We start from the raw sequence: 111,712 nt of genomic DNA, 5'->3' as shown, positions 1-111,712 counted from the left end.
CCGCGGGGCGCTGGAGAACGGCGGCGGGACCGGACAGCTCGCCCTCGGCGACACCCGTGACACCAGCGACACCGTGGCGACGCCCACCCGGCTGCGGGTGGTCGCCTTCGGCCGCCGTCTGGAGCTGGAGGCCGCCGACCTCGACCGGATCCGGCAGAGCGCCCTCGGCGGCACCGCCCCGGTCAACCTGCTGCGCCCGCGCGCCCGCAAGCTGCTCCTGGACGCCCTGTGGGAGCGCTCCGGCGCGGCCGGCCGGCACACCGATCCCGAACTCGCCGCCGAACTGCGCTCCTCCTTCGACGAGGACGTCACGAGCGAGGACTCCTTCACCGCGTTCCTCGACGCCTGGTGGCCCGAGCTGACCCCGAAGGCCGTCCTCGCCGCGATGGCCGACGAGCGCCGGCTCGGCCGCTGGGCCCGCCGGATCCTCAACCCCGGCGAGGTCCGCAGAGTCGCCCGGTCCCTGAAGCGGGACGGCCACTCCGTGCACGACATCGCCCTGCTCGACGAGCTCCAGGCGGTCCTCGGCACCCCGGCCCGCCCTCGCAAGCGCCGCGAACTCGACCCGCTGGACCAGCTCACCGGCCTGGAGGAGCTGATGCCGGTGCGCGAGGAGACCCAGCGCGAGCGGGCCGAGCGGCTCGCCCAGGAACGCGTCGAGTACGCGCACGTCATCGTCGACGAGGCCCAGGACCTCACGCCGATGCAGTGGCGCATGGTCGGCCGCCGTGGCCGGCACGCCACCTGGACCGTCGTCGGCGACCCCGCCCAGTCCTCCTGGTCCGACCCCGACGAGGCCGCCGAGGCCCGCGACGAGGCGCTCGGCTCCCGGCCGCGCCGCCGCTTCCGGCTCACCGTGAACTACCGCAACCCGGCCGAGATCGCCGAACTCGCCGCGAAGGTGCTGGCCCTGGCCATGCCCGGCGCCGAGTCGCCGTCCGCGGTCCGCTCCACCGGCGTCGTCCCGCGCTTCACGGCGGTCGAGCAGTCGCTCGCCGCCACCGTCCGGGCCGAGGCCGCCCGGCTGCTGGAGCAGGTGGACGGCACGGTCGGCGTCGTCGTCGCGATGCAGCGCCGCGAGGAGGCCCGCCGCTGGCTCGCCGGGCTCGGCGACCGGGTGGTGGCCCTGGGCAGCCTGGAGGCCAAGGGCCTGGAGTACGACGCGACGGTCGTCGTCTCCCCGGCGGAGATCGCGGACGAGTCCCCGGCCGGGCTGCGGGTGCTGTACGTGGCCCTCACCCGGGCCACCCAGCAGCTCACGATCGTGTCGGGCGACCGGGACGAACCGGATGCGCACGGGGTCCCCGACCTGCTCAGGGACTGAGGCGGGGACTGAGGCGGGGACCGGGGCGCCGGGCATCCGGAGGATCGTTTCCGGAGAACTCCGCGGACGGGAATGGTCTTCGGGGATCCGTTTGTTAGATTGGGTGTGACACCGGCTCGATCCAAGCCCCCGGGCCCAACCTTCGTCGCTACGAGCGACCACTTGCCGCGAGGCGAGCATGGCGGGTCGGTGTCACCAGCGTGAGAAGAGGCCCACGTCCCCGTGACGTGGGCCTCTTCTGTGACCCGGGTCGCTTTTCATGTGAACACAACGATCGCAATTCGGTGCGGTTACCACGTACTCATCAGTAGGTGCGACGATCTGACGGCAAACCCGCCACCAGCAGTCCAGCAGTGCAGAGGAAGTCGGCCATGGCAACGGCGCCCAGCGTCTCCTACTCGATGACGGTCCGTCTGGAGGTGCCGGCCAGCGGAACCTCGGTCTCGCAGCTCACCACGGCCGTCGAGTCCCACGGCGGGTCCGTCACCGGCCTCGACGTCACCGCCTCCGGCCACGAGAAGCTCCGGATCGACGTCACCATCGCGGCCACCTCGACCGCCCACGCCGACGAGATCGTCCAGCAACTGCGCGAGATCGAGGGCGTCACCCTCGGCAAGGTCTCCGACCGTACGTTCCTCATGCACCTCGGCGGCAAGATCGAGATGCAGTCCAAGCACCCCATCCGCAACCGTGACGACCTCTCCATGATCTACACGCCCGGTGTGGCCCGGGTCTGCATGGCGATCGCCGAGAACCCCGAGGACGCGCGCCGCCTCACCATCAAGCGCAACTCCGTTGCGGTCGTGACGGACGGCTCCGCCGTGCTGGGCCTCGGCAACATCGGGCCCAAGGCCGCGCTGCCCGTCATGGAGGGCAAGGCGGCCCTCTTCAAGCGGTTCGCCGGCATCGACGCCTGGCCGCTCTGCCTGGACACCCAGGACACCGACGCGATTGTCGAGATCGTCAAGGCGATCGCCCCCGGCTTCGCCGGCATCAACCTGGAGGACATCTCCGCGCCCCGCTGCTTCGAGATCGAGGCCCGGCTGCGCGAGGCCCTCGACATCCCCGTCTTCCACGACGACCAGCACGGCACCGCGATCGTCGTCCTGGCCGCCCTCACCAACGCGCTGCGCGTGGCGGGCAAGGCGATCGAGAACATCCGGGTGGTCATGTCCGGCGCCGGCGCGGCCGGCACCGCCATCCTCAAGCTGCTGCTGGCGGCCGGGGTGAAGAGCGCCGTCGTCGCCGACATCCACGGCGTGGTGCACGCCGGCCGCGCCGACCTGGTGGACGCCCCGGCCGACTCCCCGCTGCGCTGGATCGCCGACAACACCAACCACGAGGGGCTCACCGGCACCCTCAGGCAGGCCGTGCGCGGCGCCGACGTCTTCATCGGAGTCTCCGCCCCGAACGTCCTCGACGGCGACGACGTGGCGGCCATGGCCGAGGACGCGATCGTGTTCGCGCTCGCGAACCCGGACCCCGAGGTCGACCCGGCGGTGGCCCGCCGCACGGCCGCCGTGGTGGCCACCGGACGCTCCGACTTCCCCAACCAGATCAACAACGTGCTGGTCTTCCCCGGCGTCTTCCGGGGGCTGCTGGACGCGCAGTCCCGCACCGTCAACACCGAGATGATGCTCGCGGCCGCGAAGGCCCTCGCGGACGTCGTCAGCGACGACGAGCTGAACGCGAACTACATCATCCCGAGCGTCTTCAACGACAAGGTCGCGGGCGCGGTGGCGGGCGCGGTGCGCGAGGCCGCCAGGGCCGCGGGCGGCTCGGCGTCCTGAAGCCCGGGGCCGTACCCTGGCGGGGACTGTGAGGATCGCCACGGTCCCCGCACCGGCGCGTCGCCGGACGCGCTGTCAGTGCCGCGCCCTATCGTGACGGCCAGCCTCAGCCGCGCTTCGTGTGACCCCCACGGGTGTTCTCACGACTCCTGCGGGTGCCGGATTGGCTTTCCCGCCGCAGGTAGGGGCAGGATGCGTCCCTGGGCGCGAGCACAACGACTTCGCTGTGCCCAACATGCGGCTCCGCCGCGTGGCACGCCGCAACGGCAAGAAGAACACGGGAGTAACAACATGAACCGCAGTGAGCTGGTGGCCGCGCTGGCCGACCGCGCCGAGGTGACCCGCAAGGACGCCGACGCCGTGCTGGCCGCGTTCGCCGAGGTCGTCGGCGACATCGTCTCCAAGGGCGACGAGAAGGTCACCATCCCCGGCTTCCTGACCTTCGAGCGCACCCACCGTGCCGCTCGCACCGCGCGCAACCCGCAGACCGGCGACCCGATCCAGATCCCGGCCGGCTACAGCGTGAAGGTCTCCGCGGGCTCGAAGCTCAAGGAAGCGGCCAAGGGCAAGTAAGCCGCACCCGTACGCCACGGACGCGTACGGGCCTCAGCAACGCCCATGGGGCGGCCACCCTGACCAGGGTGACCGCCCCATCGCTGTACACGCTTCTAACCGAGCAGCTTGCCCGGGAGTTCGACCTTGGCGCCGAGTTCCACCAGCTTCTCCATGAAGTTCTCGTAGCCGCGGTTGATCAGTTCGATGCCGTGGACTCGGGAGGTGCCCTGGGCCGCGAGGGCGGCGATCAGGTAGGAGAAGCCGCCGCGGAGGTCGGGGATGACCAGGTCGGCGCCCTGGAGGCGGGTGGGGCCGGAGACGACCGCGGAGTGCAGGAAGTTGCGCTGGCCGAAGCGGCAGTCGGAGCCGCCCAGGCACTCGCGGTAGAGCTGGATGTGGGCGCCCATCTGGTTCAGCGCCGAGGTGAAGCCGAGCCGGGACTCGTACACCGTCTCGTGGATGATCGACAGCCCCGTGGCCTGCGTCAGCGCGACCACCAGCGGCTGCTGCCAGTCGGTCTGGAAGCCCGGGTGGACGTCCGTCTCCAGCGCGATGGACTTGAGCTGGCCGCCGGGGTGCCAGAAGCGGATGCCCTCGTCGTCGATCTGGAAGGCGCCGCCCACCTTCCGGTAGGTGTTCAGGAACGTCATCATCGAGCGCTGCTGCGCCCCGCGGACGTAGATGTCACCCTCGGTCGCCAGCGCCGCGGACGCCCAGGACGCCGCCTCCAGCCGGTCCGACAGGGCCCGGTGGGTGTACCCGCCGAGCTTGTCCACACCGGTGATGCGGATGGTGCGGTCGGTGTCCATCGCGATGATCGCGCCCATCTTCTGCAGCACGCAGATGAGGTCCTCGATCTCCGGCTCGACGGCCGCGTTGGACAGCTCGGTGACACCTTCCGCGAGGACCGCCGTCAGCAGCACCTGCTCGGTCGCGCCCACGGACGGGTACGGCAGCCGGATCTTCGTGCCGCGCAGCCGCTGAGGGGCCTCCAGGTACTGCCCGTCCGCCCGCTTCTCGATCTTCGCGCCGAACTGCCGCAGCACGTCGAAGTGGAAGTCGATCGGTCGGCCGCCGATGTCGCAGCCGCCCAGGCCCGGGATGAACGCGTGGCCCAGCCGGTGCAGCAGCGGCCCGCAGAACAGGATCGGGATCCGGCTCGACCCCGCGTGGGCATCGATGTCGGCGACGTTGGCGCTCTCCACATAGGTCGGGTCGAGCACCAGCTCACCGGGCTCCTCACCCGGACGGACCGTCACCCCGTGCAGTTGCAGCAGCCCGCGTACGACCCGCACGTCGCGGATGTCCGGAACGTTGCGCAGCCGACTCGGCTCACTGCCCAGCAGCGCGGCGACCATGGCCTTCGGTACGAGGTTCTTCGCACCGCGGACACGGATCTCGCCCTCCAGCGGGGTTCCGCCGTGAACAAGCAGTACGTCGTCAGAGCCGTTGACGGTCATGTGTCTCGCGTTCCATCGAGTGGGGCAGGGCCAGAGGAGACAGAGTAATCGCCGCCGACCCCCCTGCCGGAAGCCCGAGGAGGGCCCAGGGAGGTCATAGCTGTGTCACAACACGAACGGTTCCGCGGCGGCCACACGGGGTCACCGCGCGGCGCCCTCCGCGGCCGTGCGCCGGGACCGCATCCGTGCGCCCGACCTGCCCTCACCCCCGTACCCGCATTGCCTCCCCACTCCCGGGGAAGATGGGGGATCATGTCTGGCATGACCGAGGTGTCCTCGCTCACAGGGCGGCTGCTCGTGGCAACGCCCGCCCTGGCGGACCCGAACTTCGACCGTGCGGTGGTGCTCCTTCTCGACCACGACGAGGAGGGCTCCCTCGGTGTCGTCCTCAACCGCCCCACGCCGGTGGGCGTGAGCGACATCCTGGAGGGCTGGGCCGGCCTCACCGGCGAGCCCGGGGTCGTCTTCCAGGGCGGCCCGGTGTCCCTCGACTCCGCGCTGGGCGTCGCCGTCATCCCGGGCGACTCCTCCGGGGACCGCGGCCCGCTCGGCTGGCGCCGGGTGCACGGCGCGATCGGCCTCGTCGACCTGGAGGCCCCGCCGGAACTCCTCGCCTCCGCGCTGGGGTCCCTGCGGATCTTCGCCGGATACGCCGGCTGGGGACCCGGCCAACTGGAGGACGAACTGGTGGAGGGTGCCTGGTACGTGGTGGAGTCCGAACCCGGTGACGTCTCCTCCCCGGCCCCCGAGAGACTCTGGCGCGAGGTCCTGCGCCGCCAGCGCAGCGACCTGGCGATGGTGGCCACGTACGCGGACGACCCGTCGCTCAACTGATCCGCCGGAGCTTTCAGTACCCTTGGGCGCATGAGCACTCTCGAGCCCGAGCGCGGCACCGGTACGGGGACCCTCGTAGAGCCGACGCCGCAGGTGTCGCACGGCGACGGCGACCACGAGCGCTTCGCGCACTACGTCCAGAAGGACAAGATCATGGCGAGCGCCCTCGACGGCACGCCCGTCGTGGCGCTGTGCGGCAAGGTGTGGGTGCCCGGCCGCGATCCCAAGAAGTATCCCGTCTGCCCGATGTGCAAGGAGATCTTCGAGTCGATGGGCGTCGGCGGCGGAGACGGCAAGGGCAAGGGCGGCGACAAGAAGTAGGGACCCCGCCCGGTCCTTCACCTGAAGCCCTGAGGCTCTGAGGCCCCCGAGACGCGTTTTCGCGTGTCTCGGGGGCCTTTGGCGTGTTTGCCGTTGCACGGGGTGCGTCCCGTGGTCACAGAGTGGTTGAGACCTCTTGTCGGCGTGATCCGGAAGTCCCTAGCCTCCGAGTGTTGTGCAGAGCAAAACAGTCATTGCACATGATGCAACGCTCGCGCTTCTCGTCCGGAGGGACACGTCATGAAGCTCCCCGTCCGGCCCGCCCTGCTCGCGGCCGCGGCCCTGGTCGTCGCCACCGCCTGCACCCCCCAGACCTCCGCGAACTCCGCCTCCGGCACCGACGACAGGACCGGCACCCTGCGCGTCTGGCTCTTCCAGGAGGTCGGCAACACCCCGAAGGCCGAGGTCGTCGACTCCGTCGTCGCCGCCTTCGAGAAGGCCCACGACGGCGTGCGGGTCGACGTCGAGTACATCCCCGTCGAGAGCCGCGCCCAGCGCGTCAAGGCCGCCCTCAACGACCCGAAGTCCGCTCCCGACGTGCTGGAGTACGGCAACACCGACACCGCCGGCTATGTCCACGACGGCGGACTCCTCGACGTCACGAAGGAGTTCGGCGCCTGGCCCGAGGCGAAGGACACCGACCCCACCGCCCGCCGCTCGGTCACCGTCGGCGGCAAGGTCTACGGCGCCCCCTTCTACGTCGGCGTCCGCGCCCTCTACTACCGCACCGACGTCTTCGAGGACCTCGGCCTCGCCGTCCCGAAGTCCCTGGCCGAACTGGCGGCCACCGCCCGCGCCGTCCGCGCCGCCCGGCCCGATCTGTACGGCCTGGTCGTCGGCGGCGCCTACACGTACGGCGCGATGCCCTTCGTCTGGGCGCACGGCGGGGAACTCGCCGACGCCGACGGCGACTCCTACACCTCGGGGATCGACAGCGCCGCCGCCCGCAAGGGCATCGAGGCGTACACCGCCCTCTTCTCGGACGACAACTGTCCGGCCGCCAAGTGCGCCGGCATGGGCGGCAACGACACCGTCACCGCGTTCGCGGCCGGCAAGGCGGGCATGGCGATCGGCGGCGACTTCAGCCACACCGCCGTGGAGGCCGGGGCCGTGAAGGGCAAGTACGCCGTCGTCCCGCTGCCCGGTGTCACGGCGGGATCGGTCGCCCCGGCCTTCGCGGGCGGCAACAACATCGGCGTCCTGAAGAGCACCTCGCACCGCACCCTGGCCGTCGGCCTGATGAAGGCGCTGGCGTCGAAGAGGACCCAGGGAGCGCTGTTCGACGCGATGGGCTTCCTGCCGACCTTCACGGACGTCCGCGACCGGGCCGCCGCGCGGGAGCCGTTCGTGGCGCCCTTCGTGCGGACCCTGGCCGCCGGCACCAAGTTCGTGCCCGCCTCGCCCGCCTGGTCCCAGATCGACTCCCAGCAGGTCCTGCCGACCATGTTCCAGGAGGTCGTCAGCGGCCGGAAGAGCGTCACGGCGGCCTCCGCGGACGCGGCGAAGAAGATGGACGACGCGTTCGGCTCCGCCGGGTGACGGCGCCGGCCGGCCTCAAGGGCGCCGAGCGGGCACCGGCGCGGATCCGGGCGGTGTCCGGCCGTCCGCGCCCGCGGACGGCCCGCCTGACGCCCTGGCTCTATCTCGCCCCCGCCCTCGTCGTCCTCGCCGCCCTGCTCGCCTACCCCGTCTACCAGCTCGGGCTCATCTCCCTCTTCGAGTACACCCAGGCACAGGTCAGCGGCGGCGAACCGACCGTCTTCCGGGGCTTCGGCAACTACGCCGACGTCTTCGGCGACGACCGGTTCTGGCAGGTGCTGCTGTCCACGGTCGTCTTCGCGGCCCTGTGCGTGCTCTGCACGCTCGCCGTCGGCTGCGCGCTCGCCGTGCTCCTCACGCGCGTGCGTGCCCTGCCCCGGCTCGCGCTGATGCTGGCCGCGCTGGGCGCCTGGGCCACCCCGGCGGTCACCGGCTCGACGGTCTGGCTGTTCCTCTTCGACCCCGACTTCGGCCCCGTGAACCGGATCCTCGGCCTCGGCGACCACTCCTGGACGTACGGCCGCTACAGCGCCTTCTTCCTCGTCCTGCTCGAAGTCGTCTGGTGCTCCTTCCCGTTCGTGATGATCACCGTCTACGCCGGGATCCGCGCCGTGCCAGCGGAGGTGCTGGAGGCGGCCGCGCTGGACGGCGCCTCACCGTGGCGGATCTGGCGGTCCGTGCTCGCCCCGCTGCTGCGGCCGATCCTGACCGTCGTCACCATCCAGTCCGTCATCTGGGACTTCAAGGTCTTCACCCAGATCTACGTCATGACGGGCGGCGGCGGGATCGCCGGCCAGAACCTCGTCCTGAACGTCTACGCCTACCAACAGGCGTTCGCGTCCTCGCAGTACGGCCTCGGTTCGGCCATCGGCGTCGTGATGCTGGTCCTGCTGCTCGCCGTCACGCTCGTGTATCTGCGGCTGCTGCGCCGCCAGGGGGAGGAGCTGTGAACGCCGTACGGAACCTGGTGGCCCGGCCCTGGCGGCTGGTGGCCGAGGCGGCCGCGCTGCTGACCGCGGCCGTCGTCGCCTTCCCGCTGTACTGGATGGTGCTCGGCGCCTTCCGGCCGGCCGGGGAGATCGAGTCCGGCGCGCCGCGGCCGTGGACCCTCGCCCCCTCCCTGGATTCCTTCCGGAGGGTGTTCGGACAACAGGAATTCGGCCGCTACGCGCTCAACAGCCTTCTCGTCGCGGGCGCCGTGGTGATCGCCTCGGGGCTCATCGCGTTTCTCGCCGCGACCGCCGTGACCCGATTCCGGTTCCGCTTCCGGACCACCCTGCTGATCATGTTCCTGGTGGCCCAGATGGTGCCCGTGGAGGCCCTGACGATCCCGCTGTTCTTCCTCATGCGGGACGCCGGTCAGCTCAACACCCTGGGGTCCCTGATCCTGCCCCACATCGCCTTCTCGCTGCCCTTCGCGATCTGGATGCTGAGGGGGTTCGTGAAAGCCGTCCCGGAAGCCCTGGAGGAGGCCGCGTACCTCGACGGGGCGAGCCGGACGCGCTTTCTCTGGCAGATTCTTTTCCCGCTCGTGCTGCCCGGTCTGGTGGCCACGAGCGTCTTTTCCTTCATCTCCGCCTGGAACGACTTCCTCTTCGCCAAGTCGTTCATCATCAGCGACACTTCGCAGTCCACCCTGCCCATGGCCCTGCTGGTGTTCTTCCGGCCGGACGACCCCGACTGGGGCGGCGTGATGGCGGGTTCCACGCTGATGACGATTCCGGTGCTGGTGTTCTTCGTACTCGTGCAGCGCCGTCTGGTCTCCGGACTCGGCGGCGCGGTCAAGGACTGAAAGGTCTGAAAGGTCTTGGGTCTGACATGACGGAACTGATTCCGGCGCCCCGCGCCGTCACCGCCGCACCCGGCGAGGTGCGGCTCACGGCGCGCTCCCGGCTGTACACCGGCCCCGGGGCGGAGGGCGCCGGGCGCTGGCTGCGCACCGCCCTGGGGCAGGCCACCGGCCTGCCGCTGCACGAGGGACGGGAACCCGACGGCACCGACGCCACCGATGGCACCGACGGCATCGCGCTCCAGGTGGACGGCCGGCTCGGCCCCGAGGAGTACCGCCTCGTCAGCGACGCGCGCGGGGTGCTCGTCGAGGGCGGGGACGCGGCCGGTGTCTTCTGGGGCGCCCAGACGCTCCGCCAGCTCCTCGGCCCCGACGCCCACCGCAGGGCACCGGTGCGCCGCGACCGGATCTGGGCCGTGCCGCACCTCACGATCGAGGACGCGCCCCGCTTCCGCTGGCGCGGACTCATGCTCGACGTGGCCCGGCACTTCATGCCGAAGGACGGCGTCCTGCGCTACCTGGATCTGATGGCCGCGCACAAACTGAACGTCTTCCACTTCCATCTGACGGACGACCAGGGCTGGCGCATCGAGATCCGGCGCCATCCCCGTCTCACCGAGGTCGGCGCCTGGCGGGCCCGCACGAAATTCGGCCATCGCGCCTCACCCCTGTGGGACGAGAAGCCGCACGGTGGCCACTACACGCAGGACGACATCCGCGAGATCGTCGCCTACGCCGCCGAGCGGCATATCACCGTCGTCCCCGAAATCGACGTACCCGGGCACTCGCAGGCCGCGATCGCCGCGTATCCGGAACTCGGCAACACCGATGTCATCGACACCACCGCCCTCTCCGTGTGGGACACCTGGGGGGTCAATCCCAACGTACTCGCCCCCACCGACAACACCCTTCGCTTCTACGAGGAGGTGTTCGAGGAAGTCCTCGACCTGTTCCCCTCGGAGTTCGTCCACATCGGCGGCGACGAATGCCCCAAGGAGCAGTGGCGGAGTTCTCCGGCCGTACAGGCCCGGATCGCGGAACTCGGCCTCGCCGACGAGGACGCGCTCCAGTCGTGGTTCGTCCGGCACTTCGACACCTGGCTGTCCGCGCGCGGGCGCCGGCTCATCGGCTGGGACGAGATCCTGGAGGGCGGTCTCGCGGACGGCGCGGCGGTGTCGTCCTGGCGCGGCTACGCGGGCGGTACGGCGGCCGCGCGCGCGGGGCACGACGTCGTCATGTGCCCCGAGCAGCACGTGTACCTGGACCACCGGCAGGACGGCGGCCCGGACGAGCCGGTGCCGATCGGCTGGGTCCGCACCCTGGAGGACGTGTACCGGTTCGAGCCCGTTCCACCGGAGTTGACGCCCGCACAGGCGGCGCACGTGATCGGGACCCAGGCCAACGTCTGGACCGAGGCGATGGAGGACGCCGCGCGCGTCGACTACCAGGTCTTTCCCCGGCTCGCGGCGTTCGCCGAGGTCGCCTGGAGCGCCCTGCCCGCGCCCGCGGAACGGGACTTCGCGGACTTCGAGCGGCGGACGGTGGCGCACTACGCGCGGCTGGACGCCCTGGGCGTCGCCTACCGGCCGCCGGGAGGCCCGCGGCCGTGGCAGCGGCGGCCCGGTGTCCTGGGGCGCCCGATCGAGGGTCCGCCGCCGCACCGGTGACCGTCCTGCCCCGCTTCGGGAGAGGCGCGACGGAAACCCCGAAGAGTGGCAATCCGTACGCACCGGATGTGCCGTGTCAAAACGGACCATCTCCGCTGTGAGGAGGGCGAATGCCTCCTAGCGGACCCCCGCGTTCGGGTGTTGCGAAGATGTGCCAGAGTTGCCACGTCCGCCCTGTCAGCACGTACCGTACGGCAACACAGGTGGGACCAGGTGGGGCAGCGGGAAGGGGCAGCCGGTTTTGACCACGCACGCACCGCAGGCGGCGCAGGCCGTCACGCTGCCTACGACGCTGGACGAGGCCGTGGCGGCCCTGGCGGCCATGCCCGCCGCCGTGCCGGTGGCCGGCGGCACCGACCTGATGTCCGCCGTGAACTCCGGACTCCTCAGGCCCGCCGGGCTGGTCGGCCTCGGCCGGATCAGCGAGATCCGCGGCTGGCAGTACCAGGACGGCCACGCCCTGCTCGGCGCCGGACTCACCCACGCGCGGATGGGCCGCCCCGACTTCGCCGCCCTGATCCCGGCGCTCGCCGCCGCCGCGCGCGCCGCGGGCCCGCCGCAGATCCGCAACGCCGGCACGCTCGGCGGCAACATCGCCTCCGCCGCGCCGACGGGCGACGCGCTGCCCGTCCTGGCCGCCCTGGAGGCGACCCTCGTCATCGCCGGTCCGAACGGCGCCCGCCGGGAGATCCCGGTCTCGCACCTGCTGGCCGGCATGGAGATGCTGCGCGGCGGCGAGCTGATCGGGTACGTGCGCGTGCCGCTGCTGCACGCCCCGCAGGTCTTCCTCAAGGCGACCGGGCGCACCGGCCCCGGGCGCGCCGTCGCGTCCGTCGCCCTCGTCCTGGACCCGGCCCGGCGCGGCGTGCGGTGCGCCGTCGGCGCCATCGCGCCGATGCCGCTGCGCCCCCTGGACGCCGAGCAGTGGGTCGCCCGGCTCATCGACTGGGACAACAACCGCGCGATCGTCCCCGAGGCCCTGAACGCCTTCGGGGAGTACGTCGCCGCCGCCTGCATCCCCGACCCGGCGCCGGGCGTGGACGGCTCCGTGGCCGAGCTTCCGCCCGCCGTACTGCATCTGCGGCGCACCGTCGCCGCGCTGGCCCGACGAGCACTGGGGAGGGCGCTGTCGTGACCGACGACCAGCACGGAGAGGGCAGGCCCCCGAGCGGCGGCGGCCGCTGGGACCCGCTGCCCCAGGGCGACTACGACGACGGCGCCACCGCCTTCGTGAAGCTGCCCGAGGGCGGCATCGAGGCGCTGCTGGCCGGCGAGGCCCCCCCGCTCGCCGCGCCCGGTCACGGATACGTGCCCCCGCCGATAGCGGCCGCGCCCCCGACGGACGACACCGGCACCTGGGCGACCCCGGCGGGCGGCAGCGAGTGGCCCGCGCAGACGGGCCCGCAGACCGTCGGCGACGACCGGTTCACGTACAACCCGGGCTCGACCGGGCAGTGGAACTTCGAGGAGGCGACGGGCGCCGCGGCGGCGCCGGGCGGCCCGGGTGCTTCGGGTGCGCCGGGCGGTCCGGGCGGTCCGGGTGCTGCGGGTCACGAGGTGACCGGCCAGTGGTCGATCCCGGTGGTCGGCGGCGACCTTCCGGACGAGACCGGCGAGTTCACCCAGTCGTCCCTGGTCGAGCAGTGGGGCGGCGGCACACCTCCGGCCACCCTGCCGGGCGGCGCCCAGGCTCCCTGGGCGACCGGCGCGACCGACGGCGCGGGCCAGTCCTGGGCCCAGCAGGCGGAGGCCGCCGCGGGCCACACCGGGGTGCGGGAGCCCGTACGCCCGGACACGCCCGAGTACGGGCACGCGCCGGAGCACGGCGGGGCGCACGATCCGGCGCGCGGGCGTGAGTACGGCGGCGAGGCCGGGGAGCGCGTCGAGAGGCCCGAGCGACCCGAGCGGTCCGAGCGGCCTCCGGCCGGGTACGACACCGCCCCCGCGCCCTCGCGCGACACGCAGGACCAGGCGCCTCAGGAGGGCGTCCGGTCCGCAGCCGGGCCCACCGGGACCTCCGAGGACGCGACAGGCCGTCAGGAGGCCGCTGAGGCCCCCCAGAGGCCCGCCACGCCGTCCGCCGGCCCGGAGTCCGAGGCGCCCCGGAACGAGCACACCACCGCGCCGGACCGGGCGGACGCCCCGGACGCCCCGGACGCCCCGGACGCCGACGAGCCGCCCCCGCCCCCGGCCGAGGAGCACCCGCTCGCCTCCTACGTCCTGCGCGTCAACGACGCCGACCGGCCCGTCACCGACGCCTGGATCGGCGAGTCGCTGCTCTACGTGCTGCGCGAGCGCCTCGGCCTCGCGGGCGCCAAGGACGGCTGCTCGCAGGGCGAGTGCGGCGCCTGCAACGTGCAGGTCGACGGACGGCTCGTCGCCTCCTGCCTGGTGCCCGCCGTGACCACCGCCGGCAGCGAGATCCGCACCGTCGAGGGCCTCGCCGTGGACGGCCAGCCCTCGGACGTGCAGCGGGCGCTCGCCCGCTGCGGCGCGGTGCAGTGCGGCTTCTGCGTGCCCGGCATGGCGATGACCGTGCACGACCTGCTGGAGGGCAACCCGGCCCCCACCGAGCTGGAGACCCGTCAGGCCCTGTGCGGCAACCTGTGCCGCTGCTCGGGCTACAAGGGCGTCCTGCGGGCCGTGAAGGACGTCGTCGCCGAACGCGAGGCGCTCGCCGAGGAAGCCGAGGCGGAGGCGGACGCCGACGGCGACGAGGCCCGCATCCCGCACCAGGCGGGCCCCGGCGCGGGCGGCGTCCACGCGTCGGCGTTCGAGAACCCGGCGCAGCCGCACCCGCACGACCCGTCGTACGACCAGGCATACGACCAGGGCTACGACCAGGCGTACGGACCGGCCCAGGACGGAGGCCAGGCGTGAGCAACGAAGCCGCCACCGCGGACGCCGCCCCGGCCCCCGAGCCGATCCCGCACGGCCTCGGCGCGTCCCTCCAGCCCGCCGACGCGCGCGCGAAGACCGAGGGCACCTTCCCCTACGCCGCCGACCTGTGGGCCGAGGGACTGCTCTGGGCGGCCGTGCTGCGCTCACCGCACCCGCACGCGCGCATCGTCTCCATCGACACGTCCCACGCGCGCGAGATGCCCGGCGTACGGGCCGTCGTCACCCACGAGGACGTGCCCGGCCGGCCGGTGCACGGACGCGGCAGGGCCGACCGCCCGGTGTTCGCCTCCGAGGCCGTACGCCATCACGGCGAGCCCATCGCGGCCGTCGCCGCCGACCACCCGGACACCGCGCGGATGGCGGCCGCCGCCGTCATCGTCGAGTACGAGGTCCTCGACCCGGTGACCGACCCCGAGCTGGCCTTCGAGGCGGCGGCCCTGCACCCCGACGGCAACCTGATCCGGCACATCCCGCTGCACCACGGCGACCCGTCCGCCGCCGGTGACGTCGTGGTCGAGGGCCAGTACCGCATCGGCCGCGCCGACCCCGCCCCGATCGGCGCCGAGGCCGGACTCGCCGTGCCCCGCCCCGACGGCGGCGTGGAGCTGTACCTGGCCTCCACCGACCCGCACGCCGACCGGGACACGGCTGCCGCCGTCTACGGCCTGTCCACCGACCAGGTGAAGATCGTCGTCACCGGGGTGCCCGGCGCCACCGCCGACCGCGAGGACCAGGGCTTCCAGCTCCCGCTGGGCCTGCTCGCGCTGAAGACCGGCTGCCCGGTGAAACTCACCGCTACGCGCGAGGAGTCCTTCCTCGGCCACGCGCACCGGCACCCGACCCTGCTGCGCTACCGCCACCACGCCGACTCCGAGGGCCGTCTCGTCAAGGTCGAGGCGCAGATCCTGCTGGACGCGGGCGCGTACGCCGACACCTCCTCCGAGGCGCTCGCCGCCGCCGTCTCCTTCGCCTGTGGCCCCTACGTCGTCCCGAACGCGTTCATCGAGGGCTGGGCCGTCCGCACCAACAACCCCCCGTCGGGCCATGTGCGCGGCGAGGGCGCGATGCAGGTGTGCGCCGCCTACGAGGCGCAGATGGACAAGCTCGCCAAGAAGCTCGGCGTCGACCCGGCGGAGCTGCGGCTGCGCAACGTCATGGCGACCGGTGACGTCCTGCCCACCGGCCAGACGGTGACCTGCCCGGCGCCGGTCGCCGAACTCCTCCAGGCCGTGCAGGAGTACCCGCTCCCGCCGCTGCCCAAGGACACCCCCGAGGACGAGTGGCTGCTGCCCGGCGGCCCCGAGGGCGCGGGCGAGCCGGGCGCGGTGCGCCGGGGCGTGGGCTACGGCCTGGGCATGGTGCACATGCTGGGCGCGGAGGGCGCCGACGAGGTCTCCACGGCCACCGTGAAGGTCCAGGACGGCGTCGCGACGGTCCTGTGCGCGGCGGTGGAGACCGGCCAGGGCTTCACCACGCTGGCCCGCCAGATCGTCCAGGAGACGCTCGGCATCGACGAGGTGCACGTGGCGCCCGTGGACACCGACCAGCCGCCCGCGGGCGCGGGCTGCCGCGGCCGCCACACCTGGGTCTCCGGCGGCGCGGTGGAACGCGCGGCCAAGATGGTCCGCACCCAGCTCCTCCAGCCGCTGGCGCACAAGTTCGGCATGTCCCACGAACTCCTCCAGATCACCGACGGCAAGATCACCTCCTACGACGGTGTCCTGTCGACGACCGTCGCCGAGGAACTCCACGGCAAGGAGCTGTGGGCGACGGCACAGTGCCGCCCGCACCCGACGGAACCGCTGGACGCGGCCGGCCAGGGCGACGCCTTCGTCGGCATGGCGTTCTGCGCGGTCCGCGCGGTGGTCGACGTCGACATCGAGCTGGGCTCGGTGCGGGTCGTCGAGCTGGCCGTGGCCCAGGACGTCGGGCGCGTCCTCAACCCCGCGCAGCTTGCCGCGCGCATCGAGGCGGGCGTCACCCAGGGCGTCGGCATCGCCCTCACCGAGAACCTCCGCACCCCGCGCGGCCTGATCCGCCACCCCGACCTCACCGGCTACGCCCTGCCGACGGCCCTGGACGCCCCGGACATCAGGATCGTCAAGCTGATCGAGGAACGGGACGTGGTCGCCCCCTTCGGCGCCAAGGCCGCCAGCGCGGTCCCGGTGGTCACGTCCCCGGCCGCCATCGCCTCCGCGGTCCGCGCCGCGACGGGCCGCCCGATCAACCGCCTCCCGATCCGACCCCAGGCAGCGGTGGTCACGAGCCAGTAACGATCCGCGGCGCGTTCAGGCGTCCGCGTCGTCCGTGTCGTCCACGTCGTCCGGTTCGTCGAGGAGTGTCAGGTCCTCGTCGGTCAGGCGCAGGGTGGCGGCGGCGATGTTCTCGGTGAGGTGGGCCGCGTTCGTGGTGCCGGGGATGGCCAGGACGTGGGGGCCGCGGTGCAGGGTCCAGGCCAGTCGTATCTGGGCGGGTGTCGCGTCGTGGGCGCGGGCGACCGTGTGGACGCGCGCGTCCCGCTCCCGGGCCGCGGCGGCCTCGCGCCGCAGGCCGGAGACGGCGAAGAACGGGACGAAGGCGATGCCCTGTTCCCGGCACAGGTCCACCAGCCCGTTCTCGTCGGCGCGGCGCCAGTCCAGGCCGTAGGCGTTCTGCACGCAGACCACGGGCGCGATCGCCTGAGCCTCGGCGACGTGGTGCGGCCGGACGTTGGAGAGGCCGAGGTGCCGGACGAGGCCCTCCTCGCGCAACTCGGCGAGGGCGCCGAAGTGTTCGGCGATCGAGGCCGTGCCGTCGCTCCGCAGGTTCACCACGTCCAGGTGGTCCCGGCCGAGCTGGCGGAGGTTCTCCTCGACCTGGCCGCGCAGCCGGTCGGGGCGGGCCATCGGAAGCCACTCGCCGGAGGGATCGCGCCCGGGACCCACCTTGGTCGCCACGACCACGTCACCGCGCCAGGACGAGAGGGCCCGGTTGATCAGCTCGTTCGCGGAGCGCAGCGGCGAGAAGTAGAAGGCCGCGGTGTCGACGTGGTCGACGCCCTGCCCGAACGCGCCGTGCAGCAGTCGTACGGCGGCGTCGCGGTCGACCGGAGGGCCGTCGGAGTTGCCCAGCATGCCGTTGCCGGTCAGCCGCATCGCGCCGTAGCCGACGCGGTTCACCTCCAGGTCGCCGAGCTTCCAGGTCCCTGCCGCCGCCGCTGCGCTCACCGTGCTCCTTCATCTGTTGGCCGTCGGGCTCTGGAGTATGGGGCGGCCGCGGGGTGCCGCGACAGGGCGAACGGCTGGGGGGAACGCCACATCCGGAACGGGAACAAGCCGTCTCCGTAAGGTTGTTGGACTTGGTGTTGTTCCGGGGAGGCCGGGCGTGGTCTTTGGCCGGGCTCATTGTCAGTGGGGCCCCGTAGGCTGCGGAGCAGTGGGACGGCGCACTTCATGCACGGGGGACCCGATGGGCACGACCAGGACCACCACCAGGACGACGATCACCACCTTCACCGAGGACCGGCTCGGCCGGTGCGTCACGCTTCCGGCGGCCTTCGGGGCGTCGCGCGGGGCCGTCTCGGCGGCGTATTTCCTGTCCGGCCGGCCCGGTCCGGCGGCCGCGCGGCCGCCGGTGCCCGCTCTGGAGCGCCTGCTGCGGTGTGCCACGGTCGCCGATGAACTGGCGGCTCTGCGCGGGCAGTTCGCTTGTTACGCGGCCCGGCTGGAGCCGTCCGCGGTGGCGGAGGTGACACGGCGGCTGCTGGCGGTGTTCGAGGAGGCCACCGGGGGCGGGCCCGACCCGCTGTGGAGGATCGCGACGGTGATCCGTCCGCCGGCGCCGGGTGGTGCAGGGCAGGGGACCGGATCCGGCCTCGCCCTGGACCTTCCGTTCCGGTTGCTGGACGAGGAGTTCGGCGCGACCGGTGTCGTGCGCTTCGAGGAGATCGACTTCCCGCGGGAACTCACCCACGCCCCGACCCGCCGTTTCCTGCGCGAGGTGGGGCTGCCGGAGCGGGCCGACCGGTTCGCCCTGGAGACAGACGTTCCGCTCCAGACGCTCGACGAGTCCACCGGGGGCCGTCCGATCCGGCTCGGGCGGCTGCCGCGGGGCGCGAGCCTGGTGGTGGACGGCGCCACGGGGGCCGTCCTCACCTGGAGCGAGTCCGGCCCGCGCCCGCTCAACGCCGACGTCTCCACCCTGGCGTTCGCCCTGTGGCTGACCCGGCGTGAGCGGGCTCTGCGTGTGTTGCGGGAACTGACCGGGATATACGACGGGTTGGCCGAGGCGATGACCCGTACCCTCGCCGCCCCGGCCCCGGCCCCGGCCCCGTTGTCGTCTTCGGCTACCGGCAGCCGTCCACGTCGATCCGCACGATCTGCGGGTCGTGGTCGCTGGCCTGGTCGGCGAACTCTGCGTTGATGTGCACGACGTCGTAGTCGAAGCGCGTCACGGCCGGGCTCGTCAGGATGTGGTCCAGGGTCTGCGCGTTGCCGTCGAAGACGTAGGTGTAGCGCTGCGTGGCCGGCAGGGTGCTGATCAGCGGCTTGAGGACCTTGCCGGCCGTCAGCGCGGCGACGGTCGGGGAGAACTCGAAGTCGTTGAGGTCGCCGAGCACGACCGCCTTGGCCTTCTTGTCCGCCGCCAGCAGTGACTTGACGAAGGTGTTCACCGCGACGGCCTGTGCCTGCCGCTGCGTCTCGGAGCTGCGGGCCGGCGGCTGGTAGCGGCCGTGCAGGGGCTGGTCGCCGCCCTTGGAGGCGAAGTGGTTGGCGATCACGAAGACGGTCTCGCCGTGGAAGACGAACTCGCCGACGAGCGGCTTGCGGCTGCTGCCCCAGGCGCTGTTCGCCGGGTCGATCCGGCCGGGGGAGGCGGTCAGCCGGGCGCCCTTGCGGGTCTTGACCACCCCGGTGGCCGTGGTGGCGTCACCGCCGGGCCGGTCGGTGAAGGACACCCGCTTGGGGTTGAACAGGAACACCTGGCGGATGTTGCCGCCCGGCTCGCCGCCGTCCTGGTTGTTCGCGGGGGCGATGTACCGCCACTGGTAGCGGGGCCCGCCGGCCGCGCGGATGGCGTCCGTGAACCGCTTCAGGGTGGCCTCGGAGGTGACCGTCCCGTCGTTGACGGCGCCGTTGTCGTCCTGGATCTCCTCCAGGGCCACGATGTCGGGCGAGCTGAGGCTGACCGCGACGCCCTCGGCGAGCCGGTCGAACTTCCCCTGGTCGTCCAGCGCGTCCAGGTTCTCCACGTTGTACGTGGCGACCGCCAGCTCGCCGCCCTTCGCCCGGCGGGTCACCTCCCGCTTCAGCTTCTTGTCGACCCGCGTGCCGAGCTGCGTGGCCTGGACGTTGTAGCCGCCGTAGGTGGAGTAGTCGAGCGGCCCCGTGGTGGTGCCGGACAGCACGTCACCGACGTTCGCCACCGGGAAGGCGGCGGCGGTGTCGAGGGACATCACCTTCAGGCGGCCGGTGTTGGGCTGGTCGTAGGAGGAGTAGAGGGTGCCGCCGCGCGCGGACGGGCTCTCGTTCGGCTTGACCGTCACCCACAGCTCGTCGTAGGCCGTGGTCGCGCCGACCACGCGCGCGTCGGCGAACGTCACCCGCATGCCCTCGGCGGACTCGTAGAAGTCCTGCGCGTACACGCCCGGTTCGAGGGCGAGCGCGTCGATGCTGCCGCCGCCCGCGGTGGGCGCGTAGCCGGCGGGCACGCTCGCCGGGTCCAGGGTGACGGGCGCGGGCAGCGGGTTGCCGCCGGACAGCACGGTCACGGTCGGCGCGGTGATCTCGGTGACCGACTGGCTGGTGCTGCTCGGGTAGTACTCGCTGACCTTGCCGCTCACCAGCACGGAGTCACCGACGGCCACGGCCGGGTCGGCGGAACCGGTGTAGACGAACACGCCCTCGCTGGTGCGGGGATCGGCGTCGGCCTCAGGATCCTGGATCCAGTACCCCTTCGACCCGGAGGTCCGGACACCGGTGACGACACCGGGGACGCGGGTGACGGTCCGGCCGTCGAGAGGGGAGACCCGGGTGGTGCCCTGGATGTCGCGGACGCGGACGGTACCCGGGGTCGAAGGATCCCCGTCGCCATCGCCATCGCCATCGCCGTCCCCGTCCCCGTCTCCCGAACCGGGCGTCTCCCCGGCGGAGTTGACGGGCGACGGCGTCTGGGCGGCGAAGTCCCCGGCGTTGTCGTCGGTGTCGGTCAGGCCGGAACTCCGGGCCACGGAGGCGGTGTTGGAGGCACCGGCGGCCGGTCCGCTTCCCTCCCGCACGACGGCGCTGCCGTAGCCCACCAGGTCGACGATCCGGCTGTCCGCGGCGCAGTCGGCGGCGGTCTTGCAGGTCAGCGCGGCGGTGCCGGAGACCAGGGCGATCGTGCCGCTGGTGGCGCTCATGGCGATGGACCCGGTGGCGTCGGGCTCGGGAGGCGCGGTCGTCCCGCCGGTCCCGGCCCCCTCGGCCACCAGGAACCGCCCGCCGGGCGCGAGCGCCCCGCTCAGCGCGGTCACCTGCCACTGCGAGGACGCCGACGGCGACCCCGGCAGGTACTGCACGCTGTAGCCCGACAGGTCGTAGGCCGCGGAGCCCGCGTTGCCCAGTTCGACGAAGTCCCGGACCAGCGTCGCCCCCGAGTTGCCCCCACCGCCGTACACCTCGGCTATGACGGCCGTACCGGAGGGCGCCGCGTAGGCGGCGGGCAGGGACGTGATGGCGAACGCGCTCGCCAGCCCCACGGAGATGAACGCGTACCCGGCCCGACGGGAGGGGCGGGGTCTGCTGCCGGCGTTTCTGGACACGTTGACGGTCTCCTCGTACGTCGCGGTGAAGTCGGCTCAAGTTACGCGCGTAGAGAGGGGGCCGCCAAGGGGGCGGAGGTTAATTCCCGGGAACGGAACGGGGGTTGCGGGGCCGACGGCCCGACGGCCTGACGGCCTGACGGCCCGACGCGGTGGGCGGGCGAGCGCCGTGTCTCCCGGCTGCTCGCCCGCCCTTACGGCGCTACGGCGCTACGGCGCGATCTCGAACTGCGGGGGCTGAAGCCCCGCCAGGCAGGACGTGTCCGCCGACGTCGGCGCGTCGAAGAACGACCGGGTGATCGCCTGCGCGCAGGGTGATTCGGCGAAGGCCACGTGGGCGACGTACGGCACGGTCACGGTGGTGGCGCGGGGCAGGGTGCGGGCCACGTAGGGTCCGTTGCTCGGCGCGGTCTGCGCGTCGAAGCCCGCCGACATGACCAGGGTGGGGATGTCACTGCGGACGACGCTGCGGACGGCACGCGGTTGCGCGGGGACGTTCCAGGCGCGGCAGTCGTCGTGCAGGAAGGGGAGCTGCGGGGCATTGGCGAGGACGGAGCGGGGGAACGTGGGGAACGCGCGCCGTCCCGCCCGGATCACCTCGGCCTGGGTCTCGTACGGTGTCCACTCGCCGCAGAAGACGCCGTAGGCGAGCCCGTGCGCGACCCGGCCGACGGCCTGCGGGCTGAGCTTGCCCCCGGCCCACTGCTCGGCGATGCGCTGGGGGTTGCCGTGCGCCAACTCGTCGATGGAGCGCGGCACTCCGGACGCCAGGTGGGTGGCGGAGGTCAGCCAGGTCACCAGCGTGCCGCCGTCGATGACGACCTTCACCGGTCCGGGCTGTCCGGGGACGGTGACGTGGGTGGTGACCGGACGGGCTTCGAGCTTGCTCACCAGGTTCCGGAAGGTCCTCGACAGATGGGGATAGCGCTGGTTGCACGCCGGCTGCCGCGCGCAGGCCGCGAACAGTCCGTCGAAGCCCTCGCGCGCCGCCCTCCAGGTCACCGCGCCACCGGCCAGGGAGGGCGGCAGCACACCGTCGATGCCGACGGACCGGACGCCCTGCGGGTGCGTGCGCATATAGGTCAGCGCCAGGTCCGTGCCGTACGAGATGCCGAACACGTTCCAGCGCTTGATGCCCAGGGCGACGCGCAGGTCGGCGTAGTCGGCGGCGCTCTCGGTGGTGTTGTAGGCGCCGAGGTCGGAGGTGCGCCGCACCAGCCGGTCGCGGCAGGCCCGCGTCGCGCGGACGTGCAGACGCCCGGTGGAGGGGGCGTTGTAGACCAGGCCGACGGCACGGGCGTTGAACTCGTCGATGTTCGGGCAGGTGAGCACCGGATCGGCGGAGTAAGTACCCCGCTGGGACATGAAGATGACGTCCCGGTCGCGGTTCAGGCCGCCGTCGACCGCCAGTTGGGCCTCGGAGACGGCGTCGTCGCCGGGCCCGCCGGCGAACCACACGATCGGGTCGGGCGCGTGCCTGCGGGTGGCGGCCGGCACGACGGCGACGGAGAGGGTGATCTTCCGTCCCCGGGGGCGGGAGCGGTTCTCGGGCACGGTGAGCGTGCCGCACTTCGCCCCCTCCAGAGCGGGGACGGGGTCCGCGGTCCGCGGACAGGGGCCCGGTACGAAGCGGGAGTGGCCGGCTGTCCGGGCGACGGTGCCCGGGGTCGTCGTGGTTGTCGTGGTCGTCGTGGTGCCGGGCTCGGCCTCGGCGGGGGAGGCGGCGAGACCGGCGACCAGGAGGCCGGCCGTGGCCCCCGCGAGCGCGGCGGGCAGCCGGCGCGGCGGACGGTTGGACGTCTTACGTTCTCCAGGGCTGGACGTCATGAGTTCTCCCGGGCGGGGACGATGGTGAACGGCTTCGGCGTCAGGCCCGCGACACAGCGGGTGTCGGGCGCGGTGGGGCGCGTGAGGAACGAGGTCAGGACGCTGGCCGCGCAGGGCGACTGGGGGACCACCCAGTGGCCGATTCCGGGAATCAGCACGGTGGTCGAGCGGTACAGGGTGCGGGCCGCGTACGCGCCCCAGCGGGCCCCCGTCTTGGCGTCGAAGGTTCCCGAGAGCACGAGCGCCGGCACTTTGCTCACGGTCGTCACGCGCTGGACCCGGGTGCGGTCCGGGACGTTCCAGACGCGGCACGCCTCGTGCTGGAAGGGGAGCTGGGGTGCCTGGGCGAGCACCGAGTCGGGCCAGCCGGGGAAGGCCCGGCGTCCGGCCGCGAGCAGGTCGGCCCGCGAATACCCCGGCACTCACTCGCTGCACGCCACGGACTGGGTGAGGCCGTGCGCGAACTCGCCGATGACGGGTGTGGCGCCGGCGGCGCGGGCCCGGGCGAAGCGCCCCGGATCGCCGTGGGCGAGTTCGTCGAGCGCCGCGGGCACGTCGACGGCCGGGACGGCGTTGGCGACCAGCAGATTGACGAGCGCGCCCCCGTCGAGGACGACCTTGACCGGCGCGCCTCCCCCGGGAGGCTGTGCCTTCACCGTCAGGGGGTGTGCCTCCAGCCGCCGGACCTGCTGGGTCAGCGTGCGCGAGAGGTTCGGGTAGCGGTTCCTGCAGGCAGGCTGGGCCGCGCAGGCGGCGAAGACGGCGTTGATGCCCTCCCGGGCGCTGTCCCAGGTCCACGGCAGACTGACGATCTGGGGAGGTACGACCGAGTCGATCGCCAGCGAACGGATGCCCTGGGGGTGGCGGCGGAGGTAGGTGAGCCCGAGGTCGGTGCCGTAGGAGTACCCGTAGACGTTCCACCGGCGGATGCCGAGCGCCGTGCGCAGGTCGGCGAAGTCGGCGGCGTTCTCGGTGGTGTTGTAGGCGCTCAGGTCGACGCCTTGGCCCGCGAGACGGTCCCGGCACTGCTTGGTCGCGCGCACCAGGCGCCGTCCGGTCGACGCCGCGTCGTAGCGCAGCCCGACGGACTCCGCGTAGAAGCGGTCGATCTCCGGGCAGGCGAGGTTCGGCCGCGCGTAGAGCGTTCCGCGCTGGGTCATGACGATCAGATCGCGGTCCCGGTTCACGCCCGCGCCGATCACGAACGGCATGTCGCCGAACGCGTCGCCCCCGGGACCGCCGGCCATGAACACGACCGGATCCGCGCCCGGCTTCGGCGAGACGGCCGGAATGATCGCGACGGCCAGCCGGATCGTCCGCCCACCGGGCCGGGACCGGTTCTCCGGAACCTCCAGGAATCCGCACCGCCCAGGAACCGGCTCGGGCGTCCGCGGACACGGCCCGGGCACGAACCGCGCGGACGCGACCGGCCGCGGCCCGCTCGCGGAGGCCGTCGCGGCGTGGCCGGGTGTCGGGGCGAGGACACCGAGGAGGGCGAGGCCGACGGCGGCCACTGTGGCGCGAGTCCGCCGGGGGTGTCGTAGTGCGGACGTGCCGTTGCTGTCACTGCCGTGGCCGTCGCTGCCGCTCCTGCTCCCGCTCCCGCGAACGGTCGGCGGACAGCCCGTTCTGATGCGCTGTTCCCTCATGCGATCCCGTTTCTCTGACGTCCCCGGCCACGCAGGGCAGGGCTCCGCCCGCCACCGCCTGCTGCGGGCGGGCACCACGTGGGCCAGCCTGAGCGCGCGGACAGACGTCCACCACTCATGGGCTCCACTCGGAGCAGTCGTTGATCGAGGGGGGTGTTCGCGGGCAACTCGGCCGCACGAACGAGAGGGCGACACCCCCGCCAGGGTGTCGCCCTCTTGTTCTGCCTGGTCAGGCCAGGTAGAGGCCGTGGCGGGAATTGAACCCACGTACCTCGCTTTGCAGTCTGCTCACGCAGCCTGGGACTCGTACCGAGTCTGACCAGGCTCGTCCCCTTGGTCAAGCGGTTCAGGACATGGCAGGCGACTTACCCAACACCGGGCACAGAGGGCCGGGACACAGAAGAACCCCGTAGGCACCAGGGGCGCTGTACGGGGCTCTGAGGGGCTGTCAGGGAGTGGTTCAGCTCTGGCTCTCGTCATGGGCTTGGAGAGCCTGAGAGATGGCACCAACGGACGGGTTACGGGTTTCTCCGCTCCCGGTCTTGTAGGTGAGGTGAGGCTGAATCTGCCGGATGGTGAATCCCTTGTCTCGGAGCGCCACAGCCTGAGCCGTAAGAGCCTCAGTCATGACCGGACGGCGACCACCAACCCGCCCGTTCTTCCGGGCACTCTCAAGGCCGTTCTTGGTCTTCTTCACGATGTCCCGTCGCCTGTCCTCTGCCAGAGCGAAAGCAAGGTCAAGGATGAGACTCCGTTCGGTGTGCTCACCCTTGGCGATACCGTCCAGCACCTTTACGGCTACGCCACGCTCGAAAAGATCAGTCAGCATCAGCAGTCCCTCAAGAAGGTTCCGGCCGAGCCGGTCAACTTCCTGGACGCACAGCATATCTCCCTCTCGCATATACCCGAGTGCCGAGACGAGACCAGGGCGCTCCGAGACAGTGAGCTTCCCGGAGATCTTCTCTTCAAAGACCTTGACGCATCCGGCTTCCGTGAGTGCGTCATGCTGTCGAGCCGTCTCCTGACGGTCCGTGCTCACTCGAACCAGTCCAACAAGTGCCATGACTCCCCCTCGCGTTCATCAAACGTGCCTGCCAACAAGATGAACGGTACCAGATAGATGAACGGGTTGATGAACACCGAGATGAACGATCCGGGGTTCACGGGCCCTGTCGGCACAGGTTCAGCAAACGACCGTTTGATGAACAGTCGCCGGACGGCTCCGAACAGCACTCTTGCTACAAATCTTGAGACAATTAGAGGGAGGGGGAGGCGCACCAGACAGACGAGACAGACAGGAGATTGATCATGGGCATGGGACCGGGAATGCCGGTGGATATGGATGCGATCGACGCAATGGCAGCAACGGCGACAGAGGGAGCCGACCAGGGCGACCAGATGTGGGAGGGGCTACAGCAAGGCTTCCTGAACTCAGGGGGTGTTGGCCGTGCGGCAAGCTTCGGACAGGGAGCCATCGAGGGGCGCGCAGCACTCGCACTAGCCATGTGACACGCATTCAGACCCTTATAAGTCAAGGTATTTTTGTAACAATTTCATGACGGAAAGATCACGAGTTAATTACAAAATTACATTACGTGATCAAGAGGCATTTAAGAGCCCCGATCCGCTACGGACAGTCATAGTCCCTGGTGGTCGGGGCTCTGTGCTGTCCGCGCTCTCACCAACAATGTGAGTTTTCTCGGTAAAATGGATTCATAGAAGGGGACGGCCGTAGAGAGACAGACACGACCACCCGGAGTAGCAATGAGCACAACTCTTGAGTACCTGCCTATCTGGCGGGTACGAGACCTATCTTTCGCAGCCAAGATGACTTGGCTTGCCTTCCATGCCGGAATCCCGGTGCCTGATACGGCATGGCGCGACTACCTATCCAAGATGGGTCAGCCGTACGTACCCAAGGAAGCCTGCCTAGCTGAGCTAGAGGTTTCCGGATGGTTGGCGTAAGGGGTACAGAGATGTCCCCGAGAGCCTACGCCGTACTCAGCCTCATGCAATGGCACCGCGAACGCGGAGAAACCGCCTCTGTAGACGTTCTAGCAGAGGAGACGCGTATGACGTTCCCAGAGCTAGGACAGTGCCTCAGAGAGGTAAGCAAGCACGTTACAGAGACCCTATGGCCGGACGGCCAGAGAACAGCATTGGAGAAAGGATGAGATGAGCGAGACAGAAGAAATCGAGCTAGAGGGGAAAGCCCGACACCCCTGGAGACAGAAGAGGAACCATGCCCGCGCCAATTTGCTTTGGATGTATATGAAGCAACACGAGGGAAAAAGGTTTACACAAGCTGAGCTGAGTGAGGCTCTTGGGCTAAGTACAGACGGCCGACTGCTCAGAGAGGCCATTGAGGTACTAGAAGACAGAGGATGGCTTACGGTCGACCGTAAGCGCAGACCACACACATACACACTTAACTAGGAGAAACCAAATATGACTAACTCAAGCGCATTCACCGCAGGAGCACAGCAAGGGAATTGGTGGACGAACCATATCGCCACCGCTCCGGAGCGCGAGGCTAAGCAGCGCGCAATGCGAACGGAGCAGGAAAGAATGATTGAGCAGTACCAGAGGGAGCAGCACAGACAGGCTGTGATGTCATCGGCCGGACCAGCCATTTTGGATCTGATCCAGGGATACCTGGATAGAAACACGCCCGCCGTTGCTCGCAACGTAGAGGCTGACTTTGTGGAGCGTCTACCGGGTTCCACTGCCTCTGATTTCCGTACGGCTCTGGAGTACTTGAAGCAGGCCGGACAGATTCATGAGCTTGTCTCTTCAACCCAGGGCTTTATGGGAGAGAAGACAACTCATCTCTATCCATTGGAGGGTTAATGGCAAAGCCAGAGGAACTGAGTATTCCCGCACTGGCTATCTACACAGAACTACGCGACAGAGGGGAACTCATTCCAGAAGAAAGGTTCTATGAGGAGTTCCCCGATGCCGATTATGAAGCCATTCTGAGTTCTTTGAAGAATTCAGGTTTGTACCCCGAGCCGGCTTCGAGTTCATGGGGAAATTCAAGCGGGGTTCTCTTCAGAACTAGAAGTCCTTTGCCCTTGAGGACCGACTAAAGAGCAAGAATGAATCAGACTAAAACAGGGAAACCCCCCGATTCATGAAAATGAAAATGAATCGAGGGGTTCTCTCTGGATCAGACGGAGTAGTAATCGAGCTATTGCCCTATGCCGAATAGTGTTACGTGAGAAATGCCCTACAGGCGGGGGAATGTCCGTAGGGCTCTCGGGAAGAGGATAAGAAAATGGTGCCTATCACTTCCAATGAAGCCTCCACCCAAGTAAATCAACCGGGCTAACCAAGCCGCAATTAACCAACTACCTCAAGGATATCAGCTATGACTGACAGACTGGATAAGCCAGCGAACACCGCTGGTGCCAATAAGTTCGACCTAATCAACACCATCACAATCAGCGATCTCAGACCGGAAGACAAAGTATTGCTGATTGAGCTAGTGATGAGATGGAACAAGGAAACCGGACAGCTAAACCCGAGTGTCGAACGACTGGCCAAGGCAAGAGGTATCAAGCACGCGAAGAACTTCAAGGGTGCCGATGCCTACTTGCCAGGACTCGTGACCAAGCAAAAGGTAGGGCGCAAGAATCACTATGTTCTCAACGTGCCAGGGATCATCAACCTTGCAGAGGGGGAAGTGAACACCTCTCACTACACTTCTGCACCCAATACCCCTGCTACAGAAGGGGTATCCACCAATACCCCTGCACCAGCAGACAACACCCCTTCTACAGCAGGGGTAAACAACCCTTCTCCAGCAGGGGTATATACCCCTTCCATGGAAGGGTCCAATAATTCAAGAGATAGTTCAGTAGATAGTTCATCTAATAATGGGGGAGTTACTCATGTTCAGAAGGATAACCAGGGATCTCCTCTGGTGGAGACTAAGTCTCCTCTGGTCATTCCTGGTGAGGTAGTTATTGAAGAGATTGGTATCTCTCCTCTGGTAGACGTAGTCGACGCTCCCGCGTCTCCTGCTCCTGGTGAGACTAAGAAGTCTCGTGCATCGTTCATTCCCAAGAGCAGAAGGAAGGACGTTGCCCACGTACCCGCGTCCCTCGATGCCTCTGTAAGCGCCAACGGCGCACAGCCTGAGGCATCGGAGCCTGAGGCTTCCTCCAAGCCTTCAGAGAGCGACTGGAAGCCTCTCAGGCGTGTTGAGGAATCCGATGATGACTACAACCACCGCGTACTCAAGGTGATGCTTGCCAGAGACCAGGCACGTAAGGACAGAGAGAAGATCGAGCAGGCGCAGAAGGTAATGCGCAAGACGCACGACCACACGCCCAATACTTCTGCGGGCATTGCCCGACTGGCCAATTACGCCAGAGCAAGAGAGAATGGATAGGGGAAACATTGAGCACCCATAAGAAAGTCCAGGGAATCGATATCCCTGGACTTCTCTTTTGGAATTCTATAGGGCTCAGCCGGCCGGGGTACGCTAATTCCTTTATTTAATAGGGGAATGAGGCTACTGAATAACAAATTCAAAGGAATTGCAGCCGTGGCTCCTGGTTTTCTAGGTAGTTCCGTAGGTGTCTCGACTAGAAGGAGTTACTACTCTCGATGGCATTTGAGAGTAGTAACAAAACTTCCGAGTTCGGGAAACCTTCCATCTTCCCTGTCGAGTTACTTGTTCACCCTGGATAGATGTCCAGGAACCGAGTTTCCTTCACAACAACCGTAGGCAACTTGTACAACCGCAGGATCAGGCACTTCATTCCTGACTGGTTGAATCCCTTCTCGATCGAGAGAACTTCACCAGCTTTGCCGTTCCACAACTTCAGCCGATCACCTGTCTTCAGCTTGTCTGCCCTCTTGCGTACTGTCTTGTTGATGCTTCCTCCTGGTGTATGTCGTCTTCCTTCAACTTCCCTCTATCGTCTCAGCCACCACTGACAAACAGACATGAGTCATTCCGCTTACGGATGCAGGTAAGCGCCCGACCCCAGAGGGAGCCGAGCGCTGCTTTCGCATCTCACATGTCGTCAAAGGTGAGTTGCCTAGCGGAATTTTCGTACATTGCAAGCTGCTGGCGACTTTCATGCATGAAAGACATTAGCTCCATCCATTTAGTGAGTCTCCTCCTAGAAAGAAGGTCAGGCTTGACAATCTTCCCGTTTCCTAGCTGGATCAGCATAGTGACGGGGTTTCCTTCGAGCGGCTTGTATGAACCTGCGTAGATAGCCCCTTGCCAGAGTGGACCGTCAAAGGAACTGATCTCCCTCTTTTCCTCTCCTTTGAGAATCGCTACAGCGATTTCCTTCGTACAGGTAAAGTCTGCGTTGGTGACCTTTTGGAGAAGGGTTACCCTCTCAACGGAGACTGCCGTAGAGCTATTACTGATGAATCGGATGTTGCACTTAATGGAGTCCCAGCTAATTTCCGACGGGCACCAAAGATGCAATTTAACTTTGATGCGCGGCTTAGCTCTGCGGTAGTTCAGGGCAGAGACGAGCATATTGGCCCCCGTGAAGAGGGCACTGACCGAAGCAACCATGATGGCGATCACTGGAAGCGACATGCGCCAAGGATGCCCGTTGGCAAGCCTGTTGGACCCCTACTTGAGGAACATCTGCGGTTGGACATGGGAGAGCCCCCAGACCGGTCGGTACCGCGTCCAGGGGCTCCCCTTATTCGCTCACGTGTTCACTCGGCTCCCAGTACCTTTACCTCACACGTTCGTACCGTTGCGTCCCCAGGACGACGACCGGTGACATTGAACGTGAGTGACTTTCCAGGCTGGATAGCGTCGGTGGTCATCTGGCCCATTTCCACCTGTCTCCCCTCCCCGTTGAACCAGTAGAGCTGAATCACGTAGGCCGTTGGATTCGGGAAGTCGTTGGTTGCCCGGAGTTCCATAGTGGTCCCCTGGCCAGTGCCGCAGTGTGTGGCCTTTACCGGCTCATCTGATTCAGCGCCCTTGTCGTCCGTGCTCCCGCATCCGGCTATGGCAAGACCCGTAATCAGCGCGACTCCCGCCCAGCGGGCATGTCTCCTCTTCACGTCACTCCTCATATCCGGGAATCCGCTGCCCCCGGCTCTCAGCGATGTTCAGTACGTCCGTCAGGCTTTCGATGAGACGGCTTGCGATCCAGCGCAGCTCATCTGTCGTGAGTGTGGCCTCTTCTGCGACCATCGGCCGCGCCAGTCCCACGATCACGGCTGCTGTCTCGATCTGCTGACTCTCGATGCTGTCGGCCAGCATGGACAACGCTGTGCGCGTCCCGTCCGTGATCAGGTGTGCCGTCTTCCCTTCCGGCCACTTCCAGGGCAGCAGCCGTACGTGGCTAGGCTGGCTCACTGTCATCAGCTCCTCATGGCTGTTGGCCATACCCCCGGACCGTTCGCCCGGTCGCGGGGGCCTCTCGTGAGCTGAGGTTACGCGGTTACGCGTAAGCGCGGTAGCAGATCACCGCAGTACCGCGCACGCTGGCCGTATGGCTGACCTTGATCGTTCCCGGAACCTCTGGCCCCAGATTGCCGATGATCTGCGTCGCCGGTTGCGCTCTGGAGAGTGGGCACCTGGTGAGCGCTTCCCTGGGACGGTCGCATTGGCAGCGGAGTACGGGACGGCACAGGCGACCACACAGAAGGCTGTCGTAGCCCTACGGGCGGAGGGTTGGCTACGGCTGGAAGTCGGACAGGGCAACTACGTGACCGACACGCCCCCTGATGGGGCCTGAGAGTCGTTCCGGCTACTGCCCAACCCCCTGGAAGCCCTACGCACTCGAAAGACCGGGCCACCCCGTTCGGAAAGTCGAACGGTAAAGGTAGGGGGTCGGTTTTCCCGAACAACTCGACAGAAAAGCACAAAGCCCAGGTTTCCCCTCTGTGGGAGTCACCTGGGCTCTCGTGTGTCTTGGGGTCAGTACCTGTCTCCCAAGCCCTGTACGGCGTTCACGGCCCTTGTGCTGGCCATGTCTGCGCCGTACCTGCGGAGCATGGCGGGAGACTTCCAACCACGGATAGCCATGATGTGCTCGCCCGATACTCCCGCAGCCTTCAAGTCGTCTGCCCACGTGTGGCAGAACGAGTGAGGAGCAACCTGGGCAGGGTCGTAATCCGCATCCTTGGCACGCTTCTTCACCATGACGTACAGACCCCTGTACTGGAGTGGACCCCGGTTGCGTGTACCGAGCCAGAGGAACGGGGTTGAGTTCGCCATGGCGTGAGTGGAGCGCACCCGGAGATACCGAACGAGAGCCTTTACCGTCTTGGGCTGTAGGGGAATGGTCCGGCCGTCAACGCTGTTCCGGTCCATCTTCAGAGGGATCACAACCAACGTGTGTCGGGTGAGATCCAAGTCTTCAACCCGCAGGTTCAACAGCTCTTCCGCTCTCAGTCCCTCCGTGAGGACACGGACGATTGCGTGATCCCTCACGGTCTGGAAGTCACGGACTTTGGGGGAGCCGTTCCCCGTGACCTTGAGTACGTCGGTCACGAACTCCTCAGAGAGCGTCTTGGGCTTACCGATCGGGGGAGCCGTGTACCTGTGGAGCTTGGGGGAGTCGTACGGGCTTGGGTGGTCGTACTCCTCTGCCAGATAGATGAACAGCGGACGGAGATTGCGTTGAAGGGTGTTCGTCCCTCCCGTGTAACCGCCCTTGCCGTCCTGCGACTTGGGTACGTCGTGCACCTGGTAGTACCAGCGAAAGAAGCGGTTCAGGGTGGCTACGTCACATGCGGTGAAGTCGCCTTCCATGCTGCTCTCGGTCATCCAGTTATGGAGAGCCACACCAGCGAACTTGTACGCGTTGATGGTCTTCCGCTGGAAGGGACGTCCGTACCTGTTGGTGATCGTGCTCAGGTGAAGGTCGAGTTCATCGAGCATGGCCGTACGCGCATCCGTGGCTGAGCGTCCGTCGACTACGCGGAGAGGTGCTGTCGGCTGTGTCGGCTCAGTGCTGCTCTGGGGCTTCCTGAGCGCGCTCCGGAGAGGTGTACGTGAGGTCACTTGGGCTCCCTTTGCGCCGTGTGGCGCTCTGTGGAGCTAGGTCAGTCGATAGTGGACCAAGCAACTGACCTAGCCCCGTCTCGGACGGGAGTCCTAGACCGTGAGAGCTGTGTCTGACCTACGAACATGCAGGTCAGAGACTGTTGTGGAGGCCGTGGCGGGAATTGAACCCACGTACCTCGCTTTGCAGGCGAGTCCCTAAGCCACTCGGGCACACGGCCAAGTTGGTTCGGAGGCGGCAGGGCCGCGTTCCGGACTTGGTGACTTGACCGTACGGGTGGGGTGGCGTGGGGCTCAAGGGCATCCGTGGGGGTGCAACGGGACTGCCATACGGCGTTCATGAAAGGGGGCCGGGCGTACGACCAAGGGCTGAGGGGCGGGACCGACTTTTGACAGGGGTCATTGTCAGTGGCGGACCTTACGCTGGCGGGCATGGCAGTCCAGGAACCGCGTCCGCGTGACATCGGCGTCACGGCAGCAGTCCCCGAGCACGGTGAGTCCGTGCTCGGGAAGTCGTTCAGGGCGCTCAGTGTCGGGATCGTCTCCGTTGTGCTGTTGATCGCCTTCGAAGCGACCGCGGTGGGGACCGCCATGCCGGTGGCCGCCCGCGAGCTGGGTGGGGTTTCCCTCTACGCCTTCGCCTTCTCCGGGTACTTCACCACCAGTCTCTTCGGCATGGTGCTCGCCGGGCAGTGGTCCGACCGGCGGGGGCCGCTCGGGCCGTTGGGCAGTGGGATCGCGGCCTTCGGGGCGGGGCTCGTGGTGGCGGGGACCGCCGGGGGCATGTGGGTGTTCATCCTCGGGCGGGCCGTGCAGGGGCTCGGTGGCGGGCTGGTCATCGTCGCGCTGTACGTCGTCGTCGGGCGGGCCTATCCCGAGCGGTTGCGGCCCGCGATCATGGCCGCGTTCGCCGCCTGCTGGGTGCTGCCGTCGGTCGTGGGGCCCCTGGCCGCCGGGGCCGTCACCGAGCATCTCGGGTGGCGGTGGGTGTTCCTCGGGATACCGGTGCTGGTGGTGCTGCCGCTCGCGCTGGCGCTGCCTCAGATACGGGTGCGGGCCGGGGGGCCCGTCGACACCACCGCCGACTCTCAGCCCCGGACCGACGGGCGGCGTCGGATTCGGCTCGCCCTCGGGATCTCCTGCGGGGCCGGGCTCCTCCAGTACGCCGCCCAGGATCTGCGGCCCCTCTCCGTGCTCCCCGGTGCCCTCGGGCTCGCCCTGCTCGTGCCCGCCGTGCTCGGGCTGCTGCCGCGCGGCACCTGGCGGGCCGCCCGCGGGCTGCCGTCCGTCGTCCTGCTGCGCGGTGTCGCCGCCGGGGCGTTCATCTCGGCCGAGTCCTTCGTGCCGTTGATGCTCGTCACCCAGCGCGGGCTGAGCCCCACGCTCGCCGGGTTCTCGCTCGCCGCGAGCGGCGCCACCTGGGCGCTGGGGTCCTGGGTGCAGTCCCGGCCGCGCGTGGAGCCGTACCGGGAGCGGCTGATGACGTTCGGGATGGTGCTCGTCGCCCTCTCCATCGCCGCCGCGCCGGCCGTGCTCCTGCACTCCGTGCCGGTGTGGACGCTGGCCGTGGCCTGGGGGTTCGGCTGCTTCGGGATGGGGCTCGTGATCGCCTCCACCAGCGTGCTGCTGCTCCAGCTCTCCGCGCCGGAGGAGGCCGGCACCAACTCGGCCGCCCTCCAGATATCCGACGGGCTGGCCAACGTCCTGCTGCTGGCCGCCGGCGGTGCCGCCTTCGCCGCGCTCGGCGGCGGGGCCGTCGCCCACGCGGGCACCCTGGCCGAGGGGGAGTCGTCGTCCCATCCGGCCGCCTTCGCCGTCGTCTTCCTGCCGATGGCCGTCGTCGCCCTGTTCGGGGCCTGGGTGACCACCCGGGTGCGCGAACGGCGACAGTAGAAAAGCCCTGGCCAGGAGCCTCGCCAGTCTCCTAGCCTCGCCGCATGTCACAGCCCACCCCCGGTTCCGGCACGCCCCCGCTCGCCGTCCCTCTCGGCCCGGCGCTGCGGCGCGCCCTCGACGATCTCGCCGACGCCACCGGCCGCCGTCCCGAGGACATCGCGCGGGACGCCGTCGAGGCATGGATGCGGGACGAGGAGGCGCGGGTGCGAAGCGTGGCCGAGCGGCTCGCGCGGGCGCACGCCGGGCTGCTGCGGAAGCTGGGGGAGTGACCATGGCCGCGACCAGACACCTCACCGTCGCCGAGGTGACGGACATCGCACGGATCGCCTTCTCCGGGCCGGACGGCCCTGAAAACCCCGCCCCCGAGACCCGCGACCCCGCCCTCCTCGCCTCCGCCGTCCACCGCCCCCGCGCCCGTATGTTCGGCACCGCCGCCTACACCGACCCCTACGAGCAGGCCGCCGCCCTGCTCCACGGGATCGCCGCGAACCATCCCCTCGTGGACGGCAACAAGCGCGCCGCCTGGCTCGCCGCCGCCACCTTTCTCGCGCTGCACGGCACGGATCTCGCCGCCTGTGACCAGGACGCGGCGTACGACCTGGTCATCGACGTGGCCTCCGGTACGGAGTCCGAGATCGCGGTGATCGCGGCGCGGCTGCGGGCGTTGTGACGTCAGTCCCACCCGGCGGCGACCCGGCCCCGTTCGCGCGATGACGGTGCCGGGCCGCCGGTAGGGTGGCCCGGTTGTCATACGTAGCCGAGTGATCAGCAGCGAGAACCGAGCCGTCCGACCCCCGAACCCGGAGACCGTGACTACCACCGCCGCAACCTCCACCTCCCACTCCCACCACCTCTCGCCCGCCTTCCCCGGCCGCGCCCCCTGGGGCACCGCCAGCAAGCTGCGGGCCTGGCAGCAGGGGGCGATGGAGAAGTACATCCAGGAGCAGCCGCGCGACTTCCTCGCCGTCGCCACCCCCGGCGCCGGCAAGACGACCTTCGCGCTCACCCTCGCCTCCTGGCTGCTGCACCACCACGTCGTGCAGCAGGTGACCGTGGTCGCGCCGACCGAGCACCTGAAGAAGCAGTGGGCGGACGCGGCGGCGCGGATAGGGATCAAGCTCGACCCGGAGTACAGCGCCGGACCGCTCGGCAAGGACTATCACGGCGTCGCCGTGACCTACGCGGGCGTCGGCGTCCGCCCGATGCTGCACCGCAACCGCAGCGAGCAGCGCAAGACGCTCGTCATCCTCGACGAGATCCACCACGCCGGTGACTCCAAGTCGTGGGGCGAGGCGTGCCTGGAGGCGTTCGAGCCGGCCACCCGGCGGCTCGCGCTCACCGGCACGCCGTTCAGGTCCGACACCAATCCGATCCCCTTCGTGGCGTACGAGGAGGGCCCGGACGGGATCCGGCGCTCCTCCGCCGACTACACCTACGGCTACGGCTCGGCGCTCGCCGACCATGTCGTGCGGCCGGTCATCTTCCTCTCCTACAGCGGCAACATGCGCTGGCGCACCAAGGCCGGCGACGAGATCGCCGCGCGGCTCGGCGAGCCGATGACGAAGGACGCCGTCAGCCAGGCGTGGCGTACGGCGCTGGATCCGCGCGGCGAGTGGATGCCGAGCGTGCTGCGCGCCGCCGACCAGCGGCTCACCGAGGTCCGCAAGGCCGTCCCGGACGCCGGGGCCCTCGTCATCGCCTCCGACCAGGAGTCGGCCCGCGCCTACGCCAAGCTGATCCGCGAGATCACCGGGTCGAAGGCCACGCTCGTGCTGTCCGACGACGCCGGCGCGTCCGGCCGGATCGACGAGTTCAGCGGCAGCAACGACCGGTGGATGGTCGCCGTACGGATGGTGTCCGAGGGCGTCGACGTGCCGCGCCTCGCGGTCGGCGTGTACGCCACCACCATCTCGACCCCGCTGTTCTTCGCGCAGGCCGTCGGGCGTTTCGTGCGGTCGCGGCGGCGCGGCGAGACCGCGTCCGTGTTCCTGCCGACCATCCCCGACCTGCTGACCTTCGCCAACGAGATGGAGGTCGAGCGCGACCACGCCCTCGACAAGCCGAAGAAGGACGGCGAGGAGGACCCGTACGCCGAGGAGGACAAGCTCCTCGCGGAGGCGGAGAAGGAGCAGGACGAGGACACCGGCGAGCAGGAGCAGTTCGCCTTCGAGGCGCTGGAGTCCGAGGCCGTCTTCGACCGGGTGATGTACAACGGCGCCGAGTTCGGCATGCAGGCCCACCCGGGCAGCGAGGAGGAGCAGGACTACCTCGGCATCCCGGGGCTGCTCGAACCGGAACAGGTGCAGTTGCTGCTCCAGAAGCGGCAGGCCAAGCAGATCGCGCACAGCCGCAGGAAGCCGGACGCCGAGGCCGACCTCCTGGAGCTGCCGGCCGAGCGGCGGCCGGTCGTCTCGCACAAGGAGATGATGGAGCTGCGCAAGCAGCTCAACACCATGGTCGGCGCATACGTCCACCAGAGCGGCAAGCCGCACGGGGTGATCCACACCGAGCTGCGCCGGGTGTGCGGCGGACCGCCGAGCGCGGAGGCGACGGCGGGGCAGTTGCGGCAGCGCATCGCCAAGGTGCAGGAGTGGGCGACCCGGATGAAGTGACGTCCGCGCGCATGCCGTGGACGTCATGTCGGGTGGGGGTCAGGAAGGGGGCGCGCAGCCGCATGCTGCGCCCCGTACGTATCGGGACAAACACAGGAACTCCATACCGGCCATTGACCGGATTCTGGACGGAGCCTTCCGCTCAGCGAACCCGCCCGGCTACTGTCCCGCTACGCACACGCCCCGTGGCAGCGCCGCCGCGGAGCGCAGCCGTGAAGCGACTGGGCCCGGACACGCCGTGCCCATCTGCCGATCGGCGGCCTCTGAAGCGCGTCACTGACGGGACTCGGTGTCGCATCCGCCGCGAGGGGGCCGCCGACCTCACCACTTAAGGAGTGGGCGTCGTGACCGCGGAGACCTCCCAGACGCTCGACCGGGGCCTGAAGGTCCTGAAACTGCTGGCCGATACGGACCACGGGCTGACCGTCACCGAACTTTCCCAGAAGCTGGGCGTGAACCGGACCGTCGTGTACCGGTTGCTCGCCACGCTGGAACAGCACGCACTCGTACGACGCGACCTGGGCGGACGTGCCCGGGTCGGCCTCGGGGTGCTCAGGCTGGGCCGGCAGGTCCATCCGCTGGTGCGTGAGGCGGCGCTCCCCGCGCTGCGCTCGCTCGCCGAGGACATAGGGGCGACCGCGCACCTCACGCTGGTCGACGGCGCGGAGGCCCTCGCGGTCGCCGTCGTCGAGCCGACCTGGACCGACTACCACGTCGCCTACCGGGCGGGCTTCCGGCATCCGCTGGACCGGGGGGCCGCCGGACGCGCGATCCTCGCGGCCCGCCGGCGCCTGCCCGACGAACCCGGCTACACCCTGACCCACGGCGAACTGGAAGCGGGCGCGAGCGGAGCCGCCGCCCCGCTGATCGGCGTCACCGGCGTCGAGGGCAGCGTGGGCGTGGTGATGCTCGCCGACGCGGTCCCCGAACGCGTCGGCCCACGGGTCGTGGACGCGGCGAGAGAAGTGGCCGAGGCCCTGCGCTGACGCCGGGCGCGCCCGCCGCACGGCCTCGTCCACACGGGCGGGGCGGTGCACGCCGCGTACGCCGTGTACGCCGGGCCGCCGTAGCCCTGTTCGGTCCCCCGGCCGAGCGGGGGAGGCGCTGCCCGGTGGCCGCCACCGGGCCGGGCCCGGCCACGCCGCGAAGCGGGCACCCGGCGGACCCGGGCACCCGGCGGACCCGGGCGCCCGCCCGCAACCCGCACCCGAGCCCTCACCCGAGCCTCACTCGAACCCGCACCCGAGCCCTCACCCGAGCCCTCACCCGAGCCCTCACCCGCACCCGAGCCCTCACTCGAACCCTCCCCCGAGCCCGCCCCCAAGGCCCCGCGGCCCGAGCCGGCGCACCTGCCGCGGGAGCGTTTCGCCCCCGCCGGTTACATTGGCCCCGTGCTCTCTCGTCTCACGCGCCCCAGGGCCGTCGCCGTCTGTGCCGTGCCGCTGGTGGCCCTGCTGGTCACGGCGGCTGTCGCGCCGTTGCCGTTCTCGGTGGCGCAGCCCGGGATGACGGCGAACGTGCTCGGTGAGGACCGGGGCACGCCCGTCATCACGATCTCCGGCGCGCCCGTCCGCCCGACCACGGGCCAGCTCCGGATGACGACCATCGAGGCGACCGGCCCGGACGCCAGTGTCCGGCTGGGCGATCTGATCGACGGCTGGTTCCGCACCGACCAGGCGATCATGCCGCGTGACTCGGTGTACCCCGGCGGGGGCGACACCGAGGAGATCGAGAAGCACAACACCGAGCAGATGGAGCAGTCCCAGGACACGGCGACCGAGGCCGCCCTGCGCTACCTCGGCCGTACCGACGACGGCATCGAGGTGGACCTGGAGCTGGCCGACGTCGGCGGCCCCAGCGCCGGGCTGCTGTTCTCCCTCGGGATCGTCGACAAGCTCGACGGCGACGGCAGCGACGGCGACCTCACGGGCGGCCGCACCATCGCCGGTACGGGGACCATCGACGCGGACGGCAAGGTCGGCGCGGTCGGCGGGGTCGCCCTGAAGACACAGGCCGCCCGGCGGGACGGCGCGACCGTCTTCCTGGTACCGAAGGCGGAGTGCTCCGACGCCCGCTCCGAGCTGCCGAAGGGCCTGCGGCTGATCCCGGTCACCACGCTGAAGGGCGCGGTGGACGCGCTGGTGGCCCTGGAGTCGGGCAAGGGCTCGGTCCCGGCCTGCTGACAGCGCCCTGCCCCCGGCCTCCTACCGCACCAACCCCTGCTCCCTCATCCACTCCAGCGCCACCTGGTGCGGATCCTCCCCGTCCACGTCCACCCGCGCGTTCAGCGTCCGCGCCACCTCGTTGTCCAGCTTCGCCGTCAGCGGCGCCAGGACGTCGGCGATGGCCGGCCACTTCTCCAGCGTCCTGGAGTTGACCTCGGGGGCCGCGTTGTAGTGCGGGAAGAACGTCCGGTCGTCCGCCATCACCACCAGGTCCATGGACGCGATCCGGCCGTCGGTCGTGTACACCTCCCCGTACGTGCACCGCCCCTTCGCCGCCTCGGTGTAGATGATCCCCGTGTCCATCTGGGTGATCCGGGACGCCGGCACCTTCAGCCCGTACGCCTTGAGCATCCCCGGCAGCCCGTCCGCGCGGTTGGCGAACTCGCCCTCCACGCACAGCGTCACCGCGCTCGGCATCGCCGTGCCCAGGGCCGCCACCTGGGAGAGGTTGTGCGTGTCGTACCGCTTGTGCAGATCCCGGTTCATGGCGAGGGCGTAGGTGTTGTCCAGCCGGGACGGCGGCAGCCAGGTCACACCGTTCTTCAGATCGGCGTCGCGCACGGCCTTCCACTGCGCCTGCGCGTCGGGGAGCGGCTCGCTGTTGCCCTGGTACGAGATCCAGGCGGTGCCCGTGTACTCGTACATGGCGTCGGCCTCGCCCTTGCGGACCGCCTCGCGGGGGCCGATGGACCCCTGGATGCCGGTCCGGTCGACGACCTCCGCGCCCGCCGCCTGGAAGGCGATGCCCATCATCGCGCCGAGGACGAGGTTCTCGGTGAACGACTTGGACGTCACGGTGAGCCGCGCACCGGTCAGCGGCCGTCCCTTGCCGATGGTGCCGGGGGAGACGTCGTCGGCCATCGGCGAGCCGCTGCTCAGCCCGCAGCCGGAGACGCCGGACACCAGGGCCAGCGCGGACAGGACGGCCAGCGCGGACCGTACGGCCGGTCCGGACCGTACGGACAGCGCGCGCCCCGGCGCGGGCCCCCTCACCGTTCCGTCTCCAGCCCCCGGGGCCGCAGCAGCAGTTCGGCCAGCGAGGCCAGCCAGTCCACCAGCAGGGCCAGGGCCACGGTGAGCAGGGAGCCCAGCACCAGGACCGGCATCCGGTGGTTGGTGATCCCGGCGGTGATCAGCACGCCCAGGCCGCCGCCCCCGCCGAAGGCCGCCAGGGTCGCCGTCCCGACGTTGAGGACGAGGGCCGTACGGACCCCGGCCAGGATCAGCGGGACGGCCAGCGGCAGCTCCACCCGGCGCAGCACGTCCAGCGGGGACATCCCGATGCCGCGGGCGGCCTCCAGCAGCGTCGGGTCGTTGGCCCGCAGCCCGGTGACGGTGTTGGCGAGGACGGGCAGGACGGCGTAGGCGACCATGCCGATCAGGGCGGCCTTCGTCCCGGTGCCGAGCCAGATCACCAGCAGCGCGAGCAGACCGATCGCCGGGGTGGCCTGGCCGGCGTTGGCGAAGGCCATGACGAACGGGGTGGCGCGGCCGTACCGGGGGCGGGTCAGCAGGACGCCCAGCGGGATCGCGAGGATCAGCACGAAGAAGGTGGAGAGCACGGTCAGTTCGACGTGCTGCCACAGCGCCTTGGAGACCTGGCCGTGGGAGAGGGCGTTCTCGGAGACGACATCCAGCTCGGCCTGGCGGAACCACAGCCAGGTCCCCAGCATCAGGGCCACCAGACAGGCGGGCAGGACGGTCAGCTTCCGCCAGCCGATCCGCGGTGCCCGGCCTCTCGTGGGCGACGGCGCGGTCCCGGTCTCCTCGATGTCGAGCGCGGTCATCCCTCCCACCCCTGACCGTCCGTGTCCCGCCCCGCCCGGCGCCGGTCGTCCTCCAGCAGTTCGTGTACGGCGTCCATCAGCGTCCCCACGTCCACCACCCCGGTGTACTCGCCCTGCGGTCCGGTGACCGCGACCCGGCCGGAGCCGTTCGTCAGCACCGCCTCCAGCGCGTCCCGCAGGGTCGCGTCCTCGCCGACCGTGGCGCCGTCCACCGGTGTCCCGGCGCCGTCCAGCGGGCCCGGGGGGTCCGGCAGGTCGGCGCGGCGCAGCCATCTGCGGGGCCGGCCGCTCAGGTCGAGGACGAGGACCTCGTCGCGGCCGCAGGCGTCCAGCCGTCGGACGACGTCCGGGAGCGTGTCGTCGACGGACACCGTCGGGTGCGCGACGACCCGCACGTCCCGCACCCGGGTCAGGTTGAGCCGCTTCAGCGCCGCCCCGGCGCCCACGAACCCGGACACGAAGTCGTCCGCCGGATGGGTGAGGATCGCCTCCGGGGTGTCGAACTGGGCGATGTGCGAGCGCTCGCGCAGCACCGCGATCCGGTCGGCCAGCTTGATCGCCTCGTCGAAGTCGTGGGTGACGAACACGATCGTCTTGCGCAGCTCGCGCTGGAGCCGGATCAGCTCGTCCTGGAGGTGGTCGCGGGTGATCGGGTCGACGGCGCCGAAGGGTTCGTCCATCAGCAGGACCGGCGGATCGGCGGCCAGCGCCCTCGCCACGCCCACCCGCTGCTGCTGGCCGCCGGAGAGGCGGCGCGGATAGCGGTCGTGGAACTCGCCGGGGTCGAGCCCGACCAGGTCGAGCATCTCCTCCACCCGGTCCCGGATCCGGGCCGCGGACCAGCCGATCATGCGGGGGACCAGGGCGATGTTCTGGGCGACGGTCATATGGGGGAACAGCCCGGAGGACTGGATCGCGTACCCGACCTTGCGGCGCAGCCGTACCGGGTCGATGGCGGTGACGTCCTCGCCGTCGATGCGGATGCGGCCGCCGGTCGGCTCGATCAGCCGGTTGATCATCTTCAGGGTGGTGGACTTCCCGCAGCCGGACGGTCCGACCAGGACGACGGTCTCGCCCGCCCCGATCTCCATGCTCACGTCCTCCACGGAGGGCCCGGAAGCGCCCGGGTACCGCTTGCTGAGGTTCTCCAGGCCGATCCGCGCTCCGTGCGACCGGCCCCCGGGCCGCGGCCCGCTCCGTGGTGCCGTCCCGGTCCGCCGCACCCCTGCCACCACCGGCGACTCAGCCACGGATCCCCCTCGGAATCGTCAGCCGCCCGAGCAGCACGTACCCGGCGTCGAACAGCAGCGCCAGGGCGACGATCCCGAGCGTGCCGGCGAGGACCTGGTTGAGGGCGTTCGCGCTGCCCAGGGAGGCGAGGCCGCGGAAGATCTCGTTGCCGAGGCCGGGCCCGGAGGCGTAGGCGGCGATCGCCGCGATGCCCATCAGCATCTGGGTGGAGACCCGGACGCCGGTGAGGATCGGCGGCCAGGCCAGCGGGAGTTCGACCCGCAGCAGCCGGGCCGTCCGCGACATCCCGATGCCCTCGGCCGCGTCCACCAGCGCGGGATCCACCCCGCGCAGGCCGACGATCGCGTTCCGTACGACCGGCAGCAGCCCGTACAGGGTCAGCGCGATCACCGTCGGCGGCACGCCGAGCCCCACCACCGGGATCAGCAGACCGATCAGGGCCAGCGAGGGCACGGTCAGGACGGTCGCGGTGGCGGTGGTGGCCAGCGCCCCGGCCCGCTCGCTGCGGTAGGTGGCCAGCGCGATCAGCACCCCGAGGACGGTGGCCAGGACCGTGCACTGGAAGACGGCGCTGGCGTGTTGCCAGGCGTCCGTGAGCAACTGCTGATGCCGGCCCGCCAGGTACTCCCAGAAGCTCACACGCGCTCACCGCCCCAGGTTCTAGGTCTCCCGGTCGCGGGCCGCCTGCTCCACCAGCGGGATGATCCGCAGCGGTACGGCGTTCTCCATCACGATCGCGGTGGAGGCCCGGACGATCCCATCAAAACCGACAACCAGGTCGATGACCCGCTGGAGATCGGCGTTGGAGCGGGCCACCAGCCGGCACAGCATGTCCCCGCTGCCGGTGGTGGTGTGCAGTTCGAGGACCTCCGGCACGGTCGCCAAGTGGGCCCGTACGTCGGCCCCTTGGCCCTGCCGGATCTGGAGCGTGGCGAACGCGGTGACCGGGTAGCCGAGGGCCGCCGGATCCACGTCCGGGCCGAAACCGCGGATGACGCCATTCGACTGAAGCCGGTCCAGCCGCGCCTGCGCGGTGCCCCGGGCGACCCCCAGCCGCCGGGACATCTCCAGCACCCCGATCCGCGGCTCCCGGGCCAGCAGCACGATGATGCGTCCGTCCAGATGATCGATCGCCACGACCGCCTCCGTGATGGTCACCCTGTACAGAAAGTCCGCCCCTACCGCCGTAGCACTGAACAGATTGCCCGGTGGCGGAGCGAACTATTGCGCACCTTGCGGGTCGGGGCGAGGCTTCCGCCTATGACGCAGACCACACACCACACTCCCGACACCGCCCGGCAGGCCGACCCCTTCCCGGTCAAGGGAATGGACGCGGTCGTCTTCGCCGTGGGCAACGCCAAGCAGGCGGCGCACTACTACTCCACCGCCTTCGGCATGAAGCTGGTCGCGTACAGCGGTCCGGAGACCGGCAGCCGCGAGACCGCCTCGTACGTGCTCACCAACGGCTCGGCGCGCTTCGTCCTCACCTCCGTCATCAAGCCCGCCACCACCTGGGGCCACTTCCTCGCCCAGCACGTGGCCGAGCACGGCGACGGCGTGATCGACCTCGCGATCGAGGTCCCGGACGCCCGCGCCGCGTACGCCTACGCCATCGAGCACGGCGCCCGCTCCGTCGCCGAGCCGTACGAGCTGAAGGACGAGCACGGCACGGTCGTCCTCGCCGCGATCGCCACCTACGGCGAGACCCGCCACACCCTGGTCGAGCGCTCCGGCTACGACGGCCCCTACCTCCCGGGCTTCGCCGCCGCCGACCCGCTGGTCGAGCCGCCCGCCCACCGCACCTTCCAGGCGGTCGACCACTGCGTCGGCAACGTCGAGCTGGGCCGGATGGACGAGTGGGTCGGCTTCTACAACAAGGTCATGGGCTTCACGAACATGAAGGAGTTCGTGGGCGACGACATCGCCACCGAGTACTCCGCCCTGATGTCGAAGGTCGTCGCCGACGGCACGCTCAAGGTCAAGTTCCCGATCAACGAGCCCGCGATCGCCAAGAAGAAGTCGCAGATCGACGAGTACCTGGAGTTCTACGGCGGCGCCGGCGTCCAGCACATCGCGCTGAACACCAACGACATCGTCGAGACGGTCCGCACCATGCGCGCGGCCGGCGTCCGCTTCCTGGACACCCCCGACTCGTACTACGACACCCTCGGCGAGTGGGTCGGCGACACCCGGGTGCCGGTGGAGACCCTGCGCGAGCTGAAGATCCTCGCCGACCGCGACGAGGACGGCTATCTGCTCCAGATCTTCACCAAGCCGGTCCAGGACCGTCCGACCGTGTTCTTCGAGATCATCGAGCGGCACGGCTCGATGGGCTTCGGCAAGGGCAACTTCAAGGCCCTCTTCGAGGCGATCGAGCGGGAGCAGGAGAAGCGCGGCAACCTGTAGCCCGCCGCTGCTCGTCGCCGGTCACTCGGGCGGCTCGACGTCCGGCACCTCTCCCAGTCCCGCCAGCGCCGCCCGCGCCACCGGGGCGTGCAGCGGGGAGAAGTACGGGTTGAGCCGCAGGGCCTCCGCCAGATGACGTCGGGCGGGCGCGGACTTCCCCAGCGCCCGCTCGATCATCCCCCGGTGGTAGACGTACGGGGCGCTGCGCACCGCCCCGCCGTGCACCCGGTCGGTGGCGATCGCGGCGAACCGCAGCGCCTCCTCGTGCGCGCCCGTCCGGTGCAGCGCCCAGCCCAGCGCGTCCGCGACGGCGGTCCCCGGCTGCCGCCGCCACTCCACCCGCAGCCGCCGTACCGCGGCCGCGGGATCGCCGTGGTCGGCCTCGAAGCGGCCCAGCACCAGCGCCCCGTCGACACCGCCCGCCGTGTCCTCGCGCACCCGCTCGCGCAGCAGGCCGTACTGCTCGGCGGCGGGCCCCGCCAGCCCCCGCGCCTCGTACAGCTCGCCCAGCTCCAGCGCGTACTGCGGCAGCGGCTGCCCGTCGAGCGCCGCCCGGTACGCGCTCAGCGCCTCCTCCGTCCGGCCCAGCGCCGCCAGCGCCCGCCCCTGCCCGGCGAGCGCGGCCCGCTGGTCCGGGTCCAGCCGCACCGCCTCCTCGAAGGAGCGCAGCGCCTCCTCACGCTCCCCGCGCTCGAACGCCAGCCGCCCGGCCCGCTCCCGCCACGCCGCCTCCTCGGCGGGGGAGCCGGCGCCCGCCGCCGCGTCCGACAGCGCGGCCTGCGCGTCCTCCGGCCGCCCCCGCTCCCAGTACACGTCCGCCGCCCGCGCCAGCACCGCCGGACCGGACCCCAGCCGCAGCATCCGGTCCAGCGCCGCCTGCGCCCCCTTGTAGTCGCCGAGCCCGGTGCAGGCATCGATGAGCTGCGGATACGTCGTCCAGCGCCCCGGCGCCGCCGCCCGCGCCCGCTCCGCCCAGGTCTTCGCCGCCCGGAAGTCCTGGCGCGCGTTGGCCAGCGCCGCCAGCCCGCCCAGCGCCTCGGCGTTGCCGCGCGGCGCCACCGACAGCGACGTGCGCAGCGCCCGCTCCGCCTTCGGGAACCGGGTCGCGTCGGCGGTGCGCCGGCCCTGCTCGACGTAGGCCGTGCCGAGCACCGCCCAGGAGCGGGCGTCCCGCGGATGCTCCCGCACCCGGCCCTCGCGCTCCTCGATCAGCGCCGCCAGATCCGGCAGCGCCGCCGTCACCCCGGTGCGCACCGCCGCGTGCGCCCGCGCCCCCGGCGCCGGGGCGGCCGCCCCGCCCCCGCCGGACCCGCCGAACGGCCACAGCAGCAGCACGCCGCCCAGCACCACGCACCCCGCCAGCGGGCCGACGAACCGCGGCCGGCGGTACCAGGAGGGCTGTCGGGGTGCCACGTCCGGGGCGGTGCCCGCTTCGTTCTCCATGGCGCTCACTCTGCGTCGCCGCGACGGCCGCACCCGGGCAGGTGACGGCTCCCGCGGCCGGGGTTCACACCGATGGCCCCGGGTGTCAGGCTGTGATCATGAGCCGTATCGAAGCGCCGCACGACCACGTCACGGGCAGCCTCGTCGACCGTCTGCTCGCCGGCCTGCCCGCCGAGGCCGTCCTCACCGACCCCGACGTCACGGTCTCGTACGCCCACGACATGGCCGGCTTCTGTCCGGCGGGCACCCCGGCCGTCGTGGTGCTGCCCCGCACGGTCGACCAGGTCCGGCACGTCATGCGCACCGCGACCGAGCTGCGCGTCCCCGTCGTCCCCCAGGGGGCGCGCACCGGCCTGTCCGGCGGAGCCAACGCCTCCGACGGCTGTGTCGTCCTCTCCCTGACGCGGATGGACCGCATCCTGGAGATCGACCCGGTGGAGCGGATCGCCGTCGTCGAACCGGGCGTCGTCAACGCCACGCTGTCCCGCGCGGTCGGCGAACACGGCCTCTATTACCCGCCGGATCCCTCCAGTTGGGAGACGTGCACCATCGGCGGCAACATCGGCACCGCCTCGGGCGGGCTGTGCTGTGTGAAGTACGGGGTGACGGCCGAGTACGTCCTCGGCCTCGACGTGGTGCTGGCCGACGGCCGGCTGATGACCACCGGCCGCCGCACCGCGAAGGGCGTCGCCGGGTACGACCTGACCCGGCTGTTCGTCGGCTCCGAGGGCTCGCTCGGTATCGTCGTACGGGCCGTCCTGGCGCTCCGGCCGCGCCCGCCCCGACAGCTCGTGCTGGCCGCGGAGTTCGCGTCGGCGGCCGCCGCCTGCGACGCCGTCTGCCGGATCATGGCCGGCGGGCATGTGCCCTCGCTCCTCGAACTCATGGACCGTACGACCGTCAAGGCCGTCAACGACCTCACCCGCATGGGCCTGCCGGAGTCCACCGAGGCGCTGCTGCTCGCCGCCTTCGACACCCCGGACCCGGCCGCCGACCTCGCCGCGGTCGGCGCGCTGTGCGAGGCGGCCGGTGCCACCCAGGTGGTTCCCGCCGAGGACGCCGCCGAGTCCGAACTGCTGCTCCAGGCGCGGCGGTCGTCGCTCGTCGCCCTGGAGGCCGTCACGGGCACGACGATGATCGACGACGTGTGCGTGCCGCGCTCGCGGCTCGGCGACATGATCGAGGGCGTGGAGCGGATCGCCGAGCGGCACCGGCTGACCATCGGCGTCGTCGCCCACGCGGGTGACGGCAACACCCACCCCACCGTGTGCTTCGACGCGCAGGACCCCGACGAGTCCCGGCGCGCCCGCGCGTCCTTCGACGAGATCATGGCGCTCGGTCTGGAACTCGGCGGCACGATCACCGGCGAGCACGGGGTCGGGGTGCTGAAGAAGGAGTGGCTGGCGCGTGAGATCGGCCCGGTGGGGGTGGAGATGCAGCGGGGCATCAAGCAGGTCTTCGACCCGCTGGGCATCCTCAATCCGGGCAAGCTGTTCTGACCGGAACCGGGTGGGCTGTCGTGCCCGGAGCCGGACGGGCTGCTCTCCTCGGGCCCGCGGTGGCGCATGTCATTCCCCCTCCGCCGACTCGTCCGTCGGCCAGGGATCGCGCAGCCAGGCGTCGTCCGCGGGGGTGGGGGCGAGCAGTTCGGCCAGACCGTCGTCGATGCCGAGCTGCTCGCCCTCGGTCCCCGGGGGCACCACCCGCAGCGTGCGCTCCAGCCAGGCCGAGACCTGGGCGGCGGGCGCCTCCAGGAGGGCGTCGCCGTCGGGCGAGCTGAGCGCGATCAGCACCACGCTGCGGCCCTCCACCTTCGTCGGCCACACCCGTACGTCCCCGTGCCCGCACGGCCGGAACACCCCCTCGACCAGCAGCTCGCGGGCGAACGTCCAGTGCACGGGGTGCTCGGAGTCGATGTGGAAGACGATGTGGACGGCGAACGGGTCGTCGCTGCGGTAGCTCAGCCGGGCCGGGACGGGGATGCTGCGCTCCGGCGACAGGACGAGCCTGAGTTCCAGTTCGCGCTCCACCACGGTGTGGTGCATGGTCGTTCTCCTCTCGGTACGGATGTGTACGGACGGAGAGAGCGAGAACGACGCGGAGCATTACGCGGGTTCGGAGAAGTTTTTTCCGCGGGGCGCGGCGGACGGTTCCGAACGTGTGAAGGGCGTGCACGGGGTTGCCCGGAAAGGGGCCGGTACGGCGGGAGTGGGGGTGGGGGTTGCGCCGGTCTGATAGATGTGGAGCCCCCTGGCCACCTCCGACAGATACGGGACGACGGACATGAGCGCCCCAACCCCGGCCCCCGGCGACGACCGGCCCCGCGAAGGGTTCTACCCGGACCCGTCCATCCCCGGATACGTCCGGTACTGGAACGGCTCCGCCTGGGTGCCCGGCACCAGCCGGCCGGCCCCCTCGGCCGGCGAACCGCTCACGCCTCCGGCGGCCTCCGTCGAGGAGACCGGCCCGCACTTCTTCGACGAGGACCCGAGCCCGGCACAGCAGAACGACGGCCGGTCCGAGCCCGCGTCCGCGTGGGGCGCCGACCGCGCCCGCCAGTCGGGCTTCGGCGGCGACCAGGACCGCCGGGTGTCCTGGGGCGCCGCCCCGCAGGGCGCGGACCCGGGACTCGGGACGGCGGAGCCGGGCGAGTCCCCAGCGGGGGGCGCTCCCGAGCCGCCCGGCACCGGCGGCCCGTCCTTCGCTCCGCGCCCCCCGGAACCGACGCCGTCCTCCTCCTCCGCCGCCGCACAGGCACCCGCCCCTGCTCCCGTTTCCGCTTCCGCTCCCGCGAAGCCCGGCTTCGGGGCCGGGAAGGCGGCGGCCGACCGTGCCGCGGCCGTGCAGGCCGGCGGTGCCGAGGGCTTCCCGCCCGCGGCGGGGCAGGCGCCGACCGTCCCCCCGCAGTCCTCCGGTCCCGCGCCGATGAGCCAGGGGCTGGGCGGCGGGCAGTCGTCCTGGGCCCAGCAGGTGCACCGGCTCGCGGGCGGCGACGAACCGGTCGCGCCGTGGAAGCCGCCGGTCGACGACATCTTCCAGGCCGCCGCCCGCCGCCAGGCCGCGGCCCGTCCCGCCTCCCTCGGCAAGCGGTTCGCGGCCCGGCTGGTGGACACCCTGGTCCTCGCGGCGGTCACCTCGGCCGCCGCCGTACCGCTCGGTGTGAAGGCCCTCGAGCACGTCAACGACAAGATCGACGCGGCCAAGCTCAGTGGACGGACCGTCACGGTCTGGCTGCTCGACGGCACGACGTCCGTGTACCTGGGCATCGTCGTCGGCGTGCTCCTGATCGTCGGCATCCTCTACGAGGCCCTGCCCACGGCCCGCTGGGGCCGCACCCTGGGCAAGAAGCTGTTCGGCCTCGACGTCCGCGACATCGAGGCCCACGAACCCCCGACCTTCGGCGCGGCCCTCCGCCGCTGGCTGGTCTACAGCATCCCCGGCCTCCTGGCCATCGGCCTCGTGGGCACCCTCTGGTGCCTCTTCGACCGCCCCTGGCGCCAGTGCTGGCACGACAAGGCGGCGCACACGTTCGTCGCGGGCTGACCTGAGACGGCCCCTGGGGGTGCACGCCCGCGCGGTTTCCAGGGGGCCCGCATGGTTCCCCCTGGGGCACTGAAGCGCCCGTCTCGCGCACGGTCCCGGGGGCGTTCGCCCCATGCCGGTCCCGGGGCACCCGGAGGGGGCTGACGCTCGCCCTTGGGGGCGACCGTACCCGTACCGAGCTGGCCGGCCCGTCCCGACGCCTGTCCGCGCCCTCGCCCCCGGAGGGGCGCCCGTGGCCGTCCCCGCCCGAGTCACCGGGGCCGTGTCCCCGTCCTTCCCGGAGGACTCCAACTCCCGCCCCTCGGGGGCGACCCGTGGCCGTGCCGAGGGTTGTCGGTGGTACGGCCCTCGGGAGACGCCCGCACCTGTCGCCCCCCCCGGAGGGACCCCGTACTCCGTACGGACCCTCGCCGGATGCGGGCGGGTGGGGATCGGGGTCGACTCGGGGCATGACCAGCGAACCGCCCTCCGGGTCCGGTGGGCCGCCGGAGGACGACCCGTTCCGGAAGCAGCCGCCCCCGCAGCAGCCGCCGCCCTCGCAGGGGGGCTCGCCCTATGACAGGCCGTACGACGGGGAGCCGCCTCCGCCGTACTCCGGCGGGGGTGGGCCCGGGGCCTACGGCGGTGACCCCTACGGGGGGTATCCGTCCGATCCGTTGGCCGGGATGCCGCCGCTCGCCGACAGCGGGAAGCGCACGTTGGCGCGGATCGTCGACATGATCCTCGTGTACATCGTCGTCGCGCTGCTCGCCTGGGCCTTCCGGGTGGATCAGTACACCGTCGACGCCGACGAGCTGGAGTTCGGCAAGACCTTCGGGCGGGAGCTGATCACCGCGATCCTCTATGTCGCGTACGACACGATCCTGACGGCCCGGCACGGACAGACGCTCGGCAAGAAGTGGTTCGGCATGCGCGTGGCCAACCTCGACAACGGCTCGACGCCCTCCGTGCAGACCTCGCTGATCCGCGCCCTCGTGCTCTGGGTGCCGTTCGCCTTCTGCTGCGCCTGTGTGTGGACGGCGATCGCCGGCGGCTGGAGCTTCTTCGACAAGCCCTACAAGCAGGGGCTGCACGACAAGGCCGCCAAGACCGTCGTCGTGGGGGTCGGTTGACGCCGGAAGGGGCCCGTGCGCTGCGGCACGAGCCCCCGACAGGTGTCAGGAAGCCGTCGGCTCCCGGACGGAGGCGACGGGCACCGGCACCGGCTCGGGCTGCGCCTGCTGCCGGACCGGTGGCGCTGACGCCGACGCCGGCGACGGCCGCGGTACCGGCACCGTCATCGCGACGAGCAGGCCGAGTCCGAGTGCGGCGATGGCGATGACCGCGACCCCGGGGCCGGAACTCGTCTGCGACAGCAGCAGCATGGCCAGCGTCGAGAAGATGACGGTGCAGGAACCGTACGTGAGCTGTGCGACAGTCGGACGAGGCATGGCAATCGTGTCCTCGGATACGGGGGAGATCTCGACTCTATTGGCGTGCATGCCCGAGCGGAACGAACGGTAAGCGTGACCTAACACACGGTGCCGGTGCACAGGGGGCGCACGGAGTCATGGAGTCCACCAACCGGACCGATCCGCGCGCCCTTCACGGAACCGTCACACGTCCGCAATCCGAACAGCGGCTCTCAATAATGCAGTTGACCTGTCCAAGTCAAGGTCTGTTTTTTCTTTCCAACCAGTAGTCAAATGGCGTCACTTGACTACACGCGTATAACAGCGCGCGGACCATCCTTGACAGGGATCCCTCCATTCCGCGCGGACCGAGCGCGTGGGGGAGGCTTCAAGTGACCCAGAGAACCTGGACGTTCAGAACCGCCGCGACGGTCGTAGCCCTCGCGGCGGCCTCGGCGACGTTCTCCACGTTCGCCGTGGCGCAGGCCGAAGAGAACGGCTCGCGCCAGCCGGCAGCGGTGGACCGGCACGACCCGCAGCCGGCCAAGGCCAAGGAGCACGACTTCGACGGCCCGCTCAGCAAGAGGCAGGAGGCCCAGCGCGAAGAGGCCCTCCGCCAGGTGATATCCGGCAACGCGTCGGTGAAGAACCGGGACGGCTCCAAGGTCGTCCAGCTCAAGAGCCGCAAGGGCGACAGCAAGTACGTCGAGCTGGGCCGGGAGAAGACCGACAAGATCTTCACGATCCTCGTCGAGTTCGGCGACCAGGTCGACCCCCGCTACGGCGGCACGCCCGGCCCGCTGCACAACCAGATAGCCAAGCCGGACCGCAAGAAGGACAACTCCACGGCCTGGCAGGCGGACTACGACCAGAAGCACTTCCAGGACCTCTACTTCGGCACCGGCAAGAAGACCGAGTCGCTGAAGAAGTACTACGAGAAGCAGTCCTCGGGCCGCTACTCGGTCGAGGGCGAAGTGACCGACTGGGTCAAGGTCCCCTACAACGAGGCCCGTTACGGCTCCAACGACGCCCCGACCGGCGCCTGGTACGCGGTCCAGGACGGCGTGACCGCCTGGGTCGCCGAGCGCGAGGCCGCGGGCGCCACGCCCGCCGAGATCAAGGCGGAACTGGCCGAGTTCGACCAGTGGGACCGCTACGACTTCGACGGCGACGGCGACTTCAACGAGCCCGACGGCTACATCGACCACTTCCAGATCGTGCACGCCGGTGAGGACGAGTCCGCGGGCGGCGGCGCACAGGGCGAGGACGCCATCTGGGCGCACCGCTGGTACGCCTTCGGCACCGACGCCGGTGCCACCGGCCCGGACACCAACAAGCTCGGCGGCACCCAGATCGGGAACTCCGGCATCTGGGTCGGCGACTACACCATCCAGCCGGAGAACGGCGGACTCGGCGTCTACGCCCACGAGTACGGCCACGACCTCGGTCTGCCGGACGAGTACGACACCTCCGGCGGCGGCGAGAACTCCACCGGCTTCTGGACCCTGATGTCCTCCGGTTCCTGGCTGGGCACCGGCAAGCAGTCCATCGGCGACCTGCCCGGCGACATGAACGCCTGGGACAAGCTCCAGCTCGGCTGGCTGGACTACGACGTCGCCCGCGCGGGCCGCAAGTCCACCCACAAGCTGGGTGTCGCGGAGTACAACACCAAGAACGCCCAGGCCCTCGTGGTCGAGCTGCCGGAGAAGGAGGTCACCACCGAGGTGGTCACCCCGGCGCAGGGTGCCACGCAGTGGTGGAGCGGCAGCGGTGACGATCTGCGCAACACCCTGACCCGCTCGGTCGATCTGACCGGCAAGTCGTCGGCGTCCCTGTCCCTGGACGGCTGGTGGGACATCGAGACCGACTACGACTACCTCTACACCGAGGTCTCCACGGACGGCGGCGCCAGCTACACGCCGATCGACGGCACGCTCGCCGACGGCACCGCGATCCCGCGCGACGGCAGCGGCAAGCCGGCCCTCACCGGCACGGTGGACGCCTACCAGAAGCTGACGTTCCCGCTGGACGCCTACGCCGGCCAGCAGATCAGCCTGCGCTTCCGTTACGCCACCGACGGCGGCGTGGCCCAGAAGGGCTTCGCGGCCGACCAGATCACCGTGACGGCGGACGGCGCCACGCTGTTCTCCGACAACGCGGAGGCCGCTGACGCCGCGTGGACGGCGAAGGGCTTCTCGCGCATCGGCGCGTCCATCACGGACGACTACGCGCAGTACTACATCGCCGAGAACCGCCAGTACGTGTCGTACGACAAGACCCTCAAGGTCGGCCCGTACAACTTCGGCTTCTCGACGACCCGTCCGGACTGGGTGGAGCACTACCCGTACCAGAACGGTCTGCTGATCTGGAAGTGGGACACCTCCCAGGCGGACGACAACACCAGCCAGCACCCGGGTGAGGGTCTGATCCTCCCGGTGGACTCGCACCCGACGCCGCTGAAGTGGGCCGACGGCACGGTGATGAACGCCCGGATCCAGAGCTTCGACTCGCCGTTCAGCACCTACCGCACGGACGCGATCACGCTGCACCGGGCGGACGTCGCGGTGAAGATCAAGTCCCGTCCGGGTGTCTCGGTCTTCGACGACGGCAAGTCGAGCTACTACGACCCGGCGACCCCGCTCGCGGGTGTCAGGGTCACTGACACCAACACCTCGATCAAGATCGTCAAGGAGCCGCGTGACGGCTCGACGATCACGGTGAAGGTCGGTCCTTCGAAGAAGTAGTCCGTAACTTCGCAGGTCAGAAGCGTATCGGCGGCAACCCCTTGGCGGGTTGCCGCCGGTCGTGTTTAGGTGCGTCCTGTGGCTCTCTTATTGACATCGGCCTGGGCACCGGCCCCGGCACCGACGAACACGGGGGTGTGACCGCATGGCCACAGGAGGCTTCTGCAAGCTGCCGGACGGACGGGTGGTGGTGGCCCTGAACCTGCCCCGCCCGACCGCCGCCGACCCCGCCCACGGGGTCCGGGTGCTGGTGCACGCGCACAACCGGGCACGGGCCCTGACCAGGCTCCGCAACCTCGGCCTGCGCGCCGTCTACCTCCGCGGCAACGCGGCCCCGCCGACCCCGGACGAGATCACCGCCGTCCTGCACCATCCGGACGGCCTGATATGGCGCACGGCCCCCGACCTCCGGGTCGCCCCCACGGCCCCGGAGCTGTGGCGCCCGATCCGCGCCCTCCTGCGCCCGGCGGCGGCGTAGGCCCACGGCCGTGGGCCGGCGGTCAGACCACCGGCTTGCCCGACAGGGCGACACCCGCCTCGCGCAGCTCCTCCAGGGCCCGCTCGGTGGTCTCCTCGGCCACCCCGGCCGTGAGGTCGAGCAGGACCTGGGTGCGGAAGCCCTCGCGGGCCGCGTCCAGGGCGGTGGCGCGCACACAGTGGTCGGTGGCGATGCCGACCACGTCCACCTCGTCGATCCCCCGCTCCCGCAGCCAGTCGCCCAGCGCCACGCCGTTCTCGTCGGTGCCCTCGAAACCGCTGTACGCGGCCGAGTAGGCGCCCTTGTCGAAGACGGCGTCGACGGCGCCGGAGGCGACCGCGGGCGCGAAGTTCGGGTGGAAGCCGACGCCCTCGGTGCCGGCGACGCAGTGCGCGGGCCAGGAGTGGACGAAGTCCGGGTTGTCGGCGAAGTGTCCGCCGGGGGCGATGTGGTGGTCCCGGGTGGCCACCACGTGCCGGTATCCGGCGGGGGCCTGCCCGATCAGCTCGGTGATCGCGGCGGCCACGTCGGCGCCGCCGGACACCGCGAGGCTGCCCCCCTCGCAGAAGTCGTTCTGCACGTCTACGACGATCAAGGCGCGGCGCATGGGCGGTGTCCTTCGACGATGGTTGAAGTGAACAAGCCTAGAGAGTCCACGGCCTGTACGGGAGGGGGCGTCCAGGGCCGTGTCGAGAGACGGGCACTTCCGGGGACGCCCGGCACGCTCTCCCGCCGCCGGGAGGGGCCCGTGGGCGGTTCCGGGCGCGGGCCCGGGTGTGCCCCGTACGAGAGCCGGCCCCCGGTCCGCGGCGCCCTGCCGGGCGGACGGCAGGACGTTCGCGCCGGGCTCGGCCTTCGCAGGCGGGCCCGTCCCGGGGCCCGTCGCGGACGCCGTCGGGCCTGTCCGGGGACGCCCGGCACGCTCTCCCGCCGCCGCCCAGCGGGGCTCGTCGGCGGTTCCGGGCGCGGGCCGGGGTGTGCCCTGTACGAGAGCCCGTCCCCGGCCCGCGGCGCCCCGCCGGGCAGACGGCGGGACCTTCGCACCGGGCTCGGCCTTCGCAGGCGGGCCCGTCCGGGGATGCTCGGCGCGCTCTCCCTCTGCCGGGAGGGGCCCGTCGGCGGTACCGGGTGCGGGCCCGGGTGCGCCCCGCACGGAAGTCTGTCCCCGGCCCGCGGCGCCCCGCCGGGCAGACGGCGGGACCTTCGCACCGGGCTCGGCCTTCGCAGGCGGGCCCGTCCGGGGATGCTCGGCGCGCTCTCCCTCTGCCGGGAGGGGCCCGTCGGCGGTACCGGGCGCGGGCCCGGGTGTGCCCCGCACGGAAGTCTGTCCCCGGCCCGCCGCGCCCCGCCGGGCGGACGGCGGGACGTTCGCATCAGGCCGGACGTCATGGCCGTACGTGGACGTACTCGGTCGGGAGGACCGGTTCGCCTCGGGAGAGTTGGGTCGCGGACAGGGGGAGGTTCGCGCGAGCGACCCGGTGGCGGTCGCGGACCGTGTCCAGGGGCTCGCGGGCGACGACCTCGCCGCCCTTGACCAGTTCCACCAGGAGCTGGTCGTCGGCGAGCGCGGCGGGCACCGCACCGGTGCCGACGACCTCGGCCTCGGCGACCCCGTCCGCGTCCCGCCGCCGCGCGGCCCACTTGCGGCCGCCGACGGAGGTCTTCCCGCCGGTCGACTTCTTCGCCACCGGCACCAGCGGCGCCTTCGGGTCGGCGGACTCGGCGCGCGCGACCAGCTTGTAGACCATCGAGCAGGTCGGGTGCCCGGACCCGGTCACGAGCTGGGTGCCGACGCCGTACGCGTCCACGGGCGCCGCGGCCAGCGAGGCGATGGCGTACTCGTCGAGGTCGGAGGTGACGATGATCCGGGTCTCCGTCGCGCCCAGCGCGTCGAGCTGCTGGCGCACCCGGTGCGCGACGAGCAGCAGGTCCCCGGAGTCGATGCGGACCGCGCCCAGCCCGGGCCCGGCCACCTCCACCGCCGTACGGACGGCCTCGGCGACGTCGTAGGTGTCCACCAGCAGGGTGGTGCCCTCGCCCAGCGAGTCCACCTGGGCCCGGAAGGCGTCCCGCTCGGTGTCGTGCAGCAGGGTGAAGGCGTGGGCGCTGGTGCCCACGGTGGGGATGCCGTAGCGGAAGCCGGCCGCCAGGTCGGAGGTGGTGGTGAAACCGCCGATGTAGGCGGCGCGGGCGGCGGCGACCGCGGCCAGCTCATGGGTGCGGCGGGCGCCCATCTCGATCAGCGGCCGGTCGCCGGCGGCCGAGGACATCCGGGAGGCGGCGGCCGCGATCGCGGAGTCGTGGTTGAGGATCGACAGGATCACGGTCTCCAGCAGCACGCACTCGGCGAAGGAGCCCTCCACCCGCAGGACGGGGGAGCCGGGGAAGTAGACCTCGCCCTCGGGGTAACCCCAGATGTCACCCGAGAAGCGGTATCCGGCGAGCCGGTCGAGGGTCTCCTCGTCGACGATCCCCCGCTCGCGCAGGAAGCCGAGGACGTCCGCGTCGAAGCGGAAGTTCTCCACGGCGTCCAGGACCCGCCCGGTGCCCGCGAGCACGCCGTAGCGCCGTCCCTCCGGCAGCCGCCGGGTGAAGACCTCGAACACGCTGCGCCGCTCGGCCGTGCCGGCCTTCAGCGCGGCCTGCAGCATGGTCAGCTCGTACTGGTCAGTGAAGAGCGCCGTAGACGGAACATCCACCGGCAGCCCAAGGTCCGCTGTGTTCATGGCAAGCATCGTAACCTATTTTCGTCAGTGTGACGATTTCCCCGTGGCGTGGCAGCATGGGCCGTGTGACGTCACCCGCGCCCCTGGAGATCGAACGGACCGAATCGGCGGAGGAGGTCTTCGCCGTCCCCGAGCCGGACGTCCCCTGGGTCACGATCGTCCACAACGACCCGGTCAACCTGATGAGCTACGTGACGTACGTCTTCCAGACGTACTTCGGCTACTCCAAGGACAAGGCCACCAAGCTCATGCTCGACGTCCACCACAAGGGCCGCGCGGTCGTCTCCAGCGGAAGCCGCGAGGAGATGGAACGCGACGTCCAGGCCATGCACGGCTACGGACTGTGGGCCACCCTCCAGCAGGACCGGAAGTAGCCTCCTCACTGATGCCTGGACACTTCGAACCGCTCCCCGGCGGCGGCGCGGCCGTCGCGCTCGACGACGTCGAGATCTCCATCATCCGCTCGCTGGCCGTGCAGCTCCTGGAGCTGATCGGGCCCGGCCCCGCCGAGGACGCCCCGGACGACCCGCTCGCGGAGCTGTTCGCCGACGGTCCGACCGAGCCCCCCGCCGACCCGGTGCTGCGCCGGCTCTTCCCGGACGCGTACACCGACCCCGAGGGCACGCCGGGGCCGAAGGAGGCGGACGAGCAGAAGGAGCACTCGGCCGAGTTCCGCCGCTACACCGAGAACGACCTGCGGGCCGGCAAGCGGGAGAACGCCCTCGCGGTGGTCCGCTCGCTGGACGCCCTCGCCCTGGACGCGAGCGGTGACGGCGGCGCCGTGCTGGAGCTGACCCCGCAGGACTCCCGGCAGTGGCTCGGCGCGCTCAACGACCTGCGGCTCGCGATCGGCGCCCGGCTGGACATCGGCGACGAGGACGACACCGACGTCCTCTACCGGCTGCCGGACGACGATCCGCGCAAGCCGATGGTGATGGCGTACCTGTGGCTCGGAGGGCTCCAGGAGACCCTCGTGACGACCCTTATGCCGTAGTACGTATGGCCCTTGTGCCGTAGTACGTGCGGCGTCCGCCCTAGCACTTCGTTCGCTCAGAGGACACTCAAATCCGGATAACGATCACGTCACCGTGATCGCCGGGAGTGTCCTCTTTGTTCTTCCTTCGTCCCCTTTTTCTTGTGGTCCGGGCCACATGTCGTGCCCGTGGGCCTTGTTGCGGCCGTGATAAATCTTCACGACCGCCCGGCGAACACCACCCACTGTTCCGCCGGGTGCGCCACCGAGCCGGTGACCGCCGGCCAGGCATCGCTCCATCAATCCGGGGGGATCGAAACCCGATCCGAGGCCGACGAGAGGCCCGGGTCGGCATGGAGAAAGGCGCACCACCACATGACCTCCGCTCAGGTCGACACGGAGAAGACGTCCGGAGGGACGTCCGGGCAGACGTCCGAAGAGGGGTACGAGCGCGGCCTCGGCAGCCGCCAGGTCCAGATGATCGCGATCGGCGGCGCCATCGGCGTCGGCCTCTTCCTGGGAGCCGGGGCGAACATCGCCAAGGCCGGTCCCAGCCTCATCGTGATGTACGCCCTCGCGGGCGCGATCGTCTTCTTCATCATGCGGGCGCTCGGCGAGCTGCTCCTGTACCGCCCGGTCTCGGGTTCCTTCGCGGAGTACTCGCGCGAGTTCCTCGGCCCGTTCTTCGGCTACTTCACCGGCTGGACGTACTGGCTGATGTGGGTGGTCACCGGCATGGCCGAGCTGACCGCCGCCGCCATCTACGTCCACTACTGGTTCCCCGGCATCCCCCAGTGGGTGACCGCCCTGGTCTTCCTGGTGATCCTCTTCGGGGTCAACCTGATCTCGGTGAAGGTCTTCGGAGAGCTGGAGTTCTGGTTCTCGATGGTCAAGGTCACCGCGCTCATCGGCATGATCGTGATCGGCCTCGGCGTTCTGACCTTCGGCTTCAGCGCGGCCGGCGACACCGCCGCCGTCTCCAACCTGTGGGCCTTCGACGGCTTCTTCCCCAAGGGCGTCGGCTCGTCCCTGATGACGCTCCAGGGCGTCATGTTCGCCTACCTCGCCGTCGAGCTGGTCGGCGTCACCGCCGGTGAGTCCGAGGACCCCGAGAAGACCCTCCCGAAGGCCATCAACACGCTTCCGTGGCGGATCGCGCTGTTCTACGTCGGCGCGCTCACCGTCATCCTCTGCGTGGTCAAGTGGACCGAGTTCGCGCCCGGCGTGAGCCCGTTCGTCGCCGCCTTCGCCAAGATCGGCATCCCGGCCGGCGCGGCCATCGTCAACTTCGTGGTCCTCACCGCCGCCCTGTCCTCCTGCAACTCCGGCATGTACTCCACGGGCCGGATGCTGCGCAACCTCGCCGACAGCGGCGAGGCCCCGGCGGCCTTCAAGAAGCTCTCCGCCACGAAGACGCCCGCCTTCGGCATCACGATCTCGGTCCTCTTCATGGGCATCGGCGTCGTCCTCAACTACATCGTCCCGGACAAGGCGTTCGGCTACGTCACCTCCGTCGCCACCGCGGCCGGCATCTGGACCTGGCTGATGATCCTGATCAGCCACGTCCTCTACCGCCGCGCGGTCGTCGCGGGCCGCCTCCCCGCCTCCTCCTTCCCGGCCCCCGGCGGCGCGGTGTGCAGTTGGATCGCCATCGCCTTCCTCCTCTTCGTCACCTGCCTGATCGCCTACGACCCTGACTCCCGCGTCTGCCTGTACGTCATGGCGGGCTGGGCCGCGGCCCTCGCCGCCGGCTGGACGATCCTGAAGAACCGGACTCCTGCGGCCCCGACGGGCCGGGACCCGGAGCTGGAGAAGGTCGGCTGACCCTCCGGGTGTCTGCCATGTGGACCGCCCCGTACCGCGCCTCGGTACGGGGCGGTCCCTCTGCTTATCCTGGCCAGCATGCTGACCATCACCCAGGAGCTCGTCGACCAGATCGTCGCCCACGCCCGCAAGGACCATCCCGACGAGGCGTGCGGCGTCGTCGCGGGGCCGGTGGGGTCGGACCGGCCCGTGCGGTTCATCCCGATGCTGAACGCGGCCATGTCGCCGACGTTCTACGAGTTCGACTCAGGCGACCTGCTCCGGCTCTACCGGGACATGGACGACCGGGACGAGGAACCGGTGATCGTCTACCACTCCCACACCGCCACCGAGGCGTACCCCTCCCGCACCGACATCTCCTACGCCAACGAGCCCGGCGCCCACTACGTCCTCGTCTCGACCGCCGACACCGACGGCGGCGGCGACTTCCAGTTCCGTTCGTTCCGGATCGTGGCGGGGGAGGTCACCGAGGAGGAGGTCAAGGTCGTGGACTCCTACTGATCTCGGGTGCCGATGTCGTGCCGATCTCGCTCCCCGGGCGGTATTCATCCAGCATGCGAGATCACATCTCGGGACCCGGGCCGGGAATCGATACGATGAGCCCATGGTTCTGAACGACGTGAGCGAGAAGGCGCCGGGCACCGTGCTCGTGGCGCGGCTGCACGTCGACCTGTGCAGGCTGAACAGCGCCATCTGTTGACGTTCCCTGCCGCCGTACGGCCGTGAGCCGCGGCGCGTGTGCCGCCGCCGCGCATCCACAGACCCGACCCACCCGACAGGAGTCCGCAACCATGGCCATCGAGGTCCGCATCCCCACCATCCTCCGCCAGTACACCGACGGTCAGAAGGCGGTGGAGGGCAGCGGTGAGACCCTCGCCGATCTGTTCACCGACCTCGAGACCCGACATGCGGGCATCCACGCCCGGATCGTGGACGACGGCAAGCTGCGCCGCTTCGTCAACGTCTACCTCAACGACGAGGACGTCCGTTTCGTCGACGGCATCGACACCAAGCTGACCGACGGCGACACCGTGACGATCCTGCCGGCCGTCGCCGGCGGCATGGCCTAGGCCCGCTGACCGACGATGCGTTACGACTCCCCGCTGGCCGCGGTGGGCAACACCCCCCTGGTGCGCCTGCCGCGGATCTCGCCGTCCCCCGACGTCCGTATCTGGGCGAAGCTGGAGGACCGCAACCCCACCGGCTCGGTCAAGGACCGCCCCGCCCTGCACATGGTCGAGCAGGCGGAGAAGGACGGCCGGCTCACCCCCGGCTGCACCATCCTCGAACCGACGAGCGGCAACACCGGCATCTCCCTCGCCATGGCCGCCAAGCTCAAGGGCTACCGCATCGTCTGCGTGATGCCCGAGAACACCTCGCAGGAACGCCGGGACCTGCTCGCCATGTGGGGCGCCGAGATCATCTCCTCCCCGGCCGCCGGCGGCTCCAACACCGCCGTGCGCGTCGCCAAGGAACTCGCCGCCGAGCACCCCGACTGGGTGATGCTCTACCAGTACGGCAACCCGGACAACGCCGGCGCGCACTACGCCACCACCGGCCCGGAGATCCTCGCCGACCTGCCGTCCGTCACCCACTTCGTGGCCGGCCTCGGCACCACCGGCACCCTCATGGGCGTCGGCCGCTACCTGCGCGAACACAAGCCGGACGTCAAGATCGTCGCCGCCGAGCCGCGCTACGACGACCTGGTCTACGGCCTGCGCAACCTCGACGAGGGCTTCGTCCCCGAGCTGTACGACGCCTCCGTCCTCACCACCCGCTTCTCGGTCGGCTCGGCGGACGCGGTCACCCGCACCCGTGAGCTGCTCCAGCAGGAGGGCATCTTCGCCGGGGTTTCCACCGGCGCCGCCCTGCACGCCGCGATCGGCGTCGGCCGCAAGGCCGTCCAGGCCGGCGAGAGCGCCGACATCGTGTTCGTGGTCGCCGACGGCGGCTGGAAGTACCTGTCGACCGGCGTCTACACGGCCCCCACCACGGAGGACGCCATCGCGACCCTCCAGGGCCAGCTCTGGGCCTGAGCACCCGCGCGGAACCACGCCTGGCTGCGCCGGTCTACGTCGCGAGGTGACGGACCTGGTCCCACAGGACCGGGTCCACCACCCCGACCCGGCGCCGGAATCCGCCCAGCGGAACCTGCCGCAGCTCGTCGGTCTCCAGGAAACTCGGCCGCCCCTGCGCGTCACCGACGGCACCCGGCGGCAGCGGGATCACCCCGGCCCGCTCGTCGCGGTACTTGCTGGTGATCTTCGCGACCGTCGCCCGGTCGCCCCGCACCCCGAGCACCAGACACGGCCGGTCCTTGGCCCCCGGCCCGTCCTCGAACGGCACGTCCGCCCACCAGATCTCCGCCGGCTGCGGCCGCCCCACCGCACCCCGCGCCCTGCCCCTCGGCCGGCCGGGTGCCCGCCCCGGCGGCCGGGACCTGCGCCCCGCCGGACGACGACCGCGCCCCCAGCCGTCCACGAGCGCGGCGACGAACGCCAGCAGTACCACCGCCGCGAGCGCCAGCCACCAGGACGTGTCCATGAGGACGACGTTACCGGCGCGCGCACGGCGACGCGCGCCTTCTTCTGACCACGCGCGCCCTCACGTTCCACGCCGCGCCCCGGTTCCAGCCGAACCGGTGACAGCACAGGTGAGTTCGCCCACAACAGCCCTTGGCGGAGGAGCGACCCGGCGTTTCGCGCCTTACGCTCGACGAACCGCACGACCCCCGTCGCCCCCCAACTCTCGATTTCCCGCCAGCGGAGGTTTCTGCTTTATGAAGCTCACCGTCGTCGGCTGCTCGGGGTCGTTCCCGTCCGCGGAATCGGCCTGCTCGAGCTACCTCGTCGAGGCCGACGGCTTCAGGTTGCTTCTCGACATGGGCAACGGCGCCCTGGGCGAGTTGCAGCGCCACTGCGGTCTCTACGACCTCGACGCGATCTTCCTGAGTCATCTGCACGCCGACCACTGCATCGACATGTGCGCGTACTTCGTGGCGCGCTACTACCGGCACGACGGCGGCCGCTGCGCCCCGATCCCGGTCTACGGACCCGAGGGCACGGAGCACCGGCTGACCACCGCCTACGCCGACACCCCCTCGGCCTCCTCCATGAGCGAGGTCTTCGACTTCCACACGGTCAAACCCTCCACCTTCGACGTCGGCCCGTTCACGGTCCACACCGAACGCGTCGCGCACCCGGTGGAGGCGTACGGCATCCGCGTCGAACACGGCGGCCGCTCGCTCACCTACTCCGGTGACACCGGTCTCAGCCCCGCGCTGGAGGAACTCGCCCGCGACACCGACCTGTTCCTGTGCGAGGCCGCCTTCACGCACGGCAAGGAGAACATCCCCGACCTGCACCTCAACGGCCGCGAGGCGGGCGAGACGGCGACCCGGGCCGGCGCCCGCCGCCTGGTCCTCACCCACATCCCCCCGTGGACCGACCCCGAGGTAAACCTCACCGACGCCCGCGCGGCCTACGCGGGCCCGGTGGAACTGGCGAGGCCGAGGGTGACGTACGAGATCTGACCGGCACGAGAAAGGCCCCCGGATCACTCCGGGGGCCTTCGTCGTGCGTGCGGGGAGGCACGCGAGGGCTCACGCCTTGGTGAGGTCCTCGACCTCCTCCTCGGGCTCACGGCCCGGGGTGGGGATGTTCCACTTGGTGATCGCGAAGCGGAAGACCGAGTAGTAGATCGCCGCGAAGACCAGACCGATCGGGATGATCAGCCAGGGCTTGGTGGCGAGGTTCCAGTTGAGGAAGTAGTCGATCGCGCCGGCCGAGAAGCTGAAGCCGTGGTGCACGCCCAGCGCCCAGGTGACGGCCATCGAGAGCGCCGTGAGCAGGGCGTGGATGACGTACAGCGCCGGGGCGATGAACATGAACGCGAACTCGATCGGCTCGGTGATGCCGGTGACGAACGAGGTCAGCGCGAGGGAGATCATCATGCCGCCGACGGCCTTGCGGCGCTCGGGACGGGCCGCGTGCGTGATCGCCAGGGCGGCGGCCGGCAGCGCGAACATCATGATCGGGAAGAAGCCGGTCATGAACTGGCCGGCGGTCGGGTCGCCGTGGAAGAAGCGCGGCAGGTCGCCGTGCCACGTCGCACCGGAGGCGTCCTTGAAGGAGCCGATCTCCTGCCAGGCCACCGTGTTGACGAACTGGTGCATGCCGACCGGGAGCAGCGCGCGGTTGATGGCGCCGAAGATGCCCGCGCCGACGGCGCCGAGGCCGGTCATCCACTCGCCGAAGTTGGTGATGACGTCACCGATCGGCTCCCACACCAGGCCGAAGAAGACGCCGACGGCGGTGCCGATGAAGGCCATCAGGATCGGCACCAGACGGCGGCCGTTGAAGAAGCCCAGCCAGTCGGGGAGCTTGGTGCGGTGGAAGCGCTGCCAGGTGACGGCGGCTATCAGACCCATGACGATGCCGCCGAGCACCTTGGGGTCGTTGTAGGTGGCGGCGACGTCCGCGCCCTCGGTGACCTTCGCCTCGCTGATCGGGAACGCGGTCAGCACGTTCTTGTAGACCAGGAACCCGACCAGGGCGGCCAGCGCCGTCGAGCCGTCGGCCTTCTTGGCGAAGCCGATCGCGATGCCGACACAGAACAGCAGCGGCAGGTTGGCGAAGACCGCGTCGCCGGCGGTGGCGAACACGTCCGCGACCTTGCCCCAGCCCAGACCGTCCTTGCCGAACACGTCGGGCTGGCCGAGACGCAGAAGCAGGCCCGCCGCGGGCAGCACGGCGATGGGTAGCTGGAGGCTGCGGCCGACCTTCTGGAGGCCCTGGAAAAGGCCGGATCCCCACTTCTTCGCAGGGGCCGCCGGTGGCGCTGTGGCGGTGCTCATAGACTTCCTCCATCGGTGCTGGTCTACACCAATCCCTGAGTGGTGTAGACCATGTTCTAGCACGGTGAAGGCGATATAAGGAACCCGTCAGATCTGCAACCGGAGCGCTACACTCCGTGCCCGATCTTGGACCGGATCTTGGACGTTCGCCCGGAATGCCCGGGCACGCCGAAGGCCCCCGGAAGCACGCTCCGGGGGCCTTCGAAGCCGTACGGCGTCAGGCCTTGGTGACGTCCTCGTGCTCCTCCTCCGGCTCCCGCCCCGGCGTCTTCAGATCGAACCGGGTGATCGCGAAACGGAAGATGACGTAGTACACCGCCGCGAAGCACAGCCCGATCGGAATGATCGCCCACGGCTTCGTCGCCAGGTTCCAGTTGATGACGTAGTCGATCAGACCGGCCGAGAAGCTGAACCCGTCGTGCACCCCGAGCCCCCAGGTCACCGCCATGGACACACCCGTCAGCACCGCGTGCACCGCGTACAGCAGCGGCGCCACGAACAGGAACGAGTACTCGATCGGCTCCGTGATCCCGGTGACGAACGACGTCAGCGCCACCGACAGCATCAGCCCGCCGACCTCCTTGCGCCGGTTCGCACGCGCGCAGTGGGTGATCGCCAGCGCCGCCGCCGGCAGGGCGAACATCATGATCGGGAAGAAGCCCGAGGTGAACTGTCCCGCGTCCGGGTCGCCCGCCAGGAACATGTTGATGTCACCGTGCACCACCGTGCCGTCCGGCTTGGTGTAGCTGCCGAACTGGAACCAGATGGGCACGTTCAGGAACTGGTGCAGACCGATCACCAGCAACGCCCGGTTCGCCACACCGAAGATGCCCGCACCCCAGGCGCCCAGATCGCTCAGCCAGTCGCTGAAGCTCTCCAAGCCGTCACCGATCGGCGGCCACACCCACAGACACAGCGCCGCGAAGCCGATCGCCACGAACGACATGATGATCGGCACCAGCCGCCGCCCGTTGAAGAAGCCCAGCCAGTCCACCAGCTTGGTGCGGTGGTAGCGCTGCCAGAAGAACGCCGACAGCAGACCCATCACGATGCCGCCGAACACCCCGGGGTTCTGATAGGTGAACGCCACCACCGTCTGGTCGACCGTCGCCATGCAGCCGATGTTCGGGATCGCCTCCGACCCCGAGGGGCAGTCCTCCGGGAACTGCCGCAACACCGTGTAGTAGACGAGGAATCCGGCCACCGCCGCCAGCGCCGTCGAGCCGTCCGCCTTCTTCGCCATGCCGATGGCCACGCCCACGCAGAACAGCATCGGCAGGCCCAGCTCCGAGTTGAGCAGCGCGCCGCCCGCGCCGGCCATCACCTTCGAGATGTCCGTCCAGCCCAGACCGTCGTCCCCGAACACGTCCGGCTGCCCCAGCCGGTTCAGGATGCCGGCCGCGGGCAGTACCGCGATCGGGAGCTGAAGACTGCGGCCCATCTTCTGCAACCCCTGGAACAGGGCGTTCCAGCGGGCCCGGCCGGGACTCACCGCACTGTCGGCACTCATCCGCATCCTTCCGCGGGGGAAGCTGGCTTGGCGACCGTCCGCCCGGTGGTGTAGACCAGTCGCGGACGGTTCCGCCGTCGTGTCGCCATCCTTCGGTACGCACGACAGGACCGCTCGCGAAGATGGGCCAACTGTGGGTTACTGCGACAAAGCGGTTCGCACCAGGGAATTCAGGGAGACCGAACATGGCCAGCAAGGCTGAGAAGATCGTCGCCGGGCTCGGCGGACTCGACAACATCGAAGAGATCGAGGGCTGCATCACGCGCCTGCGCACCGAGGTCTCCAACCCCGACCTGGTCGACGAAGCCGCCCTCAAGGCCGCGGGCGCCCACGGCGTCGTCCGGATGGGCACCGCCGTCCAGGTCGTCATCGGCACCGACGCGGACCCCATCGCCGCGGAGATCGAAGACATGATGTGAGCCGGCACGAGCCGGTGTGAGCCCCGAGGGCTCACCGGAAGGGGCCGCTTCCCACCGGGGGAGGGCCCCTTCCGCCGTTACGACTAGGCTCGACGCCATGTCACGCATCGACGGCCGCACCCCCGAACAGCTCCGCCCCGTCACCATCGAACGCGGCTGGAGCAAGCACGCCGAAGGCTCCGTCCTCGTCTCCTTCGGCGACACCAAGGTCTTCTGCACCGCCTCCGTCACCGAGGGCGTCCCGCGCTGGCGCAAGGGCAGCGGCGAAGGCTGGGTCACCGCCGAGTACTCCATGCTGCCCCGCGCCACCAACACCCGCGGCGACCGCGAGTCCGTCCGCGGCAAGATCGGCGGCCGCACCCACGAGATCTCCCGGCTGATCGGCCGCTCCCTGCGCGCCGTCATCGACTACAAGGCGCTCGGCGAGAACACCATCGTCCTGGACTGCGACGTCCTCCAGGCCGACGGCGGCACCCGCACCGCCGCCATCACCGGCGCCTACGTCGCCCTCGCCGACGCCATCACCTGGGCCCAGGGCCGCAAGCTCATCAGGGCCGGCCGCCAGCCCCTCACCGGCACCGTCTCCGCCGTCTCCGTCGGCATCGTCGGCGGGATCCCCCTCCTCGACCTCTGCTACGAGGAGGACGTCAAGGCCGACACCGACATGAACGTCGTCTGCACCGGCGACGGCCGCTTCGTCGAGGTCCAGGGCACCGCCGAGGCCGAGCCCTTCGCCCGCGACGAACTCAACTCCCTGCTCGACCTCGCCGTCTCCGGATGCACCGAACTGGCCTCCCTCCAGCGGGCCGCGCTTGATACCGTCCTCGGAAAGTAAAGAGCGCACAAAGAAGGGTGCCGCGCGGGGGCAACCCCGGCGCGCGCCCCGGCGTCTTGGCCAGTACGCAGGGCAGCACGCCGACGGGGGGCCTCCCTGGGGGCCTGACAGAGGGAGGAACACAGCCATGGCCAAGTTCGGGAGCCGGGTCCGACGCCGGGGCGGCCGTACCGCCGCGGTCGCCGCCACGGCCGTCGCGCTCACGCTCGGGCTCACGGTGACCGGCTGCGACGCCGTCAGCAAGGCGCTGGACTGCGTCCAGACCGCCGACGCCATCGCCGACAGCGTCACCGACCTCCAACAGGCCGTCGAGAACGCCTCGAACGACCCCACCCAGCTCGAGGAGTCCCTCAACTCCATCGACCAGAACCTCGACGAGATAGGCGCCAAGACCGACAACGCCGACGTCAACAAGGCGGTCGAGGACCTCGGGGACGCCGTCGCGAACGTCCGCACGGCCGTGCAGAACGGCGACAACACCCCCGACCTCAGCCCGATCACGGACGCGGCGGGCGAACTGACGAAGGTCTGCACGCCGTAACGGACACGGGCGCCGGGGGCACGGGGACCGGGCGGGATACTGAACCCCATGACCCGCCTGATCCTCGCCACCCGCAACGCCGGAAAGATCACCGAACTCAGGTCGATCCTCGCCGACGCAGGTCTGCCCCACGACCTCGTCGGCGCGGACGCCTACCCGGAGATCCCCGACGTCAAGGAAACCGGCGTCACCTTCGCCGAGAACGCGCTCCTCAAGGCCCACGCCCTCGCCCGCGCCACGGGCCTGCCGGCCGTCGCCGACGACTCGGGCCTGTGCGTCGACGTCCTGGGCGGCGCCCCCGGCATCTTCTCCGCCCGCTGGTCCGGCACCCACGGCGACGACCGGGCCAACCTCGACCTGCTCCTCGCCCAACTCTCCGACATCGCCGAGGAACACCGCGCCGCCCACTTCGCCTGCGCGGCCGCCCTCGCCCTCCCGGACGGCACGGAACGCGTCGTGGAGGGCCGACTCCGCGGCACCCTCCGCCACACCCCCACGGGCACCAACGGCTTCGGCTACGACCCGATCCTCCAGCCCGACGGCGACACCCGCACCTGCGCCGAACTGACCCCCCCAGAAAAAAACGCCATCAGCCACCGAGGCAAGGCCTTCCGCGGCCTGGTCCCGGTCATCCGGGAGCTGCTGAGCTGAGCCGGCACGGGGAAGGGCCGCCCCGAGGGGCGGCCCTTCCGTGTCGTGCGTGCGGCCGGTGGGACTCGAACCCACACGGGTGTTAACCCACTGGGACCTAAACCCAGCATGACTGCCAAATTCCATCACGGCCGCTCAAAAACGGTCATCGCGCTCGACCGGCGGCCCTCAGTGTACGGGCCCGTCGCCTCACCGGGCGAGTGGAACCCTTCACTTCCGGTGACACCACGTCTGCGCCGGCGCTTGCCAGTTGGGGCACTCCGGGAACGGGAGCGGCCCGCGTCGGTGTGTGCCGGGCGCGGGCCGTTCGGAGGGGGAGGGGCGGTCAGATGGAGAGGTCCTTGATGAGCTTGGCCACGTGGCCGGTGGCTCGGACGTTGTAGAGGGCGTGTTCGACCTTGCCCTGCTCGTCGACGATGATCGTGGAGCGGATGACGCCCTGGTAGGTCTTGCCGTAGTTCTTCTTCTCGCCGAACGCGGCGTACGCGTCGAGGACGCTCTTGTCGGGGTCGGCGAGGAGGGTGACCTTGAGGGACTCCTTCTCGCGGAACTTGGCCAGCTTCTCGGGGGCGTCCGGCGAGATGCCGATGACGTCGTACCCGGCGCCGGCCAGGAGGTCGAGGTTGTCGGTGAAGTCGCAGGCCTGCTTGGTGCAGCCCGGGGTGAGGGCCGCGGGGTAGAAGTAGACGATGACCTTGCGGCCCTTGTGGTCCGACAGGGACACCTCGTTGCCGTCGGCGTCGGGGAGGGTGAAGGCGGGGGCCACGTCCCCGGGCTGGAGTCGCTCGCTCATCGCTCCAGCGTAACCGGGGGTCCTGACAGTGCGATCGCGGGCAGAGCTGACAGACTGTCCGGGACAGACAACCGACAGCAGACAAGCACCGGCTCACTTCGGAGGCCCCACCGTGGCGGACACGTCGGACACCAGAACCCCGGCGCAGATCGAGGCGGACATCAGGGCCCGCCGGACGGCCCTGGCCGAGACGCTGGACGAGATCGGGGTGCGGGTGCACCCGAAGACCATCGTCGGGGACGCCAAGGCCAAGGTCGTCGCCAACGTCGACCACACGATCGGCCGCGCCTATGTGCAGGTCAACCGTGCCGTCACCGACGTACGGTCGAAGTTCGTGGACGAGGACGGCGCGCCCCGGCTGGAGCGGATCGTGCCGGTCGCGCTCGCCGTCGTCGGCGTCGTGGGACTGCTCGCGCTGGGTGCCCGGCGCCGCAGGTCCTGAGCGGCGGCCCGGCGCGTCCGTGGACGGCGAAGGCAGGTAGGTTCGAGGCGTGAGCGGTAAGAGAAGCGAGCAGAACGGCCCCCAGCACGACAAGCTGCCCATCCGGATGCTGCACGACCGGGTGCTGGTGCGGCAGGACGCCAGTGAGGGCGAGCGGCGTTCCGGCGGCGGCATCCTGATCCCGGCGACGGCGGCCGTGGGCCGTCGGCTGGCCTGGGCGGAGGTCGTCGCGGTCGGTCAGAACGTGCGGACCGTCGAGCCGGGCGACCGGGTGCTGTACGACCCGGAGGACCGGGCCGAGGTGGAGGTGCGGGGCGTGGCCTACGTGCTGATGCGGGAGCGCGATCTGCACGCGGTGGCCGCGGACCGCTTCGAGGGCTCGGAGGACACCACCGGGCTGTATCTGTAGAACCTGCAAGAACCCGAAAGAACCTGTGGATCGACGGTTCTGGACGCCCGTAGGGGCTGGTGACCATGGTCACCAGCCCCTACGGCTTTTCTTTGCTAGGTTGAGGAGTGGAGCCAGCCCGACGAGACGCGCCGTACCGGGTGAGAGACGTAAAGACGACGCACCCCGTTCCGAACCGTCCCGGAGGTGCCCCATGGCCTGGGTTCTGCTCGTCGTCGCCGGTCTGCTGGAGGTCGGCTGGTCCGTCGGTATGAAGTACACCGACGGCTTCACCCGGCTCGTGCCCAGCCTGTTCACCGGTGCCGGCATCGTCGCGAGCATGCTGCTGCTGTCGTACGCGACGCGCTCGCTGCCCATCGGCACGGCCTACGGCGTGTGGGTGGGGATCGGCGCGGCCGGGGCGGCGGTGGTCGGGATGGTGGTGCTGGGTGAGCCGGCCACCGCCGCGCGGATCTTCTTCGTGGCCCTGCTGCTGGTCGCCGTGATCGGTCTCAAGGCGACCGGCGGCCACTGAGCCGCCCCGGCCTCATTCCTCCCGTACGGCGCTCAGCGGGCCCGTGCCCAGCGTCGTCGCCCCGTTGCCGCCGCCGGGGCCGCCGGACGTGCCCTCGATCGTCGTGCCGCCGTCGGTGGTGGAGCCGTTGCCGCCGGTGGAGGTGCCGCCGTCGGCCGTCGTACCGCCGTCGGCGGTGGAGCCGTCGGTGGCGCCCGTGGTGGTGCCCGCACTGGCGGTGGGCGTGCCGCCGTCCGTGGCGCCGCCGGTCTGGCCCTGGGTCTGCCCCTGCGTCTGGCCCTCGGTGGTCTGCCCCTGGTCGGTCTGTCCGCCGGTGGTGGCGTCGGCGTCCGGGCTCTGGCTGGGCGACTGCGCGGCGGGCGGCGCGGACGGGTAGGCGGACTCCTCGGCGCCGTCCTGGAGCTGGAGGCTGAAGTCGCTGGCGGGCGTGCCCTTGAGGGCTTCCTTGGTGAACTGGGCCCAGATCTCGGTGGGCGCGCCGCCGCCGTTGATCCGGGGCAGGCCCATGGCGCCGTAGAGGGACTTGTGGGCGGCGGTCTCGGGGTCCTGGCCCATGACGGCGACGACGGTGGCGAGGTCGGGGGTGTAGCCGGCGAACCAGGCGGCCTGGTCCTCCTCGGCGGTGCCGGTCTTGCCGGCGGCCGGGCGTCCGGCGGCCTGGGCGGCGGTCGCCGTGCCGTTCTGGACGACGCTGCGCAGGACGGCGGTGGTGGTGTCGGCGGCCTCGCGGCTGATGACCTGGGAGGACTTCGGCGAGGGCAGGTCGACGACCGAGTCGCCGTCCTTGGTGACCTTCTTGACCAGCGTGTACGTGCCGTGCCTGCCGTGGTTGGCGAGGGTGGCGTACGCCTCGGCCATGTCGAGGACGCTGGCGGTGGCCGTGCCCAGGGCGATGGAGGGGTACGGCTGGAGGTCGGGGGTGTCGGCGGGCAGGCCGAGGGCGACGGCGGTCTTCTTGACCTTCTCGGGGCCGACGTCGACGGCCATCTGCGCGTACACCGAGTTGACGGACTTGTCGGTGGCGGTGCGCACGGAGATGTCGCCGTAGTTGACGTCGTCCTCGTTGGCGGGGGAGTAGGTGCCGCCGGGCCAGCCCTGGACGGGGCGCTTGTTGGTGCCGTCGTAGACCGTGTTGGGCGTGATGGGGCGGCCGTCCTGGGTCTCGGAGCTGTGCTGCACGGCCGAGGTGAGGACGAACGGCTTGAAGGTGGAGCCGACCTGGAAGTCCCGGCGGGTGGCGTTGTTCGTGTACTGCTTGATGTAGTCGATGCCGCCGTAGAGGGCGAGGACCTCGCCGTTCTTGGGGTCGACGGCGGCGCCGCCCGCGCGCACGTACGTGTCGACCTTGCGGTTCTTCTTGTCGAGCTTGCTCATCAGCTTGTCGTCGACGGCCTTGACGAACGCCTTCTGCTTCTTGCGTTCCAGCGTGGTGGTGATGCGGTAGCCGCCGGCCTCCAACTGCTCGGAGGTGACGATCTTGTTGGTCTTGAGATAGTCCTTGATCGCGGTGACGAGGTAGCCGCGCTGGCCGGACATGCCGGTGTCGGCGCCCGAAGTCTCCTTCGGCGTGGGGAACTTCATGCCCGCGCGCTCGGAGGCGTCCAGCCAGCCCTTGGTGACCATGCCGTCCAGGACGTAGTTCCAACGGGCCTCGGCGGCACGCCTGTTCTCGGGATGGGCGGTCACGTCGTACTCGCTGGGCGCGTTGACGAGCGCGGCGAGGTAGGCGCCCTGGGCGGGGGTGAGCGCGAGGGCGTCGACACCGTAGTACGCCTTGGCGGCGGCCTGGATGCCGTAGGCGTTGCGGCCGAAGTAGCTGGTGTTGAGGTAGCCCTCCAGGATGTCGGCCTTGGACTTCTCGCGGTCCAGCTTGATCGCGATGAAGAACTCCTTCACCTTCCGGGTGACCGTCTGCTCCTGCGCGAGGTAGTAGTTCTTGACGTACTGCTGGGTGATCGTCGAGCCGGACTGCTTGCCCTTGCCCAGCGCGGTGTTCCAGCCGGCCCGCAGCATGGCCTTGGGGTCGATCGCGGACTCGGTGTAGAAGTCGCGGTCCTCGGCGGCGAGTATCGCGTGCTGGGCGTCCTTGGAGATCTGCGAGAGGTCGACGGACTCACGGTTGATCTGGCCGTCGCGGGCGATCTCGGTGCCGTCGGCGTACAGATAGACGTTGGACTGCTTGGTGGCGATCGCGTTGGCCGGCGGGATCTTGACCATGGAGTAGCCGAGGAAGAACAGGCCGACGAGGAGCAGGCAGCCCAGGACGAAGGTGCTCAGCACCATGCGCCAGGTGGGGATCAGCCGCCGCCACCCGGTGCGCTTGACCCGCTTCGGCTTGGCGCCGGCTGCCTCGGGCGCACCCGGTGCCGAGCCCTCGGTCGGCTGCTGCGGCTGTGGCTCGTCGCTCATGTGCTGCTCGGACTCCCGTTTCGCGTTGTGCGTCCCGTACGTCTCGTACGGTGCAGTACGTCTCGTACGCGTTCTGCGCCCCCTGTTGAAGACTCTCGCACCAAGCGTTCCGTTCCCGGCGAGCGGCACGCGTTGCGGGGAAAACGCGTGGCAGGCCGCCGCGGTCGCGCATTAGGCTCCTGCGCTTCGGTGTCTTTTCGGGTCTTCGGTGTCCTGCGTGGCTTTCGTGTCTTTCGGTGGCTGCACTGTCGCAGAGGGAGACCAGCGGGCGAGGAGGAAGGTTGCGGTGGGTTCGGCGCGGTTGTACACGGCCGTCGCGGCGGGGGGTTTCAGACGGTACGCGACGTATCGGGCGGCCACGGCCGCGGGGGTGTTCACCAACACCGTCTTCGGTCTGATCCTCGTCTACACGTACATCGCGCTGTGGGACGAGCGCCCTCACCTGGGCGGTTACGACCAGGCGCAGGCGGTGACGTTCGTGTGGCTGGGGCAGGCGCTGTACGCGACGCTGGCGATCCAGGGCGGCGGTTTCGAGGCCGAACTCATGGAGCGGATCCGCACCGGCGAGGTGGCGACCGATCTGTACCGGCCGGCCGATCTCCAAGTGTGGTGGCTGGCGGCCGACTTGGGGCGTTCACTCTTCCAGCTCATCGGGCGGGGCGTGATCCCGTTCACGTTCGGGGTGCTGTTCTTCCCGACGGCGCTGCCCGACGATCCGCTGCGCTGGCTGCTGTTCCTGGTCGCCGTGGTGCTGGCGATGGTGGTGAGCTTCGCGATCCGCTACCTGGTGGCGCTGAGCGCGTTCTGGCTGCTGGACGGCACGGGCGCCTCGCAGGTGCTGATGGTCACGGGCATGTTCTGCGGCGGGATGGCGCTGCCGCTGAACGCGTTCCCGGGGGCGCTCGGGGAGGTCGTACGGCTGCTGCCGTGGGCGGCGCTGCTCCAGATGCCGGCGGACCTGCTGATGGGGGAGGCGGACTGGGCGTCCGTCCTCGCCTTCCAGGCGGGGTGGGCGGTGGCGCTGCTGGCGGTGGGCCGGCTGGTGCAGTCGGCGGCGACCCGGCGGGTGGTGGTCCAGGGTGGCTGAGAGCGGGGTGCGGGAGAGCGGGGTGCGGGCGCTGGAGGGGGTGCGCGCCTACGGGCTGATCGCCGGCATGTGGATCCGCTCCACGCTGGCCTACCGGGTGTCGTTCGCGCTGACGGCGCTGGGCGGGCTGGTGGTGACCGGGCTGGACTTCGTCGCGATCCTGCTGATGTTCGCGCAGGTGGACGTGCTGGGCGGCTACACGCTGCCCGAGGTGGCGTTCCTGTACGGGCTGTCGGCGACCTCCTTCGGGCTCGCGGACCTGCTGATCGGCTCGGCCGAGCGGCTGGGCCGGCGGGTGCGGGACGGCTCGCTGGACACGCTCCTGGTGCGTCCCGCGCCGGTGCTGGCGCAGGTCGCCGCCGACCGGTTCGCGCTGCGCCGGCTCGGCCGGGTCACCCAGGGCGCGCTGGTGCTCGGGTACGCGCTGATCGCCCTCGACGTCGACTGGACGCCGGCCAAGGTGCTGCTGCTGCCGGTGACGCTGGTCAGCGGGGCGGCGATCTTCGGCGCGGTGTTCGTGGCGGGCGCCGCGTTCCAGTTCGTGGCGCAGGACGCCTCGGAGGCGCAGGCCGCGTTCACCTACGGCGGGCAGACGCTGCTCCAGTACCCGCCGACGGTGTTCGGCAAGGAGCTGGTGCGCGGGGTGACGTTCATCGTGCCGCTGGCCTTCGTGAACTGGGTGCCGGCGGCCCATGTGCTGGGCCGCCCCTACCCGTTGGGGCTGCCGGGGTGGACCGCGTTCGCGCCCCCGCTGGTCGCGGCGGGCTGCTGCGCGCTGGCCGGGCTGGCGTGGCGGGCGGGGCTCAGGTCGTATCGCAGCACGGGCAGTTGAAGGGAGTCGGACATGCCGGAGCGTGGCTTCATCGAGGTGGACCGGGTCGAGAAGGTCTTCGACGTGCGCCGCAGGACAGGTTTTCTGCGCCGGGAGGTGCGCCGGGTGCGGGCGGTCGACTCGATCTCCTTCACCGTGGCGCGCGGCGAGATGGTCGGCTACATCGGCCCGAACGGCGCCGGGAAGTCGACCACGGTCAAGATGCTGACCGGGATCCTCACGCCGAGCGGCGGCCGGCTGCGGGTGGCGGGCATCGACCCGTCGCGCGAACGGACCCGGCTGGCCCACCGGATCGGGGTGGTGTTCGGGCAGCGCACGACCCTGTGGTGGGACCTGCCGCTGATCGACTCCTACCGGCTGATGCACCGCATGTACCGCATCCCCGACGCCCGTTACCGCGAGAACCTCGACCGGCTCGTCGAACTCCTCGACCTGGGCGCCCTGTTGGACGTACCGGTGCGGCAGCTCTCGCTCGGGCAGCGGATGCGCGGCGACATCGTCGCGGCCCTGCTGCACGACCCGGAGGTCCTCTACCTGGACGAGCCGACGATCGGCCTCGACACGGTCTCCAAGGCCCGAGTACGGGAGTTCCTGCGGGAGTTGAACACGGAGCGCGGCACCACGGTGCTGCTCACCACCCACGACCTCCAGGACATCGAGCAGCTCTGCTCCCGGGTCATGGTCATCGACCACGGCCGGATGGTCTACGACGGCGCGCTCACCGGACTGCACGAGGTGGGCGGCGCCGAGCGGACCCTGGTGGTGGACCTGGAGCGGGAGCTGCCGCCGATCGACGCGGGTCCGGCGGCCCGGGTGGTGAAGGTGGACGGGCCCCGGCAGTGGCTGGCGTTCCCGGCGTCGGAGTCGGCGGCCCCGCTGGTCGCCCGGATCGCCGCCGCGTACCCGCTGCTGGACCTCTCCGTCCGGGAGCCCGACATCGAGGCCGTGATCGCACGGGTGCTGTCGGTGACCGGCGGGGCGCCCGAACCTCCGGCGGAGCGGGAGACCGTAGTGCCCGGCGCTCCCAGCTCGTAGGCTGCTCCCATGAGCGACGACGCACGTGCGGACCTCCGCGCCTCCGACGCCGACCGTGAGCGGGTCGCCGAGATCCTGCGGGACGCCCTCGCCGAGGGCCGGCTCGACATGTCCGAGTTCGAGGAGCGCCTGGAGCAGACGTACCAGGCGCGCACCTACGGGGAGTTGACCCCGATCACCCGCGATCTGCCGGCCCCCGGGGTGACCCCGCCGCCGGTGGTCTCGCTGCGCAAGGACGCGGCCGTGGACGGCGGCCGGGACGAGGACTGGAGCGGCCGGATCGTGGGCGGCGAGGGCTCCTCGACCTGGGCGGTCGCCGTCATGTCGGGCTTCCAGCGCCGGGGCCGCTGGACGGTGCCCCGGCGGTTCAACTGCTTCGCGTTCTGGGGCGGCGGTGAACTCGACCTGCGCGAGGCGAACTTCGCCGACGGCGAGGTCGTGATCAACTGCGTCGCGATCATGGGCGGGATGCAGATCGTGGTGCCGCCGGGCGTGGAGGTCGTCGTCCGCGGCATCGGGGTCATGGGCGGCTTCGACCAGCGGGAGGCCGGGATCCCGGGCGACCCGGGGGCGCCGCGCGTGGTGGTCACCGGGTTCGCCTTCTGGGGCGGGGTCGGTGTCGAGCGCAAGCAGACCAGGGCGGCGCGGCGGCAGGCGAAGCTGGACCGCAAGGCGGCGCTGCGCGAGCTGCACGCCGACTTCCGGGACGACGTGCAGCAGGCCCACCGCCGGATGCTGGAGGGCCACAAGGACGTGCTGCGCGGCCATCGCGAGGAGCGGCGGCGCGAGCCGCGCTACGAGGACTGACCGGGGTCTCTGCGACGCGCGGCTCGTTCCGGCGCCGTCGGAGCCTGCCCGCTCCGGGTTCTCTCAGAGCGCGGCCGTCGCCGAGCCCTTCAGATCCGTCAGGTCGATCGCCTCGGCCAGCTTGCGGTAGCCCAGGTCGCTGGGGTGAAGACGGTCGCCGGAGTCGTACTCCGGGCGCAGGCTGCGCGGGTCGTAGGGGTCGCGGAGCGCCTTGTCGAAGTCGACGACGGCGTCGAACACCCCGCCGTCCCGGATCGCCGCGTTGACCTGCTGCCGTACGGCCTCGCGGGCGCCGCTGTAGCCGCGGTGGCCGCCGAACGGGGTGAGGGTGGTGCCGACCGCCCGGACGCCGCGCGCGTGGGCCCGCTCGACCAGGGCGCGCAGCCCGGTCACGATCGCGTCGGGGTCGGCGAGCCGCCGGTTGCGCAGGATGTCGTTGACGCCGAGGTCGATCACGACGACCTTGACGTTGGTCCGGCCGAGGACGTCCCGGTCGAGCCGGGAGAGGCCGCTGGGGCCGCCGCGCTCCCGGCCGTCGGCGAGGACCTGGTTGCCGCTGATGCCCTCGTTGGCCACGCCGTAGCGGGGCACGTCCGCGCCGGTGGCGGCCGCCGCGCGCAGCCGTTCGGCGAGGATGTCGGGCCAGCGGCGGTCGGCGCCCTCGGTGGCGGTGATCCCGTCGGTGATGGAGTCGCCGAGGGCGACCAGGGTGCCGTCGGCCTCGGGCCCGAGCACGTCCAGCGCGGTCAGATACCGCCAGTGGGTGCCGGCCGCGGTGAACGCGGTGCCCGTGACGTCCTCGGTGTGCTCGCCGTCGGCGGTGAAACCGGTCTGCCGGGCGTGCCGGTGGAAGGTGACCGGCCCGGCCGAGGTGGGCGTGTAGACGCTGACGAGGACGTCGGAGTCGGCCGGCAGCGCCACGGCGACGGTGTCGCTGACGGCCTGCCCGCCCGGCGCCACGACGACCGTGGTGGCCCCGCCGAAGGTGAGCCGGCGCAGGGTCCCGGCGGCCGCGGCGGGGCTGTCGTCGGCGGCCGCGACGGCGAGCGTGGCGTGGGTGACGGTCAGCGGGCGGGTGCCGTACAGGTTGGACAGGGTGACGCGGGCGCCGGTGCCGCCGACGCTGGTGTGCACGAGGTTGCGGACCGTGCGGCCGGCCGTGCCGAGGGTCTCGGTGCCGGGTTCGGCGCCGTCCGGGGCGGCGGCCCAGGTGGTGGCCCAGACGCCGGTGGAGGCGGGCTGGGCCGGGTTGTGCGGGGCGGGGGGCGCGGCGAAGGTGTCCGGGCGGGCCGTCCCCGCGTCGGCGGCGGCGTAGATCCCGGCGGACACGGCCACGATCACGGCGACGAGCGCGGACAGCAGGGCATAACCACCGCGGTGCCTGGTCATGCGGGTGCGGGTCTCCTCGGTGCGGGGAGCGGTGGGCTCCGGGAACAGATCAGGAGTTCGCCGTTGAGCCCCCGTCTGACAGACGTCGGGAACTCCTGATTCGTTCCAGGAGTCGCTCAAGTGGGGACCTCATGGGGTACCGCACGGGGTACCTCAAGTGGGGACAATGGCCGCGGACCGCCCGCGGGGACCGGAACGTGTGGCGTCGAACGGGTGGAGTCGAACGGGTGGAACCGATGGAACGCACGCAAGCGCAGGCCGAACCCGCCGTGGCGGGGGCGCCCCGCACCATGAACGTCTTCAGCGCCGCCGACGAGGAGAAACGCCGCGGCGTACGGCGTATGAAGATCACCGCGACCGGCCTGCTGCTGTTCGTGGCGCTCGTCTACGCCCTCGCCGAGTGGGCCTCCCACCAGGGCGCGGGCCCCTGGGCGGGCTATGTGGCGGCGGCCGCCGAGGCCGGCATGGTCGGCGCGCTCGCCGACTGGTTCGCGGTCACGGCCCTGTTCCGCCACCCGCTGGGCCTGCCCATCCCGCACACCGCGATCATCCCGAACAAGAAGGACCAGCTCGGCGTCTCGCTCGGCGAGTTCGTCGGCGAGAACTTCCTCTCCCGGGACGTCGTACGGCAGCGGCTGCGCACCGTCGGCATCGGCAGCCGGCTCGGCGGCTGGCTGGCGGAGCCCGAGCACGCCGACCGGGTGACGGCCGAACTGGCGACCGCCCTGCGCGGCGCCCTGGCCGTGCTGCGCGACACCGACGTCCAGGCGGTGGTCGGCGAGGCGATCACCCGCCGGGCCGACGCCCAGGAGATCGCGCCCGGCCTCGGCAAGCTGCTGGAGCGGATCGTCGCCGACGGCGGTCACCGCAGGGCCGTCGACCTGGTGGTGTCCCGGGCGCACGACTGGCTGGTGTTCCACGGCGACTCCGTGATGGACGCGGTGCAGGGCGGCGCGCCCGGCTGGACGCCGAGGTTCGTCGACAAGCGGGTCGGGGAGCGCGTCTACAAGGAGCTGCTGCGGTTCAGCGCGGAGATGCGGGACATGCCCTCGCACCCGGCGCGCGCCGCCCTGGACCGCTTCCTCACCGACTTCGCCTCCGACCTCCAGTCCGACACCGAGACGCGGGCGCGGGTGGAGCGGCTCAAGGGCGAGGTGCTGGGCCGCAGCGAGGTGCAGGATCTGATCGCCTCCGTCTGGACCGCCGTACGCTCCATGATCGTGGCCGCCGCGGAGGACGAGCGCAGCGAGCTGCGGCTGCGGGTGCGGGCCTCGCTGCTCTCCCTGGGGGCCCGGATGGCGACCGAACCCAAGGTGCAGGAGAAGGTCGACCGCTGGGTGGAGGGCGCGGCGGTGCACGTCGTGACGACGTACCGCAAGGAGATCACCTCCCTGATCACCGACACGGTGGCCGGCTGGGACGCCGAGCACACCACCCGCAAGATCGAGGCGCACATCGGCCGGGACCTGCAGTTCATCCGGATCAACGGCACGGTGGTGGGGTCGCTGGCGGGGCTGCTGATCTATACGGTGGCGCGGGCGCTGGGGGCGTGAGGGGGGCTTTGTCGTCTGGGGCGTCGGGGACATCGGGGGCGTGAGCGTGTGCGGGGCGAGGGTGTCGGGGGTGTGGCGGGTGTCGGGGGCGTGATCACTCCGGCCCGGGGAACCTGGTCTGCGTTCCGCTCTCAAGGAGGAGGGGCGCCCCATGACCACCGCCCGGGCCGCGACCGGCCGTACCGTCACCACCGACATCCCCGCGCGGCTCGACCGGCTGCCGTGGTCGCGCTGGCACTGGACCGTCGTCATCGGCCTGGGCACCGTATGGATCCTGGACGGCCTGGAGGTCACGGTCGTCGGCAACATCGCCGGACGGCTCTCCGAGCCCGGCAGCGGCCTGCCGATCACCTCGGGCCAGGTCACCGGTATCGCCGCCGCCCTGTACGTGGCGGGCGCCTGCATCGGCGCCCTGTTCTGGGGGCGGCTGACCGACCGCTGGGGCCGCAAGAAGCTCTTCATGATCACCCTCGCGGTGTATCTGGGCGCCACCGCGCTGACCGCGATCTCCTTCGACACCTGGTGGTTCCTGCTCTTCCGCTTCCTCACCGGCTTCGGCATCGGCGGCGAGTACGCGGCGATCAACTCCGCGATCGACGAGCTGATCCCGGCCCAGTACCGCGGCCGCGTCGACCTGATGATCAACGGCAGCTTCTGGCTGGGCGCGGTGGCCGGCGCCCTGCTCTCGGTCGTCGCGCTGAACACCGACCTCTTCGCGGCGGACGTCGGCTGGCGGCTGACCTTCGCGCTCGGCGCCGTCCTCGCCCTGGTGATCCTCCTCGTACGACGGCACGTCCCGGAGAGCCCGCGCTGGCTGCTGATCCACGGGCGGGACCGGGAGGCGGAGGAGATCGTCGCCTCGATCGAGGAACGCGTCACGGCCGAGCGCAGTGAGCCGCTGCCCCGCGCCGAGGGTGAGCTGGTCATCCACCAGCGCGAGAGCACGACCTTCGCCGAGATCGCGCGGACCGTGTTCGGCACGTACCGCAGGCGGGCGGTGCTCGGCTTCTCCCTCTTCATCGGCCAGGCGTTCCTCTACAACGCGATCACCTTCGGCTTCGGCGCGATCCTGACCACGTTCTTCGACGTGCCGAGCGGCAACACCGGCTACTACTTCGCCGTCATCGCAATCGGCAACTTCTGCGGCCCGCTGCTGCTGGGCAAACTGTTCGACACGCTCGGCCGCCGCGTGATGATCTCGTCCACGTACCTCCTGTCCGGCCTGCTGCTCTTCGGCACGGCCTGGCTCTTCGACCAGGGCGCGCTGAGCGCGAGCACCATGACGGCGTGCTGGTGCGCGGTGCTGTTCTTCGCGTCGGCCGGCGCCTCCAGCGCCTACCTCACGGTCTCCGAGATCTTCCCGATGGAGACCCGGGCCATGTCCATCGCCTTCTTCTACGCCCTCGGCACCGCCGCCGGCGGCATCAGCGGCCCGCTGCTCTTCGCCGACCTCACCGGCACGGGCAAGGTCGGCGACACGGTCCTCGCCTTCCAGATCGGCGCGACGCTGATGTGCGCGGCGGGTCTGGTGGCGGCGTTCCTGGCGGTCAAGGCGGAGCGGCGGTCCCTGGAGGACGTGGCGCGTCCGCTGTCGGCGGCACCGGCGACGGCGACGGCGGCGGCAGAGGGTTGAGCCTGAGGTCTGCTTCGTGTGGGGGGGCGGGGGGCGCTCAGGCCCCGGTTCGGGGGTCTCAGGCCCCGGTGGTCGACCCCGGCCGTACGATCATCAGCACGGTCACGGTCGCCCAGAGCAGGTTGAAGATCCCGGTGAACATGGCGAGCCGCACGGTCACCGCCGCGTCCCCGCCGCCCTCGACCAGCGTCTCCTGCCGGGGCAGCACCAGCACGAGGAGCACCCCGGCGGCCAGCACCGTCAGCACGGTCGACGCGATCAGCCAGGCGTCGCCCATCACCCCCATCGCGCTCGCCGTGGCGAACCCGAGGACGGGCACGGCGATGCCGACACCGGCGTACACCCGGCATATCCGGTGCAGCAGATGCACGGTCCCCACCGCCCGCTCGTCGTCGGGCGCGGCCAGGGCCCGGCGGGCGGCGGGCGGGAACATGCTGGCGGCGACGGTCACGGGGCCGATCGCGACGATCGCGGCGAGGACGTGGAGAGCGAGGAGCAGTTTGGTCACGGCCCCGACGCTAGACGGCACGGGGACGGGGCAGAAGTGGCAGGAGTGCCAGGGTCCGACGGATTCTCGCCAGGGGGCGGCCTAGGATCGTGGGATGCACACGGTGGCCGTACTCGCACTCGACGGAGTGATCCCCTTCGACCTCTCCGCCCCGGTCGACACCTTCGGCTGGGCCCGCCTCCCGGACGGCAGGGAGGCGTACGAGGTGAAGGTCTGCTCGCCGAACGGCTCGGCGGACGTACCGGCGGGCGGTTTCACGATCCGCGCCCCGTACGGCCTGGAGGCGCTCGCGGAGGCGGACACGATCGTGCTGCCGGGGGTCACCGAGCCCCCGCCGGTGCTGCCGCCGGGCGTCACGGAGGCACTGCGCGCGGCCGCGGCGGACGGCACCCGGATCGCCTCGGTCTGCGTCGGCGCGTTCCTGTTCGCCGCCACGGGCCTGCTGGACGGACTGCGCGCCACCACGCACTGGATCGCCGCGCCGGACCTGGCGGCGCGCTACCCGAGGGTGACGGTCGACCCCGACGTCCTCTACGTCGACAACGGCCAGTTCCTCACCTCGGCGGGCGCGGCCGCGGCCCTGGACATGTGCCTGCACATGATCCGCCGTGACCACGGCTCGGCGGTCGCCGCACAGGCCGCGCGGATGGCGGTCATGCCCCTCGAACGGGAGGGCGGCCAGGCCCAGTTCATCGCCCACGACATCCCGCCGGCCCCCGCCGGGGCGGCCCTGGAGCCACTGCTGACCTGGCTGGAGGACAACTGCGGCGAGGACCTGACCCTGGACCGCATCGCCGACCGGGCCGGCATGAGCACCCGCACCGTCAACCGCCGCTTCCGCGAACAGACGGGCACGACGCCCTTGCAGTGGCTGCACCGGGCCCGCGTCCGCCGCGCCCAGCACCTCCTGGAGACGACGGCCCACCCCGTGGAACTCATCGCCACGCGCACCGGCTTCGGCTCCCCGACGGCGTTCCGCGAACGCTTCCGCAAGGTGACGGGGACGAGCCCACAGACGTACCGCCGGGCTTTCCGCTCGGGGCGGGTGCCGATGTGACGGGATGCCGGGGTGCTGCCTTGGGGGCGGGGACGGGGGCGGACGCGACGGGGAGCGGGGGTCCCTCGTCGGGGACGGGTGCCGACGCGACGGGGAGCCGGGCCGGCTCACCCCTGCCGGTCGGCCACCGCCCAGGAGGCGAGCGCGACGGCACCGGCGACGCCGAAGACGGCCGGCCAGGCGCCCACCTTCTTGGCCAGCGGATGCGACCCGGCGAACGCGGCGACGTACGCGACACCGAGCGCCCCCGCGGCCTTCCCGCCGGCCCGCCGCTGCCACTCCCGCCCGGCCGCGGCCCCGGCGACGGCCAGCACGACCCCGCCCAGTTGCCGCTTCTTCGTCCACCGGGCCACGCCGTACCCACCGACGAGCCCACCCGCGGCGATCAACGAACCGGGAACGGAACCCCTGGCCATACCTGCCTCCTCCTGAAACGGTCGGAACGCCCTGACCGCTCCTGAGGCTAACGCCCCGATCCGGACCGCGGCCGCTGCCCCTTCCTGTCGACGACGGCCCGCTCCAGCACGGCCCGGGTGTCGAACACGGTCCCCGCGCTCCCCATGGCGGAGTCCCGGCTGAGGACCGTGCGCTCACCGAGGTAGGCGAGGGTGTCGGGATCGAAGATCCACTCGGTGCGCAGCCCCATCCGCGTGTCCTCGCGGGCGATCGCGATGCCGTGCCGCCCGGCGGCGTCCACCGCGTCGTCCACCTCGGTCACACCGGGGATGCGTGCGGTGGCCCGGTAGATCGCGGCGGCCGTGGCGGACGGCATGACCTGCTCCCGGACGAGTTCGCCGATCCGGTCGAACACGGCCTGGTCCTGATCCTCTCCATCCTCCACGGGCGTCTCGGCGTAGATCCGCTTCAGCAGCGCGGCCGGGTCGGTGGGGAGCGAGGCGAGCCAGGCGTAGGTGGGCCGGTCGATACCGGCCGTCTCCCCGTCGGAACCCTCGGGCACCAGGATCCGGATCGGGAAGTCGTCGCCGTTCTCGCGGATCAGCCCGTACTCCACCAGGGGCCCCTGCTCCTGCGAGAACCACGCCTCCCGGTCGTGCAGCGACCCGGGCCGGACCGGCTGCTCCCAGTCGGCCTCGTTCTCGGCGACCCGCGTGCGGACGTACACGAACTGGCCGTCCCGCACCGGCTCGACGTCCGTGCGCAGGGCGACGGCGGCGATCCGGTCGAGGGTGACGACGGCACCGTGACCGCCGTGAGCGCCGGTGCCCGCCGTGGCCGTGGCGCCGTGACCGCCGTCCGGCCCGCGCTGCCCGGTGACGAGCCCCACGGTCAGCGTGGCGGCCACCGCGACGGCGACGGATGCGGCGAGCAGAACGGGCCGGGCCGGCCGACGGGTCCGCGCGGGAAGCGTGGCCGTCTCCGTCGTCGCCGGGTCCGCACCGTGTCGTTCGCGATCGATGAGCTGCATGAGTACGTCCTTGTGGTGGGAGTGAAGCTCAGGAGGCAGCCCCCGCTCGACGGGACCGGCGGGCACCAGTCGCGCCAGTTCCGCGCGCTCTTCCTGCTCGGATCCGGCCGGGTCGGCGTTCATCGGGTCTCCTCCTGAAGGGGAAGGGCCGCGAACGCGGCCTCACTCTCCACCTCTCCGCGACGGGAGCGGGGTTCCGTACGTCCCGCGGTTTTCCGGGCCTCCTTCTCGACGAACTCCCGCAGCCGCTTGCGCGCCCGCGACAGCCGCGACCGTACGGTGCCCACCGGCACCCCGAGCGCCTCGGCGGCCTGCGCGTAGTCGAGCCCGCCCCATACGCACAGGGCGATGACCTCCCGCTCGTGCCGCCGCAGCCGCCCGAGCACCCGCCGCACCTCGGCCAGCCGCCGGGCGTCGTCGATCCGCCCGGCGAGGTCCTCGGCGAAGTCGCCGACCACCTCCTCGGTCCGCCGCGACAGAAAGGCGAGCCGCCGCCGGCGCCCCCGCTCGGCGTTACGGGCCTTGTTGGTGGCGATCCCGAACAACCAGGACCGCAACGACCCCCCGTCCACCGCCACATCACCCCGCGCCCGCCAGGCCGCCAGAAACGTCTCCGACATCACCTCCTCGGCCGCGGACCAGTCCCCGGTCAGCCGCAGGGCATGGTGATAGACGGCTGAGGCATACCGCTCGTACAACTCCCCGAACGCCTCCCGCTGCCCCGCCCGCACCCGAGCCCGCAACAACCCGTCATCGTCACCGCCACCGTGGGAACTCACACCCGTACCTCTCCGCTCCCGGAGGACAGTTCCGGTGGCGTGGCTCACAACGAAGCCCGTGTCATCGGCGGACGTACGCCGTCCACGTCACGTCTCGCAATCCCGCGAACGCGAGAACGCCACGGGCCCGACTCGCCTGGACGAGGATCCAACGCGCCCTTGCGCGCGGAATGCAGGTCCCGAGCACATCGACGTCACACCAACTCGGCGAGAACGTTCTCCAGAGCCGGGACCTTGGGATCTTTGGACGTCATGTCGTCGATGACACGATCCGAGCCGCTTCCCGTGCTGTAGAAGCCCTTGCACCAGTAGGTGTGCCAGGGAAGCTTCAGGTCCGGAGCGGTCGCCCACATGCCGGACACGGTCTTCGTCCCCTTCACACACTTGACGATCTCCACCGCCACCTGCCCGAAGGCCGTCCGCACGGTCTCCGTGCTCCACCCGTTCTCACGGGCGTACTGCACAGCGCTCTCAGCACTCGTAATGGTCGCCATAGCCGCACATATTGGCGTGCCGCCCCGGTGTACGTCATGCGCCGTCACTCTGCGGAGGTGCGGTGCCTCAGGGCACGTATGAACGAGAGCCAGGGTTCGCTTCCGAACGCCACCACGGGCACTCCCGATGTCTTCGAGTCCCGTACTAGGGCGCCGTCATCGGGCAGTGCGCACTCGACGCACTCTCCTCCCGCACCGTGCTGTGCGAAGACGTGAACCACACCCGACCGCCGTCCGCGTCGGACATTGCAGGACTCACTTGGCGTATTCCTTCAGGGCCGTTTCGATCAGATGGGTCGAACGTCGAGGACTCAGGACTGCCGCCCGCAGTCCGTCGAACGCCCGGGTGTACTCACGCACATGATGCTCGCCCTCCAGGTAGACGGCATCGGTGATGCCGTCCCGGTAGACGAGGTCGGGATCCTCCGGAGCGGGAAAGCCCAGCATGGTGAACGACCCCGTGACCGGACAGGTCCCCGAGTCGAACGGGAGGACCTGAAGGGGGCACGGGTGGCAATCGGGCCTCGCCGTCTCGATGAACGAGGTGCGGCTGCGCATCGAGGTCCACGACCCCGACCCTCGCGCAGCTTCCCACCCTCCTGGACGCGGGCGCGGAATCGTTGACTGCCCCGGGGTGGAGCGGGCCGAGGCGTTGTTGGAGTTCCACTGCGCCGGCTCGGTGTCGGTGCGTCCTCCCGGTCGCAACCGGCCGAGTCCTCCTCTGGCTCGGTGCGCACGGCTGCGACGACGTGGTCGAGGCCCTCGATCGTGCGCAGTCCGACTACGAGGCACGACCGCACGCCGTCGTCGGATCGCCCCGGTCCGGGGCGTGACTCACCGAGGCGCGGGTGTAGGCGCGCGGCCGAGGCGTTAGCCGGCCACTAGACGATCGAGCGGGATGTTGTTGTGCCCGCAGCTCGTCTCCGGCAGCTCAATGCAGGCGTGGCAGGCGGCGAGGTTCGTCCCGTCGCACGGGACACCCGTGCGGCATCGAGAGGCGGCGGCTGAACCCCCGCCGTGAGCTGGTCACAGAGTGGCGCGGATGCGTAGCAAGGTGCCTGCGTCGTCAGGGGCCCCGCGTTCATGGAGATGCAACGCCACCTGGATGACGTCCTGATGACTCTGGTCCCGTCCGTAGATGTGGATGAGGTTGTCGGCAAGTTCCCGTTCCTGCTGGTGGCGCAACAAGCACATGAGCGAAGCGATCTCTGCATGACTCAACGTGCGCACCGTGTGATGCAAGAGTGACAACATGCTGCCTTGCCGGCTGCCTCCCTGGAGGGCGCCAGCCTTGGCGGCGATGTTCCCGGCGGCCCGCTCGGCTGAGGCAGTCCGCTGCCGGTCCCTTGCCGACGGGGGGACCGGCAGCGGATCTGGCTGACTTGCTGCGGCTGCTGCCGGACGGGATTCGAGGCCGGCTCGCCTTGCCGCCATGGAGGCGAGCCGAGAGCTCAGCCGCGCAATTTCTGCCCTGAGGCGGTCAACTTCGGCCTCTGAGTGGTCACAACGTTGCTGCAGTCGATCTCGCTGTACCTCCAGGGTGCCGAGTTGCTGGGTGAGACGCGCCACGGTGGATCGCTGATGTGTGCGCTCGGCGGAGATGTCCGCTGACCCGAGGTCTGCAGCTGGGAACTGCGGACCGTCCTCCCTGGATCGTGCTAGCTGCTCAAGCTCCGCGCGCAGTGTCACGCAGCTGTCGCAGTGGTCCGCGTTCGCCCGGTCTCGCAGATTCCGCAGGTCGGCGAGTGTGATGTCGGCAGGGAAGTCGCTGGCCGCGTCCTCGCGGGCAGATGCGTGTATCAGCGCCAACAGCTCCATTGCTGGAACGGAGTATCCGCTTAGGAATCGCGAAAGCGACGTCTCGGAAATCCCGAGACGTTTTGCCGCTTGTGCCTGGGTTGGCTTTAGGATGCCCTTTTTTGCTCCGCTTTCACCCGTCAAGTGGCGGCATAGCTGCTGAATCCGCAGCGCCAGCTCCCGCTTCCCGGGCGGAACGTCACTGCTGATGGCCTTAGCTACCCAGCTCTGACCATGCTCTACGCGTGTCATGTACTGATCATCCCTAGCGTCCGCATGCCGTTTGTTGCACGGCCGGTCCGGGGTCGGAGCTGCCGTGCTGTCGATTGTGCCGCAGGCGGGCGGAGTGTACTTGCTGTTTTTGTCGCAAGAGTTATGAGCTTGACCTCGCACGGATCGGGCATGCGAGAATTTTCTCAGGCAATCACTCGTGGCGCAGTAATAACATCACGCAGCGGTTGGCTGGGGTGGGGCCCTGGCGCACTTTATGTGCGCTTTGGGGGCAGTTTGTTTTGGTGGCGGCCTATGGCTGGGTTTGTCGCCTGCTATGTCGTTGCTGTCGTTTAGCGGATCTGGAGGATCAAGAAATGACCCTGCCGTCTTGGCAGAGCGAGAACCTGGGAAGCATGGCGCGTACGGCCTTGTGGCTTCTTCAGGTTGTGGGGGTGGACGGGACGTTCACGAAGGTCGAGCTGCGCGAGGCGTTTCCGGACGTCGCGCAGATTGACCGGCGGCTGCGGGACCTCCGGGATCACGGCTGGAAGATTGACACGAGCCGTGATGATCCGACGTTGACGCAGCAGGAGCAGCGTTTCGTCGCCGCCGGAGCGGAAGTGTGGCTCCCGGGCAAGGCTAAGGCGCCGAAGCACAAGGCGAGCATCACGGCGGCGCAGCGGGCCAAGATCCTCGCGGCTGACAGCTACATGTGCCGCGCGTGTGGCGTTGCCGCCGGCGAGCTCTACGAGGACAGCATTACTCCGGCCGTACTGAACATTGCCCGGCGCAAGGTGCTGCTGCCGGATGGTTCGACGGATTACCAGACCGTGACGGAGTGCAAGCGGTGCGGCGCGGGGGGCAGCGAGCGGACGGTGGAGCTGGCTCAGGTGCTGGCTCAGGTGAATGCCCTCGCCCCGATGGAGCGCCAGGTGCTGACTGCCTGGATCGAGGCTGATCAGCGCACGCTTGGGCCGTTGGAGAAGGCGTGGGGTGTCTACCGCAGCCTCCCTGAGAACGCGCGCAAGGCCGTGGCCGCCGCGCTGGCCGGCGACAACGACTGACGGAGCGGAGACAACAATGATGCGAGAGTTCGCCGCGCCGCCGAGGGCGGACGAGTTTAGTGAACTGATCAGGACTAAGGTCCGGGAGGTTCGCGACGCTGGCGGCACCCGCGAGACCGTCACGGTCGACTGGAACGAGCAGCAGGCTCACGTTGAGGTCGTTGACCTCCCGATCAGCAGCCTGTATTTCAACCCTGGCACTCACCGGATTCGGGCTCAGCGCAGCCATGACCCTGTCCGTGACGAGGGCCTGGACAAAGATCCGTGGAGCGCGGAGAGCCAGGACTACCTGAGGTTCCTTCTCCAGGCTTCGCCGACCGACCCCAACCTCCGCGACACGGACTTCGACGGTCTGAAGGACAGCCTCAAGCAGTTCGGGCAGAACGATCCGGGTCTCGTCACCCACCACGGCATCCTGGTCAACGGAAACACCAGGGCTTGCGCGCTGCGGGAACTCGGCGTGCAGTCGATGCGCGTCGGAGTCCTGCCTGAGTCGTTCACCTGGGCTGACATCAACGCCGTTGAGCTGTCCTTGCAGCTCCGCAAGGATCACCGCAGGGACTACTCCTACATCAACCGCCTCATCGCGATGGAGGAGCAGGCTGCTCTGGGACGGACTCCGGAACAGATCGCCAAGGCTTTCAGGATCCAGGTGAAGACGTACCACCAGGAGCGCTGGATCCTCAGCACTGTCCGGGAACTGATCGAGCGCAGTGCGAGCGGGGGCGGCTCCAAGCTGCGCCTGGTCGACTGGGAGGGGGCCCAGGAGCGTCTGAAGGAACTGCACAGGCTCTACATGAAGCTGGAGTCGGTGGACAGGGACCAGGCGGAGGTGCTCAAGGAGTGGCGGCTGGCCGCCATCCTCCTGGGATTCTCCAAGACGGATGTGCGGCACATTGACGAGCACTTCCTCAAGGGCGGCCTTGGCCACATGCTCCCCGCCCCGGAGGCTGCCAGCGCCTCGACGCCTGAGAATGCCGGGGTGCTCATTCCGGGGCTCGGCCTGACCGTTCCCGCCTCCTCTTCCGCGGTGTCGGAGGCCCGGGCCCTGAACGACCGTGTCCTTCGGGCCAAGGCCATGGTGGGCGCGGGTGTCCATGACCTCGCGGAAGGGGAGAGGGCCGAAAAGCAGGAGGTCATCAGCGAGGCGAGGGACGCTTTCGACAAGGCGATCGATGAGGCGGGCCGGAGCGCCCGCTTGCGTAAGCGCAAGCAGCTTGCTCCTGCCCGGCTTGCGGAGGCATGCGCCAGCATCGATCAGTGTGTGGCTGACCTGGTTCAGGCGAGGTCGTCCCGCAGCCTGGACGAGGAAGCGTTCGACGATGCTGTCCTCAATCTCCGCAGCAGCCTCCGCAAGCTGGCGCAGCAGGCCGGCCGAGGTCTGCCCGACCCTGGTGACGGCGTCGCCTGGTTGCTTGAGGCCGCGACGGCGGAGCCCACGGCATGACGCTCGGCGCTGAAGGCACCTCTCTGCGACTCGGATTCGATGAGACCCGTACCCGTGTCGTACTGCGTACCACCGATGAGTACCGGCAGGATCTCGTCCAGCTGGCCGCCCGTTTCCGTACGGGCGGCCAGCTGAGCCCCCTTAGTGCGTCGATCGCGCTGGACGAACTCCTCGGGGACCTAGGTGCGCTCGGCTCCTGGCCGCATCCGCAAGGCGTTGAGTGGGAAGCGGAGTTGCGCACGCTGGTGGCCGGCGTCGTGCAGGATGCGAACACGGTCAAGGAACGCCTCGACGAGGCGCAGGGGCCCACGGAAACGACGGCCGGCGAGGTGCGCGCCCTCCTCGGAGAGACTTGGCAGGGCGAGCTCAGTGAGTTCCAGCTCCGCGATATCGCCAAGCTTCTTTCTCTCCAGCACGGAGCTAATTTCAGCGTCCCCGGCGCAGGCAAGACCCGTGTTGCTCTCGCCGTGTACGCAGCCCAGAAGGCAGAGGGGCGAGTGGGACGGTTGCTGGTCGTCTGCCCCAAATCGGCTTACGACTCCTGGCGTTATGAGACAGCCGTATGCTTCAAGTACGCCTTGCGGACCCATGTGCTCGATGGCTCAATGGACCAGTGGACCGAGGTGCTGATCGTCAATTACGAGCGCCTCGACCGCCAGCTCGCCTTGTTGGCTGGATGGCTCAAAGCGGGACCAGCCATGATTATTTTGGATGAGGCGCATCGGATGAAGCTGGGCGCGCGAGGCACGTACGGAGCCGCCTGCATGGCGTTGGGGCCGCTAGCCGCGCGGCGTCTCATCCTCACGGGAACGCCCGCGCCCAACGGGGCCAAGGATCTGGAGAACCTGCTGGGCTTCGTCTGGCCGGGGCATGGTCAGCGCACAGTGGTTCAGGCGGTGGCAGGCGGTGACCTGGCCTATGCGAGTTCGGTCTTGCGGCCATTGTTCACCCGGACAACCAAGCACGAGCTTGGCCTGCCTCCCGTGCAGCTGAGCTTGCGCTACGTGGACATGCCCCCTCTTCATGACGAGATCTATGAATCGCTGGCCCAAGGCGCCAAAGCGGAGCGAGCCCGAGATGATCTCAGCGCTCTCGGCAGGACGGCGCTTCGCCTGCTGATGGCCGCGGTCAGCCCCGCACTCCTTCTGGAAGGGGGGAGCAGGTACGAGCCACTGGCCTACCAGCTTCCGCCACTGGAGATTCCGGAGAACAGCTCCCTGTATGCGCTCATGCAGGCCCTGCCTGACCACGAACTGTCGCCCAAGTACAAGGAGGCTGTCGCGATCATCGCGGAGAACGCGGCGCGCGGCCGGAAGACGCTGCTCTGGACGACCTTTGTCCGGAGCCTGACGACCCTGGAACGCATGCTGGAGAAGTACAACCCTGCTGTGGTCTACGGCGGCACCCCAGACCGTGATGAACAGCTCAGGCGCTTCCGTGAAGACCCAAGCTGCATGGTGCTGATCTCCAATCCGGCCACGCTGGGTGAGGGCATCAGCCTGCACCACGTCTGCCATGACGCGATTTACGTCGACCGTGACTTTATGGCCGGCCGCTTCCTGCAGAGCCTCGACCGCATCCACCGGCTCGGGCTGGCGCCGGATACCGAGACCAGGGTCACCGTCCTGGCGGCCCGCAAGACGGTCGATGAGGTGGTGGCCATCAGGCTGGAGAAGAAGCTGGACTTCATGGGGCGAATCCTTGATGACCCGACGGTTCAGCAGCTAGCCGATCTTGAGGAGGAACCGTCGGTGGGAGCCGGGCTTGCGCCCAGTGACGTGGAAGCCCTGCTGAGCCACGTGGGCAGCCGCTGACGTACGACGGACTTTCCTGTCGGCGGGATGGGAATGCCGACTACCCTCTGAAAATGTGACCAACGAAACCGAGTGGGTGGCTCCAGAGGGGTCGTGGGCTTCGTCCGCGGCGCGACGTCGGAACATGCAGGCGATTCGGAGCCGTGACACGAAGCCCGAACAGTTGATCCGTCGGCTGGTGCACGCCAAGGGGCTTCGCTACCGCGTCGCGGCCCGCCCGCTACCAGGCCTTCGCCGGACGGCTGACTTGGTCTTCCGGCCGGTGAAGGTCGCGGTATTCATCGACGGATGCTATTGGCATGGCTGTCCCGAGCACTATGTTCCGCCGAAGACAAACTCGGGTTACTGGTCGGAGAAAGTGCTCCGGAATGTCACGAGGGACCGTGACACGGACCAACGGCTGGCTGAGGCAGGATGGCTCGTGCTCCGTTTCTGGGAGCATGAGCCATCAGACGCGTGTGCCAGCCAGATCGCCGACGCGGTTCTGAGCCGCCGGGCTGGCTGACACCGACAATTCCATCTGTTCTGCCCCGGAGCTGACAGTCTCAGAGTCAAGGCTGTCGCTCAGTTCCATGGCGTAATTGGCCAGCAGTTCGGACCGGTGGTCTGGGCGCAAAACTGCCGCGATGGCACGTCCCACTGCTTCGGCTACCGGCGGCGGAAAGGCGTTGCCGACCTGGCGATAGCGGGCAGTTTTCCCGCCGCGGAAATTCCATTTCCGCGGGAACCCCTGAATGATTGCCGCCTGCTCAACCGTCAACATGGGGCCCGCAGGCCTGAACAGATCGCGCTCGGGAATGCATTCATCGCGGTCATTCGCAACTCCCATGGCGTCCACGTTCATGGTCGCCCAGGCCCGCTTAGCGCGGGTGGGGCCGAGGTCGGCTCCGCCGTGCTTCTTGGAGCCGCCTACCAAAGTCGGGGCAACCCCTCGGCCTGCGGCGGCTGCCTTCTCGGCCGCTTCGTACCAGTCGTCATACACGTTCTGGCCAGTGCGCTCACCTGGCCTGGCACGCCTGCCATCCTGGTTCAGCTCCCAGAAGTCGCCGCAGCGCTCACGCATAGTCTCCCGAAGACGGCTGAAAACTGTTGCCTCGTCAGCTCTAAGATGCACTGGCCATTTGAAATCGTGCGAGCTTTGCTCCATGGCGTCCTTGTGGATGGCCACGAGGATGGCTCGCGGACGTAGCTGGGGAACACCGAAATCCTTGGCGTCGAGTCGCCGCCATACTTTACGCATGACAATGTCCTGAGCCTTGGGTGACTGATGGGCGTTGATTTCCGGCACCATGTAGCCCGCGTCGCGCAGCCTGTCTAGAATCCTGATTCGATAGTCAATGAAAAACTCCGGCGGCTCAAGGATTCCGCGAACATTCTCGATCATTACGGCTTTCGGAAGCAGCTTCTCGATGATCTCTAGAGCGGCTGGAAAAAGGTCGCGCTCGTCCTCCTCTCCCAGTCGTTTTCCGGCCAATGAGAAAGGAGGGCAAGGAACGCCTCCAGCCAAAAGGTCAAGATCCCCTGGATTCAGGTTGAGGCTTTTCTCGACATCGGAACCCAGGAATTCGCGGACATCCATGGGATTGATTTGCTGAGCTTTTTCTGGAGTCCATCCAGGCCAATTTCCCACGTTGGCGCGCAGTGTGTTGACCGCATGCGGATCCCACTCGACCAGGGCGCTGTGGTCGAAGCCCGCGTTGTGCAGCCCAACGGCTTGGCCGCCTGCCCCGGCACAGATCTCGATCGAGGTCAGTGGCTGGGCGAACTCCGGGCGTTCATGGCCGCTGGAGGACATGACTCTCCTTCTGGATGGTGGTTCATGCGAGAGCTGGCGATCTTCTCACGGCAACTCGGCACCATGAGTCTCGCACCTATCAGGGCATGCGCGTGCAACTACCCGTCTAGCAGCGTGGAGATCGTTTCGCGACGCTGTGCTGTATTCCGCCGTCAGCCGTGACACTCCCCATAAGCCACCCCCGACCCGCACCAACAAGCACCCCCCCTCTGCGGAGGCCAAGCCACCGCCCTCCCCCTCGCCGCCAAAGTCGTCGCGTACTGGGGGAGGAGGTTCGGGTCGGACGGGGACGTGGATTCTGAGGCGGCGAAGGCTTCGTAGGAGGGGACCGTGCCCGTGACGATGCCGAGGTTGGGGGTGCCGGAGGCGGCGAGTTCTCGGAGGGACGCCTCTATCACCGTGAGGTGTTCCTCGTGGGAGGGGTATTCGGAGGCGAGGGCGGGGTACGCGGCCAGGAGTTCCGTGAGTTCCGTCGTCGGCCAGTGGAGGACCGCCACCGGGAAGGGGCGGGAGAGGGCCTCGCGGTAGGTGCCGAGTTCGGCGCGCAGGCGGGAGATCTCCGCCGCCAGCTCCGCCGGGTTGTCCGAGCCGAGGGACCACACCCGCTTGGGGTCGTGGAGTTCGTCCAGGGACACGGGGGAGGAGTGCAGGGCGTCCGCCGTCACGTCCCAGTCGTCGTGGGCCGCGCCCAGCATCCGGCGCACCCGGTGGCGGCCGAAGAGGAGCGGGTGCGTGGCGTACGGCGGCTCGGCCACGTCCGTCAGCAGCAGCCGCACGCCTTCCGTGAACGTCTTCTCCGCCTGCTCCAGCTCGTCGTGGGTCTCCAGCGCCTCCGCGACGATCACCCAGGGCGCCGGGTCGCGCGGGGCGGACGCGCGGATGCCGTCGATGATCGCGCGGGCCTCGGCCTCATGGCCGTACTCCCACAGGTTCGAGGCTTTCAGGGCGCGGACCAGGTGCGGGGTGTCCAGGCTCTCCGCGGACGACAGCAGACGGTCGTAGAGCGCGGTCGCGCCGGCGCGGTCGCCGGACAGTTCACGGTGGGCCGCGGCCTGCAGCAGCAGGGCCTCCGCGTCCTCCGGGTACAGGCCGGCGGTCCGCTCCAGGCGAGCCGCCTCGGCGGTGTGGTCGACGTTTTCGGCAGGCGTGTCGGGGCGCATGGACGACACCGTACTGCCCGCCGCCGACAAAGGTCCCGCCCTCCCGCACGGTGACCTCGCCCCGTCCTCCTACACCGTCACCCCGTCCACCTGGATCGTCTGCACCGACTGCGCCGCGAACGGCACGCTCACCGACTTTCCGTTCAAGGACGTGTCCGTGTACGCCCGGTACCGGTCCCCGCCCGTCGTGGTGACCGTGTTCCAGCGCGGGACCAGACCGTTCGCGCCGCCCGCCACCGTCGTGAAGCGGGACAGGTCGAAGGTGAGGGTCTGGGCGGAGGCGGCCGTGTTCGCGGCCACGATCACCAGCCGCCGCGCCGTCCGGTCGAGGGCCGCCACCGCGTAGCTCACGCCCGTGTCGAGGATCGTCATCCCGGGGCGGATGTGACGGCTGAACTGCGCCATCACGTAGTACTTCGGCTGCACCGCGCCCGCCTGGAGCGTGGCCGCGTCGTACGCGATCATCGCCCAGGCCGCCGTCGGGTCCATCACCTGCCAGTACACCCAGGCCGTGGGGTGCAGCCAGCGGAAGTCGTAGAGCAGATTGCCGGCCATGGTCAGGCCGGTGCCGTCGTTGTCGCCCGTCTCCGAGTTCCACAGCCTCTTCCCGGACGTCGTCACCACGTCCGTGTACAGCAGGTCGCGGCGGCCGCCCGAACCCTGGTAGCCGTGCACGTTGACCTGGTCCACATACCCCTTCGTCGTGGCGGAGAAGGAGTTCCACGTCGTCCGCGCGAGGTCGTAACTCGTCTCGTCCGACGCCGAGATACGTGTCGACGTCAGCCCCCGCTTGTCCAACTCGGCACGCAGGTGCGGCAGTACGGCCGACTGGACGGACGCGTCCATGTGGCAGCCCTCCTGCGTGCCGGTCGCCGTCCACCAGGACGACGAGGGCTCGTTGAAGGGGTCGACCGTCGCGAAGTCCACGCCCCAGTTGTTCCTGGCGTACAGGGCGACGGCGGCCAGATGGGAGGCGTGCTGGCGGTGGTTCCAGGACTGGAGGTTGTTGCCGCCACCGGCGGCGCCGGACGGATTGTGGTTCAGACACATCCACCACATCGGGGAGTTGGCGAACAGCTCCGTCGTCGCGCCGCGCGCCACCGCCTTCTGGAGCATCGCCCGCTGGGCCGCGTCCGCCGTCCACTTCCACGCCGACGACGTCGGGTCCTCGTTGTTCCAGTCCTGCCAGTAGCCCTCGATCTGCTTGAACGCCGGGATGTTGGGCGAGGCGACCATGGTCTCGCCGTTCACCGCGTTCCAGCCGCACGCGCCGAGGTTGTAGCGGGCGATGTTCAGACCGAGGCCGGGGAGCGCGGTGCCGTTGTACGTCACCGAGTTCGTCGTGAAGAAGATGTCGGCGAAGTCGTTACGGGTGCCGAAGACGTTGGCCCACCAGGCGAGCGAGGTGCCCCAGCCCTCCCAAGTCCCGTATGTGTTCGACGGGTTGACGGCGATCGTCGCGTCGGCGTGGGCGGTGCCCGTCGCGAGGGCGGTTCCGAAGAGCGCGCCGCCGGTGGCGGCCAGCAGTGTCCTGCGTCGGATCATGACTACTCCGCTCCGAGTCGTGGCCGATGCCGGGTCCCGTTCGGCCGACACGAAGCATCGGGTGTGGCGCGTGGGTTGTCGAGGGTTCCGACAGCCCTTTCTCAAACCTGTGGAGAAAGTCGGAGGGGGAGCGTTCGAGGGGGCGAACATCCGCACTCTGTACGGCAGTTGGTGGCGTACGGGTCTTTATGCCTCGGCCCGGGGCGCCTATCGTGCCCGCGTGCGGACTCCCCTCGTAGAGCACGGCACCCTGCGGCGGCGCGCCCGGATCCGGCGAGCGCTCCTCGGCGGCGCCGAACTCCTCGTCACCGTCGGGGTGTTGCTCCTGCTCCTCGTCGCCCACCAGCTCTGGTGGACCAACCGCGAAGCCAAGGAGGGCGCCGAGAGGAGGGTGGAGGCGCTGGAGCGGGAGTGGGGGGATCCGGGCGCGTCCGACACCGACGCCGACAGCCCCCACACCGACCCGCCCGGCGCCGACCCGCCCGACACCAGCCCTGCCGCCGAGAACCCCGAGAACCCCGGGAACTCCGACGCCCCCACCCCCGAAACCCCCTCGCCCCCCGACACCCCCTACGCCATCCTCACCATCCCCCGCCTCACCCTCCGCGTCCCGATCGCCGAAGGCACCGGCAAGCGCAACGTCCTCGACAAGGGCTACGCCGGCCACTACCTCCACACCCAACAGCCCGGCCAGGAAGGCAACTTCGCCCTCGCCGGGCACCGCAACACCCACGGCGAACCCTTCCGCCACCTCGACCGGCTCAGGAAGGGCGACCTGATCACCGTCGAGACCAGGACCGCCCGGTACACGTACACCGTCGACACGGTCCTCCCGCGGACCTCGCCCCGCGACACCGGCGTCATCGGGCCGGTGCCGCGCTCCCTGACCAGACCGTCGTACGGCTATGACGCCCCCGGCCGCTATCTCACGCTCACCACCTGCACGCCGGAGTACACCTCCCGGTACCGCCTGGTGGTGTGGGGGACGCTCACCTCCGGCGGGCCCCGCAGATGACGAAGGTGACGCTGATCAGCAGGGCCCAGGAGAGCCACTTGGACAGCGAGACCGGCTCCCAGCCGTCGAGCTGGGACGGATAGGTCCACGCCCCGAGGTACGTGGCGATGTTCTCGGCCAGCCAGAGGAAGAAGCCGATCAGCGCGAACGCGAGCGCCAGCGGCATCCGGTGCCGCAGTTCGCCGACCGTGAAGTACACCCACGTCCGTGCCGTCGCGAGCAGCAGCAGCGCGCCGAGCGGCAGCCGCAGGTCGGGCAGCCAGTGGTGGCTGAGGAAGTTCACGTAGAGGGCGACGGCCAGTACGGCGGTGGCGCGGGGGCGGTAGCCGGTCAGGGACAGGTCGAGCAGCCGCCAGGAGCGGCAGACGTAACTGCCGACGGCCGCGTACATGAACCCGCCGTACAGCGGCACGCCCGCGATCATGGCGAAGCCGGGCTCGGGGTAGCTCCACGAGCCGACGCGCACCTTCACGATCTCGAAGGCGAGCCCCAGCACATGGCAGGCGGCCACGACCGCGACCTCCCGCCGGGTCTCCCAGCCCAGCAGGTATCCGGCGGCGGTGAGCAGGACGCCGTAGACCAGCAGCAGGTCGTAGCGGGGCACCGGCAGGGGCGGGAGCAGTTTCGAGACGGCCATGCCGCCGAACAGCGCGACCGCGAACGCGCAGCACCGCGCCTGCACCCACCCGAAGCGGACGAGCTGTACGGCGAGCAGACGGAGGAACGGTCCGGCGCGGCCGGTGATCCCGAGCGGGTCCGGGTTCATGTACATGTGCGTGTAGAGCCGCCGGGAGGCGCGTTCGGTTGCGCTCCCCGTGGCCGCGTGACGGATCCCGCACCGGCCGGTGCGTGCTGGCCCGGACCGAGGCCGGTCAGGTATAACCGGCGAAGAACGTGCACAGCACCCCCAGGGACGTGCACAGCACCCCCAGGGACGAGAGACGAGGGACGGAGGACGAATGCGCGTACGCCGCCGTGTCGCCACGCCCGTCCTCCTCGTGCTCTTCCTCCTCGTCGACGTCCTGCTCATGGACTCCGGCAGCTTCTCCGCCGCCGTGGCCCTCGCCGCCACCGCCGCGGCCTCCTCCGCCCTCGCGGTCAGCTCCCTGGTCGCCGCGCGCAGCGCCCCCGCCGTACCGCCCACCCGGGTGCGTACGGCCATCAGGGACCGCGCCCGCCGTACGGCCTTCCTGACGCAACGCGATCCGGACGCCTCCGGCCGGCCCCGCCCCAGGGCACCGGGCCACGCCCTCGCGACGACCACCGCGTAGGGCGACGCTCCTCACCTCGTGACCCCGCGCGGGTCGTCACGCCGCCATGCCCGGACGACCACCGTCCCGGCATTCACCCCGGCACGACGAGACCCCCGGAGGGCTCCTCACCCATGTCCGTCTTCGCTGACCTGGTCGGCCATCTCGCCGATCTGCTGAACCCGCTGTTCGGCGCGTCCGCCGCGGCCGCCGCGATCGTCCTGTTCACCGCACTCGTACGACTCCTCGTCCACCCCCTGTCCCGGGCGTCCGCCCGCGGCCAGAAGGCCCGTACGGCGTTGCAGCCGAAGATCGCCGAGCTGCGCCGCAAGCACGCCAAGAACCCCGAGCGGCTCCAGAAGGCCGTGCTGGAACTGCACGCCGAGGAAAAGGTGTCCCCGCTGTCCGGCTGCCTGCCCAGCCTGTTCCAGCTCCCCGCGTTCTTCGTGCTCTACCACCTCTTCTCCAACTCCTCGATCGGCGGCGCGCGCAACGAACTGCTCGACCACCAGTTGCTCGCCGCGCCCCTCGGCGGCCGCTGGAGCGACGCGCTCGCCGGGGACGGCCTTGTCGGCGGGGCCGGGCTCGTCTACCTCGGGCTGTTCGCCCTGGTCGCCGTCGTCGCCGGCTTCAACTACGTGCGCGCCAAGCGGATGCCGCTGCCCGCGACCGGCGGCCAGGACGTGCCCGGGGTCGGCGCGCTCACCAAGGTCATGCCGTTCATGTCCTTCTTCACCCTGGTCACCGTGGCGGTCGTCCCGCTGGCCGCCGCGCTGTACGTGGTCACCAGCTCGACCTGGAGCGCCGTCGAACGGGCCGTCCTCTACAAGTGACACGCCTCTACAAGTGACCCGCCTCCACGCACCCCACGAGGTCCAGTACATGAACGGGGTCTTGCGGAGTGTCCGCCCGACTTGGAGGATCGGACAGTCCTCCGGCGGCCGCACCCCTCGGCGGGCACCCCGCGAACCAGGGAGACGGTGACCATGAAACTGCTGCGTGTCGGTACGGCGGGAGCGGAGCGGCCCGCGCTGCTCGACGCCGACGGAACCCTGCGGGACCTGTCCGGGCTCGTGGACGACATCGACGGCGCGCTGCTCGCGGACGGCGGGGCGCTCGGCCGGGTCCGCGCCGCCGGGGAGTCCGGCGAGCTGCCCGTGCTCGACCCGGCCGGGCTGCGGATCGGACCGCCGCTGGGCCGGATCGGCAAGGTCGTGTGCATCGGGCTGAACTACCACGACCACGCCCGCGAGATCGGGGCCGAGCCGCCCGCCGAGCCCGTCGTCTTCCTCAAGGCGCCGGACACAGTCGTCGGGCCGCACGACACCGTGCTGATCCCGCGCGGCTCGGTCAAGACCGACTGGGAGGTGGAGCTGGCGGTCGTCATCGGCCGTACGGCCCGCTACCTGGGGTCGGCCGAGGAGGCGCTCGGCCATGTCGCCGGGTACGCCGTCGCGCACGACGTGTCCGAGCGGGAGTTCCAGATCGAGCGGGGCGGGACCTGGGACAAGGGCAAGAACTGCGAGACGTTCAACCCGCTGGGGCCGTGGCTCGTCACGGCGGACGAGGTCGCCGACCCGCAGGACCTGTCCCTGCGGCTCTGGGTCAACGGTGAACCGAAGCAGGACGGGACGACGGCGGACCAGATCTTCCCGGTCGGCGAGGTCGTCCGGTATCTCAGCCACTTCATGACGCTGTACCCGGGGGACATCGTGAACACGGGGACCCCGGCCGGGGTCGCCCTGGGCGCGCCCGAGCCGAAGCCGTTCCTGCGGGCCGGTGACGTGGTGGAGCTGGAGATCACGGGGCTCGGGCGGCAGCGGCAGGAACTCAAGGACGCCTGAGCGCCCCTGAGTTCCCCCGAGAAATCCCCACTACGGGCCCCTACAGGCTTTTACCGGCCCCTACAGGAACTTCTCCAGGTACTGCTCCAGCGCCGCCACCACGAACCGGTGGTCCTCGAGCTGCGGCAGCCCGGACACCGTCACCGCGCCCACGACCCCCACGCCCTCCACGGTGATCGGGAACGAACCCCCGTGCGCCGCGTACGTGTCGGGGTCGAGGCGGGAGGACTCCTCGAAGGTCGTGCCCTTGGCGCGGGCGCGGGACCCCACCAGGTAGGAGGAGGCGCCGAACCGCTCCACCACCCGGCGCTTACGGGCGATCCACGCGTCGTTGTCGGGGGCGGAACCCGGCAGCGCCGCGTGGAAGAGCTGCTGTCCGCAGCGGTGGATGTCGATCGCGACCGGCGCCTGCCGCTCCCGGGCCAGCTCGACGAGGAGCGAGCCGAGCGCCCACGCGTCGTCGTGGTCGAACCGGCGGAAGACCAGCCGGCGTTCCTGGGCCTGGAGCTCCTCCAGCGTCGGGGTGATCTCCGGGGTGAACTTCGGGGTCAGCTCATGGGCGCCCATCACAGCGTCACCACCACTCCGTCTCGTGCCGAACGGCGGGCCGCCTCCAGCACGTCGAGGGCGGCGGCCGCCTCGACGGCCGGGACCGGGTTCGGGCCGCCGTCGATCAGTGCCTTGGCCACCGCAGCGTAGTAGGCCGGATAGTCGCCGGGGAGAGTCCGTACGGGCGTTCCGCCGCCGGTCAGCGGGGACTCGCCGGCGCCGAGCCGGCCCCACAGCTCCTCCGGTTCGGTGCCCCAGCCGGGCCCCGGGCGACCGCCCTCGCGCAGGGCCGCCTCCTGCGGGTCGAGGCCGTACTTCACGAACCCGGCCTTCGAGCCGAGCACCCGGAAGCGCGGGCCGAGCTGGGCCGTCGTGGCGGAGGCGTAGAGGTGGGAGCGGACCCCGCTCGTGTGCGTGACGGCGATGAAGGTGTCGTCGTCGGTCTGCGCGCCGGGCCGGCGGACGTCCGCCTCGGCGTACACCGACGCGGCGGGGCCGAACAGCACCAGCGCCTGGTCCACGAGGTGGCTGCCGAGGTCGTACAGCAGACCCCCGATCTCCGCCGGGTCGCCGGACTCCCGCCAGCCGCCCTTCGGCTGCGGCCGCCACCGCTCGAAGCGGGACTCGAAGCGCCGTACGTCGCCCAGCTCGCCGTCGGCCACGAGCCGGCGCAGGGTCAGGAAGTCGTTGTCCCACCGGCGGTTCTGGAAGACGGAGAGGAGCAGGCCGCGCTCCTCGGCGAGGGCCGCCAGCTCGCGTGCCTCGGCGGCGGTGCCGGCGAGCGGCTTGTCGACCACGACCGGCAGGCCCGCCTTCAAGGCGGCGGTGGCCAGCGGCACGTGCGTCTTGTTCGGGGAGGCGATGACGATCAGGTCCAGCTCGTCGGCGCGGGCGAGGAGGCCGTCGGCGTCGGCGGTGACGCGTACGTCCGGGAACTCGGCGCGGGCCTGCTCCTGCCGCTCGGGGTGGGAGGTGACCACCGTGTCGAGGGCGAGGCCCTCGGTGGCGGCGATCAGCGGGGCGTGGAACACGGAGCCGGCGAGGCCGTAGCCGACCAGGCCCACGCGGAGGGGAGTACCAGTCATGCCCTCCACTTTCGCAACGCTGTTGCCAAAGTGCAAGCAGAGGAGAGAATGAGGGCGTGAACAGGACCAACGGCGCTCCCCGCCCGACCGGTGCGAATCTGCTGGCGCTGCGCAGCCACAACACCGCGCTGGTGCTGGACCTGCTGCGCTCGGCCGGGCCGGACGGCATCAGCCGCCTCGAACTCGCCGAGCGCACCCGGCTCACCCCGCAGGCCGTCAGCAAGATCACCGCACGGCTGCGGGAGGAGGGGCTCGCGGCCGAGGCGGGCCATCGCGCGTCCACCGGCGGCAAGCCGCGCACGGTCCTGCGGCTGGTCCCGGAGGCCGGGCACGCGGTCGGCGTCCACCTGGACCGCGACGAACTGCGGGCGGTGCTGGCCGACCTGGACGGGACCGTGGTGGGGGAGCGGCGCGCGCCGCTGGACCTGGGCGCCGGCGCGGAGGCGGTGCTCGGGGCCGTGGTCCGGGAGGCCGAGGCGCTGGGCCGGGCCGCGGGCGCCTCCCTCCTCGGGGTCGGCGTGGCGCTGCCCGGCCCCCTCGACCACACCCACGGCGTGCTGCACCGGGTCACCGGATTCCCCGAGTGGGACGGCTTCCCGCTGCGGGACGCCCTCGCCGGGCGGCTCGGGGTGCCGGTCGTCGTCGACAAGGACACCAACGCCGCCGCCCTCGGACTCGCCGTCGCGGGCGAGCGCGGCTCCTTCGCCTACCTCCACCTCGGTACGGGCCTCGGTGCCGGACTCGTCCTCGGCGGGACCGTGCACCGGGGGGCCAGGACCGGCGCCGGGGAGTTCGGGCACCAGGTCATCCAGCTCGACGGGCCGCCCTGCCCGTGCGGGAACCGGGGCTGCGTCGAGGCGCTGTGTCTGGCGGCGATGGAGCGCGGGGACGTCGACGAGGCGGCCCGGGTGCTCGGCGAGAGCGCGGCGAACCTGGCCGGGCTGCTCGACATCGACCTCGTCCTGCTCGGCGGCCGCACGATCGCGGCCGGCCCCGAGCCCTTCGTCCGGGGAGTCGCCGCCGTCCTCGCCGAACGCGCCCGCCGCGAGGGCGCCCGGGAGGGCCCGGTCCCGGTACGCCTCGCCGCCGGCGGGACCCGGGGAGTGGCGGAGGGGGCGGCCCATCTGCTGCTGGGGCCGGTGTTCGGGCGGGGGGACGGGTGAGGCGCGATCACCGCGCTTCGTGAGCCGATCGGGCGGAATCATATGGTCATACGGAATGGCGTCGCCGTTCCCCGCCCCGGCTGCCGCAGGCTCATGTGCCCATGCGACCGTGCACGCACGCCACCCTCTGCCTGGCCACCGCCGCCGCCCTGCTCGCCGTGCCCGCGCGGGCCGGCGCGGCCGACGAGCCCGGCCCCCGTTGCGCGGGCGCGGACACCGGTGCCTTCCCCCTCACCACGCGCCTGCGCGGCGGCCCGCGCGCCTACCGGCCCGGCGCCGGCCACGGCACCTGGTACCTCGACCTGACCAACACCACCGACGGCACCTGCACCGGCGTCCACCCGGTCGTCGTCCTGGTCGACGCCCACCGGGCGCTCGAGCCGACCCAGCCCCGCCTGGAGTTCTACGCCGACGGCCGCCCCCACCCCGTCCGCTTCGAGACCACCGACGAGGACGAACTGGTCGGGGCGTTCACCGAGGGCCCCGAGGGGACCGCCGAGGAGTTCCCCGGCTTCACCGTCGGCCCCGGCCGCACCCTCAGCGTCCGGCTGCGCCTGGCGCTCGCCGCCGGCACCGCGCCCAACGACGTCACCGTCAACGCGGCCGTCGTCCAGCGGCAGGGCGACGACGGCGAATGGGTCGGCCAGTCGAACGACTACCGCTTCTCGGTCAGCCCCGAAGCCGACCCGGACCCCGACCCCGACCCCGAAACCAACCCTGACGCCGAAACCGAAACCGAAGCTCAGCCCACCCCCACTTCCCCCACGGCCACCGCCCCACCACCCCCCGGCCGCACCCCCGTGCCCCCCGTCGAACCCGGCAAGCCGTCCGCCGAGACCGTCCGGCCGGGCACGTCCGGCGACCCCACCCGTACGGCGACCGCCTCCCCGTCCGGCGAGCAGGCGGACGACGAGGAACTGGCCAGCACCGGCCCCCTCCCCACCGTCGCGCTCACCGCGGCCGCGGCCCTGCTCCTCGCCCTGGGCGCCTTCCTCGTACGGTCCCGCCGCCGCCCCTGAGTCCCAGCAGGTGGACGCTTCCGAACCGGCCGTTCCCTCAAGATCGGGCCTGTGACTACGCTGGAGCGACGCGCCACCGCGTACACGCGTACGGCAGGAGATCTCGCACATGGCAGACCGCAGGCCCATCGAGTCGTGGCTCACCGACATGGACGGCGTGCTCATCCACGAGGGCGTCCCGATCCCCGGCGCCGACACCTTCCTGAAGAAGCTGCGGGACTCGGGCAAGCCGTTCCTGGTGCTCACCAACAACTCGATCTACACCCCGCGCGATCTGCACGCCCGCCTCCAGCGCATGGGCCTGGACGTGCCGATCGCCAACATCTGGACCTCCGCGCTGGCCACGGCCCAGTTCCTGGACGACCAGCGGCCCGGCGGCACGGCGTACGTCATCGGCGAGGCCGGTCTGACCACCGCGCTGCACGACATCGGCTACATCCTCACCGACCACGAGCCGGACTACGTCGTCCTCGGCGAGACCCGCACGTACTCCTTCGAGGCCATGACCAAGGCGGTCCGGCTGATCAACGGCGGGGCCCGTTTCATCTGCACCAACCCCGACGAGACCGGCCCCTCCACCGAGGGCCCCCTCCCGGCCACCGGGGCGGTCGCCGCGCTGATCACCAAGGCGACCGGCAAGCAGCCGTACTTCGCGGGCAAGCCCAACCCGCTGATGATGCGCACCGGGCTGAACGCCATCGGCGCCCACTCCGAGACCAGCGCGATGATCGGCGACCGCATGGACACCGACGTCCTCGCGGGCATGGAGGCCGGGATGCAGACGTTCCTGGTGCTCACCGGTCTCACCCGCCCCGAGCAGGTGGAGAACTTCCCGTACCGGCCGTCGAAGGTCGTCGACTCCATCGCGGACCTCGTGGACCGCATCTGACCTGGCCGGATCGAAACCCGGCGGCAGACGGACGCTACCCGTTCGGAGTAGTGAAACCCCGCGTGAGGATGCGCCACGGGTCCTTCCGGGGGAGCCTCCAGATAGCTGGAGGTTCACGATGAGTTCACTGAAAGTCACTTTGTGTGCGGGTGCCGCGGCCCTGACCGCGGTGATCGTCCCGGCGTCGTACGCGACGGCGGCGGACGGCGGCGGAAGCGTCACGCTGACGCCCTCGAACCCGGTCGCGGGCGGCGAGGTCGCCCTGCGGGTCAGCGGCTGCGTGGGCAGTACGGCCGTCGCCGTGTCCGAGGCGTTCGTCTCGGACGCCCGGCTGGTCGGCGCCGGCGGCATGCTCGCCGGTGAGACCAAGGTCCGCTCCTCGATCGGCGCCGGCACCTACGACGTGAAGATCACCTGCGTCGACTTCCAGGTGAAGGGCCGGATCAAGGTCGTCGCCGGGGCACTGCCCGCCGATCCGTCGGCGCCACGCGTGCCGACGTCCCCCGCCACCGCAACCGCCACTGTCACCGCACCCGCCACCGCACCCGTCACCCCGATCGCGCCCGTGCGCGCGGGCGGCGGCGGCAGCGCCCCGCTCGCCGCCGCGGAGGCGGGGCGGACCACGGACGGCCCCGGGACCGCGCAGGCGGTCACCGGTCTGGTGCTGGCCGGGGTCGCCGCGGCCGTCGTCGCGTTCCGGGGTGTCCGCCGGAGCCGCAGGGCGGGCTGACCCGTGCCCGACGAGCGCGAACGCTCCTCCGGACGTCTCCTCACCTGCGCGGCCTGGGCCCTGCTGCTGCTCGGCCTGTGGCTGTGGGGGCGTGAGGTGACCGAGGGGCCGGGCGGGTCCGCGGCGACCACGGGTGACGTGGCCGCGGTGGGCCGCCCGGACGGTGCCGAGCTGCCGCCCGCCGCCGCCCCGCTGGCGCAGGCGCTGCCGCAGCGCATCGACATACCCGAGCTGGGGGTGCAGGCGCCGGTGGTGGCCCGTGGTCTGGACACCCGGGGCGGGATCGACCCGCCGCCGTTCGACCAGGCGGGTGTCGTCGGCTGGTTCGCGGCCGGCGCCAAGCCCGGCGCGCCGGGCACCGCCCTGATGGTCGGGCACGTCGACACCGAGACCAGACCCGCCGTGTTCTACAAGCTCAGCACCCTGCGGGCCGGCAAGACCATCCGGGTGGCCCGCGACGACGGCAAGATCGCCGAGTTCACGGTGGACGGCGTCGAGGTCGTCCCGCGCGACCGCTTCGACGCCCGGCAGGCGTACGGGCCGCGCCGCCCGGGCCGTGCCGAGCTGCGGCTGATCACCTGCGGCGGCACCTTCGACCGGGCCACCCGCAGCTATACGGCGAACGTGGTCGTGTCGGCGTATCTGACGGGCACCGGCGGATGACCGCCGAGGCCGTCCGGTCACCGCAAAAGGCCCCCCGCTTCCGCGAGGGGCCTTTCACCGTCTGTGCGCCGCCAGGGACTCGAACCCCGGACCCGCTGATTAAGAGTCAGCTGCTCTAACCAACTGAGCTAGCGGCGCGTGCTGACAGGCAGAACTCTACATGACCTCCGGAGCGCCCCCGACCACCGAGCCGGCCGGGTATCCGTGGGCCGGGCCGCGCCGACGGCGGCGTACATCATTCGGACCGTCAGCATGCGCGCCGCGAAGACAGTTGGGAAACTGACGAACGTGCACAGTCGCGGACATTTCCATCTGGAGGGTGAGGGGAAGCGCATGGATACTCCGGCGTTCGAGGAATTCGATCCCGAGAGTGACTGCGAATGCCCCGGATGCGTTCACTGGCGACGGGTGGCGCCCCGTGCCGGAACGGGCGGGACGGGCGGAATCGTCGGGCATCCGGCCGCCCACCGCACGCTCGTCGTCGCCGCGGCGAGCGCCGCGGCCCTCGGCGCCGGTCATGCCGTACCCGCCGTCGCAGCCCCGCACGCCCCGGCGCTGCCCGGCGTTCCCGCACGTGAGGAGCCCGACACCCCGCAGGGCACCGCCGCCCCGCTGCACGGGACGAGCGTCCCGCCGGGGAAGTCGGGGCAGTCGTCCGGGCCGGTCAAGACACCCCCGACGACCCGGGCCGACATCATCCGGCGGGCCAAGGAATGGGTCACGGCGAAAGTGCCGTACAGCATGACCGCCTACTGGTCCGACGGATACCGGCAGGACTGCTCGGGATACGTCTCGAAGGCGTGGAACCTGCCCGGGAACGAGTGGACGGGCAGTCTCGCGCAGTTCGGGACGCGTATTTCCAAGGAGGAACTCCAGCCCGGCGACATTCTGCTGTTCCACAATCCGTCCGACCCGCAGAAAGGCTCGCACGTCGTCATCTTCGGCGGCTGGACGGACTACACGCACACCTACTACACCGTCTACGAGCAGACCCGCCCGACCACCCGACGGCAGTCCACGCCCTACGCCTACTGGAGCCACTCCAGCAGTTACGTCCCCTACCGCTACAAGGGGGTCACGGCCGCCGACAGCTCCAAGGACGGCTCGGCGGCGGGCCCGGAGCCGGCCGACGGCGGCGGTACGGCGTACCCCGGCCGGGCGTCCTTCGGGCCGGGCGCCGACAACGCGCACGTCACCCGGCTCGGTCAACTCCTCGTCGCGCGCGGCGGTGCCCGTTTCTACACCTCGGGGCCCGGCCCGCGCTGGACCGACGCCGATCTGCGGGCCACCCGGGCGTTCCAGCAGGCGCAGGGGTGGACCGGTGCCGACGCCGACGGGCTGCCGGGCCCGGTGACCTGGTCCCTGCTGGTCACCGGGAAGGGCAAGAACATCCCGGCGGCGCAGGTCACGACCCCGACGGCCCCGGGTGCGGGAGGTCCGCCCGCCTCCACCCCGGCGCCGCAGGTCCCCGCCTTTCCCGGCCGGGCGCTGTTCCGGCCCGGCGCGAACAACGCCCATGTCACGCAGTTGGGGAAGCAGCTTGTGAAGAAAGGATTCGGCAGGTTCTACACGACGGGTCCGGGGCCGCGCTGGAGCGAGGCGGACCGGCGTGCCGTCGAGGCGTTCCAGCGAACCCAGGGCTGGCGGGGCGGCGCGGCGGACGGCTACCCGGGGCCGGAGACCTGGAGGCGCCTGTTCTCGTAGCCGCACCGGGGCGCCGGCCCTCACGCGACCGGCCCGCACGCGACCGGCTCGGACCCGGCCGGTCCTGGCTCGACCGGGCCCGACGTGACCGGGCCCGACGTGACCGGGCCCGACGTGACCGGTCCCGACCCGGCCGGTCCCGACCCGGCCGGTCCTCACTCACTTCACCGTCATGGCGTATCTGGCGCGGAGGCTGGAGGCACGCAATGAGCACGACCACCACTTCACACACCCCGGAGCCGGAGGGCACGGCGAACCCCCCGGCCGAGGAGCCGACCCCCACGGCCCCGCCGCTCGGTGCCGCCGAGTTCGCGGCGCCCCGTCCCACCCCCCGGCTCATCCAGAACGAGGCGACCACCGAGATCCCCGTGCATCTGCTGTTCCGCGACGAGGCCGAGCCGCGGACCGCGGCGATGGGGCCCGCCGTGGTGGGGAGCCGCGCCGGGACCGGGGAGCAGCCGAGGCTGCGCCGGCCGGGTCCGATGCGCCCGCGTCCGGCGGCCGAGGTGGACCCGGCGCTGGTGGAGCGCAGGGCGCGGGTGCTGCCCGGCGCGGTCGGGGTGCTGGCCGGGGCCTGCGGGGCGGCGGGGTGCCTGGCCACCTCGTGGTGGGCCGGGGTCCTGCCCCCGCTGGTGTCCGACGCGCTGCGGCTGCCGGTGCTGGCCGGCACCGGGCTGGGTCCGGCGCAGTGGGCGGCGTACGCGGGTGCCGGTGCCCTCGGGATGTTCGGCTTCGGCGGTCTGGCGCGCGGCCGGACCGGGCGGGCCTGGGTGCTCGGTCTGTTCGGCCGCTACCGGGGGACCGTGCGCCGCACCGGTCTGCTCTGGGTCAACCCGCTGCTGCTGCGCCGCCGGGTGGACGTCCGGCTGCGGCACTGGCGCAGCGAGCCGATGGCGGCGGCCGACGGCAGCGGGGTCGCGCTGCGGGTCGTCGTCCTGGTGGTGTGGCGGGTGCGGGACACCGCGCGGGCGACGCTCGGGGTGGAGGACCACGAGACGTATCTGCGGGAGTGCGTGGAGGCGGCGCTGGCCCGGATCCCGGTGGAGGCGCCGGGTTCGGGGCGCGGTTCGGTCGACGCGGCGGGCGAGGCGCTGACCCGGCGGGTGGCGCGGGAGGCCGGGGCGATCGGCCTGGAGGTGTACTCGGTGCAGCCGCTGCGGGTGGAGTACGCCCCGGAGGTCGCCGCCGCGATGCACCGCCGCCGGATCGCCGCGCTGGACGCCCAGCACCGGGCGACCGTGCTGACCTCGGTCGTCGACTCGGTGGAGGACACGGTGACCCGGCTGACCATGCGGGGGCTGGTGGAGCTGGACGACTACGAGCGCAAGGCGCTGGTGAAGGACCTGACCGTCGCCTTCTGCTCGGCGCGGGGGGAACAGGCGCCGTGACCGGACACCGGCGGCGCGTCACGTCAATGGCGCGATTCGATCGTGCGATTGGTATGGACATGTTCAAGGAACGGTCATAACCTCAGACTTGGTCTAGACCTGCATCAGCTCACAGAACTCCCAGAACTCCCCACGTTCTCCAGGAGCGGCAGCATGCGCACACGGACCAAGCTCTATGCCGCCGTGCTCGGCCTCGCCACCACGGGAGCCTTCGTGCTCTCGTCCGGCGGCGCCAGCAGCCACGGCTACACCGACCTGCCCATCAGCAGGCAGAAACTCTGTCAGAACGGCACCGTCGCCAACTGCGGCGACATCCAGTGGGAGCCGCAGAGCGTCGAGGGCCCGAAGGGCTTCCCGGCGTCCGGCGCGGCCGACGGACAACTGTGTTCCGGGAACAACACCCGGTTCGCCCAGCTCGACCGCCCGAAGGCCCCGAACGGCGGGGCGTGGCCGGCCACCAAGGTGAACGGCGGGCAGAGCTACACCTTCCGCTGGCAGTTCACCGCCATGCACGCGACGACCGACTTCAAGTACTACGTGACCAAGGCGGGCTGGAACCAGAACCACAACCTGGCCCGCTCCGACCTCAACCTCACACCGTTCCTGACCGTGCCCTACAACGGTCAGCGGCCCCCTTCCACCCTCTCGCACAGCGGCACTCTGCCGTCCGGGCTCAGCGGCCGGCACGTGATCCTCGCGGTGTGGACGATCGCCGACACGACCAACGCGTTCTACGCCTGCTCGGACGTCACCTTCTGATCGCCGCGTTCCGCCCCTGAGAGGGCAGACTCCGTGGGCACCGTGCCGGACCCCACCCGCGCACGGCGCCCACGGATCCTCCGGTGCGCGCCGGACTTCTGAGCTTCCCTTGAGGCGGACCCCCGGGCGGGTTGGGTACGGTCCCTGCACGCCGGCCGGCCAGGCCGCGCGGGGGTGTCTCGGGGGGAAACCGTGGAAGCAGTGTTCACCGTCGTGCCGTTGCTCATGATCGCCTTCGCGCTCGTGGGCGTGTACGCGGTCGTCAACCGGTCCCGGCGGGTCAGCCGGGCCTGGAACAGCGGCCTGACCGCCGAGGCGCGCTGTCTGCGCACGTACACGACGACCAGCGGCGGCGGCGACAGGATGGTGCGCACGACCCTGCACCACGTCTACGAGTTCGCCACCCGGGACGGCCGTGCCGTGCGCTTCGAGGAGACGGGCGGGCCGGGCACGATCCTCGAAGGGGACGTCGTCACCGTCCACTACACGGCGGAGAACCCCGAGCACGCGACGGCCAGGCGGCCCGCGCCCGGGAGGCTGTTCGCCGAGTCGGGGTGCGTGCTGGTCTTCCTCGGCGGCTTCATCGCGTTCTGCGTCGTCTTCCTGGTCACCGCGCACCTGGTCATCGGCGAGGTCGACAAGCTCATGCCGTGACGCGGCGCCGGTATGCCGAAGGGCCCCTCGTGATCCACGAGGGGCCCTTCTTCTGTGCGCCGCCAGGGACTCGAACCCCGGACCCGCTGATTAAGAGTCAGCTGCTCTAACCAACTGAGCTAGCGGCGCATGACTCCCGCCGTCCGCGTTCCGCGGCCGACGACAGAGAAAATACTACCTGGTCCGCGCGGGTGCTTCCGACCACCGCCGACCATCGCCGGGCACCGCCTCAGATGGCGAGGGAGAGCAGCACCGGGGTCGCGTTCCTGTTCAGGGCGTCGGCGGCCTGGCGCAGACGGTGGGCGTGGGCGACGGGCAGGGAGAGGGCCAGGCAGCCCACCGAGGAGCCGGCGGTGATCGGGACGGCCGCGCAGACCGTGCCCACCGCGTACTCCTGGAGGTCGAGCACCGGGACCGTGGGCGGCTGCGCCTCCAGCCGGGACAGC

At 70.5% G+C, this 111,712-nt stretch carries 109 protein-coding genes, 4 tRNA genes, 1 pseudogene and 1 riboswitch (2 of these 115 running past the window's edge); of the genes and pseudogenes, 68 read left to right on the top strand and 46 right to left on the bottom strand.

Annotated features, from left to right (window positions below; translation table 11 throughout):
- The 3 genes from AFM16_RS15455 to AFM16_RS15445 all read left to right on the top strand — a co-directional run.
- A protein-coding gene (locus AFM16_RS15455; RefSeq protein ID WP_030780381.1) for a HelD family protein crosses the window boundary here: on the top strand, nt 1-1,324 show its 3' portion. It extends 1,028 nt beyond the left edge of the window; 1,324 of the gene's 2,352 nt are visible here — the last part of the coding sequence; its start codon lies beyond the left edge, outside the window; the stop codon is at nt 1,322-1,324.
- Between the two features lie 371 nt (nt 1,325-1,695).
- Complete coding sequence (locus AFM16_RS15450) at nt 1,696-3,114, top strand: NAD-dependent malic enzyme (protein ID WP_030780378.1); 1,419 nt, start codon at nt 1,696-1,698, stop codon at nt 3,112-3,114.
- 291 nt (nt 3,115-3,405) lie between these two features.
- Nucleotides 3,406-3,687 carry an HU family DNA-binding protein gene (locus AFM16_RS15445; protein ID WP_004000874.1) on the top strand — a complete coding sequence of 94 codons (282 nt, stop codon included), beginning with the start codon at nt 3,406-3,408 and terminating at the stop codon, nt 3,685-3,687.
- Between the two features lie 95 nt (nt 3,688-3,782).
- Here the strand turns inward: AFM16_RS15445 and murA are convergent, their stop codons facing one another.
- Complete coding sequence (murA, locus tag AFM16_RS15440; protein ID WP_030780375.1) at nt 3,783-5,129, bottom strand: UDP-N-acetylglucosamine 1-carboxyvinyltransferase; 1,347 nt, start codon at nt 5,127-5,129, stop codon at nt 3,783-3,785.
- A gap of 261 nt (nt 5,130-5,390) precedes the next feature.
- On the opposite strand from murA, the gene AFM16_RS15435 reads away from it, so the two are divergent.
- From AFM16_RS15435 to AFM16_RS15395, 9 genes are all read left to right on the top strand, one after another.
- A complete protein-coding gene (locus AFM16_RS15435) occupies nt 5,391-5,963 on the top strand; it encodes a YqgE/AlgH family protein (RefSeq protein WP_030780371.1) in 573 nt (190 codons plus the stop codon).
- Between the two features lie 30 nt (nt 5,964-5,993).
- On the top strand, nt 5,994-6,284 hold the full coding sequence (locus AFM16_RS15430) for a DUF3039 domain-containing protein (RefSeq protein ID WP_078633653.1): 291 nt from the start codon (nt 5,994-5,996) through the stop codon (nt 6,282-6,284).
- Nucleotides 6,285-6,524: 240 nt separating this feature from the next.
- The gene (locus tag AFM16_RS15425; RefSeq protein WP_078633652.1) at nt 6,525-7,823 is read left to right on the top strand and encodes an extracellular solute-binding protein; all 1,299 of its coding nucleotides are present in this window, start codon (nt 6,525-6,527) and stop codon (nt 7,821-7,823) included.
- 44 nt (nt 7,824-7,867) lie between these two features.
- Complete coding sequence (locus tag AFM16_RS15420) at nt 7,868-8,773, top strand: carbohydrate ABC transporter permease (RefSeq protein WP_078636968.1); 906 nt, start codon at nt 7,868-7,870, stop codon at nt 8,771-8,773.
- Nucleotides 8,770-9,615 (top strand): carbohydrate ABC transporter permease, encoded by an 846-nt coding sequence (locus tag AFM16_RS15415; RefSeq protein WP_030780357.1) that lies wholly within the window; start codon nt 8,770-8,772, stop codon nt 9,613-9,615. Before AFM16_RS15420 ends, AFM16_RS15415 begins: the two co-directional genes overlap by 4 nt.
- A gap of 26 nt (nt 9,616-9,641) precedes the next feature.
- Entirely contained in the window at nt 9,642-11,279 is a 1,638-nt protein-coding gene (locus tag AFM16_RS15410; protein WP_078633651.1) for a beta-N-acetylhexosaminidase, read from the top strand.
- Nucleotides 11,280-11,520: 241 nt separating this feature from the next.
- Complete coding sequence (locus AFM16_RS15405) at nt 11,521-12,414, top strand: FAD binding domain-containing protein (RefSeq protein ID WP_030780351.1); 894 nt, start codon at nt 11,521-11,523, stop codon at nt 12,412-12,414.
- The gene (locus tag AFM16_RS15400; protein ID WP_078633650.1) at nt 12,411-14,159 is read left to right on the top strand and encodes a 2Fe-2S iron-sulfur cluster-binding protein; all 1,749 of its coding nucleotides are present in this window, start codon (nt 12,411-12,413) and stop codon (nt 14,157-14,159) included. Before AFM16_RS15405 ends, AFM16_RS15400 begins: the two co-directional genes overlap by 4 nt.
- Entirely contained in the window at nt 14,156-16,453 is a 2,298-nt protein-coding gene (locus AFM16_RS15395) for a xanthine dehydrogenase family protein molybdopterin-binding subunit (RefSeq protein WP_078633649.1), read from the top strand. Before AFM16_RS15400 ends, AFM16_RS15395 begins: the two co-directional genes overlap by 4 nt.
- 15 nt (nt 16,454-16,468) lie before the next feature.
- Here the strand turns inward: AFM16_RS15395 and AFM16_RS15390 are convergent, their stop codons facing one another.
- Complete coding sequence (locus tag AFM16_RS15390) at nt 16,469-17,386, bottom strand: oxidoreductase (RefSeq protein WP_078633648.1); 918 nt, start codon at nt 17,384-17,386, stop codon at nt 16,469-16,471.
- 241 nt (nt 17,387-17,627) lie between these two features.
- Between AFM16_RS15390 and AFM16_RS15385 the strand changes: the two genes are divergently transcribed.
- Nucleotides 17,628-18,581, top strand: coding sequence for an SUKH-4 family immunity protein (locus AFM16_RS15385; RefSeq protein ID WP_078633647.1), 954 nt, complete (start codon nt 17,628-17,630; stop codon nt 18,579-18,581).
- On the opposite strand, the gene AFM16_RS15380 is transcribed toward AFM16_RS15385, so the two are convergent.
- From AFM16_RS15380 to AFM16_RS15365, 5 genes are all read right to left on the bottom strand, one after another.
- A complete protein-coding gene (locus AFM16_RS15380; protein WP_078636967.1) occupies nt 18,505-20,898 on the bottom strand; it encodes a DUF8508 domain-containing protein in 2,394 nt (797 codons plus the stop codon). The genes AFM16_RS15385 and AFM16_RS15380 overlap by 77 nt on opposite strands.
- A 273-nt stretch (nt 20,899-21,171) precedes the next feature.
- Nucleotides 21,172-22,788, bottom strand: a complete 1,617-nt coding sequence (locus tag AFM16_RS15375) for an alpha/beta fold hydrolase (protein WP_078633646.1) — start codon at nt 22,786-22,788, stop codon at nt 21,172-21,174.
- Complete coding sequence (locus AFM16_RS40015; RefSeq protein WP_245177705.1) at nt 22,785-23,210, bottom strand: alpha/beta hydrolase; 426 nt, start codon at nt 23,208-23,210, stop codon at nt 22,785-22,787. Before AFM16_RS40015 ends, AFM16_RS15375 begins: the two co-directional genes overlap by 4 nt.
- Entirely contained in the window at nt 23,211-24,302 is a 1,092-nt protein-coding gene (locus tag AFM16_RS15370) for an alpha/beta fold hydrolase (RefSeq protein ID WP_245177704.1), read from the bottom strand.
- A 595-nt stretch (nt 24,303-24,897) separates the two neighbouring features.
- Nucleotides 24,898-25,500, bottom strand: a complete 603-nt coding sequence (locus AFM16_RS15365) for a recombinase family protein (RefSeq protein WP_078633645.1) — start codon at nt 25,498-25,500, stop codon at nt 24,898-24,900.
- 245 nt (nt 25,501-25,745) lie between these two features.
- Between AFM16_RS15365 and AFM16_RS15360 the strand changes: the two genes are divergently transcribed.
- The 3 genes from AFM16_RS15360 (at nt 25,746) to AFM16_RS39045 (ending at nt 28,833) form a co-directional block, all read left to right on the top strand.
- Nucleotides 25,746-25,946 (top strand): hypothetical protein, encoded by a 201-nt coding sequence (locus AFM16_RS15360; RefSeq protein WP_078633644.1) that lies wholly within the window; start codon nt 25,746-25,748, stop codon nt 25,944-25,946.
- Nucleotides 25,947-26,885: 939 nt separating this feature from the next.
- Nucleotides 26,886-27,287, top strand: a complete 402-nt coding sequence (locus AFM16_RS39050; RefSeq protein WP_143648374.1) for a hypothetical protein — start codon at nt 26,886-26,888, stop codon at nt 27,285-27,287.
- A 520-nt stretch (nt 27,288-27,807) separates the two neighbouring features.
- Nucleotides 27,808-28,833 (top strand): hypothetical protein, encoded by a 1,026-nt coding sequence (locus AFM16_RS39045; RefSeq protein WP_143648372.1) that lies wholly within the window; start codon nt 27,808-27,810, stop codon nt 28,831-28,833.
- A gap of 630 nt (nt 28,834-29,463) precedes the next feature.
- Here the strand turns inward: AFM16_RS39045 and AFM16_RS39040 are convergent.
- From AFM16_RS39040 to AFM16_RS15355, 3 genes are all read right to left on the bottom strand, one after another.
- A complete protein-coding gene (locus tag AFM16_RS39040) occupies nt 29,464-30,009 on the bottom strand; it encodes a hypothetical protein (RefSeq protein WP_143648370.1) in 546 nt (181 codons plus the stop codon).
- A 125-nt stretch (nt 30,010-30,134) separates the two neighbouring features.
- The gene (locus AFM16_RS39035) at nt 30,135-30,503 is read right to left on the bottom strand and encodes a hypothetical protein (protein ID WP_143648367.1); all 369 of its coding nucleotides are present in this window, start codon (nt 30,501-30,503) and stop codon (nt 30,135-30,137) included.
- Entirely contained in the window at nt 30,493-30,819 is a 327-nt protein-coding gene (locus AFM16_RS15355) for a hypothetical protein (RefSeq protein WP_245177702.1), read from the bottom strand. The genes AFM16_RS39035 and AFM16_RS15355 overlap by 11 nt, the downstream gene beginning before the upstream one ends.
- Nucleotides 30,820-30,925: 106 nt before the next feature.
- Between AFM16_RS15355 and AFM16_RS15350 the strand changes: the two genes are divergently transcribed.
- Nucleotides 30,926-31,171: a GntR family transcriptional regulator gene (locus AFM16_RS15350; RefSeq protein WP_078633643.1), complete on the top strand. Its 246-nt coding sequence runs from the start codon at nt 30,926-30,928 to the stop codon at nt 31,169-31,171.
- 182 nt (nt 31,172-31,353) lie between these two features.
- Here AFM16_RS15350 and AFM16_RS15345 read toward each other — a convergent pair whose 3' ends face one another.
- Together AFM16_RS15345 and AFM16_RS15340 are read right to left on the bottom strand one after the other, a co-directional pair.
- On the bottom strand, nt 31,354-32,319 hold the full coding sequence (locus AFM16_RS15345) for a tyrosine-type recombinase/integrase (protein ID WP_245177701.1): 966 nt from the start codon (nt 32,317-32,319) through the stop codon (nt 31,354-31,356).
- 269 nt (nt 32,320-32,588) lie between these two features.
- A tRNA-Cys gene (locus AFM16_RS15340) sits at nt 32,589-32,663 on the bottom strand.
- Nucleotides 32,664-32,874: 211 nt separating this feature from the next.
- Between AFM16_RS15340 and AFM16_RS15335 the strand changes: the two genes are divergently transcribed.
- The 6 genes from AFM16_RS15335 to AFM16_RS15310 all read left to right on the top strand — a co-directional run bounded on the left by AFM16_RS15335 (nt 32,875) and on the right by AFM16_RS15310 (nt 39,133).
- Nucleotides 32,875-34,335 carry an MFS transporter gene (locus tag AFM16_RS15335; protein WP_078633641.1) on the top strand — a complete coding sequence of 487 codons (1,461 nt, stop codon included), beginning with the start codon at nt 32,875-32,877 and terminating at the stop codon, nt 34,333-34,335.
- A 44-nt stretch (nt 34,336-34,379) separates the two neighbouring features.
- Entirely contained in the window at nt 34,380-34,607 is a 228-nt protein-coding gene (locus AFM16_RS15330) for a YlcI/YnfO family protein (protein WP_078633640.1), read from the top strand.
- Between the two features lie 2 nt (nt 34,608-34,609).
- Nucleotides 34,610-35,008 carry a type II toxin-antitoxin system death-on-curing family toxin gene (locus tag AFM16_RS15325; RefSeq protein WP_078633639.1) on the top strand — a complete coding sequence of 133 codons (399 nt, stop codon included), beginning with the start codon at nt 34,610-34,612 and terminating at the stop codon, nt 35,006-35,008.
- A gap of 139 nt (nt 35,009-35,147) precedes the next feature.
- On the top strand, nt 35,148-36,950 hold the full coding sequence (locus AFM16_RS15320) for a DEAD/DEAH box helicase (RefSeq protein WP_078636965.1): 1,803 nt from the start codon (nt 35,148-35,150) through the stop codon (nt 36,948-36,950).
- Nucleotides 36,951-37,294: 344 nt separating this feature from the next.
- Complete coding sequence (locus tag AFM16_RS15315; protein ID WP_030780304.1) at nt 37,295-37,936, top strand: IclR family transcriptional regulator; 642 nt, start codon at nt 37,295-37,297, stop codon at nt 37,934-37,936.
- Between the two features lie 405 nt (nt 37,937-38,341).
- Nucleotides 38,342-39,133 (top strand): S16 family serine protease, encoded by a 792-nt coding sequence (locus AFM16_RS15310; protein ID WP_030780301.1) that lies wholly within the window; start codon nt 38,342-38,344, stop codon nt 39,131-39,133.
- A 21-nt stretch (nt 39,134-39,154) separates the two neighbouring features.
- Here the strand turns inward: AFM16_RS15310 and AFM16_RS15305 are convergent, their stop codons facing one another.
- The 5 genes from AFM16_RS15305 to AFM16_RS15285 form a co-directional block, all read right to left on the bottom strand.
- Entirely contained in the window at nt 39,155-40,105 is a 951-nt protein-coding gene (locus AFM16_RS15305; protein ID WP_489433991.1) for a glycine betaine ABC transporter substrate-binding protein, read from the bottom strand.
- Between the two features lie 59 nt (nt 40,106-40,164).
- Entirely contained in the window at nt 40,165-40,962 is a 798-nt protein-coding gene (locus AFM16_RS15300) for an ABC transporter permease (protein ID WP_030780295.1), read from the bottom strand.
- Entirely contained in the window at nt 40,959-42,059 is a 1,101-nt protein-coding gene (locus AFM16_RS15295; RefSeq protein ID WP_245177700.1) for a betaine/proline/choline family ABC transporter ATP-binding protein, read from the bottom strand. Before AFM16_RS15295 ends, AFM16_RS15300 begins: the two co-directional genes overlap by 4 nt.
- 145 nt (nt 42,060-42,204) lie before the next feature.
- Nucleotides 42,205-42,852, bottom strand: coding sequence for an ABC transporter permease (locus AFM16_RS15290; RefSeq protein ID WP_030780288.1), 648 nt, complete (start codon nt 42,850-42,852; stop codon nt 42,205-42,207).
- Between the two features lie 21 nt (nt 42,853-42,873).
- A complete protein-coding gene (locus tag AFM16_RS15285; RefSeq protein WP_030780285.1) occupies nt 42,874-43,350 on the bottom strand; it encodes an Lrp/AsnC family transcriptional regulator in 477 nt (158 codons plus the stop codon).
- 123 nt (nt 43,351-43,473) lie between these two features.
- On the opposite strand from AFM16_RS15285, the gene hppD reads away from it, so the two are divergent.
- On the top strand, nt 43,474-44,619 hold the full coding sequence (gene hppD, locus AFM16_RS15280) for a 4-hydroxyphenylpyruvate dioxygenase (RefSeq protein WP_078633637.1): 1,146 nt from the start codon (nt 43,474-43,476) through the stop codon (nt 44,617-44,619).
- Between the two features lie 21 nt (nt 44,620-44,640).
- On the opposite strand, the gene AFM16_RS15275 is transcribed toward hppD, so the two are convergent.
- Nucleotides 44,641-46,062, bottom strand: a complete 1,422-nt coding sequence (locus AFM16_RS15275; RefSeq protein WP_078633636.1) for a tetratricopeptide repeat protein — start codon at nt 46,060-46,062, stop codon at nt 44,641-44,643.
- Between the two features lie 92 nt (nt 46,063-46,154).
- Between AFM16_RS15275 and AFM16_RS15270 the strand changes: the two genes are divergently transcribed.
- A complete protein-coding gene (locus AFM16_RS15270; RefSeq protein WP_030780279.1) occupies nt 46,155-47,561 on the top strand; it encodes an FAD-binding oxidoreductase in 1,407 nt (468 codons plus the stop codon).
- Between the two features lie 69 nt (nt 47,562-47,630).
- Here AFM16_RS15270 and AFM16_RS15265 read toward each other — a convergent pair whose 3' ends face one another.
- The gene (locus tag AFM16_RS15265) at nt 47,631-48,107 is read right to left on the bottom strand and encodes an SsgA family sporulation/cell division regulator (protein WP_030780277.1); all 477 of its coding nucleotides are present in this window, start codon (nt 48,105-48,107) and stop codon (nt 47,631-47,633) included.
- A 238-nt stretch (nt 48,108-48,345) separates the two neighbouring features.
- Here AFM16_RS15265 and AFM16_RS15255 point away from each other — a divergent pair, with 238 nt between their 5' ends.
- Nucleotides 48,346-49,605, top strand: a complete 1,260-nt coding sequence (locus AFM16_RS15255; RefSeq protein WP_078633634.1) for an RDD family protein — start codon at nt 48,346-48,348, stop codon at nt 49,603-49,605.
- A gap of 449 nt (nt 49,606-50,054) precedes the next feature.
- Complete coding sequence (locus AFM16_RS15250) at nt 50,055-50,717, top strand: RDD family protein (RefSeq protein WP_030780273.1); 663 nt, start codon at nt 50,055-50,057, stop codon at nt 50,715-50,717.
- Between the two features lie 45 nt (nt 50,718-50,762).
- Here the strand turns inward: AFM16_RS15250 and AFM16_RS15245 are convergent, their stop codons facing one another.
- Entirely contained in the window at nt 50,763-51,035 is a 273-nt protein-coding gene (locus AFM16_RS15245; protein WP_078633633.1) for a hypothetical protein, read from the bottom strand.
- A gap of 353 nt (nt 51,036-51,388) precedes the next feature.
- On the opposite strand from AFM16_RS15245, the gene AFM16_RS15240 reads away from it, so the two are divergent.
- Both AFM16_RS15240 and AFM16_RS15235 read left to right on the top strand, forming a co-directional pair.
- Nucleotides 51,389-53,740: an immune inhibitor A domain-containing protein gene (locus tag AFM16_RS15240; protein WP_078633632.1), complete on the top strand. Its 2,352-nt coding sequence runs from the start codon at nt 51,389-51,391 to the stop codon at nt 53,738-53,740.
- Nucleotides 53,741-53,885: 145 nt separating this feature from the next.
- Nucleotides 53,886-54,218 (top strand): hypothetical protein, encoded by a 333-nt coding sequence (locus tag AFM16_RS15235; RefSeq protein ID WP_030780264.1) that lies wholly within the window; start codon nt 53,886-53,888, stop codon nt 54,216-54,218.
- 22 nt (nt 54,219-54,240) lie between these two features.
- Here the strand turns inward: AFM16_RS15235 and AFM16_RS15230 are convergent, their stop codons facing one another.
- Complete coding sequence (locus AFM16_RS15230) at nt 54,241-54,825, bottom strand: nicotinamidase (RefSeq protein ID WP_030780261.1); 585 nt, start codon at nt 54,823-54,825, stop codon at nt 54,241-54,243.
- 778 nt (nt 54,826-55,603) lie between these two features.
- Nucleotides 55,604-56,944 (bottom strand): nicotinate phosphoribosyltransferase, encoded by a 1,341-nt coding sequence (locus AFM16_RS15225; protein ID WP_030780249.1) that lies wholly within the window; start codon nt 56,942-56,944, stop codon nt 55,604-55,606.
- A 56-nt stretch (nt 56,945-57,000) separates the two neighbouring features.
- On the opposite strand from AFM16_RS15225, the gene clpS reads away from it, so the two are divergent.
- The 7 genes from clpS to AFM16_RS15195 all read left to right on the top strand — a co-directional run bounded on the left by clpS (nt 57,001) and on the right by AFM16_RS15195 (nt 61,777).
- On the top strand, nt 57,001-57,318 hold the full coding sequence (clpS, locus tag AFM16_RS15220; protein WP_030780237.1) for an ATP-dependent Clp protease adapter ClpS: 318 nt from the start codon (nt 57,001-57,003) through the stop codon (nt 57,316-57,318).
- 11 nt (nt 57,319-57,329) lie between these two features.
- On the top strand, nt 57,330-57,938 hold the full coding sequence (locus AFM16_RS15215; RefSeq protein ID WP_030780235.1) for a DUF2017 domain-containing protein: 609 nt from the start codon (nt 57,330-57,332) through the stop codon (nt 57,936-57,938).
- 354 nt (nt 57,939-58,292) lie between these two features.
- Nucleotides 58,293-59,741, top strand: a complete 1,449-nt coding sequence (locus tag AFM16_RS15210) for an amino acid permease (RefSeq protein ID WP_030780232.1) — start codon at nt 58,293-58,295, stop codon at nt 59,739-59,741.
- Nucleotides 59,742-59,819: 78 nt separating this feature from the next.
- Nucleotides 59,820-60,242 (top strand): M67 family metallopeptidase, encoded by a 423-nt coding sequence (locus AFM16_RS15205; protein ID WP_030780230.1) that lies wholly within the window; start codon nt 59,820-59,822, stop codon nt 60,240-60,242.
- A gap of 103 nt (nt 60,243-60,345) precedes the next feature.
- Entirely contained in the window at nt 60,346-60,441 is a 96-nt protein-coding gene (locus AFM16_RS40645) for a putative leader peptide (protein ID WP_323181625.1), read from the top strand.
- 91 nt (nt 60,442-60,532) lie between these two features.
- On the top strand, nt 60,533-60,811 hold the full coding sequence (locus tag AFM16_RS15200) for a MoaD/ThiS family protein (RefSeq protein WP_057574449.1): 279 nt from the start codon (nt 60,533-60,535) through the stop codon (nt 60,809-60,811).
- 15 nt (nt 60,812-60,826) lie between these two features.
- Entirely contained in the window at nt 60,827-61,777 is a 951-nt protein-coding gene (locus AFM16_RS15195; RefSeq protein ID WP_078633631.1) for a PLP-dependent cysteine synthase family protein, read from the top strand.
- 34 nt (nt 61,778-61,811) lie between these two features.
- Here the strand turns inward: AFM16_RS15195 and AFM16_RS15190 are convergent, their stop codons facing one another.
- Nucleotides 61,812-62,285: a type II toxin-antitoxin system PemK/MazF family toxin gene (locus AFM16_RS15190; protein WP_030780221.1), complete on the bottom strand. Its 474-nt coding sequence runs from the start codon at nt 62,283-62,285 to the stop codon at nt 61,812-61,814.
- A gap of 235 nt (nt 62,286-62,520) precedes the next feature.
- Here AFM16_RS15190 and AFM16_RS15185 point away from each other — a divergent pair, with 235 nt between their 5' ends.
- Nucleotides 62,521-63,273, top strand: a complete 753-nt coding sequence (locus tag AFM16_RS15185) for an MBL fold metallo-hydrolase (RefSeq protein WP_030780218.1) — start codon at nt 62,521-62,523, stop codon at nt 63,271-63,273.
- Nucleotides 63,274-63,342: 69 nt separating this feature from the next.
- Here AFM16_RS15185 and AFM16_RS15180 read toward each other — a convergent pair whose 3' ends face one another.
- Nucleotides 63,343-64,596: a PTS transporter subunit EIIC gene (locus tag AFM16_RS15180; protein ID WP_030780215.1), complete on the bottom strand. Its 1,254-nt coding sequence runs from the start codon at nt 64,594-64,596 to the stop codon at nt 63,343-63,345.
- A 217-nt stretch (nt 64,597-64,813) separates the two neighbouring features.
- Nucleotides 64,814-66,106 carry a PTS transporter subunit EIIC gene (locus AFM16_RS15175; protein ID WP_030780212.1) on the bottom strand — a complete coding sequence of 431 codons (1,293 nt, stop codon included), beginning with the start codon at nt 66,104-66,106 and terminating at the stop codon, nt 64,814-64,816.
- 185 nt (nt 66,107-66,291) lie between these two features.
- Between AFM16_RS15175 and AFM16_RS15170 the strand changes: the two genes are divergently transcribed.
- The 4 genes from AFM16_RS15170 (at nt 66,292) to rdgB (ending at nt 68,552) form a co-directional block, all read left to right on the top strand.
- Nucleotides 66,292-66,525 (top strand): PTS sugar transporter subunit IIB, encoded by a 234-nt coding sequence (locus AFM16_RS15170; RefSeq protein ID WP_030780209.1) that lies wholly within the window; start codon nt 66,292-66,294, stop codon nt 66,523-66,525.
- A 97-nt stretch (nt 66,526-66,622) separates the two neighbouring features.
- Complete coding sequence (gene rph, locus AFM16_RS15165) at nt 66,623-67,360, top strand: ribonuclease PH (protein ID WP_030780205.1); 738 nt, start codon at nt 66,623-66,625, stop codon at nt 67,358-67,360.
- A 127-nt stretch (nt 67,361-67,487) separates the two neighbouring features.
- Nucleotides 67,488-67,901, top strand: a complete 414-nt coding sequence (locus tag AFM16_RS15160; RefSeq protein ID WP_030780202.1) for a hypothetical protein — start codon at nt 67,488-67,490, stop codon at nt 67,899-67,901.
- A 48-nt stretch (nt 67,902-67,949) separates the two neighbouring features.
- The gene (gene rdgB / locus AFM16_RS15155) at nt 67,950-68,552 is read left to right on the top strand and encodes an RdgB/HAM1 family non-canonical purine NTP pyrophosphatase (RefSeq protein WP_030780199.1); all 603 of its coding nucleotides are present in this window, start codon (nt 67,950-67,952) and stop codon (nt 68,550-68,552) included.
- A 50-nt stretch (nt 68,553-68,602) separates the two neighbouring features.
- Here rdgB and AFM16_RS15150 read toward each other — a convergent pair.
- Nucleotides 68,603-68,687 (bottom strand) — tRNA-Leu (locus tag AFM16_RS15150).
- A 190-nt stretch (nt 68,688-68,877) separates the two neighbouring features.
- Nucleotides 68,878-69,345 carry a thioredoxin-dependent thiol peroxidase gene (gene bcp / locus AFM16_RS15145; protein ID WP_078633630.1) on the bottom strand — a complete coding sequence of 156 codons (468 nt, stop codon included), beginning with the start codon at nt 69,343-69,345 and terminating at the stop codon, nt 68,878-68,880.
- 112 nt (nt 69,346-69,457) lie between these two features.
- Between bcp and AFM16_RS15140 the strand changes: the two genes are divergently transcribed.
- From AFM16_RS15140 to sugE, 3 genes are all read left to right on the top strand, one after another.
- Entirely contained in the window at nt 69,458-69,787 is a 330-nt protein-coding gene (locus tag AFM16_RS15140) for a DUF3618 domain-containing protein (RefSeq protein WP_030780195.1), read from the top strand.
- Between the two features lie 106 nt (nt 69,788-69,893).
- On the top strand, nt 69,894-70,196 hold the full coding sequence (locus tag AFM16_RS15135; protein ID WP_179123375.1) for a GroES family chaperonin: 303 nt from the start codon (nt 69,894-69,896) through the stop codon (nt 70,194-70,196).
- Nucleotides 70,197-70,289: 93 nt separating this feature from the next.
- A riboswitch (guanidine-III (ykkC-III) riboswitch) is annotated at nt 70,290-70,361 on the top strand.
- Between the two features lie 28 nt (nt 70,362-70,389).
- The gene (gene sugE, locus AFM16_RS15130; protein WP_030780191.1) at nt 70,390-70,710 is read left to right on the top strand and encodes a quaternary ammonium compound efflux SMR transporter SugE; all 321 of its coding nucleotides are present in this window, start codon (nt 70,390-70,392) and stop codon (nt 70,708-70,710) included.
- 12 nt (nt 70,711-70,722) lie between these two features.
- Here the strand turns inward: sugE and AFM16_RS15125 are convergent, their stop codons facing one another.
- A complete protein-coding gene (locus tag AFM16_RS15125; protein WP_030780189.1) occupies nt 70,723-73,119 on the bottom strand; it encodes a transglycosylase domain-containing protein in 2,397 nt (798 codons plus the stop codon).
- Nucleotides 73,120-73,405: 286 nt separating this feature from the next.
- Between AFM16_RS15125 and AFM16_RS15120 the strand changes: the two genes are divergently transcribed.
- The 4 genes from AFM16_RS15120 (at nt 73,406) to AFM16_RS15105 (ending at nt 76,880) form a co-directional block, all read left to right on the top strand.
- Nucleotides 73,406-74,206 (top strand): ABC transporter permease, encoded by an 801-nt coding sequence (locus AFM16_RS15120; RefSeq protein WP_078633628.1) that lies wholly within the window; start codon nt 73,406-73,408, stop codon nt 74,204-74,206.
- 67 nt (nt 74,207-74,273) lie between these two features.
- Nucleotides 74,274-75,038, top strand: coding sequence for an ABC transporter permease (locus AFM16_RS15115; protein WP_179123374.1), 765 nt, complete (start codon nt 74,274-74,276; stop codon nt 75,036-75,038).
- 12 nt (nt 75,039-75,050) lie between these two features.
- Nucleotides 75,051-76,073: an ABC transporter ATP-binding protein gene (locus AFM16_RS15110; RefSeq protein WP_078633627.1), complete on the top strand. Its 1,023-nt coding sequence runs from the start codon at nt 75,051-75,053 to the stop codon at nt 76,071-76,073.
- Between the two features lie 9 nt (nt 76,074-76,082).
- A complete protein-coding gene (locus AFM16_RS15105; protein WP_078633626.1) occupies nt 76,083-76,880 on the top strand; it encodes a DUF1707 SHOCT-like domain-containing protein in 798 nt (265 codons plus the stop codon).
- Nucleotides 76,881-76,943: 63 nt separating this feature from the next.
- On the opposite strand, the gene AFM16_RS15100 is transcribed toward AFM16_RS15105, so the two are convergent.
- The gene (locus AFM16_RS15100; RefSeq protein WP_078633625.1) at nt 76,944-78,269 is read right to left on the bottom strand and encodes an SGNH/GDSL hydrolase family protein; all 1,326 of its coding nucleotides are present in this window, start codon (nt 78,267-78,269) and stop codon (nt 76,944-76,946) included.
- Nucleotides 78,270-78,505: 236 nt separating this feature from the next.
- Here AFM16_RS15100 and AFM16_RS15095 point away from each other — a divergent pair, with 236 nt between their 5' ends.
- Both AFM16_RS15095 and AFM16_RS15090 read left to right on the top strand, forming a co-directional pair.
- The gene (locus AFM16_RS15095) at nt 78,506-79,822 is read left to right on the top strand and encodes a DUF445 domain-containing protein (protein ID WP_078636962.1); all 1,317 of its coding nucleotides are present in this window, start codon (nt 78,506-78,508) and stop codon (nt 79,820-79,822) included.
- Between the two features lie 151 nt (nt 79,823-79,973).
- On the top strand, nt 79,974-81,455 hold the full coding sequence (locus AFM16_RS15090) for an MFS transporter (protein ID WP_078633624.1): 1,482 nt from the start codon (nt 79,974-79,976) through the stop codon (nt 81,453-81,455).
- 58 nt (nt 81,456-81,513) lie between these two features.
- On the opposite strand, the gene AFM16_RS15085 is transcribed toward AFM16_RS15090, so the two are convergent.
- Nucleotides 81,514-81,963: a hypothetical protein gene (locus AFM16_RS15085; protein ID WP_030780166.1), complete on the bottom strand. Its 450-nt coding sequence runs from the start codon at nt 81,961-81,963 to the stop codon at nt 81,514-81,516.
- A gap of 94 nt (nt 81,964-82,057) precedes the next feature.
- Here AFM16_RS15085 and AFM16_RS15080 point away from each other — a divergent pair, with 94 nt between their 5' ends.
- Nucleotides 82,058-83,020: a GlxA family transcriptional regulator gene (locus tag AFM16_RS15080; RefSeq protein ID WP_078633623.1), complete on the top strand. Its 963-nt coding sequence runs from the start codon at nt 82,058-82,060 to the stop codon at nt 83,018-83,020.
- A 107-nt stretch (nt 83,021-83,127) separates the two neighbouring features.
- Here the strand turns inward: AFM16_RS15080 and AFM16_RS15075 are convergent, their stop codons facing one another.
- The 7 genes and pseudogenes from AFM16_RS15075 to AFM16_RS39030 all read right to left on the bottom strand — a co-directional run bounded on the left by AFM16_RS15075 (nt 83,128) and on the right by AFM16_RS39030 (nt 87,768).
- Nucleotides 83,128-83,436, bottom strand: a complete 309-nt coding sequence (locus AFM16_RS15075) for a hypothetical protein (RefSeq protein WP_078633622.1) — start codon at nt 83,434-83,436, stop codon at nt 83,128-83,130.
- Between the two features lie 47 nt (nt 83,437-83,483).
- Nucleotides 83,484-84,569 (bottom strand): CU044_5270 family protein, encoded by a 1,086-nt coding sequence (locus tag AFM16_RS15070; RefSeq protein WP_078633621.1) that lies wholly within the window; start codon nt 84,567-84,569, stop codon nt 83,484-83,486.
- Nucleotides 84,566-85,189: an RNA polymerase sigma factor gene (locus tag AFM16_RS15065; protein ID WP_078636961.1), complete on the bottom strand. Its 624-nt coding sequence runs from the start codon at nt 85,187-85,189 to the stop codon at nt 84,566-84,568. Before AFM16_RS15065 ends, AFM16_RS15070 begins: the two co-directional genes overlap by 4 nt.
- Nucleotides 85,190-85,419: 230 nt before the next feature.
- Nucleotides 85,420-85,689 (bottom strand): hypothetical protein, encoded by a 270-nt coding sequence (locus AFM16_RS15060; protein WP_030780151.1) that lies wholly within the window; start codon nt 85,687-85,689, stop codon nt 85,420-85,422.
- A gap of 74 nt (nt 85,690-85,763) precedes the next feature.
- Nucleotides 85,764-85,940, bottom strand: coding sequence for a DUF397 domain-containing protein (locus AFM16_RS15055; protein ID WP_306293472.1), 177 nt, complete (start codon nt 85,938-85,940; stop codon nt 85,764-85,766).
- A 34-nt stretch (nt 85,941-85,974) separates the two neighbouring features.
- Nucleotides 85,975-86,220 (bottom strand): annotated as a pseudogene (locus AFM16_RS15050) (Scr1 family TA system antitoxin-like transcriptional regulator); the annotation flags it as partial.
- 525 nt (nt 86,221-86,745) lie between these two features.
- Complete coding sequence (locus AFM16_RS39030; protein ID WP_143648362.1) at nt 86,746-87,768, bottom strand: helix-turn-helix domain-containing protein; 1,023 nt, start codon at nt 87,766-87,768, stop codon at nt 86,746-86,748.
- A gap of 335 nt (nt 87,769-88,103) precedes the next feature.
- Here AFM16_RS39030 and AFM16_RS15040 point away from each other — a divergent pair, with 335 nt between their 5' ends.
- The 4 genes from AFM16_RS15040 to AFM16_RS15025 all read left to right on the top strand — a co-directional run bounded on the left by AFM16_RS15040 (nt 88,104) and on the right by AFM16_RS15025 (nt 92,559).
- Nucleotides 88,104-88,793: a KpnI family restriction enzyme N-terminal domain-containing protein gene (locus AFM16_RS15040; protein WP_030780142.1), complete on the top strand. Its 690-nt coding sequence runs from the start codon at nt 88,104-88,106 to the stop codon at nt 88,791-88,793.
- A gap of 16 nt (nt 88,794-88,809) precedes the next feature.
- Nucleotides 88,810-90,240, top strand: coding sequence for a ParB N-terminal domain-containing protein (locus AFM16_RS15035; RefSeq protein WP_030780140.1), 1,431 nt, complete (start codon nt 88,810-88,812; stop codon nt 90,238-90,240).
- Nucleotides 90,237-92,054: a DEAD/DEAH box helicase gene (locus AFM16_RS15030; RefSeq protein WP_030780137.1), complete on the top strand. Its 1,818-nt coding sequence runs from the start codon at nt 90,237-90,239 to the stop codon at nt 92,052-92,054. Before AFM16_RS15035 ends, AFM16_RS15030 begins: the two co-directional genes overlap by 4 nt.
- 76 nt (nt 92,055-92,130) lie before the next feature.
- Nucleotides 92,131-92,559, top strand: a complete 429-nt coding sequence (locus AFM16_RS15025; RefSeq protein ID WP_256861388.1) for a very short patch repair endonuclease — start codon at nt 92,131-92,133, stop codon at nt 92,557-92,559.
- Here the strand turns inward: AFM16_RS15025 and AFM16_RS15020 are convergent.
- The 3 genes from AFM16_RS15020 to AFM16_RS15010 form a co-directional block, all read right to left on the bottom strand.
- Entirely contained in the window at nt 92,503-93,849 is a 1,347-nt protein-coding gene (locus tag AFM16_RS15020) for a DNA cytosine methyltransferase (protein ID WP_037874448.1), read from the bottom strand. The genes AFM16_RS15025 and AFM16_RS15020 overlap by 57 nt on opposite strands.
- Nucleotides 93,850-94,001: 152 nt before the next feature.
- Nucleotides 94,002-95,009: an SEC-C domain-containing protein gene (locus AFM16_RS15015; protein ID WP_078633619.1), complete on the bottom strand. Its 1,008-nt coding sequence runs from the start codon at nt 95,007-95,009 to the stop codon at nt 94,002-94,004.
- A gap of 69 nt (nt 95,010-95,078) precedes the next feature.
- On the bottom strand, nt 95,079-96,554 hold the full coding sequence (locus AFM16_RS15010; protein ID WP_030780130.1) for a glycoside hydrolase: 1,476 nt from the start codon (nt 96,552-96,554) through the stop codon (nt 95,079-95,081).
- A 220-nt stretch (nt 96,555-96,774) separates the two neighbouring features.
- On the opposite strand from AFM16_RS15010, the gene AFM16_RS15005 reads away from it, so the two are divergent.
- The gene (locus tag AFM16_RS15005) at nt 96,775-97,569 is read left to right on the top strand and encodes a class E sortase (RefSeq protein WP_245177699.1); all 795 of its coding nucleotides are present in this window, start codon (nt 96,775-96,777) and stop codon (nt 97,567-97,569) included.
- On the opposite strand, the gene AFM16_RS15000 is transcribed toward AFM16_RS15005, so the two are convergent.
- Nucleotides 97,544-98,335 (bottom strand): DUF817 domain-containing protein, encoded by a 792-nt coding sequence (locus AFM16_RS15000; protein ID WP_030780123.1) that lies wholly within the window; start codon nt 98,333-98,335, stop codon nt 97,544-97,546. The two genes, AFM16_RS15005 and AFM16_RS15000, sit on opposite strands and share 26 nt — an antisense overlap.
- Nucleotides 98,336-98,528: 193 nt before the next feature.
- Between AFM16_RS15000 and AFM16_RS14995 the strand changes: the two genes are divergently transcribed.
- The 3 genes from AFM16_RS14995 (at nt 98,529) to AFM16_RS14985 (ending at nt 100,663) form a co-directional block, all read left to right on the top strand.
- Nucleotides 98,529-98,840: a DUF6412 domain-containing protein gene (locus AFM16_RS14995; RefSeq protein WP_078633617.1), complete on the top strand. Its 312-nt coding sequence runs from the start codon at nt 98,529-98,531 to the stop codon at nt 98,838-98,840.
- A gap of 113 nt (nt 98,841-98,953) precedes the next feature.
- Nucleotides 98,954-99,652, top strand: coding sequence for a YidC/Oxa1 family membrane protein insertase (locus AFM16_RS14990; RefSeq protein ID WP_030780119.1), 699 nt, complete (start codon nt 98,954-98,956; stop codon nt 99,650-99,652).
- 153 nt (nt 99,653-99,805) lie between these two features.
- On the top strand, nt 99,806-100,663 hold the full coding sequence (locus AFM16_RS14985) for a fumarylacetoacetate hydrolase family protein (RefSeq protein ID WP_078633616.1): 858 nt from the start codon (nt 99,806-99,808) through the stop codon (nt 100,661-100,663).
- Between the two features lie 60 nt (nt 100,664-100,723).
- Here the strand turns inward: AFM16_RS14985 and AFM16_RS14980 are convergent, their stop codons facing one another.
- Together AFM16_RS14980 and AFM16_RS14975 are read right to left on the bottom strand one after the other, a co-directional pair.
- Nucleotides 100,724-101,230, bottom strand: coding sequence for a heme-degrading domain-containing protein (locus AFM16_RS14980; protein WP_030780114.1), 507 nt, complete (start codon nt 101,228-101,230; stop codon nt 100,724-100,726).
- Nucleotides 101,230-102,297 (bottom strand): Gfo/Idh/MocA family protein, encoded by a 1,068-nt coding sequence (locus AFM16_RS14975; protein ID WP_078633615.1) that lies wholly within the window; start codon nt 102,295-102,297, stop codon nt 101,230-101,232. Before AFM16_RS14975 ends, AFM16_RS14980 begins: the two co-directional genes overlap by 1 nt.
- A gap of 56 nt (nt 102,298-102,353) precedes the next feature.
- Here AFM16_RS14975 and AFM16_RS14970 point away from each other — a divergent pair, with 56 nt between their 5' ends.
- The 5 genes from AFM16_RS14970 (at nt 102,354) to AFM16_RS14950 (ending at nt 106,761) form a co-directional block, all read left to right on the top strand.
- A complete protein-coding gene (locus AFM16_RS14970; protein ID WP_078633614.1) occupies nt 102,354-103,460 on the top strand; it encodes an ROK family transcriptional regulator in 1,107 nt (368 codons plus the stop codon).
- 101 nt (nt 103,461-103,561) lie between these two features.
- On the top strand, nt 103,562-104,479 hold the full coding sequence (locus AFM16_RS14965) for an LPXTG cell wall anchor domain-containing protein (RefSeq protein ID WP_107419087.1): 918 nt from the start codon (nt 103,562-103,564) through the stop codon (nt 104,477-104,479).
- A gap of 109 nt (nt 104,480-104,588) precedes the next feature.
- Nucleotides 104,589-105,368, top strand: a complete 780-nt coding sequence (locus tag AFM16_RS14960; protein WP_030780102.1) for an HAD-IIA family hydrolase — start codon at nt 104,589-104,591, stop codon at nt 105,366-105,368.
- Nucleotides 105,369-105,486: 118 nt separating this feature from the next.
- Nucleotides 105,487-106,098, top strand: a complete 612-nt coding sequence (locus AFM16_RS14955) for a hypothetical protein (RefSeq protein WP_078633612.1) — start codon at nt 105,487-105,489, stop codon at nt 106,096-106,098.
- A 3-nt stretch (nt 106,099-106,101) separates the two neighbouring features.
- On the top strand, nt 106,102-106,761 hold the full coding sequence (locus tag AFM16_RS14950) for a class F sortase (protein WP_030780094.1): 660 nt from the start codon (nt 106,102-106,104) through the stop codon (nt 106,759-106,761).
- A 64-nt stretch (nt 106,762-106,825) separates the two neighbouring features.
- Here the strand turns inward: AFM16_RS14950 and AFM16_RS14945 are convergent.
- Nucleotides 106,826-106,899 (bottom strand) — tRNA-Lys (locus tag AFM16_RS14945).
- A gap of 195 nt (nt 106,900-107,094) precedes the next feature.
- Here AFM16_RS14945 and AFM16_RS14940 point away from each other — a divergent pair.
- The 4 genes from AFM16_RS14940 to AFM16_RS14925 all read left to right on the top strand — a co-directional run bounded on the left by AFM16_RS14940 (nt 107,095) and on the right by AFM16_RS14925 (nt 111,266).
- Complete coding sequence (locus AFM16_RS14940; RefSeq protein WP_078633611.1) at nt 107,095-108,465, top strand: peptidoglycan-binding protein; 1,371 nt, start codon at nt 107,095-107,097, stop codon at nt 108,463-108,465.
- 206 nt (nt 108,466-108,671) lie between these two features.
- Nucleotides 108,672-109,853, top strand: a complete 1,182-nt coding sequence (locus tag AFM16_RS14935; RefSeq protein WP_030780088.1) for an SPFH domain-containing protein — start codon at nt 108,672-108,674, stop codon at nt 109,851-109,853.
- Between the two features lie 153 nt (nt 109,854-110,006).
- Entirely contained in the window at nt 110,007-110,612 is a 606-nt protein-coding gene (locus AFM16_RS14930) for a lytic polysaccharide monooxygenase auxiliary activity family 9 protein (RefSeq protein ID WP_030780086.1), read from the top strand.
- Nucleotides 110,613-110,804: 192 nt separating this feature from the next.
- Nucleotides 110,805-111,266, top strand: coding sequence for a DUF3592 domain-containing protein (locus AFM16_RS14925; protein ID WP_078633610.1), 462 nt, complete (start codon nt 110,805-110,807; stop codon nt 111,264-111,266).
- 55 nt (nt 111,267-111,321) lie between these two features.
- Here AFM16_RS14925 and AFM16_RS14920 read toward each other — a convergent pair.
- Together AFM16_RS14920 and AFM16_RS14915 are read right to left on the bottom strand one after the other, a co-directional pair.
- A tRNA-Lys gene (locus AFM16_RS14920) sits at nt 111,322-111,395 on the bottom strand.
- Between the two features lie 100 nt (nt 111,396-111,495).
- On the bottom strand, nt 111,496-111,712 hold the final stretch of the coding sequence (locus AFM16_RS14915; protein WP_078633609.1) for an IclR family transcriptional regulator. Its footprint extends 542 nt past the window's final position; the window shows 217 of its 759 coding nt (coding positions 543-759); its start codon lies beyond the right edge, outside the window; its stop codon occupies nt 111,496-111,498.

Origin of the sequence: Streptomyces antibioticus (assembly GCF_002019855.1) — a bacterium.
GTDB lineage: Bacteria > Actinomycetota > Actinomycetes > Streptomycetales > Streptomycetaceae > Streptomyces > Streptomyces antibioticus_B.
The sequence above is the reverse complement of the archived record's forward strand: the minus strand, read 5'-3'. Positions and strand labels throughout refer to the sequence as shown.

Excerpts from the sequence above, each read along its gene's own strand:
- AFM16_RS40645 (WP_323181625.1), top strand. The coding sequence starts at position 60,346 with ATGGTTCTGAACGACGTGAGCGAGAAGGCGCCGGGCACCGTGCTCGTG.
- AFM16_RS15020 (WP_037874448.1), bottom strand. The coding sequence starts at position 93,849 with ATGTCCTCCAGCGGCCATGAACGCCCGGAGTTCGCCCAGCCACTGACC.
- AFM16_RS15445 (WP_004000874.1), top strand. The coding sequence starts at position 3,406 with ATGAACCGCAGTGAGCTGGTGGCCGCGCTGGCCGACCGCGCCGAGGTG.
- AFM16_RS15195 (WP_078633631.1), top strand. The coding sequence starts at position 60,827 with ATGCGTTACGACTCCCCGCTGGCCGCGGTGGGCAACACCCCCCTGGTG.
- AFM16_RS15425 (WP_078633652.1), top strand. The coding sequence starts at position 6,525 with ATGAAGCTCCCCGTCCGGCCCGCCCTGCTCGCGGCCGCGGCCCTGGTC.
- AFM16_RS14955 (WP_078633612.1), top strand. The coding sequence starts at position 105,487 with ATGAGTTCACTGAAAGTCACTTTGTGTGCGGGTGCCGCGGCCCTGACC.
- AFM16_RS15230 (WP_030780261.1), bottom strand. The coding sequence starts at position 54,825 with ATGCGCCGCGCCTTGATCGTCGTAGACGTGCAGAACGACTTCTGCGAG.
- AFM16_RS15235 (WP_030780264.1), top strand. The coding sequence starts at position 53,886 with ATGGCCACAGGAGGCTTCTGCAAGCTGCCGGACGGACGGGTGGTGGTG.
- AFM16_RS15135 (WP_179123375.1), top strand. The coding sequence starts at position 69,894 with ATGCTGCACGACCGGGTGCTGGTGCGGCAGGACGCCAGTGAGGGCGAG.
- AFM16_RS15355 (WP_245177702.1), bottom strand. The coding sequence starts at position 30,819 with ATGGCCAACAGCCATGAGGAGCTGATGACAGTGAGCCAGCCTAGCCAC.
- AFM16_RS15105 (WP_078633626.1), top strand. The coding sequence starts at position 76,083 with ATGAGCGACGACGCACGTGCGGACCTCCGCGCCTCCGACGCCGACCGT.
- AFM16_RS39030 (WP_143648362.1), bottom strand. The coding sequence starts at position 87,768 with ATGACACGCGTAGAGCATGGTCAGAGCTGGGTAGCTAAGGCCATCAGC.
- AFM16_RS15375 (WP_078633646.1), bottom strand. The coding sequence starts at position 22,788 with ATGACGTCCAGCCCTGGAGAACGTAAGACGTCCAACCGTCCGCCGCGC.
- AFM16_RS15205 (WP_030780230.1), top strand. The coding sequence starts at position 59,820 with ATGCTGACCATCACCCAGGAGCTCGTCGACCAGATCGTCGCCCACGCC.
- murA (WP_030780375.1), bottom strand. The coding sequence starts at position 5,129 with ATGACCGTCAACGGCTCTGACGACGTACTGCTTGTTCACGGCGGAACC.
- AFM16_RS15210 (WP_030780232.1), top strand. The coding sequence starts at position 58,293 with ATGACCTCCGCTCAGGTCGACACGGAGAAGACGTCCGGAGGGACGTCC.
- AFM16_RS15200 (WP_057574449.1), top strand. The coding sequence starts at position 60,533 with ATGGCCATCGAGGTCCGCATCCCCACCATCCTCCGCCAGTACACCGAC.
- AFM16_RS15225 (WP_030780249.1), bottom strand. The coding sequence starts at position 56,944 with ATGAACACAGCGGACCTTGGGCTGCCGGTGGATGTTCCGTCTACGGCG.
- AFM16_RS15090 (WP_078633624.1), top strand. The coding sequence starts at position 79,974 with ATGACCACCGCCCGGGCCGCGACCGGCCGTACCGTCACCACCGACATC.
- AFM16_RS14935 (WP_030780088.1), top strand. The coding sequence starts at position 108,672 with ATGAGCACGACCACCACTTCACACACCCCGGAGCCGGAGGGCACGGCG.
- AFM16_RS15215 (WP_030780235.1), top strand. The coding sequence starts at position 57,330 with ATGCCTGGACACTTCGAACCGCTCCCCGGCGGCGGCGCGGCCGTCGCG.
- AFM16_RS15100 (WP_078633625.1), bottom strand. The coding sequence starts at position 78,269 with ATGACCAGGCACCGCGGTGGTTATGCCCTGCTGTCCGCGCTCGTCGCC.
- AFM16_RS15345 (WP_245177701.1), bottom strand. The coding sequence starts at position 32,319 with ATGCTCGATGAACTCGACCTTCACCTGAGCACGATCACCAACAGGTAC.
- AFM16_RS39035 (WP_143648367.1), bottom strand. The coding sequence starts at position 30,503 with ATGAGGAGTGACGTGAAGAGGAGACATGCCCGCTGGGCGGGAGTCGCG.
- AFM16_RS14980 (WP_030780114.1), bottom strand. The coding sequence starts at position 101,230 with ATGGGCGCCCATGAGCTGACCCCGAAGTTCACCCCGGAGATCACCCCG.
- AFM16_RS15185 (WP_030780218.1), top strand. The coding sequence starts at position 62,521 with ATGAAGCTCACCGTCGTCGGCTGCTCGGGGTCGTTCCCGTCCGCGGAA.
- AFM16_RS15430 (WP_078633653.1), top strand. The coding sequence starts at position 5,994 with ATGAGCACTCTCGAGCCCGAGCGCGGCACCGGTACGGGGACCCTCGTA.
- AFM16_RS15365 (WP_078633645.1), bottom strand. The coding sequence starts at position 25,500 with ATGGCACTTGTTGGACTGGTTCGAGTGAGCACGGACCGTCAGGAGACG.
- AFM16_RS15040 (WP_030780142.1), top strand. The coding sequence starts at position 88,104 with ATGACCCTGCCGTCTTGGCAGAGCGAGAACCTGGGAAGCATGGCGCGT.
- AFM16_RS15095 (WP_078636962.1), top strand. The coding sequence starts at position 78,506 with ATGGAACGCACGCAAGCGCAGGCCGAACCCGCCGTGGCGGGGGCGCCC.
- AFM16_RS14995 (WP_078633617.1), top strand. The coding sequence starts at position 98,529 with ATGCGCGTACGCCGCCGTGTCGCCACGCCCGTCCTCCTCGTGCTCTTC.
- AFM16_RS14965 (WP_107419087.1), top strand. The coding sequence starts at position 103,562 with ATGCGACCGTGCACGCACGCCACCCTCTGCCTGGCCACCGCCGCCGCC.
- AFM16_RS15000 (WP_030780123.1), bottom strand. The coding sequence starts at position 98,335 with ATGAACCCGGACCCGCTCGGGATCACCGGCCGCGCCGGACCGTTCCTC.
- AFM16_RS15435 (WP_030780371.1), top strand. The coding sequence starts at position 5,391 with ATGACCGAGGTGTCCTCGCTCACAGGGCGGCTGCTCGTGGCAACGCCC.
- AFM16_RS15070 (WP_078633621.1), bottom strand. The coding sequence starts at position 84,569 with ATGAACGCCGACCCGGCCGGATCCGAGCAGGAAGAGCGCGCGGAACTG.
- AFM16_RS15275 (WP_078633636.1), bottom strand. The coding sequence starts at position 46,062 with ATGGAGAACGAAGCGGGCACCGCCCCGGACGTGGCACCCCGACAGCCC.
- bcp (WP_078633630.1), bottom strand. The coding sequence starts at position 69,345 with ATGAGCGAGCGACTCCAGCCCGGGGACGTGGCCCCCGCCTTCACCCTC.
- AFM16_RS15170 (WP_030780209.1), top strand. The coding sequence starts at position 66,292 with ATGGCCAGCAAGGCTGAGAAGATCGTCGCCGGGCTCGGCGGACTCGAC.
- clpS (WP_030780237.1), top strand. The coding sequence starts at position 57,001 with ATGGGCCGTGTGACGTCACCCGCGCCCCTGGAGATCGAACGGACCGAA.
- AFM16_RS15335 (WP_078633641.1), top strand. The coding sequence starts at position 32,875 with ATGGCAGTCCAGGAACCGCGTCCGCGTGACATCGGCGTCACGGCAGCA.
- AFM16_RS15350 (WP_078633643.1), top strand. The coding sequence starts at position 30,926 with ATGGCTGACCTTGATCGTTCCCGGAACCTCTGGCCCCAGATTGCCGAT.
- AFM16_RS39045 (WP_143648372.1), top strand. The coding sequence starts at position 27,808 with ATGACTGACAGACTGGATAAGCCAGCGAACACCGCTGGTGCCAATAAG.
- AFM16_RS14930 (WP_030780086.1), top strand. The coding sequence starts at position 110,007 with ATGCGCACACGGACCAAGCTCTATGCCGCCGTGCTCGGCCTCGCCACC.
- AFM16_RS15255 (WP_078633634.1), top strand. The coding sequence starts at position 48,346 with ATGAGCGCCCCAACCCCGGCCCCCGGCGACGACCGGCCCCGCGAAGGG.
- AFM16_RS14985 (WP_078633616.1), top strand. The coding sequence starts at position 99,806 with ATGAAACTGCTGCGTGTCGGTACGGCGGGAGCGGAGCGGCCCGCGCTG.
- AFM16_RS15300 (WP_030780295.1), bottom strand. The coding sequence starts at position 40,962 with ATGACCGCGCTCGACATCGAGGAGACCGGGACCGCGCCGTCGCCCACG.
- AFM16_RS15160 (WP_030780202.1), top strand. The coding sequence starts at position 67,488 with ATGGCCAAGTTCGGGAGCCGGGTCCGACGCCGGGGCGGCCGTACCGCC.
- AFM16_RS15265 (WP_030780277.1), bottom strand. The coding sequence starts at position 48,107 with ATGCACCACACCGTGGTGGAGCGCGAACTGGAACTCAGGCTCGTCCTG.
- AFM16_RS15175 (WP_030780212.1), bottom strand. The coding sequence starts at position 66,106 with ATGAGTGCCGACAGTGCGGTGAGTCCCGGCCGGGCCCGCTGGAACGCC.
- AFM16_RS15450 (WP_030780378.1), top strand. The coding sequence starts at position 1,696 with ATGGCAACGGCGCCCAGCGTCTCCTACTCGATGACGGTCCGTCTGGAG.
- AFM16_RS14940 (WP_078633611.1), top strand. The coding sequence starts at position 107,095 with ATGGATACTCCGGCGTTCGAGGAATTCGATCCCGAGAGTGACTGCGAA.
- hppD (WP_078633637.1), top strand. The coding sequence starts at position 43,474 with ATGACGCAGACCACACACCACACTCCCGACACCGCCCGGCAGGCCGAC.
- AFM16_RS15030 (WP_030780137.1), top strand. The coding sequence starts at position 90,237 with ATGACGCTCGGCGCTGAAGGCACCTCTCTGCGACTCGGATTCGATGAG.
- AFM16_RS15125 (WP_030780189.1), bottom strand. The coding sequence starts at position 73,119 with ATGAGCGACGAGCCACAGCCGCAGCAGCCGACCGAGGGCTCGGCACCG.
- AFM16_RS15245 (WP_078633633.1), bottom strand. The coding sequence starts at position 51,035 with ATGCCTCGTCCGACTGTCGCACAGCTCACGTACGGTTCCTGCACCGTC.
- AFM16_RS15115 (WP_179123374.1), top strand. The coding sequence starts at position 74,274 with ATGTGGATCCGCTCCACGCTGGCCTACCGGGTGTCGTTCGCGCTGACG.
- AFM16_RS15410 (WP_078633651.1), top strand. The coding sequence starts at position 9,642 with ATGACGGAACTGATTCCGGCGCCCCGCGCCGTCACCGCCGCACCCGGC.
- sugE (WP_030780191.1), top strand. The coding sequence starts at position 70,390 with ATGGCCTGGGTTCTGCTCGTCGTCGCCGGTCTGCTGGAGGTCGGCTGG.
- AFM16_RS39050 (WP_143648374.1), top strand. The coding sequence starts at position 26,886 with ATGACTAACTCAAGCGCATTCACCGCAGGAGCACAGCAAGGGAATTGG.
- AFM16_RS14975 (WP_078633615.1), bottom strand. The coding sequence starts at position 102,297 with ATGACTGGTACTCCCCTCCGCGTGGGCCTGGTCGGCTACGGCCTCGCC.
- rdgB (WP_030780199.1), top strand. The coding sequence starts at position 67,950 with ATGACCCGCCTGATCCTCGCCACCCGCAACGCCGGAAAGATCACCGAA.
- AFM16_RS14960 (WP_030780102.1), top strand. The coding sequence starts at position 104,589 with ATGGCAGACCGCAGGCCCATCGAGTCGTGGCTCACCGACATGGACGGC.
- AFM16_RS15180 (WP_030780215.1), bottom strand. The coding sequence starts at position 64,596 with ATGAGCACCGCCACAGCGCCACCGGCGGCCCCTGCGAAGAAGTGGGGA.
- AFM16_RS15015 (WP_078633619.1), bottom strand. The coding sequence starts at position 95,009 with ATGCGCCCCGACACGCCTGCCGAAAACGTCGACCACACCGCCGAGGCG.
- AFM16_RS15190 (WP_030780221.1), bottom strand. The coding sequence starts at position 62,285 with ATGGACACGTCCTGGTGGCTGGCGCTCGCGGCGGTGGTACTGCTGGCG.
- AFM16_RS15035 (WP_030780140.1), top strand. The coding sequence starts at position 88,810 with ATGATGCGAGAGTTCGCCGCGCCGCCGAGGGCGGACGAGTTTAGTGAA.
- AFM16_RS15080 (WP_078633623.1), top strand. The coding sequence starts at position 82,058 with ATGCACACGGTGGCCGTACTCGCACTCGACGGAGTGATCCCCTTCGAC.
- AFM16_RS15385 (WP_078633647.1), top strand. The coding sequence starts at position 17,628 with ATGGGCACGACCAGGACCACCACCAGGACGACGATCACCACCTTCACC.
- AFM16_RS15325 (WP_078633639.1), top strand. The coding sequence starts at position 34,610 with ATGGCCGCGACCAGACACCTCACCGTCGCCGAGGTGACGGACATCGCA.
- AFM16_RS15330 (WP_078633640.1), top strand. The coding sequence starts at position 34,380 with ATGTCACAGCCCACCCCCGGTTCCGGCACGCCCCCGCTCGCCGTCCCT.
- AFM16_RS15075 (WP_078633622.1), bottom strand. The coding sequence starts at position 83,436 with ATGGCCAGGGGTTCCGTTCCCGGTTCGTTGATCGCCGCGGGTGGGCTC.
- AFM16_RS39040 (WP_143648370.1), bottom strand. The coding sequence starts at position 30,009 with ATGTCGCTTCCAGTGATCGCCATCATGGTTGCTTCGGTCAGTGCCCTC.
- rph (WP_030780205.1), top strand. The coding sequence starts at position 66,623 with ATGTCACGCATCGACGGCCGCACCCCCGAACAGCTCCGCCCCGTCACC.
- AFM16_RS14990 (WP_030780119.1), top strand. The coding sequence starts at position 98,954 with ATGTCCGTCTTCGCTGACCTGGTCGGCCATCTCGCCGATCTGCTGAAC.
- AFM16_RS15360 (WP_078633644.1), top strand. The coding sequence starts at position 25,746 with ATGGGCATGGGACCGGGAATGCCGGTGGATATGGATGCGATCGACGCA.
- AFM16_RS15110 (WP_078633627.1), top strand. The coding sequence starts at position 75,051 with ATGCCGGAGCGTGGCTTCATCGAGGTGGACCGGGTCGAGAAGGTCTTC.
- AFM16_RS15250 (WP_030780273.1), top strand. The coding sequence starts at position 50,055 with ATGACCAGCGAACCGCCCTCCGGGTCCGGTGGGCCGCCGGAGGACGAC.
- AFM16_RS15010 (WP_030780130.1), bottom strand. The coding sequence starts at position 96,554 with ATGATCCGACGCAGGACACTGCTGGCCGCCACCGGCGGCGCGCTCTTC.